Here is an 82,060-nt window from a genome sequence, read left to right on the forward strand (position 1 = left end):
ATGGCGGTGTCGGCTATGCGGGGGTGGTTGTACGGATACCGCTGCAAGGTTCTGAACATGGTGGGGGTCCTGTTCCAGGGCGTGCCGGCGAACGCCAGCATCGTCACGATGGTGCCCGTTTTCGGTGGGGCTGCCCCTGTGGCGTCCGTGGTCTGGGTGGGAGTGTCGGACATGGCTGGTCTCCGTCTGTGCAGGCGGTTGCTGTCGAGTCCGTTGAGGCATGAATTAAATCAACGAATTGATTTAAAATGTAGCGCGGGGCAGGCTCGTGTTCAAGTGGAGATCCGTGAGCCAGGACCGAACGCGGCATGGAGAAGTCGCGGAGAGCGCACATCGTGAGTGTTCCGCTACAGCAGGCGATGCTGTGGTGAGGGTCGACGTGTGCGGGGATGTCTGGCGACGGTCGGCTTCACATTGCGTACGCTTCTGCCGTTTGACCTTCCCGGCGCAGCCGGAAATCAGCGGCGGCGCCACGGGGCCGGTCGCCGCGGATCGGTTTGTGTCCCGATGTGATGGTGATGATGGCAGGCAAGACCAGGCGGGGCGAGCAGGTCAACGCGACGCGCGAGGCGCTGCTGAACGCGGCGGAGCGGCTGTTCGCCGAGCACGGGGTGTACGCGGTCGCCAACCGGCAGATCAGCGAGGCCGCCGGGCAGGGCAACAATGCCGCGGTCACGTACCACTTCGGTGCCAAGTCCGATCTGGTGCGGGCCATCGTGTACAGACATGCCGTGCAGATCGACGCCCTGCGCTCACATATGCTCGCCGAGATGGGTCATTCGGACGACCTGCGGGACTGGGTGGTGTGTGCCGTCCGGTCGGTCACCGGGCACCTGGAATCGCTGGGCAGTCCCAGCTGGTACGCCCGGTTCATCGGCCAGGTCACCGCCGACCCCGCCCTGCAGTCCATCGCCTACGACGCGTTTTACGACGCCTCTCCTTCGCTCCGCGCGGTGCAGGACGGCCTGAACGGCTGTCTGGGCGATCTGCCGCCGGGCGTGCATGCCGAGCGTGCCGCCATGACCCGCCATCTGATAACGCAGATGTGCGTGGAGCGGGAGCGGGCACTCGCTGAGGGGGCCCCGACGCCCCGGGGCTCGTGGCAGGAGGCCGGCGGCGGTCTCCTTGACGCGATCGTCGCGATCTGGCAGGCGCCGGTGACCCCGGAGCCGTGAGGCACGGGCGTCTCGATCGCCGCTTTAGTTTCCTAAATCAATCGATTGACTTACTTTGGTTGAGTGGTGTGGTCTGATTGATCGGCGCCATCGAGTCGAGGGAGGTCCGATGGCCACGGCGGTCGGTGAGCCGCGAAACGAAGAGCCCGGTGGTCCGCGCGAGTTGATTCTGAACGCGGCGGAGCGACTGTTCGCCGAGTACGGGGTGCACGCGGTCGCGAACCGGCAGATCAGCCAGGCGGCCGGGCAGGGGAACAACGCCGCGGTGAGCTACCACTTCGGTACCAAGACCGACCTGATCCGGGCCATAGTCCGCCGTCACACCGCGCAGGTGGAGGAGATCAGGGCACGGCTGGTGGCCGCGACCCTGAACTCCATCGACCTGAGGGACATGGTGGCCTGTCTGGTGCGCCCGGTTCCGGAGTACCTGGCGGTCCAGGGCAACCCCACCTGGTACGCGCGGTTCTGCGTCCAGGTGATGAGCGACCCGGCCCTCCACGACCTGGTGGTCAAGGAGACCTTCGCTTCTCCCGCCATGTGGGAGCTGCTCGGACGTCTGAACCGCTACCTGCCGGAGCTGCCGCCCGCGGTGCTGGCGGAGCGTGTCGCCATGGCACGCCATCTGATCCTGCAGGCGTGCGCGGAACGGGAGCGCGCCCTGGCCGCGGGCGTCCCCACACCGCGGGAGAGCTGGAACAGCACGGCCACCGGACTGATCGACGCGATCGTCGCGGTCTGGCGTGCTCCCGTGAGCCGCTAGTGATCCGCCGGCACAGGGTCAGCTCCTGCCCTGCAGCCGCCAGATCTGGTTCTTCTTGGTGCTCAGCGCACTCGTCGCGTCGCAGGTCCACTGGTGGATCACCGCCCCGGCCGTGGTCGAGACGTTGCTGACGTCGACGCACTTGCCTCTGTGGACGGCGACCAGCTGGTAGTCCTTGCTGTTGCCCAGTGCGGAAACCGGGTTGAGCGTGAACTGCTGGTTGGTGCCGCCGCTGCAGGTGTACTGGATGACGGCGGCGCCGTCCGAGGTGGCGGCCCCGGTGACGTCGAGGCGCTTTCCAGGACCGCGGGGGCCACGGACCGCGGGTGCCGCTCGGCCAGCGGCTGCGCACCGGTTCCGTACACCGCTTTGCGGCCGAGCCAGTCACTGGGGGCGACCCGGTGCTCATGGGCCGCGGTGACCGTCGGTTCGTACCGGATCCGCCAGCCGCCCTTGACCGCCCGCCAGCAGAAGTCGACGTCCTCGCCCACCCGCATCCGTCCGTCGAAACCGTCGCCGACCGCGTCGACGCGGGCGACGACACAGGCGGTGGGCGCCCAGGAGACGAACGATCCGGGCCGTACCGACGCCGGGCGAGTGCCCAGGTCCAGAGAGGAGCGGACCTGTTCGTAACGGCTGATCCAGTTGCCGCCGTCCGGGGTGCGCAGCCCGGTGATGCGGGGTACGGCGACACCGACGCGTGGGTCCGTGAAGTGCCGGAGCAGAGTGGACACGGTGTTCTCGGCGAGCACCACGTCCGAGTCGACGAAGACCACGAACGGGGTGCGCACTAGGCGCTGTTTCTCGGATCTCCTGTCGTGGGTGGGGTGTTGGGGTCAGGCTGGCGGCATGGGCCGTGGGGATCTGACCAATGCGGAGTGGGATCGTCTGGAGTCGTTCTTGCCTCGTGGTGGTGTGCGTGGGGGCCGGTGGAGTGATCACCGTCGGGTGATCAACGGAGTCCTCTACCGGGTGCGGACGGGCGTGCAGTGGCGGGACCTGCCGGAGCGGTTCGGGCCGTGGGAGACCGTCTATAAACGGCATCGCCGCTGGTCAGCAGATGGAACATGGGCAATGTTGCTGTCGAAGGTCCAGGCTGCCGAGGACGCTGCGGGTCAGATCGACTGGGACGTGTCGGTGGACTCAACAGCAGTGCGGGCTCACCAGCATGCCGCCGGCGCGAGGAAAACGCCGCCGGCCGCGGTTGTCCAAAGGGGGGCCGCGCGGGGGACAAACCCGGCCGATCCGGTCCTGCGGAAACTGGCCGCCCGGCTGGAGGAGGTGGTCAGATCGGCGAATGCCTGGGACGCTCCCGCGGAGGCTTCACCACCAAAATCCACCTCGCCGCTGAGGGGCGATGCCGACCCCTCGCCCTCGTCCTGACACCCGGACACTACGGTGACGGCCCCCAGCTGGAGCGTGTACTGGCGCAGGTATCCGTGCCCCGCACCGGAGTCGGACGGCCTCGCACCCGCCCCGACCATGTCCTGGCAGACAAGGCCTACACGTCCCGAAGCAACCGCCGGTACCTGCGACGACGTGGAATCCGGCACACCATCCCCGAACGTCTCGACCAGCAAAAGCACCGCCGCAACCGCGGCTCTCGCGGCGGGCGTCCGACGGGCTTCGACAGCGAGCACTACAAGAAACGCAACACCGTCGAACGTGAGATCAACCGGTTGAAGGGCTTCCGCGCCGTCGCCACCCGCTACGAGAGACGCGCCTACACCTACCTCGGCACCGTCACACTCGCAGCACTCCTGATCTGGCTCCGCACATGATCCGAGAAACAGTGCCTAGCAGACGCCGCACATGCCGTCGATCGAGACCTCCTCGACCAGTTCGTCGGCCTCGATGAGGCCGTCGTCGGGCGAGGTCAGGTCTGCGGCGGTCTGCGGCTCGGTCTCGGTGGACGTCATGTCGTTCATGCGTCTCTCTCCCACGAGGTCGGAATGCCCTGCGGCGCAGGGCCGGTCGCCCCCCCCGTGAGGGGATTGGCATGCAGTGTCAAAATACTAGGTGTCGCATCCCGGCAACTTGCGCGAGCCGAACAGGAGTGGTGGGCTGCGCAGTTGGGGGCGGTACGCGGTCCCTACATGTCGTGGCTCGTCCACGCCGGGGCATGCGAGGGCGTGGACTACGACCTGGACAACCTGATCAAGGTCTGGGACCAGACCAAGCGGCAGGACTGGGCGCTGGGCGAGCGCACGCGACTGGGGGTGCGGTCCAAGGCGTTCACCCAGGACCCCTCTCCTGGGACGAGGTCTCGGTCGTCGACTTCCCTCGGGCCTATCAGCCGTGGCTGGAAGACGCCGGACTCTGAGGCGGGCGGGGGAGCGGCGGAAGCAGTACCCGACGATGACTCAGTCTGGCGCTGTCGCGACCTCAGTCAGTACATTCAACTCCATAAATGTGTCGAACGAATATCGCGAGGCAAGTGGCTGCCGAAGGTGGGAGGATCGGTCCCGCCGTGAGGACCGCGTGCCCGCTCGACCTTGGAGAGAATCCGTGCCCGTACGACCGGATACCGAGAGGGGGGAGAACGCCGCGCGCGCCCGCCGAGTCACCAGCGCGGACGTGGCCCGTCTCGCGGGGGTGTCCCGCACCACGGTGAGCGACGTCCTCAACGACCAGCGGGTGGACCGCTACCGCCCCGACACCGTCGAGCGGGTGCGCAGCGCGGCGGCGGAGTTGGGCTATGTCCGTTCGACGGCCGGCCGGGCCCTGGTCATGGGCCGCAGCGATTTCATCGTCGTGGTGGTGCCCCATGTGACGTACATGCGGTTCCAGGACGTCATCGAGGCCATGACGCGCCACATCGAGGAGTTCGGATTCAACGCGGTCGTACACCTCAAGGGACCCAAGGAGGAAGAGGGCCGGGGGCGGAACCGGCTGCTGAACCTCGTCGAGGGGCTGCGCCCCGCCGGCGTCGTCGACCTGGGTGGCCTGTCCACCGCCGACATCGTGTACATCGAGGGGAACTGCTGTCCCGTCATCCCGCAGGAGCAGCCCGCCGACGTCAACGTCTGGATCGGCGTGTTGCAGGCCGAGCACTTGCACTCCCGGGGCTTCACCGACCTCGCATACGCCTTCCTCTCGGACGCCCGGGACGAACCGTACGGCCAGGCGCGGGCCACCGCGGTGGTGGACTACTGCGCGGCCGAAGGGCTCGCCGCACCGACGTTCCTGCACGTCCCGATCGACGCGGAGGGCGCTCGGCAGGCCCTGGCGGAGCTCGTCGAACATCGAGGACGCCCGGTGGGTATCGCCTGTCACAACGACGAGGTGGCCATCGCCGTCGTGTTCGCCGCCCATCGGCTGGGACTGCGAGTGCCGGCCGACGTCGCGGTGATCGGGGTGGAGGGCGGCGACGTGGGGCAGGCCGTGTCGCCCCGGCTGAGCACGGTCGCGGGGGACGTCTCGGCGGCGGTGCAGCACGTGCGGTACTTCCTCACGCAGACCTTCGGCGGTGAAGGCGCCCCGGAAAGGCTTCCCGCCCTGGAGGACATCTACAGGATCCTGCAGGGCGAGACCACGTAGCCGCCCGACAGCCATTTCACCGGGTGGGCTGCACCGGCGGCTTATCGGCCGGTGAATCTGGGGGGCCTGTGTTCCCGGAAGGCGGCGATGCCTTCGTGGAGGTCAGCTGTGGTCATGGTGACAGGCTGGGCGAGTGCTTCCCACTGGATGGAGGCGTCGAGTCCGGCGGCCGATTGTTCGATGCCGGTCTTGGTCAGCCGCAGGGCGATGGGCGCCGCTTGAGCGATCCGGTCGGCGATCTCGAGGGAGTGGGTGAGTACGTCGTCGGCGATGTCGGTGACCAGGCCCCAGTGCAGAGCCTGGTCGGCTTTCACTTCACGGCCGGTGTAGAGCATGTCGCGGGCGCGGGTGGGGCCGATGGCTTCAGGCAGGAGCCAGGTGGCGCCCATGCCGCCGTGGGTTCCGCGGTGGACGAAGGGGGTGCTGAAGCGCGCCTGTGGGCTGGCGTAGCGGATGTCGCAGGCAAGCGCGAGACAGACGCCGGCGCCGATGGTGGGGCCGTTGACGGCGGCAATGACAGGGAAAGGGAGGGAGCGTGGGCGCAGCCAGCTGCGGTAGAAGGGCAGCATCCGTTCACGCAGGCGGTCGATGGTGATGTCGTCGGCCGAGCCCTGGTCGAGCCAGGACAGATCGGCGCCGGAGCAGAATGAACTGCCGTGGCCGGTGACGATCAGGACGCGGGTCGATCGGTCCGCCGCCACCGTGTCCATGGCCTGGTTCCAGGCCTGGGTCAGTTCCTCGGTCATCGCGTTGCGGACACCGGGCCGGTTCAGCGTCGCCACCCGGATGCCGGGGGTGGGTTCGCTGAGCACCACCGCTTCGCTGGAGTCGGCCGCCATACTCTGTTCCCCTCTACGCCGGAATGATGGAGTGTGCGGCAGGATACCGAGCGAAGCCCCTACCAGGTCATGAGCACGGCGCTGGTCTCGGACTCCCCGGAGGCGGCCTTGAGCGGCGGCTGCTGGACGGCCGGCCCCGGGCGGGTCATGCCGACGGGGAGCGGCTGGGGCGCCAGTTCCCACAGTGTGGCGATCACTTCCTGCAGGACATCGCGCTGCAACACGTAGTAGTACTTGCGGCCGCGCTTGTGCGTCGTGATCAGGCCGGCCTGCGCGAGGAGCTTCGTGTGGTAGGAGATGGTCGCCTTCGACACCGGCACGGCGTCCTCCAGCAGGCTGCAGGGGTACTCGCCCTCCTCCGTCGCCAGCTGCTGGATGATCTTCCAGCGCATCGGGTCGGACAGCGCCTTGAAGACCTCTGTGGGATCGGCGGGCTCGCTCGTCATCATGTTTCTCCATCTATCTCAAGGTGGCTGTCGAAGCGTTCGACGGTTGTGAACTGATCTACCTTGAGTCTAGCGCTGATGACCTGGGACTATCCCAGTTTGAGCGGCGCGCAATGACGCAAACGCTGTCGACACGTATCGATAACCAGCGAGTAATGTTTCGTCACATGCAAACTTACCGTCGCATCGAGCCCAACCACCGCGCCGACTCCTTGGCCTGACGCTCGAAGGTGACGGGGTCGACGGCGATGAGACCGAACGTGGGCGTGTACGACCCCCACTCGTAGTTGTCGAGCGCGCTCCAGTGGAAGTAGCCGTGGACGACGATGCCGTCGGCCATGGCCTCGGCCAGCCCCTCGAGCGCGCCGGTCGTGTAGTCGATACGACGGGTGTCGTCAGTGGTGGAGATGCCGTTCTCCGTCACGGTGATCGGCACTCCCGGCACCACCTGCGCCGTGTGGCGTACGGCTTCGCCGAGTGCCGCAGGGTAGTACTCCCAGCCACTGAGGGTGCGCTCGGCGTCGTCGGGTGCCGGTATGGGGCCGTCCTGACCGATTCTGGTGCGGGTGTAGGACTGCACCCCGATCCAGTCGTCGTCGCGCCCGGCCGCCAGGAAGATGTCCTCCCTGAGCCAGGTGTAGTCGGCGGTGATCTGTTCGGCACCGGGGAGCGCCTGGTACACCTGGTTGGCAACCGTCCAGCCCACCCGGATCTCGGGCGAGAGGGACCGGATCACCTCACGCGCACGACCATGCGCCTCGATCAGTACGTCGCTGGTGTCCTTGTCGGGCAGTGGCAGACCCGCCGGAGAGGGCCACCTTGTTCGCCGGGTCTATGTCGGCGAGCAGTGCGGGTGTCAGCGTTGCAGACACCCCGACGGGCAGCATCCAGCTGAAGTTCGCCAGGAGGATCAGGGGCAGAAGCCGCTCGAGCGACACTGCCTCCTTCGGAGGGGAGCTGACCGGAGTTGCCGCGGGGACGGTGTCACGCAGTGACGACGGGAGGGCTGCCGTCTGCGGCACGGGCTGATCCATAGGTTCTCCTGGGCATCGTTGCACCAGTGGCGACCAGTTCGTCACGAGGTAACCGCGACGTTAACACCAAACTTGTTTGATGTATAAGTTTTGCGCCGAGGTTTGTCCGGCGCGGCCTCACGGGCCGACCTCCTCGCCTCGCCGCGGCTCCCTGAGGAAGAAGGCCTCCAGGTCTTCGCCCATGTCGATCGAGGGGTCGTAGAGCCACTGGATCTGAAGCCCGTCGAACAGCGCGAGGGTGACGCGCGCGAGCCAGGCGGGATCCTCGGTCATGGCGAGCACCCCGGTTTCCTGCCACGCGCGGATCTGCTCGGTCAGCACCTCGCGGAGCAGGGCGTAGCGGCCGGCGAAGAACTCGTGCCCGTCGTGGGCCTCGTCCGTGGCCTCCGCGCTGAGGTTCACGAAGAGTTTGACCAGGCCAGGAGTGCTCTGTACGTAGTCGACCCTGCTCTTGAAATCGAATCCCAGGGTCTCCAGGACCGGCTTGTCGGCCCGGTCGCGCGCTTCCACGATGGCGGCCATGAGCGCCTGCCTGGAGCCGAAGTAGTGGGTGATGGTCCCCGCTCGCACTCCGACGCGCTCGGCGATCTCGTGGAACGTGGACTGGTGGTATCCGCGCTCCGCGATGGTCTCCAAGGCGGCGTCGAGGATCTCCGCCCGCCGCGTGAGCCCCTTGGCGTAGGGGCCCCGCCTGCCGTCCTCGGCGGGCCTCCTCGGCTCTTTTCCGTCGCGCGTTGAAATGGGGGGCTGTGATGTGCGGGGCTGTACCCGGTCATGTGGGGCGGACGCCGCGGGGTCGGCCGCCGCGTCGCGGGCGGCGCGGGCCTCTTGCATCAACCGGGCCAGCAGGAGCGGCAAGTCCCTGCTCAGGCGGGCGAACGCCTCGTCGGCGTCGTGGGCCTCCTGGAGGTCCGACACGAAGCGTGCCGTCTCCTGTGCTATCGACTCCGCCGCCTGCAGCGCCGCCTGTCGGGGGCCTTCCTCGACCTGGCCCGTGTGGACCTGCGAGGCGCTGTGCACGGCCTGCCGGGTGCCGGCCTGGCGGGCCCGGTACGCCTTCGACTGGCAGGAGCGGCCGCAGTAGACCGACGGGCGCCCGCGCTCCGAATGCTCCAGCACCCTGTCGCACACGGCGCAGCGACGGTCCGATTCGCCCCCCTCGTACGCTGACGACGTCTCCATGCCGCCAGACTAGCAATTTCGACGCGCGACGAAAAATGCGGACCCTGGCCAACCGCATGAGGAGCTCGAAGGCCTCGCAGACCGTGCGGGTGCTGCGCTCGACGGTCAACCGACGGCTGCCGTCGCTCACCGCACAGATATGCGCGTCGGTCTGTGCCTCGCTGCCGATCTCGGGGAACACATCGGGCGGACCGCGGCGGTGGAGGCGCCCTCTCGGTGCGCGAGAACCGACCGCCCGCGCCCGGACGGCAGGGGCACGCGTGGCCCGCCCCAGGTACCCCTTGCTGAGCGGGTGGGTCTGTGAACGCCCCTCCGGTCTTCGGACGTGGCTGCTTGAGAGACCGCTCGGTGAACTACGGCACCGTCGCAGGCGGCGACACCGAGGGCGCCCGGCTGCTGATGCGGCACCTTTTCGCACGGGGACACCACAGGATCGCTCACCTGACCGGGCACGACGAGGAGCGCGCGGGAGCGGCGCTCGCGGTCAGGCTGTCGACGTACCTCGACGAGATGTCCGTACCGGCAGGGAGTCCCTCATCCCGGTTCTGCGGACCCGTTCGTCGGAGGACGTACACCGGCTCGCGACCGGCCTGCCGGAGTCGGCCGGCGCGCCGACCGCCATCTTCGCCGCGCATCACGGCCTCGCGTCGGAGGTGCTCCGAGTCGTTAAGGAACGCGGCCTGGACGCGCACCAGTTGTCGGTCGTGGGGTGCGACGACGTGGGCTTCGCGAGTCGTCCCGGCATTTCGGTGCCGACCGTGGACCAGTCCGGCGACGACCTCGGCCGTCGTGCCGTACGGATGCTTCGCGAGCGGATCGAGGGCCGCGTCGCGGCGAAGCACGGGGAGACCGAGCCGCGGTTGGTGGTACGAGGTCGACCGCCCCCGCGCCACGCTGAGCCGCGTGCGCGTCATTGCCCGGCGTGCGGTGGAGTGGAGGAGGTGACCGCGTCGACGCCCGGAATGCCGTTCGTCCACGCGGCCGGTGTTCAGAGCGGCAGCTGGGCGAGGATCTCCGGGTCGTCGGACAGCCCGGGCCCGTTCACCACGCGCCCGGCGGCGACGCGCTCCACGAAGGCGGCGACCCGGTCAAGTGCCTCCAGCGCCTCGGGAAGGATGACCCCGCAGATGGGCCAGGCGTGATGCATCTCCGGCCAGATCTCCAACGTGGTCTCCACTCCGCAGCTGCCCGCGCGGGTGGCCAGACCGAACGAGTCGTCCCGCAGCAGTTCCGAACCGGACACGAGGACGAAGAGCGCGGGCAGGCCCGTGAGGTCGGCGAGTGCAGGTGACGCCTGAGGGTCCTCGAGGTCATGGTCTCCCAGGTAGTCCCGGGCCATCAGCGGTCCGCGGTCCGCCCTGAGTATCGCGTCCGTGCCGTCGTTCTCCGCCCAGCTGCCCGACAGGTAGTTCTCCGGGCGCATGTCGAAGACCCCGGAGTACAGCACCCCGGCGATCACCGAGGTGTCGCCCGCGTCACGCAGACGCAGCAGGAGCCCGGCGGCCAGGCCGGCGCCCGCGGAGTCCCCCGACACGACGACGCGTGCGTCGGGATAGGCGGCGCGGACGGCGGCGTAGGCCTCGGCGCAGTCGTCCAGACCGGCGGGGAAGGGATGCTCCGGAGCGAGCCGGTACTCGGGTGCGACCGCTCGGGCCTTCGTACGCAGGGCCAGCAGTCCGGCTATGGAGCGTGTCCCCGCCGCGGTGCCGCTGCGGAAACCGCCGCCGTGGATGTGGAACAGGACCACGTCCTCGCGGGGTTCGGCCGGTTCGAAGAGGAGGGCGCCCTCCTGTCCGGCGAACGTCGACTCCGTGATGCCCGCCGGCGCCGGTGTGAGGGCCGCGTTGGCCACGGCGGCGGCACGCTCCTCGGCGAGAGTGGGAGGAGTCTCACCCCGCCCGGACATAACGCGGTCGGTCAGCCATTGGTGGGCCTTGCTGGGCATCGGTTCTCCATGTCGTGGTGATGACGGTGCTGCTGTCGGTCGGCTTGCTGGTGGCCACGGGGAGCGGTGAGCGGTACGTGTCGTCACACTAGCGTTGAATTTTTGTGGACGATAGATTTCTGTCGTGCGCAGCGCGGTCCCGCCACTCCGCCCTGCCGCTCGACTTCGCTCTGCCGCTCGACGGGGACGGGGTTGGGCGACGTGCGACCGGGCGCCGAATACCCCGCCGCCGCTCTGCCGTCCACGGCCCGGCAGACGCCCGCGCTCCGACTCCGGCTCGGAATCTACGGCGCCCCGATCGAGAGGTCCTTTCATGAGCGACCGAACCGACACCCACCGCGCCATGGCACGGCGCAGGTACGACGCGCAGGTTCACGGACACGAACTCGGCCACGTCGAATCCTGGTTCACCATCGACGGGGAGATCCACGAGCCGTACGACCTGACGCTCTTCTCCCCGAAGCGAGGGGACTGGACGGTGCGGATGACCGGCCGGGACAGCATGGACCCCGGCCCGGAGTTCCGGATGTACTGGACGGGGATGCCCGACTTCCGCATCCAGCGGTACGAGGTCTTCCCGCACGAGGAGGGCTGGATCGCGCGGCAGGTCTTCGGCGGCACGACCCGTGACGGCGTCGAAGTCACCGCGCACCAGGTGGACTTCGTGACGATGGACGACCGGTTCCGCATCGTCCGACTGGAGTGGTTCACCGACCCCGACGAGTGGCTGCGGGTCTGGTCCCTCGCCAGCGGCAAGCCGGTGGACGAGGTGTCCCGGCTCTTCGACCGTCACGACGGGTTCCAGCAGCTCATCGCCGATACCATAGGCGGCCAGGAGGGCGACCGGGGTGCCGGCGGCTGAATCGGTATGTCCACGCGGCCGACGACGGCTGGGCGGTGGCTTCCTCTCTCGGCTCCGACATGGCGGGATATCGGAGCTCGACCTCTTGTCCTGTGCGGACATCCGCGTAATGATGCGATAGATATCTATGTATCGAAGTTATGCGGCGACGATGTAGGGCGGTTCAGCGCGCGAATGAGACTCGCACTGCACATCAACGACTACTCGGGCCTGGAGCCCGCCCGTATGGCATCGGGCCTGGCCCGGATCGCTGGTACGGCAGAGGAGGCCGGCTTCAGCCGGTTGAGTCTCACCGATCATGTGTGGCAGGTGAGCATGATCGGTGAGGAGCATGAGCCGATGCTGGAGGCGTACACGACGCTCGGCTACCTGGCCGGCCGGACACGGTCGATCGAGTTGCAGACGCTTGTCACGGCCGCGACGTACCGCTCTCCGGGACTTCTGGCGAAGATCGTCACCACACTCGACGTCCTGTCCGGTGGCCGGGCCTGGCTAGGGATCGGCGCCGGCTGGAACGAGCAGGAGGCCACCGGCCTCGGCCTGCCGTACGGGCCCCAGGGCGAGCGTTTCGAGCGCCTGGAGGAGACCCTGAGCATCTGCAGGGCGATGTGGGCCGACGGAGACGAACCCTTCGTGGGCAAGCACTACCAGCTGGGCGGCACCCTCAACTCACCCCAGGCACTGAGCCGTCCGCGTCCCCGCATCCTGGTCGGGGGCAGCGGTGAACGGGTCACGCTGCGCCTGGCGGCGAGGTACGCGGACGCGTTCAACGTGTACGGCGGCCCCGACGCCGGCCACAAGGTGGCGCGGCTCGTCGAACACTGCGAGGCGGTGGGACGGGACGTCGACACCGTCGAGAAGACGGCGCTGCTGCCCGTCACCGTCGACGCGCCCGGTGAAGTGGAGCGCCTGCTGGAGGAGTTGCGGCGGCTGCACGAACTGGGCTTCACCACTGTCTACGGCGCGGTCACGGACGTGGCGGACCTGAAGCCGCTGGAGACGCTCGGGTCGAAGGTGATTCCCGAGACCGCCACCTGGTGACCCGTCAGGGTCCACCCCGCCATCTGTGCCGCCTGGCCCACCCCACGCCGTACGCAACCGTTTTGATGGGAGACGCGATGAACGTCGACGACATGATCCTGGTGAGCATCGACGACCATGTGGTCGAGCCGCCCGACATGTTCGAGCGGCATGTCCCGGCCCGGTACAGGGACCAGGCGCCGAAGTCCATCCTGGACGAGAACGGCTACGAAAAGTGGTGGTTCCAGGGCAAGTCCAGCGGCTCCATCGGCCTGAACGCGGTGGTGGGATGGCCCAAGGAGGAGTGGGGCCTGAACCCGTCGACGTTCTCCGAGATGCGACCGGGCAGCTACGACATCCATGAGCGGGTCCGTGACATGAATCGCAACGGGATCCTCTCCTCGATGTGTTTCCCGTCGTTCGCCGGATTCAGCGCGCGCTACTTCCAGGAGGCCGATGACAAGGACCTCTCCCTCATCATGCTGAAGGCCTACAACGACTGGCACATCGACGAGTGGGCCGCGAGTTACCCCGGTCGTTTCATCCCCATCGCGCTCGCCCCGGTCTGGGACAGGGACGAACTCGCCAAGGAGGTGCGGCGCGTCGCGGCCAAGGGCGTCAAGGCCGTCACGATGCCCGAACTCCCGCACCTGCAGGGGCTGCCCAGCTACCACGACCTCGATTACTGGGACCCGTTCTTCCGGGCGGCCTGCGAGAACGACGTCGTCATGTGTCTGCACATCGGGCAGGGGTTCGCGGCCATCCGCAACGCGCCCGACGCGCCGATCGACAACATGATCATCCTCGCCACGCAGGTGTCGACCTTCGCCGCCCAGGACCTGCTGTGGGGCGGGGCGATGGCCAAGTACCCGGACCTGAAGATCGCCTGGTCGGAAGCGGGCATCGGGTGGATCCCGTTCTATCTGGACCGCTGCGACCGGCACTACACCAACCAGCGCTGGCTGGGTCACGACTTCGGCGGCAAGCTGCCGAGCGAGATCTTCCGCGAGCACTCCCTGGCCTGCTACGTCACCGACCCCACCGCGCTCAAGGTCAGGCATGACATCGGCGTGTCCAACATCGCCTGGGAGTGCGACTTTCCGCACTCGGACACGATCTGGCCGAACGCGCCGGAGTTCGTCCTCGACGAGATGAACGGCGCCGGCGTACCGGACCACGAGATCAACATGATCACGTACGAGAACACCTGCCGGTTCTTCGGCTGGGACGCGTTCCAGCACATCTCCCGCGAGGACGCGACCGTGGGCGCGCTGCGTGCCCTGTCACCCGACGTCGACACCTCGGTGCGTTCCAAGCACGAGTGGCGCGATCTGTACGCGCTCGCCCACCGGGCCTGATCGGGCACCGGGCGCTGTCGGACACCATCTCGCGATGGTGGTGGTCCGACGCCGCCCGGTCCGGCGCGGCGGGGTCGTGTTGGGCGCCGCCGACGGGCCGTGCTCTCAGGCGAGGGGATGCCCTTCGACGTCCTCGGTGCTGAAGAACAGGGGCGCCCCGAAGGTGTCCTCGACATCGGTGACGAGCAACTCGCTGCGGATCCTCGTGGTCCGCACCGACTTCTTGTTGAGCCAGCTCTCCGTCGAGTTGAGGTCGGTCACCTTGAACCTGAGGCTGTAGATCATGTTGCCCCATGTCCCGACGTGTCTGCCGAGGTCGGAGCCGGCGTTCACCGGCTCGGCGAGCTGCAGCAGGCCGTCACCGAGCTGAAGTGTCGTGTACTTCGCCGCCAGGTCAGCGTCCATGCCCGTCCGCACCGGCACCGCCTGCATGACGTCGACGTACGTCTGCACGGCCGCTGCCAGGTCGCGAACTCCCAGCGTGACATGGGAGAAGTGCTCGATGGTGAGCGGATGGGGCCGCCACATGCGCTCCAGCGACGACCAGGTCTCCTGGTCTCGAGGGTCGCCGGGCATGTCCGTCCGGCAGAGCTCCACCATCAGGCCCGCGGTGTCGCGTGGGCTGGGAAAGAAGTAGTGCGTCTCGGGGTCGAGATGTTCCATCCTGCCGCCGCCGGGCCTGGCGATGTGAACACCGCGCGCCAACAGGCGGTCGGCGAGCCCGGCGAGGTCGTCCACCTTGTAGCCGACCGAGTGCAGGTGACGGCCGTACTTCGCGTAGAACCTGCCCACTGGCAGGCGCGTGTCGGCGGGCATTCGCGGCGCCATGGTCTCGATGCACAGGTCTCCGATCATGAGCAGCGTGGCGTAGCGGTCCTCGTAGGACAGGTAGTGCGGCTCGTCCACGCCGAAGTACACATAGGCGCCCAGGACGTCCTCGTAGAACCGGCGCAGCCTCTGCGCGTCGTCGGACATGTGCACCACGTGCACCAGCTGCCCGATGCCGTGGTCGCCGGTCCGCCGGACCTGCTTCTTCATCGCGGGCAGCTCCCTACACCAAGGCCGGATCCGTCGCACCCGAGGGCGGTGGCCCACCGACCTCGGGTGCCACGTGCCAGGCCGCGTCGGCGGCAAGGTCCACGAGCCGGTACCGGGACGCTTGCACGATCGAGAATATCCCGCGGCCCGGAGCCCGCACATGTGCGTAGTCTCATACGCACTTCGGCCGCCAGTGCGGGATCGTGTCCCCTCCGCGCGCACGACCCTCGTTCCGCCGGCTCGGCATGAGCGACAGTCGATCCGGAAGGCCTGCTGCCCGTCCTCTTCGATCAGCCTGCGTCCTCAGGGCACCTCGACGACTACGGCCCCGCCCTGTCCGCCGCCGGCGCACATCGTCGCCACTCCCTTGCCGCCACCCCGGCGGCGCAGCTCGTGGACGAGCGTCGTCAGCATGCGGGCGCCGCTCGCGGCGACGGGGTGGCCCAGGCTGCAACCGCTGCCGTGGACGTTGACCCGGTCCTCGTCCAGGCCGAGTTCCTGGCAGGCCGCGACGGGTACGCAGGCGAACGCCTCGTTGATCTCCCACAGATCGATGTCCGAGGTGGCCAGACCGGCGCGGTTGAGGACCTTGACCGCGGCATCGATGGCGCCGACCCCGGTGAACCGCGGCTCCACCCCGACCGCGGCCCAGGCGCGCACGGTCGCGAGCACCGGTACGCCCTCCTCCCGGGCCAGTTCGTCGGACAGCACGGCGAGGGCGGCCGCCGCGTCGTTGACCCCGGCGGCGTTGCCGGCGGTGATCGAGAAACCGTCGATCTCCGGGTGCAGGGGCTTGAGGACGGCCAGCTTCTCCGCCGAGGTCGTGGGACGGGGGTGCTCGTCGACGGTGAAGGCGACCATCGAACCGTTGCGCCGGGTCACCTTGATCGGCGCGATCTCGTCCGCGAAGAGCTCCGCCTCGATGGCGGCCACCGCCCGCTGGTGCGAGCGCAGGGCCCACGCGTCCATCCGCTCCCGAGTGATCCCGAACTTCCGGGCCACGTTCCAGCCGACGCTCAACGACACGTCGTCGGTCGCGTCCTCGGTGTAGGGGAAGGTCGGGGGATTCCGCTGCTCCATGTCGTCGCTGAGCGGCACGCGCCAGTTCAGGGCCGGGGCGGTGGAGAAGGACTGCACGCCGCCGGCGACCACCGCGCGGTCCATACCGGAACGGATGCTCGCGGCGGCGGCCCCGACCGCGGTCAGGCTGCTGGCGCAGTGCCGGTTGAGCGCCACTCCGGGCACCCGGGTCATCCCCGCGGCGACCGCGGCATGACGGGCCAGGTCACCACCGCCGTAGAGCGACTCTCCGAAAACCACGTCATCGAACTGTTCGGCCGCCACTCCGGAGCGACGCACGGCCTCGCGCAGGACGTGCAGGGCGAGAACCTCGGCCGGAACATCCGCGAGCATGCCTTTGAACGCCGTTCCGATCGGAGTACGGACCGCACTGGTGATCACAGCTTCGGGCACGGGACACCACCTGACTGTGTTGTGTTGTCTGGAAGGCAGCCCGAGACGGATACGGCGGGCGGCAGAGCCGACTGTAGTAGATAGATCGAAAGACGTAAATGTATTCAGGGTTGATCGATGAGGAACAGGGCCCTGGTGAGGGGCCGTCGGGGAACTCTCTGCAATGGCGGGAAGGGGGTGCGTGCACGTCTGTTGACACGTGCCGAAAGCTCTTCCTAGGGTGAATCACGCCGGATCGGAGGGCTTCAGGGACGAACCACTCCACCTGCGCGGAGGCGTCGCCGGCGGAGAGGCTGGCCGATGTCGCTGTACGGACAGTTCGACGTTGTGGTCATCGGGTTCGGCGTGGTCGGAGCGGCCGCGGCGCTCGCGGCCGCGAGCGCCGGAGCCCGAGTGATGGTCCTTGACCGAAGTGGCTTGTGGGAGCGCAGATGGGGCGCTTCTCCTCGAGCCCGGTCTCGGGCGGCGCTGCGGAGCGCCGCACGGTCGGCCGGGGTGGAGGTGCGCCCCGTGTGCCGCGCCCACGAACTGATGATGGAAGCCGATCGAGTGCGCGGCGTCGGCTACGCGGCGTTCAGCGAGCGCGGGTTGGCCGCCATGGCCTGCCGGACGCTGGACCGGGCGGGCGACCGAGGCTCGCGCTCCGCGTCACGGGTACTGACCGCTGCCGGGGATCTGGTGTGGGAGTCGGGGTTCCGGGTCGAGGAGGTCGGCTGTGCGTCGGTCGTTCTTGCCGTGGATCCGCGTCACTGGGACTTCGTCGGGTCGGCGACGGCGGCCGTGGTCCAGTCTGCGCAGATGGTGCCGGCTTTCACGCCGCCGGGGCGGCCGCGGCGCCTGAGCCTCGTCGGTGACGACGCGGTGGTGCCACCGACGCCGGAGCTGAGCGCCCGCCTCTGGTGCGCCGGGTCCGGCCTGGCGCCGGGGCCGCAGGGCGAGTTGCGGGTCGACGGCGCGACCGGTGCCGTATGGGTCGGTCGCGAGCTGGCTGTCCGAGGCCTCTATGCCGCGTTGCCCGCCGGTGCTCCGGATTGCGTCGGGCCCGCGCGGCGCGCCGACGATCCGTCGCCTGCCGAACCGGGCTGTCTCTCCGCTCTGCGCGCGGGACGGCGGGCCGCCGACGCCGCTCTGGCCGCTTCGCGGCGCACGCGGCTCTCTGTGTGAGGCGGCGCCAGGACTGCCGCGCCCTTTGACGGCGAGGCGCCTCGCGGAGTGGCTTCCCCGAATCGAAAGCTGCTCGGCCGCACTGTAACCCCTCATAGTTCGATACATTGACAACTGTTCATCACCAGTGTTCAGTGAGTGCACCCCGGAGCCGAGGTGAGAGGAAGACTCGATGGAGCTCGCGCTGTCACCGGATCAGAAGCTGTTCCGGGCCTCGGCCAAGGGGCACCTCGACAAGGAGTACTCCCTCGACCGCGTCCGCGGGATGAAGGACGGCGAGCCCCGATGGAGCAGGCAGTGGTGGCGCAGCGGCGCCGAGTTGGGCTGGGCCGCGATGCTCGTCCCCGAGGAGCTGGGCGGCGGCAGTGTCTCGGGCGAGGGAGTACGTGATCTGAGCCTGCTGGCCGAGGAGTTGGGCGCCGGTGTGGCCCCGGGGCCACTGCTCACGGTCAACGTCGTCCTCGCCGGGCTGGTGGCGGCGCAGGGGCACGGGCCCGATCACAGCGCGGAGATCGAGGCGCTGGCGGCGGGGGAGACCGTGGCGACCTGGGCCGTGTACGAACCCGGCGGCGAGTGGGCGCCGGGAGAGGCCGCCGTCTCCGCGTCGGGTGACGGGGACGGGTTCCTGCTGGACGGCGTCAAGGACCGCGTCCAGGAGGCCGACCAGGCCGATCTACTTCTGGTCACGGCCAACACCCCGGACGGACTCGCCCAGTTCCTCGTTCCCGCCTCCGCGCCGGGGGTGTCGGTCAGCCCGCAGTGGTCGCTCGACCTGTCCCGGTCCTTCGGCGAGGTCCGCTTCGACCGGGTCCGGGTCGCCGACGAGGCCCTGGTGGGCACACCCGGCGACATGCAGACCGTGGAACGGCAGCTGCAGATCGCCCTGGTGATCCAGTGCTCGGAGGTGTGCGCCGTGCTGGACCGGGCCTTCGCCCTCACCACGCAGTGGGCCTTCGACCGCTACTCCTTCGGCCGGCCGCTCGCCTCCTACCAGGCACTCAAACACCGTTTCGCCGATCTGCGCACCTGGCTGGAGGCCTGCCACGCTACCACCCAGGCGGCGGCAGCGGCCGTACAGGAACAGTCCCCGCAGGCGGCCGAACTGACCAGCGTGGCCAAGTCGTACGTAGGCGACCGCTCGCTCGTGATGCTCCAGGACTGTGTGCAGCTGCACGGCGGCATCGGGGTGACCTGGGAACACGACCTGCATCTGTACCTGCGCCGGGCCACGCTCGACCAGGCCCACTACGGGACACCGCAGGACCACCGGCTGCGACTGGCCGACCTCGCTTCCCTCTGAGTCCCTCCCGACCTGGCGAAGGGTTGAACCGCGATGACCGACAACGCCGTTGAGGGCGTCGAACCGTTCCGGGCGAGGGCCAGGACCTGGCTGTCCGAGAACATGCCCCGCCTCGACGACCGGTCGCAGCCGGAGTCCCTGGACCCCGACGACGACAGCCACGAATGGGCACGCGCCCGAGAACTCCAGCAGTTGCTCTACCAGGGCGGTTTCGCCGGCATCTGCTTCCCGCGCGAGTACGGCGGACTCGGACTGACCGAGGCCCATCAGAGGGCCTTCACCGAGGAGAGCGACGGCTATGAGATGCCGCTGCTGCTCAACGTCCCCTCGTTCGCGATCTGCGGCGCGACCCTGCTGGACGCGGGAAGCGAGGAGCAGAAGCGGGACCGCATCGGGGCCACGATCAGGGGCGAGGAGATCATGTGCCAGCTCCTGTCCGAGCCCAGCGGCGGATCCGACCTGGCCGGCCTGATCACCCGCGCCGAGCACGACGGCGACGAATGGATACTCAACGGGGCCAAGACCTGGAGCACTTCGGCATACGCCGCCGACTGGGGCCTGTGTCTCGCGCGGACCAACTGGGACGTGCCCAAGCACCAGGGGCTGACGATGTTCCTCGTGCCGTTGAAGGCGCCGGGACTGACGCTGAACCGGGTGCGCATGGTCAACGGGTCGCGGGAGTTCTGCGAGGAGTTCTTCGACGACGTACGCCTGCCCGCGTCGTCCGTGGTCGGCACGGTCGACGACGGCTGGACGGTGGCGTCCCGCCAGCTCTTCCACGAACGCAACGCCGTGGGCGGCGGGTCGCCGTACGTGAGCGGCAGCGGCAACCTGCGCGCCACCCCGCACCCGACGCCGTTCGACGTCGCCCGCGCCTCGGGCCGGGCCGCCGACCCGCGGGTGCGCGAACTGGTCGGCGAGTACCTGGCCGCGAAGACGGTCCACGAGCAGACGGTCGGCCGCGTCAGCAGCGCGATGGCCGCGGGGTCGCTGCCACCGGCGGCCTCCTCCGTCCTGCGGCTCCTGCACGCCGAGTACGTGCACCTGATGGACGACTACGCGGTCCGCATCGCCGGCGCCGGGGTCGCGACCGGCGCCGGGACCGGACCCGGTGTCCTCGGCTGGACGGCCACCGGGTTCCTCATGCGGCAGGGCGTGAGCCTCGGCGGCGGCAGCACCGAGATCGCCCGCAACATCGTCAGCGAGCGCCTGCTCGGCATGCCCCGCGAGCCCGCACCCGACCGAGGCGTGCCGTTCAACCAGGTCAAGCGCGTCAGCGGCTGACCGGCCGGTCGGGCACGCCCCTCGCATCGACGCACTTCCCCCCTTCACGACGACACGTGCTGGAGAAGCCATGAATCTCGCGATGGTCCTCGACATGGTGGTCGGCGGCATGCCCGACCGTGTCCTGATCGGCGACCGCGAGACCGGGATGACCGCGCTGGACGTGCGTTCCCGGGCGCTGGCCGGAGCCGAGCGGCTGCGCAAGGCGGGCGCGCGGCGACTGGTGTACCTCGGTCCCAACGGTCCGGCGTTCCCTGTCGCACTGTTCGCGGCCACCTACGCCGACATCCCCTTCCTGCCCCTCAACTACCGCCTCGGCGATGCCCAGTTGATGGAGGTGATGTGTCGTCAAGCAGCGCCTCTGGTGGTGACCGACACCCCGGAGCGGGTGTCGGGAGCTCCCGGTGCGGAGACGGTCGGCGTCGAGGAGTTCCTGACCCTGCCGGCGGCCACGGACGGCTCGACCTCGGCGGAGACGGTGGACCCGGATTCCCCCGCGGTGCTGCTGATGACCAGCGGAACCACGGCCGCGCCCAAGAGCGCCGTCCTGCGGCACCGCAACCTGACCGCGTACCTCTTCGGCTCCGTCGAGTTCGGCTCGGTGCCCGACACGGACGCGACGCTCGTCAGCGTCCCGCCTTACCACATCGCCGCCGTCGCCAACGTGCTGTCGAACCTCTACAGCGGGCGCCGGGTGGTCCATCTGGACGTGTTCTCCCCGGGCGGGTGGCTGGACACGGTGGAACGGCAGCGGGTGACGCACGCGATGGTGGTGCCCACCATGCTGGCCCGGATCGTGGCGGAACTGCGGACGCGGGGAACCGAGGGCCCGACGTCACTGAAGTCGATCTCCTACGGGGGAGCGAAGATCGCACCCGAGGTGATCGAGGAGGCCCTGCGGATGTTCCCGTACACGGGATTCGTCAACGCCTACGGGCTGACCGAAACCGCCTCGTCGATCGCCGTCCTCGGACCCGACGACCACCGCGAGGCCCTCACGAGCACGGACCCGGCCGTACGGGCCCGGCTCGGATCGGTGGGCCGGGCGCTGCCCTCGGTGGAGATCGAGGTGCGCGACGAGGAGGGACAGCCGTGCACGGCCGGGGTGGTGGGGGACATCGTCGTACGCGGGCCGCAGGTCGCCGGGGAGTACCTGGAGGCCGGCAGCGTACTGCGGGACGACGGCTGGTTCCCGACGCGGGACCGCGGCTACCTCGACACGGAGGGCTACCTCTTCGTGCGCGGCCGGGCCGACGACACGATCATCCGGGGCGGCGAGAACATCGCCCCGGCCGAGATCGAGGACGTCCTCGCCGGTCACCCCGCCGTCCAGGAGTGCGTCGTGGCCGGTGTGCCGGACGTCGAGTGGGGTCAGCGCATAGGCGCCTTCGTCGTACTCCACCCCGGGGCCCGGGCCGAGGCCGAGGAACTGCGCACCTGGGTGCGGGAACGGCTGCGCGGCTCCAAGACACCCGACCATGTGCTGTTCGTCGAGGAGTTCCCGACGACGCCGACCGGCAAGGTGCTGCGGCGTGAACTGGTCGGCCGCGTCCGCCAGGACGGACCCGTGGCCGGCTGATCCCGCCGGTCCGGTCATCAACGCAGGGAGGACGAGATGAATCTCGAAGGGGCGTCGGCACTGGTCGTCGGCGGAGCCGGCGGCTTCGGCGAGGCCACCGTGCGACGGCTCGCCGAGGCGGGCGCCGCGGTGCTCATCGCGGACCTGTCCGAGGACAAGGGCAAGGCCCTGGAAGCCGACCTCGGCAGCGCCCGGGTCCGCTATCTGACCACGGACGTCACCAGCCAGGAGTCGGTGGCCGCGGCGGTGGCGGCGGCACAGGAACTGGGCACCCTGCGCGTGTCGGTCGCCGTCCATGGCGGCCCGGCCGCGGCCCGGCGGATCGTCAACCGCAAGGGCGAGTTCTACCCTCTGGAGACGTTCAAGCGGACCACGGACATCTTCCTCGGCGGCACCTACAACGTCCTCGCCCAGTCGGCCGCCGCGATGAGCCGCAATGAGCCGCTGGAGTCCGGGCAGCGCGGCGTCGCCATCATGACCGCCTCGATCGCCGGCTACGAGGCCCAGGTCGGACAGTCGGACTACGCCGCCGCCAAGGGCGGCGTCATCAGCCTCACCCTCGCCGCCGCCCGCGACTTGGCCCCCACCGGCATCCGTGTCATGGGCATCGCCCCCGGCACCTTCTTCACCCCGGCCTTCCGGATGAGCGAGGAGGAGGCCCAGGCGCAGTGGGGGACGGGCGTGCCCAACCCCAAACGCATGGGCCGCGCGGACGAATACGCCCGTCTCGCCCTGCACATCGTCGACAACGACTACCTCAACGGCGAAGTCGTCCGGATCGACGGCGCACTCCGCTTCGGAATCTGAACCAGCCGCACATCACGCCCCTGCAGCAAGGAAGTCGAGGTCTCCACCAGTGATCAAACCGATGGCGGGCATCCGGGTCCTGGAGGTCGCCCAGTTCACCTACGTGCCGTCCGCCGGCGCCGTCCTCGCGGACTGGGGCGCCGACGTGATCAAGGTCGAGCACGCGGAGAAGGGCGACGCCCAGCGCGGCATCGTCAAGGTCTTCAGCCAGCAGGTCGGAGAGGAGGGCTCCACCTTCTCCCCGATGATGGACGGACCCAACCGCGGCAAACGCAGCATCGGACTGGCGCTGGAGAAGCCCGAATCGGCCCGGATCCTGCACGAACTGATCCGCACCAGCGACGTCTTCCTCACCAACTTCCTGCCCAGCGCCCGCAGCAAGCTCGGCATCGACGTCGACGACGTCCGCGCGATCAACCCGGACATCGTGTACGCGCTCGGCACCGGCTTCGGACACAGCGGGCCGGAGGCCGACAAGGGCGGCTACGACAGCACCGCCTTCTGGGCCCGCGGCGGCAGCGCCGACTCCTGCACGCCGCCGGGAGCGCAGTTCCTCACCGCGCAGCCGGTGGGTGCGTACGGCGACAACATCGGCGGGATGACCATAGCCGGCGGCATCGCCGCGGCCCTGTTCGCGCGGGCGCGTACGGGGGTCGTGCCCACCGTGGACGTCTCTCTGGCCGGGGTCGGGGCGTGGGCGACGCAGATGAACGTGAACCTGGCGATGGTCAACGGCGGCCCGCTGCCGAAGTTCGACCCGGTGACCGCCCGCGCCAGCAACCCGCTGACCGCCGTGTACCGCACCGCCGACGACCGGTGGCTGTCCCTCGCGATGCTGCAACCCGGCCGCTACTGGCCCGAGTTCTGCGAGCGGATCGGCCGGCCCGAACTCGCCGCCGACGACCGGTTCGACTCCGCCGAGAAGCTGATGGCCAATGCCGCCGAGGCCAGCGAGATCGTCGCCGCCGCCCTCGCCGCCCGCACCAAGGACGAGTGGGTGGCCGCCTTCGACGGCATGGAGGGCCAGTGGGCCGTCGTGCAGAACACGTACGAGGTCGGACAGGACACCTCGCTCCGGGCCATCGGGCAGATCGCCGACGTCGTCGACGCCGAAGGGATAACCCGCCAACTCGTCGGCAGCCCTGTGCAGTTCAACCGGGAGGCGGCACAGCTTACCCGCGGGCCGCTGTTCGCCGAACACACTGACGAGATCCTGCGGGAGCTGGGCCTGAGCGACGAGGAACTCCTGGGTCTCAAGATCGCGGGAGCCGTGACATGAGCGGGGCAGGCGTTGCGCGCGTCGGATTCATCGGGCTCGGCAACCAGGGCGGCCCCATGGCCCGCCGCATCGTCGAGGCGGGCTTCCCCACCACGCTGTGGGCGCGTCGCCGAGCTGCCACGGCGGCGTTCGCGGACACCCGGGCCGCCGTGGCGGACTCACTGGTCGAACTGGGTGCCGCCTGCGACCTGGTCTGCGTCTGCGTGGTCGACGACGCGGGCGTCGAGGAGGTCGTCGCGGGAGCGGGCGGAGTGCTGGAGGGCATGGCACCCGGCGGGGCCGTGGTGGTCCACAGCACCGTCCATCCCGACACCTGCCGCCGCCTGGCGGAGAAAGCGGCGGAGCGGGACGTCACGCTGCTGGACGCCCCGGTGAGCGGTGGCGGGCCCGCGGCCGAGGAGCGACGCCTCCTCGTGATGGTCGGCGGCGACCCCGAAGCCGTCGACCGGGTCCGGCCGGTCTTCGAGACCTACGGCGACCCGGTGGTGCACCTGGGGCCCGTCGGCGCCGGGCAGCGGGCGAAGCTCCTCAACAACCTGCTGCTCGCGGCGAACCTCGCCGTCGCGGAGAGCGCCTACGAACTGGCCCGCGGCCTCGACATCGAGCCGAAGCAGCTGGCTCAGGTACTGGCGCACGGCTCCGGCGCCAGCTTCGCCGCCGACATCCTGGCCAGGATGGGCTGTTCGGTGGCGCCGCTGGGCGACCACACCGGACGCCTGCTGCAGAAGGACGCCCGGCTGGTCGCCGACCTGGCCCAGGTCGCCGACATCAAGGCGGGCACCGTCCTGGACGCGGCTGACGCCGCGCTCGTCTCCCTGGGGCACCCCCGGTGAACGAGGCGGTGGCGGAGGAGGCCCGCCTGGGGTTCGTCGGCGCCGGGCGGATGGGCCGCCCCATGGTGCGCCGACTGCTCGCGGCGGGTCACCCGGTCACCGTTCTGGCCTGCTCGCCCGCTCTTCGAGGGGATCTCGCCGCCGACGGCGCCGAAGTCACCACCGACGTGGGCGCGTTCGCCGAGGCGGAAGCGGTCGCGGTGTGCGTGCTCACCGACGCCCAGGTGCGTCAGGTCTGTCTCGACGGCGGACTCGTCGACGCCATGCCGTCCGGCTCGGTCCTGATCGTGCACACGACGTGCAGCCCGCGCACCGTCGACCTGCTCGCCGAGCACGCCCGAGCACGCGGCGTCCACGTCGTCGACGCGGCGATCAGCGGCGGCCCCCAGGACATCGCGGGCGGCCGGCTCACCCTCTTCGTCGGAGGAGCGGCCGAGCCGGTGGAGCGGGTCCGGCCCGTCCTCGCCGCCTACGGCGACCCGGTCCTGCACCTCGGGCCGTCCGGCTCCGGCCAGCGCGTCAAGCTCCTCAACAACGCCGTGTTCGCCGCCAATCTCGGCATCCTCGCCCAGGCGGTGGCCGTGGCCGCGGAACTCGGCGTCCCGGAGGAGGACCTGCTGCGCGGCCTCGGGCACGGCAGCGGCGCCAGCCGCGCCCTGGACGGCGTCGCCCACCTCGGCTCGGTCCGCGGATTCGCCGCCGGTGTCGGCGAGTTCCTCGGCAAGGACCTCGCGGTGGTCCGGGAGACCACCGCGGCCCTCGGCGTCGGCCTCGGCGCCCTGGGCGACGCCCACGACGTCCTCGCCCGGCTGCTCGAACCCGCCCCTTTCTCCCCTCCCGTCCCGACGAATTGAGAGCCGCACCATGGACAAGCTCACGCAACGCATGCTGATCGGCGGCGAGTTGGTGCCCGCCACCGGCGGCCGGACCTTCGGCAACGTCAACCCGGCGACCGAGGAGGTCATCGGCTCGGCGCCCGAGGCCGACGCCGCGGACGTGGAGCGGGCCATCGCCGCCGCCCGGCACGCCTTCGACCGCACCGCCTGGTCGACCGACGTGGCGCTGCGCCGCCGCTGCCTCGTCCAGCTCCGTGACGCACTGCGCGCCAACGCCGAGACGCTGCGCTCCCTCCTCGTGGCGGAGAGCGGCATCCCGGTGGGGGTGACCTCCGGCGTCCCGCTGGACGAGCCGATCACCTACCTCGACTACTACATCGGCCTGCTGGACGAGTACGAGTTCGAGCGCACGCTCCCTACCAAGACGATCATGGGGATGCCCACCGACCGGATCATCCGCCGTGAGGCGGCCGGCGTGGTCGCGGCCATCACCCCGTGGAACCACCCCTTCTACCTCAACATCTGCAAGGTGGGCGCGGCACTCGCGGCCGGCTGCACGGTCGTACTCAAGCCCGCCCCCGACACCCCCTGGATGGCGCTGGCCCTGGGCGCCATCGCGGCGGAGCACACCGACATCCCGGCCGGCGTCCTCAACACCGTCACCACCAGCGACAACAGCGTCGCGCAGATCCTGGCCACCCACCCCGACGTGGACGCCGTCACCCTCACCGGATCCACCGCCACCGGCCGCAAGGTGATGGGCGCCGCCGCCGACACCGTCAAGCGCGTCACCCTGGAGCTCGGCGGCAAGTCCGCCGCCGTCCTGCTCGACGACTTCGACCTGACGGCCGCCGTACCGGCCCTCGCCGGAGCAGTCTGCTTCCACGCCGGACAGGGATGCGTCTCGCTCACCCGGCTCCTGGTGCCGAGGACCCGGCTGGACGAGGCGGTCGACCTCGCCGCACTGGGCATCACCCACGTGCCGTGGGGCGACCCGAACGACCCGGCCAACATCATGGGACCGGTCGTCAACGCCGCCCAGCGCGAACGGGTCCTCGGCTACTACGAGATCGCGGCGAAGGACGGCCGGGTCGTCGTCGGCGGCAAGTCGACGGACCGGTTCGAGCGCGGCTACTACGTCGAGCCCACTCTGATCGCCGACGTCGAACCGTCGTCCCGTGTCGTGCAGGAGGAGATCTTCGGGCCCGCTCTGGTGATCCAGGCGTACGACGACGACGAGGACGCCCTCCGTCTCGCCGACGGCACCCCCTACGGTCTGGGAGCCGCCGTCTTCAGCGCCGACCCCGACCGGGCGATGGCCATGGCCCGCCGCTTCCGCACCGGAACCGTGGGCGTCAACGGCGGCCAGTGGTTCGACGTCGAGTCGCCCTTCGGCGGCTACAAGCAGAGCGGCCTCGGCCGCGAATGGGGCACCGAGGGCCTCGAGGACTTCCTCGAGACCAAGACCATCGCTTTCCCCGCCTCCGCGGGCTGACCGAACACTTCGAGAGGGGTTTCACCATGGGACGAGTAGAGGGCAAGGTCGCCTTCATCACCGGAGCCGCCCGCGGCCAGGGCCGCAGCCACGCCGTACGGCTGGCCGAGGAGGGTGCCGACATCATCGCGGTCGACATCTGCTCAGACATCCCGACCAACGGCTACCCGCTGGGCACCTCCGACGACCTGAAGGAGACGGCCCGGCTGGTCGAGAAGGCCGGGCGGCGAGTCGTCGCCGTCGAGGTCGACGTACGCGACCGGGCGCAGATCGCCGCGGCCATGGAGCGCGGCATCGCCGAACTGGGACGACTCGACATCGTCGTCGCGCAGGCCGGGATCATGTCGATGGGCGGCACCCCGCCGCTCGCGGCCTGGACCGCCGCGGTCGACACCAACCTGCTCGGCGTCATCAACACCGTGCACGCCGCGCTGCCGCACCTGAGCGAGGGCGCCTCGATCATCACGACCGGCTCCACGGCCATCTACATGACCGGTGGCCAGGTCGCCGAGCCGGGGGCCGACCCGGGCGGCGCCGCGTACACGTACACCAAGCGCGCGCTGTCGGAGTTTACCCACGAGCTCGCCGGCAACCTGGCCCCCCTGAAGATCCGGGCCAACGTCATCCACCCGACCAACTGCGACACCGGCATGCTCAACAGCGAGCCGATGTACAAGGCCTTCCGCCCGGACCTGGAGAACCCCACCCGCGAGGACGCGCTGCTGGCGTTCCCGGTCCAGCAGGCCATGCCGATCCCCTTCATCGACCCCGCCGACATCAGCCACGCCGTGGTCTTCCTCGCCTCCGACGAGTCCCGCTACGTCACCGGTCTGCAGCTGCGCGTCGACGCGGGCTCCTACCTCAAGTTCCAGCAGTTCCACATCTGAGACGCCCCGGACACCCGAGACGTCGGCCCGCCAAGGAGGTAACCCGTGAAGGTCCGTGTCGATCCGGAACTGTGCCAGGGCCACACCCTGTGCGCCATGACCGCGCCCGAGCTCTTCGGCCTGCGGGACGAGGACGGACACGCGTACGCGCACAGTGCTCAGGTGCCCCCCGAACTGGAGGACAAGGCCCGCGAAGCGGCCCGGTCCTGCCCCGAGCAGGCGATCGTCCTGTCCTGACCCCCGTCTGAAACACCGTCAACCCGCCACCGCTGGAGCAGCTTGCCATGACCCACGATGACACACCGGTCACGGGCGACGCGGAGCGCAAGTGCCCCGTCGTCCACCTCAACCGGCACTCCTCGGAGTACCGGATCGACTTCCAGGAACTCACCGACGAGTTCCACGCACGCTGCCCCATGGCGTGGAACGACACCCACGGCGGTTACTGGTTCGCCAGCGGCAACAAGCAGCTCTTCGACATCGCCCGGCGCGCCGACCTGCTGTCCAACGACAACGACGTGGCCGGCGTCCGGCGCGGCTACGCCGGGATCAACATTCCGCCGATCGCGCCCGAGTACCGCACCCAGGGCGGCTTCCTGGAGATGGACCCGCCCGACCAGCGCTACTACCGCCAGGCCCTGAACCCGTATCTCTCCCCGGCGGCGGTCGCCCGGTGGAAGCCGGTGCTGGAGGAGCTGACCCGGGCCTGCATCGACGAGGTGATCGAGACGGGCCGGACCGACTTCGTCGACGACCTGGCGAACATCGTGCCAGCGGTCTTCACTCTGGCGATGCTCGGCCTGCCGCTGAAGGAATGGGACGTGTACTGCGAGCCCATCCACGCGGCCGTCTACACCCCGATGGACTCGCCGGACTACGGCAGGATCTCGCAGCTCCAGATGCGTATGGCCGAACGGATTTTTGCGGGTATCCACGAGATCCGCGCCAATCCCCGCCCCGGCCTGATCAACGAACTGGTCACCCTCGAGATCGACGGCCGCCGCCCCGAGGACCTGGAGATCCTCGGCGTGATCGGCCTGCTCATGGGCGGCGGGTTCGACACCACCACGGCGCTCACCGCGCACTCCCTGGAGTGGCTGGGCGGCCACCCCGACGAGCGTGAACGCCTGAGCCGGGAGCGCAAGACCCTCCTCGACAGCGCGACCGAGGAGTTCCTGCGCTACGTCACCCCGGCGCAGGGCGACGGCCGCACCGTCACCCAGGACTGCGAGGTCAACGGCACCCGCTTCAGGGAGGGCGACCGGCTCTGGCTGTCCTGGGCGATGGCCAACCGCGACCCGAAGGTCTTCGAGGACCCGCACACCATCCGCCTGGACCGGACCGGCAACCGGCACAGCGCGTTCGGCCTCGGTATCCACCGGTGCATCGGCTCGAACGTCGCCCGCGCCACCTTCAAGACCATGCTCACCGCCGTCCTCGACCGTATGCCCGACTACGTCTGCGACCCGGACGGAGCGGTGCACTACGACACCACCGGCATCATCAACGGCATGAAGCACCTGCCGGCGACCTTCACCCCCGGCCGGCGCCTCGGCGCCGGGCTCGACGAGACGCTCGCCCGCCTGCAGCGGATCTGCGACGAACAGCGCCTCGCCGAACCCGTCACGGTGCACAGCGAGACTGCACGGCTGGACGCCTGAGCACGTCACGCCGCATCCCCTGCTCTTTCCCGGTCCTTCCGTTCCACAGCCGATTGGAGTGCGTGGTGGCCTACGTGGTGGCCGAGCCTTGCGTCGACGTCCTCGACAAGGCCTGTATCGACGAGTGCCCGGTCGACTGCATCTACCCGGGCGAGCGGATGGTGTACATCCAGCCCGACGAATGCGTCGACTGCGGTGCCTGCGAGCCGGTGTGCCCGGCGGAGGCGATCTACTACCTGGACGACCTTCCCGAGCAGTGGAACGCCTTCACGGCGCTCAACGCGGAGTTCTTCGCCGCTGTCGGGTCTCCCGGGGGCGCGTCGGACATGGAACCCGGCAGCCTCCCGGATCCCGCCGCCGTCCGCGAACTGCCCGTCCGGGAGGCGACAGGATGAGCGCGCCGGACCGGCCGCTGCCCCTGGTCACGCCTTGGAACGAGTTCTACTGGACGTCGGGGGCCGACGGACGGCTGCGAGTGCAGGAGTGCGCGTCCTGCGCGGCGCTCGTGCACCCGCCCCAGCCCGTCTGCCCGCACTGCCGGGACGCGGAACCGCAGCCGCGTGAGGTCTCCGGGTGCGGGACGCTCTTCGGGTTCACCGTCAGCCACCGGTTCGGGCTGCCGGGGCTGCCCCTGCCCCTGATCGTCGCCCAGGTCGCACTCGACGAGGACCCCCGGGTCCGGCTGACCACCCGCCTAGTCGACTGCACCGAGGACGAACTGCGCCTGGGCATGCGCATGGAGGTGACGTTCGAGCAGGTCGAGGACGTATGGCTGCCCCTGTTCCGCCCCGCGCCGGAACAGCCCGAGGAGCGGGCTCCGCTCCCGGAGGACGAACTGCCCGCCGAGGAGGCACGCGCCCTGGTGCGCCGCCTGTCTCCCCGACTCCCGCTCAAGGGCGGCAAGTTCGAGGACCGCGCCGTCCTGTCGGGGGTGGGCCAGTCTGCGCTCGGACGCCGGCTGATGAGGGACCCGCTCGCCCTCACCGTCGAGGCATGCCGCGCCGCGGTGGCCGACGCCGGGCTGACCATGGACGACATCGACGGACTGTCGACGTACCCCGGCGGCGGCTTCGAGTACGGCTTTGGGGAGGGCGGCGTCACCGCCCTGGAGGCCGCACTGCGCCTGAAACCGGCCTGGTTCAACGGCGGCGGGGAGACCCCCGGCCCCGGAGGCTCGGTGATCGCCGCGATGCTGGCGGTCTCCGCCGGTCTCGCCCGGCACGTCCTGTGCTTCCGCACCGTGTGGCAGTCCACCCACGGCCGACTGCTCCAGGAGGGCCGCCTGCACCCGGGCGGCGGCGGCCGGATCGGCGGCGACATGGGATGGGGCATGCCGTTCGGGGCGTCGTCCGCCGCACACCTCCTGGCCCAGACCGCACAGCGCTACTTCCACCGCTACGGCGCGACCCGCGAGACGCTCGGCTGGATCGCGCTGAACCAGCGGGCCAACGCGGCACTCAACCCCACCGCGGTCTACCGCGACCCCCTGACCATGGACGACTACCTCAGCGCGCGGACGATCACCACCCCCTTCGGCCTCTACGACTGCGACGTCCCCTGCGACGCGTCGGTCGCCGTCGTCGTGTCCGCCGCCGACACCGCCGACGACCTGCGGGTGCGCCCGGTCCGGGTCGAGGCGGTCGGCACCCGCATCGTCGAACGAATGGAGTGGGACCAGAGCACCTCGACCCACGAACCCCAGGTCATGGGACCGGCCGCACACCTGTGGACCCGTACGGCACTGCGCCCCTCCGATGTCGACGTGGCACAGCTCTACGACGGGTTCACCCTCAACTGCCTCTCCTGGATCGAGGCCCTCGGCTTCTGCGGCCTCGGCGAGGCCAAGGATTTCCTGGACGGCGGCAAGAACATCGCCAGCGACGGCGTCCTTCCCCTCAACACCCATGGCGGACAGCTCTCTCACGGCCGCACCCACGGTATGGGCCTGCTGCACGAGGCCGTCGTGCAACTGCGCGGGGAGGCCGGCGCCCGGCAGGTCGCGGACGCCCGGGTCGCCGTGGTGAGCAGCGGGGGACTCACCCCCAGCGGTGTGATGCTGCTCAGGGCCGACTCGTGACATCAGGCGGCGCACGAGCGCGGGACGGGAACACCCTCTTCATCGACGGCACGTGGCGGGCGGCCGACGACGGACGCGTCTTCGACGTCACCGACCCGGCCACCGGAGACGTCATCGGCCGTGCCGCCGACGCCGGGGCCGCGGAGACCGACCGGGCGATCGCCGCGGCACAGGAGGCGTTCACGCCGTGGAGCCGGGAGAGCGCCTACCGTCGGGCGGAGATCCTGTGGCGGGCTCACGCGGTGATGACCGAGCGCGCGGCGGAACTGGCCGCGCTGATGACGCTGGAACAGGGCAAACCCCTCAAGGCCGCCCGCAACGAGGTGCGTTACGCGGCCGACTTCCTTGCCTGGTTCGCCGAGGAGGCCAAGCGGGTCTACGGCGGTTCCATCCCGTCCTCCCGGGCCGGCCAGCGCTTCTCCGTGCTGCGCCAGCCGGTCGGCGTCGTCGCCGGCATCACCCCGTGGAACTACCCCGTCTCGATGATCGCGCGGAAGGTCGCACCGGCGGTCGCGGCCGGCTGCTCCATCGTGCTCAAGCCGGCCGAGCAGACCCCGCTGTGCGCCGCCGCCGTCTTCGACCTCCTCGCGCAGGCGGGCCTTCCGCCGGGCGTCGCCAACCTCGTGACGACCAGCAGGCCGGAACAGGTCGGGGCCCGGCTGCTGGACTCCCCGCTGGTCCGCAAGCTGACCTTCACCGGCTCCACGGAGGTCGGCAAGGACCTGAGCGGCCGGGCCGCCGCCACCATGAAGCGCGTCTCCATGGAACTGGGCGGACACGCGCCGATGCTCGTCTTCGACGACGCCGACCCCGTCCACGCGGCCAAGGGCGCCGCCCTGGTGAAGTTCCTGAACACCGGCCAGGCCTGCATCAGCCCTAACCGCATCTTCGTCCAGCGCTCCGTCCTCGACGCGTTCACCGACGAACTCCTCGCCCGGGTCGGTAAGTTGGTCGCCGGACCAGGCCACCGCCCAGGCGTCTCCGTCGGCCCGCTCGTCGACGACGCGGCGCTGGCCAAGGTGACCGGCCAGGTCGAGGACGCGGTCGGCAAGGGCGCCCGCCTCCTGGCCGGCGGCGCCCGGCTCACCGGCAGCGGCCTCGACGCGGGCCGGTTCTACGCACCCACCGTCCTCGCCGACGTCGACGAGTCCATGCGGATCTACCGGGAGGAGACCTTCGGTCCGGTCGCCGCGATCGTCCCCTTCGACGACGAGGAGGAAGCCGTACGCCGGGCCAACGACACCGAGTACGGACTCGCGTCGTACCTCTACACCAAGGACCTGGGCCGGGCCGTCCGCGTCAGCGAGGCGCTGCGCTTCGGGATCGTCGGCGTCAACGACATCAACCCCACCGCGGCCGCGGCGCCCTTCGGCGGCGTCGGCATGAGCGGCCTGGGCCGGGAGGGCGGACCCCAGGGCATCGACGAGTACCTCGATGTCAAGCTCGTCGGGCTCGTCCTGTCCTGACCGGGTCCACCACCACAAGAAGCCGAGACGAGAGAAGAAGGAAGACAGCACATGCAGTTGAAGGTGGGACAGACCCTGGAGAGCGTCGTGGACATCACGGCCCTGGTCGTCGTCCGCTGCTGCGACGAGGACCTGAGCGTGACCTGCGGCGGACACGAGATGGTGCCGCGCGGCGAGGCCAAGGAACGCGTTCCGGCCCAGACCACCGGCGAGGGCACCCTCATCGGCAAGCGGTACACCGTGGACGGCGTGGGCGTGGAACTCCTCTGCGCCCAGGCCGGCGACCACCCGGTCGCCGTCAACGGCACCGCCGTGGTCGTCAAGTCCGCCAAGCCCCTGCCGGCCTCGGACTGAGCGTCCAACGCAACACACCTGCGAACGGAGGAAGACCGGTGTCCGGACAAGTACCGCACGCGCATCGCGGCACGGACCTGGCGCGGCTGCTGCTGCGCACCGCCATCGGCGGCACCATGATCACGCACGGGGTGCGGCACGGCCGGACACTCGGTGGCACCGCCGGCTGGTTCCAGTCGATCGGATTCCGCGAACCCCGGCTCCAGGCCCAGCTCAGCGCGGCCGTCGAGGTCGGCGCCGGCGCCGCGCTCGTCGCGGGGGCGGCCACCCCGCTCGCCGCGTCCGCGGTCGTCGGGACGATGGGCGTCGCGGCCCGCACGGTCCATCTGCCCAACGGCTTCTTCGTGAACGCCGAAGGCTACGAGTACGTGCTGAACCTCGCCGTCGCCTCCGTCGCCGTGGCGGCACTCGGCCCCGGCCGGTGGAGCGTCGACGCGGCCCTCGGAATCGACCGCCGCCTCACCGGCCGCAAGGCCGCCGCGATCGCGGCCGGCCTGGGAGTGGCCGGAGCAGCCGCCCAACTGGCCACCTACTGGCGGCGTCCGGCCCCGGCCCCTGCCCCCGCCGACCCCGGCACCGAGACGGCGGCGGGAGGCACGGGATGACCACAGCCCCCGACCACATCGTGGTCGTGGGAGCGGGACTCGGCGGTCTGCGTACGATCGAACGGCTGCGCTCGGGCGGATACCCCGGGCGCATCACGCTGGTCGGCGCAGAGCCCCACCCGCCCTACGACCGCCCACCGCTGTCCAAGCAGGTCCTCGACGGCTCCTGGGAACCCGAACGAACGATCCTGCGCGGTCGGCCGGAACTCGCCGAACTGGGCGTGACGGCACGTCTCGGCAGCACGGCGGTCGGCCTGCGGGGCACGACCGTCGACCTCGACGGCGGGGACAGCGTCACCGGCGACACCGTGGTCCTCGCGACGGGGGCCGCCGCCCGCAGGCTGCCCGGCCAACCGGACGACGTGGTGACCTTGCGCACCCTGGACGACGCCGTGACGCTGCGCCACCGGTTCGGCTCCGCCCGCTCGATGATCATCGTGGGGGCCGGGTTCATCGGGGCGGAAGCGGCCTGGGCGGCGCGACGGCGCGGCCTGCAGGTCACCGTCCTCGAAGCGCTGCCTGTGCCCTGCGCCCGCGTCCTCGGGACAGAAGTCGGCACACTGGCCGTCCGCCTGTTCACCGAGGCGGGCGTCGACCTGCGCTGCGGAGCGCGCATCGGGTGTCTCAAGGACGGCCGCACGGTCGAACTGGCCGACGGGTCCGTCCTGTCGGCGGACATCGTCCTGGTCGGCGTCGGCGCGGTGCCCGACCTGGCCTGGCTGGACGGCGCGGGCACACGGGCGGCCGACGGACTGGCCTGCGACGAACGAGGGCGTGCCGCCGGCATGCCGGGCGTCTGGGCCGTCGGGGACGCCGCCGCCTGGTGGGATCCGGACGCGGGCGCCCACCGGCGCAGCGAACACTGGACCTCGACGATCGACCAGGCGTCCCGCGCCGCCTGCGACATCCTGGGCACCCCACTACCCCAGGCGACCCAGCCGTACGTCTGGTCCGACCAGTTCGGCCTGAAGGTACAGGTGCTGGGACGGACCGAGACGGCGGACGAGGTGCTGCCCCTGCACGGTTCGGGGCTCGGGGGAGGGGAGACGAAGGGCACCGTCGTCGGCTACTTCGCAGACGGCAGGCTGGTGGGCGTGGTCTCCTTCGGCGCCCCGGCGCTCGTCATGCGCTACCGCGCGTTCGTCACCTCTGGCGCCGACCGCGCCACGGTGCTCGCCCAGGCGGAACAGCGGCATCAGGGCTCCGGCGCCGCACAACCCGAAACAGTGGAGGCCCAGCCCAAATGACCAGCCAGGCCGAGCAGTTGAGCACGGACTCCGAGGGGAAGCCGGTACGTCGGCTGGATCGGATGACCATCCGGTTCGCGGGGGATTCCGGTGACGGGATGCAGCTGACGGGTGACCGCTTCACGTCGGAGACGGCGTCCTTCGGCAACGATCTCTCGACCCTTCCCAACTTCCCCGCCGAGATCCGCGCCCCTGCCGGAACCCTCCCGGGTGTCTCGTCGTTCCAGCTGCACTTCGCCGACCATGACATCCTCACGCCGGGGGATGCGCCGAACGTGCTGGTGGCGATGAACCCGGCCGCGTTGAAGGCGAACATCGGGGATCTGCCGCTGGGCGCGGAGATCATCGTGAACACGGACGAGTTCACCAAGCGGGCGCTGCAGAAGGTCGGCTTTGCGGTCTCGCCGCTGGAGGACGGTTCGCTGGACGGCTACAGCCTGCACGAGGTGCCGCTGACGACGCTGACGGTGCAGGCGCTGAAGGATTTCGACCTGTCGCGCAAGGAGGCCGAGCGCAGCAAGAACATGTTCGCGCTGGGGCTGCTGAGCTGGATGTATCACCGGCCGACGGAGGGCACGGAGCGGTTTTTGCGTGCGAAGTTCGCGAAGAGGCCGCAGATCGCGGAGGCGAATCTGGCGGCGTACAGGGCGGGCTGGAATTTCGGGGAGACGACGGAGGATTTCGCGGTCTCCTACGAGATCGCCCCGGCGACGACGTCGTTCCCGCCGGGCGTGTACCGCAACATCTCCGGGAACCTTGCCCTGGCGTATGGTCTGATCGCGGCCTCGCGGCAGGCGGATCTGCCGCTGTTTCTGGGTTCGTATCCGATCACGCCAGCCTCGGACATCCTGCACGAGCTGTCGCGGCACAAGAACTTCGGGGTGCGCACCTTCCAGGCCGAGGACGAGATCGCCGGGATCGGGGCGGCGTTGGGGGCGGCGTTCGGTGGTGCGCTGGGCGTGACGACCACCTCCGGGCCGGGGGTGGCGCTCAAGTCGGAGACGATCGGGCTGGCGGTGTCGATGGAGCTGCCGCTGCTCGTGATCGACATTCAGCGGGGCGGGCCGTCGACGGGGCTGCCGACCAAGACGGAGCAGGCAGATCTGCTGCAGGCGATGTACGGCCGCAACGGTGAGGCGCCGGTGGCGATCGTGGCCCCGCGCACGCCGGGCGACTGCTTCACCGCGGCCCTGGAGGCCGCCCGCATCGCCCTGACCTACCGGACACCGGTGATGCTGCTGTCGGACGGTTATCTGGCCAACGGCTCGGAGCCCTGGCGGATCCCGGAGCTGGCCGAACTCCCGGATCTGACGGTGCAGTTCGCGCAGGGGCCCAATCACACGCTGGCGGATGGCAGTGCGGTGTTCTGGCCCTACAAGCGGGATCCCAAGACCCTGGCCCGGCCGTGGGCGGTGCCGGGCACGCCGGGTCTGGAGCACCGCATCGGCGGGATCGAGAAGCAGGACGGCACGGGCAACATCTCCTACGACCCGGCCAACCACGACTTCATGGTCCGCACCCGGCAGGCCAAGATCGACGGTATCGAGGTGCCGGACCTTCAGGTGGACGATCCGGACGGGGCGGCCACCCTGGTGCTGGGCTGGGGCTCGACGTATGGGCCGATCACGGCGGCGGTGCGGCGGCTGCGCCGGGCCGGGGAGCCCATCGCGCAGGCCCATCTGCGCCACCTCAACCCCTTCCCGAAGAACCTGGGCCAGGTCCTTGAGGGTTACGACAAGGTCGTCATCCCGGAGATGAACCTCGGCCAGCTCGCCCTCCTGGTCCGGGCGAAGTACCTCATCGACGCCCACTCCTACAACCAGGTCAACGGCATGCCGTTCAAGGCCGAACAGCTCGCCGCGGCTCTCAAGGAGGCCATCGATGGCTGACCCCGCCAACACACTGCTGCAGCTGGTCCCCAAGGCCGCCGCCCGCCAGTCCATGAAGGACTTCAAGTCCGACCAGGAGGTGCGCTGGTGCCCCGGCTGCGGCGACTACGCCATCCTCGCCGCCGTGCAGGGCTTCATGCCGGAACTCGGCCTGGCCAAGGAGAACATCGTCTTCGTCTCCGGCATCGGCTGCTCCTCCCGCTTCCCGTACTACATGAACACCTACGGCATGCACTCCATCCACGGCCGCGCCCCCGCCATCGCGACCGGACTCGCCGCCAGCCGCCGTGATCTGAGCGTGTGGGTCGTCACCGGGGACGGCGACGCGCTGTCCATCGGCGGCAACCACCTCATCCACGCCCTGCGCCGCAACGTCAACCTGAGGATCCTGCTGTTCAACAACCGGATCTACGGCCTGACCAAGGGCCAGTACTCCCCGACCTCCGAGGTCGGCAAGATCACCAAATCGACGCCGATGGGCTCCCTGGACGGACCCTTCAACCCCGTCTCCCTCGCCCTGGGCGCGGAGGCCTCCTTCGTCGCCCGCACCATCGACTCCGACCGCAAACATCTCAGCGAGGTCCTGCGCCAGGCCGCCGCCCACCCCGGCACCGCCCTCATCGAGATCTACCAGAACTGCAACATCTTCAACGACGGTGCCTTCGACGCACTCAAGGACAAACAGCAGGCCGAGGAAGCGGTGATCCGCCTCGAACACGGCCGGCCGATCCGCTTCGGCCCCGACGGCTCACGCGGCGTGCTCCGCGACCCGGCCACCGGCGACCTCACCGTCGTCGACGTGACACCCGACAACGAAGGCCACATCCTCACCCACGACGCCTACGCCCCCTCCGCCACCACCGCCTTCGCCCTCTCCCGCCTCGCCGACCCCGACACTCTCCACCACACCCCCATCGGCGTCCTGCGCTCCGTGCAACGACCGGTCTACGACATCCAGATGGCGGACCAACTCGACACGGCCATCGAACACAATGGCAAGGGCGACCTGGCCGTACTCCTCGCCGGCGGCGACACCTGGACAGTCGTCTGACCCAGGACCCTTCGCCCAATGGCCCGTCAGCCCCGAGCCCTCAGGAGAGCCTTGACAATCGAGCGACCAAAACTAAATATTGACGTCGATATCAATAATGAACTTGCGGCGTGGGGGCAGAGTGAACATGAGTACTGACGCACAGGCGACGACCCCGAGGCGCCACCTGCTCAGCGAACTCGGCTTCAGCATCAGGAGCGTGGGGGAGGAGTTGCACGGCACGGCCGTGGTCACCCCCGAGATGCATGTGCCGGGCACCGAGCACCTGCGGACCTCGGTCCTGGCCACCTGGGCGGACACTCTCATCGGTCTGCTGGCCGCTCGGACCATGGCTCCTCGCGTACCGGTGACGCTGGAGCTGGAGGTGCACCTGTATCGACCGGCACCCGCGGCGGGCACCGTGCGCTCGACCGCCAGGGTCATCCGGGCCGGCCGCTCGGTCTTCGTCGCCGGCGCCGAGTTCACCCAGGACGACGGTCAACCACTGGCCGTGGCGAGTGGATCGTTCATGGCGTCGCCGTACCCCGGCTCCCTGCCCGCCCTGCAGAGCATCGACGTCCCGCCTCAGGAGCAGCGGCTGGCCGTGCCGCTCGCCGAGCGGGCCAGGTGCGAGCGCCGGGGTCCGGGAGAGGCGGTCCTGCCGCGTTCCGAGGACGGGTTGAACGCCTCGGACAGCATCAACGGCGGCCTGATCGCCCTGGCCGCCGAGGAGGCACTGCTGTCGCTGGCACCGGGCAGCACCCTGTGCTCGCTGGGGCTGCGTTATGTCCAGGCCGCGCGTGTAGGCCCGCTCGTCGCCGCAGCCCGTATGCACGCCGGTCTCGGACAGTTGGAGCTGCGGGACACCGGCAACGGCCACCGTCTCACCGGCACGGCCACCGGCCGGGCGGTCGGCGACGGCGGATGGCCCAACTGAGAACGGCATGTCGTCGGCCTCCGTCTTGAGTCACCTTGCGAAGGGATACCCAGTGAGTTTGAAGATCGTTGTGTGTGTGAAGTACGTACCGGACGCCACGGGCGACCGGCACTTCGCCGATGACCTGACCGTCGACCGGGACGACGTGGACGGTCTGCTCTCCGAGCTGGACGAGTACGCGGTCGAGCAGGCGCTGCGGATCGCCGACGATGCGGACGATGCCGAGACCACGGTCCTGACCGTGGGTCCGGAGGACGCCAAGGACGCGCTGCGCAAGGCGCTGTCGATGGGGGCGGACAAGGCCATCCACATCGAGGACGACGACCTGCACGGCACGGACGCGATCGGCACCTCGCTGGTTTTGGCGAAGGCGATCGGGAAGGCCGGCTTCGACCTGGTGGTCTCCGGTATGGCCTCCACCGACGGCACCATGGGCGTCGTCCCGGCGCTGGTCGCGGAGCGGCTCGGGGTGCCGCAGGTGACGCTGCTGTCGGAGATCTCGGTCGAGGACGGCGTGGTCAGCGGCCGTCGTGACGGCGACGCCGCCAGCGAGCAGCTGGAGGCCTCCCTCCCGGCCGTCGTCTCGGTGACGGACCGGTCGGGTGAGGCGCGCTACCCGTCGTTCAAGGGGATCATGGCGGCGAAGAAGAAGCCGGTGGAGTCCTGGGACCTGTCCGACCTGGAGATCGAGGCGGACGAGGTCGGCCTCGCGGGGGCGTACACCGTCGTGGACTCCGCTGCGACGCGTCCGGCCCGCACCGCGGGCACGATCGTCAAGGACGAGGGCGAGGGCGGCAAGGAGTTGGCCGCTTTTCTCGCGAGCCAGAAGTTCATCTGATCCAACAGGGCCTGATCTCGCAGGAGTTGCTTTCTCATGGCTGAAGTCCTCGTCTACGTCGATCATGTGGACGGTGCCGTCCGTAAGCCCACCCTGGAGCTTTTGACGCTGGCCCGCCGTATCGGCGAGCCGGTCGCCGTCGCCCTCGGTAACGGCGCCGGCGACACCGCCGCCGTCCTGGCCGGGCACGGCGCGGTGAAGGTGCTGACCCACGAGGCGTCGGAGTACGCCGACTACCTGGTGGTGCCGAAGGTCGACGCGCTGCAGGCCGCGGCCGCCGCCGTCTCCCCGGCCGCGGTGCTGGTGCCGTCCTCCGCGGAGGGCAAGGAGATCGCCGCGCGTCTGGCTTTGCGGATCGGTTCCGGCGTCCTCACCGACGCCGTCGACCTGGAAGCCTCCGACGAGGGTCCGGTGGCGACCCAGTCGGTGTTCGCCGCCTCGTTCACCACCACCACCCGGGTGGTCAGGGGCATCCCGGTCATCACCGTCAAGCCCAACTCCGCCGCGGTGGAGCCGGCTCCGGCCGCCGGCACGGTGGAGGCGCTGGCGGTCTCGTTCTCGGACGCGGCGACCGGCACCAAGGTGACGGGCCGTACCCCCCGTGAGTCGAGCGGGCGTCCGGAGCTGACCGAGGCCGCGATCGTGGTCTCCGGCGGGCGGGGTGTCAACGGTGCCGACAACTTCCCGCTCATCGAGGCCCTCGCCGACTCCCTGGGCGCGGCGGTGGGTGCCTCGCGGGCGGCGGTGGACGCGGGCTGGTACCCGCACACCAACCAGGTCGGCCAGACCGGCAAGAGCGTCTCCCCGCAGCTGTACATCGCCAACGGCATCTCCGGCGCCATCCAGCACCGGGCCGGCATGCAGACCTCCAAGACCATCGTGGCCGTCAACAAGGACGCCGAAGCCCCCATCTTCGACCTCGTCGACTACGGCATCGTCGGCGACCTCTTCGACGTCGTCCCCCAACTCACCGAAGAGATCAACACCCGCAACTCCTAGTTTTCCTCGAACAATAAAGATTTAGAACCGTTGACTAGAACGCCATATCTTGTTTCACTGATATGACGTTCTAGGGACGGAGGTCGTGGCGTATGCCCGACGTCATCGGAGCGCGACGCTCCTTCATCGCCGGCCGCTGGATCGACGGCGACCATCCCTTCTCGGTGACGAATCCCGCTGACGAGTCGCAGGTGTGCGAGCTGTCGGCCACCCCGCCCGCCGAAGTGCGACGGGCCGTCGGCGAGGCCAGGCGCAGCTTTGAAGAAGGGGTCTGGGCGGACCGCCCGGCCGGGCGGCGGGCCCGCCTTCTGCGTACGTTCCTCGACCACCTCGAGTCGATGCGCGAGGAACTCGTCGCGACGATGGTCGCCGAGGCGGGTCAGCCGACGTGGTTCGCCGAGACGACCCAGTTCGACGCCGGACTGGCGATCGCCCGCGCCACCATCGACCTCTACCTGTCGCTGGCGCACGAGGAGGCGAACCCCGTCCCGGTCGACGAACTGGTCCGCGCCCGGGTCGCGTTGAGCGTCCGCCGCTATGAGCCGATGGGCGTGGTCACCGCCATCACGCCGTACAACGCCGCCTTCCTGATGGCGCTTCAGAAGATCGTCCCGGCGCTCATGGCGGGCAACTCGGTGATCGTGCGCCCGAGTCCGCTCGCGCCGATCTCCTCGCTCGCCCTCGGGGTCGCCGCCGAAGCGGCCGGGCTGCCGCCGGGTGTGCTCAGTGTCGTCGTCGAGGACGGCGCGGTCGGTGCCGAACTGCTGACCTCCGACCCGGACGTGGATCTGGTCTCCTTCACCGGGTCCACGGCCGTCGGTCGGCAGATCCTGGTCCAGGCGGCGCCCACGGTGAAACGCGTGGCCTTGGAGCTCGGCGGGAAGTCGGCCCAGATCTACCTGCCGGACGCGCTGCACCGCGTGGGCCCGGGCGCGGCCGGCGTGGTCGCGGCGACCGCCGGGCAGGCCTGTGTCGCGGCCACCCGCATGCTCGTACCGCAGGAGAGCAAGGAGGAGGTGCTGGCGGCCGTCTCGGCGGTGTACTCCGCGCTCACGGTCGGACCGCCGACCGAGCCCGACACCCTTCTCGGCCCGGTCATCAGCGCGCAGCAACGAGCCCGGTGCGTGCGGTTCGTCGCGCTGTCCCAGGAGCACGGCAGCAAGGTGGTCGTGGGCGGCGGGCGCCCGGCCGGACTCGACCGCGGCTACTACTTCGAGCCGACGGTCCTCGACGTCCCGGACAACGCGAACCCCGCCGCCCGGGAGGAGATCTTCGGGCCGGTCCTCACCGTGATCGGCTACCGCGACCCCGACGACGCGGTGCGCATCGCGAACGACAGCCCCTACGGCCTCTCCGCCCAGGTGTACTCCGCGGACGTCGCGGCGGCGACCGCGCTCGCCCGCCGGATCAGGAGCGGAGCCGTCAACGTCAACACCAGCCTGTTCAGCGCGTACGCACCCAGCGGCGGTTACAAGCAGAGCGGACTGGGGCGTGAACGCGGGAGCGAGGGGATCCGCGCGTTCCAGGAGATCAAGCACATGGCCATTGGCGAGCTCGCTCGCTAGTCCCACGAGTCCAAGGGAGGAACCGTGACAGACACCCGCTCGCTCAACTGGCTCATCTCGGTCGACGACCACATCCTGGAGCCCGCCACCCTGTGGGTCGACCGTGTCCCGGCGAAGGACCGGGAGCGTGTACCGCACATGGTCAAGGACGACAAACTCGGTGAGGTCTGGGTCTACGACGGCAAGTCCTACCAGACCACCGGCCTGTCCGCGGTCGCCGGCAAGTCCAAGGAGGAGTTCAGCCCCGAGCCGGTGAGCTACTCCCAGATGCGGCGGGCCTGCTTCGACCCGGTCGCCCGCGTCGAGGATATGAACCGCGCGGGCATCCTCGCCTCGCTGTGCTTCCCCTCGCTGACCCGGTTCTGCGGCCAGCTCTTCTACGAGGCCGGCGACCGCGACTACGCCCTGACCTGCCTGAAGATCTACAACGACTGGCTCATCGAGGACTGGTGCGGGTCGGCCCCGGGCCGCTACATCCCGCTGATGCTCATTCCGTTGTGGGACCCGCAGCTCGCGGTGAAGGAGATGCAGCGCTGCGCCGCACGCGGTGTGACCACGTTCGCCTTCTCCGAGGAGCCGACCAAGCTCGGCCTGCCGTCGATCCACGACCCCTACTGGGCGCCCGTGTTCGCCGCGGCCGACGACCTCGGCATGGTCGTGTCCATGCACGTCGGATCGTCCTCGAACATTCCGAAGATCTCGGAGGCCGCCCCGTTCATGGCCAACCTGGCCTGGGGCGCGATCCGTACGTCCGGCGCGATGCTGGACTGGCTGTTCAGCGGGCTGTTCACCCGCTACCCGAACCTGAAGATCGCGCTGTCCGAGGGCGAGGCCGGCTGGATCCCGTACTTCCTGGAGCGGGCCGAGCAGGTCATCGACAAGCAGCGTCACTGGGTGTCGAAGGGCGTGCAGTTCAGCGACTACGCCAACAACGAGGTCGACCTGTTCTCCCTCGACATCCGTCAGCTCTTCCGCGACCACGTCCACGGCTGCATCATCGAGGACCACCACTCGATCGCCAGCATCGACGTGATCGGCGAGGACAACATCATGGTCGAGACGGACTACCCGCACTCCGACTCGACCTGGCCGGACTCGATCGAGGTCGCGCAGAAGCTCGTCGCCCCGCTGACCCCCGAGCAGCAGTACAAAGTGCTGCGCGGCAACGCCGAGCGGCTGTACCGCTTCACCCCCGCGGAGCCGCCGACCTCCACCGCTCGTGGCTGACCGCCCGCCGCAGGCCGCGGTCGTCGTCGACCGCGAACTCTGCCTCGGTGTCGGGATGTGCATCGTCTACGCGCCCAGGACCTTCGCGCACGATGCCGAGTCGAAGGCGGTCGTCATCGAACCCCCGAACGACCCGCTGTCCGAGATCCGCAACGCCGTCGACGCGTGTCCGATGGGAGCGATCGCTCTGCTCCCCGGGCACGAGGAGGAGTGAGGTGAGGGACGTGTCGGTACAGGACAAGGTGGTCGTCGTCACCGGCGCCGGTTCCGGTGTCGGCCGGGCCTCCGCGCTAAGGTTCGCCGCGGAGGGCGCGTGCGTGGTGTGCGCCGACATCCACGCCGAGTCGTTGAAGGAGACGGCCCGGCAGATCGAGGCGAGCGGCGGCACCGCCGTCGCCGAACAGTGCGACGTCTCGCGTGAACCGGACGTGGCAGCGGTGGTGGCCTCGGCGGTCGAGCGATTCGGCCGGCTCGACATCATGTTCAACAACGTCGGGATCCCGACCCCCCGCTTCGGCATGCAGTTCGAGGACCACACCATCGAGGACTTCGAGCGACTGACGCAGGTCAACTTCCGGGGCGTCTTCCTGGGCAGCAAACACGCGGTGCTGCAGTTCAAGCGGCAGGGGGACGGCGGCGTGATCGTCAACACCGGCTCCGCCGCGGGCCTCGTCGCCTGGGGCGGAGCCGTTTACGGTGCCACGAAGGGCGCGGTCCACCAGCTCACCCGCGCTGTCGCCATCGAAGGGGCGCCGTTCGGCATCCGGGCCAACGCCATCTGCCCCGCCGGTATGCCGTACACGGGCTTCATGGCCGCGGGCGGTGCGAAGACGCTGTCCGCCGACGACGCGGACAAGGTGGCCCAGCAGGTCGGCGCGTCCCACCCGCTCGGACGCCCCATCACCGCCGAGGACTGTGCCGAGGCGGCCCTCTTCCTGGCCTCGGACCGTGCCGCCAACATCACCGGGGTGCTGCTGCCCGTGGACGGCGGGTATGTCGCGCGATGACCGCCACCCAGAGACTTCTCGACATCAACCGGGTCCGGGAGCTGTTCGACCTCCGCGGCAGCCTCCTGGACCGAACCGGCGGCAGCTACGAGGACGACCCCTACCCGGTGTGGGCCAGGCTGCGGGAGCAGGCGTCCGTGCACGAGGGGACGTTGCACCAACTCACCGGGATCGACGCCCCGTTCGCCTTCCAGGGGCTGCCCGAGACCGGCCGGCCGCACTTCTCGGTGTTCACCCACGCCGCCTGCAACGCGGCCTACCGCAACACCACCCTGTTCGCCTCGTCGCCCCAGGCGGTCGACTTCGACGGCGACCCCGCCGTACTCAACAGCATGCTGTCGATGGGCGGCGAGCAGCACCGCCGCTACCGTGCGCTGGTCCAGCCGTCCTTCGTACCGCAGCGGGCCCAGTGGTGGGTCAGGCACTCGATCCAGGAAACGGTCGACACCCTGATCGAACACATCCTGGAGCAGGGCCGGGGCCGCGCGGAACTCAACGTCGACTTCTGCGCGGCGATCCCGGTCCTGACGATCACCGGCGCCTTCGGCATCCCCGTCGAGCGAGCCCTGGACGTACGGGCCGCCCTGTACGACCCGCCCGCGTTGCTGGAGATCATCGCGCCGATCGTCGCCGCCCGGCGGGAGAACCCGACGGACGACCTGATCAGTATCCTCGTACAGGCCGAACTGGTCGAGGAGGACGGCGTCCGCCACCGCCTCTCCGACGCGGAGATCTACTCCTTCGCCCTGCTGCTGCTGGCCGCGGGCTCCGGCACCACGTGGAAGCAGATGGGCATCGCCCTCACCGCGCTGCTGGAGCGCCCCGCCGTCCTCGACGCGGTCCGTGCCGACCGGATGCTGCTCGGCCCCGCGATCGAGGAGTCCCTGCGGTGGATGCCGACCGACCCGATGTTCTCGCGGTGGGTCACCGACGACACCGAGTTCTACGGGACCCGCCTGCCCCGGGGATCCGTGGTGCACCTGTGCGTCGGCCCCGCCAACCGCGACCCCGCCCGCTGGGAACGCCCGGACGAGTTCGACATCCACCGCCCGCCCCGCGCGTCGCTGGCCTTCGGCGGCGGCCCGCACATCTGCCTCGGCATGCATGTGGCCCGCGCGGAGATGATGACCGGGATCGGCTCGCTGCTCGACCGTCTGCCGGGCCTGCGCCTGGACCCCGACGCGGCGTCGCCGCGGTACATCGGGTTCTACGAACGCGGCGCGACGGAGATCCCTGTCGTGTTCGGCTGAGAGGAAGACCGAAGACCATGGAATACCAGCGACCGGATCTGACCCTGCTGGGTGCGGAGCACGTGAGGCGTTACCAGGAGACCGGCGGGGAGGTCGGCTATCTCTGGAACGGCGTCCCCGCCCTGCTGCTCACGACCACGGGCAGGCGCAGCGGCCAACATCGCACGACGCCGCTGATCTTCGGGCGCGACGGCGACGACTACCTTGTCATCGCCTCGAAGGGCGGCGCGTCGAAGCACCCGTTGTGGTTCCTGAACCTCCAGGCCTCCACGGAGGCGGAGATCCAGGTGCGCGACAAACGGATGACGGTGACCGCGCGGGTCGCGGGCGACGACGAACGCCCCCGGCTGTGGAGGGCCATGGCGAAGATCTGGCCGAACTACGACGTCTACGAGACGCGCACGGACCGCCTCATCCCCGTCGTCGTGCTGACCCCCGACGGCCCCGCACGGAACGAAGGAGACTGATGCAGCAGGCGTTCGACGGCGTACGGGTGGTGGAGCTCGCGCAGTGGGTGTTCGTGCCCGCTGCGGGGGCCCTCCTCGCCGACTGGGGTGCCGACGTCATCCATGTCGAGCCACCTCAGGGAGACCCCTACCGCGGGCTGATGAGCCAGGGCATCGGCGCCGACAAGGACGGCGTCAACCTGTCGATGGCCCTGGCGAACCGCGGCAAGCGGTCGATCGCCGTGGATCTGCGGGAGGAGCGCGGACGGGAGATCCTGCACCACCTGCTGGCAGGGGCCGACGTCTTCCTGACGAGCCTGCGCCTGGGCGCGCTGGAACGGCTGGGACTCGACGCCGAGGCGCTGACAGCCCGTCACCCGCGGCTGGTGTACGCACGCGGGCACGGCTACGGCCCGGCCGGCCCGGACGCCGAACGCGCCGGCTACGACTCCTCCGCGTTCTGGGCCCGGGGCGGCCTCGGCCATGTCCTGACCCCACCCGGCCGGGACTACCCGATCGCCCAGCGCGGTGCGATGGGCGACCGCAACGGTGGTATGGCCCTGGCCTTCGGGGTGACGGCGGCCCTGATGCGCCGGGAGCGGACCGGCCAGGGCGGCGTCGTCGACGTCTCGCTGCTCGCCACCGCGATGGCGACCCTCTCCTCGGACGTGCTCGCCGCCCTGAACGGCACCCCGCCGACACCGTCGGGCGGACGCGAGGCACCCCCGAATCCCCTCGTCAACACCTTCCGCACGAAGGACGCCCGGCACATCCAGCTCGTCTTCCTCGACGCGGACCGCTACTGGCCACGGTTCTGCGCGCTCTTCGGACGACCGGACCTCATCGACGACCCCCGGTTCGCCGACCTCGCCGCACGCGGCGCCAACAGCGCGGCCTGCGTGAGCGAGCTCGACGAGGAGTTCGCGCGCAGGACCCTCGACGAGTGGGAGCGGATCCTCGCCGACTTCGACGGACCCTGGGCGCCGGTGCGGTCGGTCCCGGAGCTGATCGACGATCCACAGGTGGTCGCCAACGGCTACATCGGCACGGTCGACGACGACAGCGGCCCCGCCTACCGCCTGCCGAACGTCCCCGTCCAGTTCGACGGGCAACCCGCGCCGCTGCGCCGCGCGCCGGAACTCGGCGAACACACCGAGGCGGTCCTGCTCGAACTCGGCTACGCATGGGAGGACATCGCCTCGCTGCAGGAGACGGGAGCCGTTCCGTGACACGGCCCGTCCCCGTGCCCGACGCGCTGTCGGCGCCCTTCTGGGAGGCGGCGGCCCGGCACGTCCTGTGCCTCGCCCGGTGCGGTGACTGCGGCACCTTCTCCCACCCGCCCGACGTCGTCTGCGGCCACTGCGGGTCGACCTCCCCGGGATTCACCTTCACACCGGTCGACGGACGCGGCGCGGTGCGGTCCTGGACCGTCATGCGCCAGTCGTTCCTGCAGGGCTTCGGGCAGCTCGTCCCCTTCGTGCTCGTGGATGTCGAACTCGCCGAGCAGCCGGACGTACGCCTGATCGGCCGGCTGCTCGACGGCGAGACAGCACGGCTGCGCCTGGGGGCGCCGGTCCGCACGGTCTTCGAAGACATCCGGCCCGACATCGCCGTACCGGCCTTCATGCTCCTGGAGGACGAGTGACGGGACGGATGGAGGCCGGCAACAAAGTCGCCGTCGTCGGCTACGCGCACAGCGCGATCGAGCGCCATGCGGCCCTGTCACTGGGGGCGTTGACGCTCGACACGGCACGGGCGGCCATCGCGGACGCCGGGCTCGCCGCAGGACAGGTCGACGGTTTCGTCACCCCGACCCTGTTCCCCAGCGCGGGCGCGCACGCGGTCGTGGACGGCGTCAGCGTCGTGTCCGCGAACTGGCTGGCCGCCCGTCTCGACCCCAACCCCCGGTACGCGGCCGGGTTCCAGGGCCTGGGGCAGATCCCCGGCGCCGTCGCGATGGCGGTCAACGCACTCGTCGCGGGCGCCGCCGACTACGTCCTGCTGCACCGGTCCCTGCACAACCCGCCCGGGCGCTACCACGGCACCTCGACGACCGAGGCCACCGGCCCGCAGCAGTGGACCGCGCCGCAGGGCTACTTCGGGCCGCTGGCCATGATCGCCCTGGCCCACAACGAGTACGCGCAGCGCTACGGCGCCTCCCGCGAGGCCATGGCCGACGTCCTCGTCGAAGCCCGCAAGAACGGCGCCCGCATCCCGTGGTCGTACTGGCACGACCGGCCGCTGAAGGCCGAGGAGTATCTGGACGCCCCGCTGCTCAACGACCCCATCTGCCGCTACGACTGCGACATCCCCGTCGACGGGGTAGCCGCGTTCGTCCTCACCACCGCCGAGCGGGCACGCGACCTTCCGCACCGGCCGGTCTACGTCACGGGCTACGCCACCGGCGAACCCGCGAAGAGCCGCCTGCCCCTGCACTGGCCCCTGGACGACATCATGTCGGTCGGCGCCGAGACGGCACGTCGGCTGTGGGAACGCTGCGGAGTGAGTCCGGCGGACGTGGACCTGCCGCAGGTGTACGACGGCTTCTCCCCGTTCGTCTACTACTGGCTCGAAGCCCTGGGCTACTGCCCGGTCGGCGAGGCACACCGGTTCGTGCGCGACGGCGGCATCGACAGCGACAGCCCCTCCGGTCTGCCGGTGCTCTCCGGCGGCGGCGCCCTCGGGAACGGCCGGATGCACGGGATCCCGCAGATGCTGGAGTGCTACCTCCAGCTGTCGGGCCGCGCGGGCGCCCGCCAGCGCCCGGGGGCGACGCTCGCGTTAGCCTGTCAGTCGTCACCGCACCTCGGCGGTGCGGTGATGTACAGCGCGGAGGCCTTTTAGTGCAGCGGCAGGCGAGCGACGAGGCGAGACCACCGTACTGGGCGCTGCGGGCCGTCGAACGGGCGCCGTCGACCCAGCGCTCCCGCGCCAGCGGCATGCAGCGGGCGCGGCAGGTGGTCGACGCCGCCCGCCGGCTCGTGGAGACCAAGGGCTTCGGGTTCACCATCCAGGAGCTGGTCAAGGAAGCCGGCATCGCCATCCAGACGTTCTACAACTACTTCGCCGGCAAGGACGAAGTCGCCCTCGCGGTCATCGAGGACATGGTCTCGGCATCCGTCGCGGACCTGGAACACAGCTCCCGGGACCTGCCCGACGCGGTGGCACGACTGCGTCACTACATCCGCGAGGTCATCGTGAACCTGGGCCGGGACCCGGGCGGGCACGGCATGGGGAGCTTCATCGCCGCCGAGCACTGGCGCCTCATGCAGACCTTCCCCACCGAGGTCGCGTGCGCCGCCCGGCCCTACACCGACCTCCTGGCCCGCGACCTCGACGCGGCCGCCGAGGCCGGGCAGCTCGCGCCGGGTGACGACGTCGACTACAGCGCGTGGCTCGCGGCCCAGATGATCCTGGCCGTGTACCACCACTACGCGTTCACGCCGCAGACCGAGCCCTACGAGGCCGTCGCGGACCGCGTGTGGGCGTTCTGCTTCGCCGCCTGGAGCGGCCGTGCCGACACCGGCCCGGGGCCGTCCGGTCGCTACGCGAACTGAGGGGAGACGGCGCCTGCACGCCGCCGCTCAGTCCAACGACAGCGAGGCGTACCCCGCGTGGCGGCCCGCCGCGCCGTGGCCCGCACGCCGGCCCGCGGCGGACGCGCTCCCCCAACGGCCGGTGCCCGGGGCGGTCAGGGACACGGCCGAGTAGAGACCCGGTACGGACCGCTCGCCCATCAACACCGCCCCGGTCTCCTCGTCGACTCGTACGTCCTCCTGGTACACGGACGACGCCTCCTGGCCGTCACACCATCGGCGCACCGGGAGTTCGGCCACCGCGAGAGCCGCCGAGGCCACGGACCGGACCGCACGCAGTCGGCGGGGCCGCGGCACAGGTATCCCCGTTCCCATCCGCGCGGCGGCCCGTGCGGCCGTCCACACCGCGGGCCCGACGAACTCCCAGTGGCGCGGGGCGAGCGCCAGGACGACCGAGGAACAGGCCACCTCGCCGACCAGGAACGCCGACCGCCACACGGCGTCGGCGGCTCGGGTGAGGGGAGGTGCGACCGCGGTGGGTGCCAGGCGCGCGGAGGCCCCCAGCCATCGGTGCGCCAGGGCGGCGGCGCCGGTGGCGGGCAGTGTCGAATAGCCGACTCCGGAGATCTCCCCGGCGGTGACGGCGAGTTCGTGCACCCGGCAGCCGGGGCGCAGCTCCACACCGGCGGCGAGAGCGGCCGCCCGAACGCCGGCCACCGCGCCGTGCCCGAACCGGGTCGCGGCGACGCGTCGCCGGCTCCAGAGCGTCCGGTCCAGGACGAGAACGCGTGCGCCCTTCTCGGTCGCGGCGAGGGCCGCCGCCGCGCCGGCCATGCCGAAGCCCACGACCACGACGTCGACATCCAGATCCGGCGGCATCCCCGGCCTCCTTGCCCTCAACCGTGCGAACGCCCGGCGGCCGCGCGGGCGTCCCGTCCGGCGATCGTCTCGTCGATGAGCCGCTGGAAACCGTCCAGGGTGTCGAAGAGTTCCAGCACCTCGTCGACCGGCTTGCCGCTCGCCGCCGACCAGACGCGCAGCCACTGGTTGGGGTCGGTGTACCACTCCAGGCGGACCACGCGGCCCTGCTCGTCCACCGTCGCGAAGTCCACCTGGTGCGCGGTGATTTCGGTGCCGTCGTGGGTGGTCCCCTGGTAGACCATCCGGCAGATCCAACCGTCTTGATGCGGGAAGATCGCGTACTCCCTGATGCCGAAGTCCGGCATCCCGGTCCAGTACATCTGGAACTCGGGGTTGGGATCGGGCCGGTCCTGCGTCACCGTCACGGTCCAATCGCCCCGCTTCGGCGAGAAGAGCGTCAACTCGTACGGCTCGTGGATCTCACCGTCGGTGGTCCAGCCTCCGTGACGTTCGATGCGGCCGATCCGGTGACCGTGCACCTGCGACTCGTACATGCGTCGCGCCATGGCACGGTGCGTCGCGAACCGGTCCGCCATCGATCTTCCTTCTTCCGGTCGTTCGGTCGTTCGGTCGGACGCCACTCAGGTTAGCGAGGTTGACGTCAATGTCAATATTGGCTCAGGTTTCTCTTATTCGACGTCGATATTGATTAAGGCGAAAAGAGCCAGGGTACGAGGGGCCCAGCGGGCTCGCGTCAGGGGCGCGAGCGCGCGCTGACCATCCATCAGGAGGATTTCGATGACGACGTCCGACCGGAGTACGGTGCGACGGAACTGGGGACGTTGGGGCGCCGACGACCAGCGGGGCGCGTTGAACCTGCTCACACCCGAGTTGGTCCGGTCCGCGGCGTCCTCGGTCACCCGGGGCCGCGTGTACGGCCTCGGCATGCCGGTCCGGGCGCAGGGTATGCCGAACCTGCCGGGCCGGGCGCCGATGCGGCTCACCGTGCGCGACAGTACCGACGCCGACGCGTACGCGCACTGGGGCTGTGCCGTCGGCACCGGCTCGCACGAGGACGCGCTGGTGATGTCGACCCACGCCACCTCGCACATGGACGCGCTCGTGCACGTGTACGCGGAGCACCACCACTACAACAACGTCAGGCACGACACGATGCGCGCCGAGGCGGGCGCCCAGCGGCTCGGCATCGAGAACGTGGGCGGACTCGCGGCCAGGGGAGTGCTGCTGGACATGGTCCGCCACTTCGACGCCGACGAGTACCTGGAGCCCGGCCACGCCATCGGCGCCGCCGACCTGGCCGCCGCGGCCGAGGCCCAGAGCGTGGAGGTGCGCGCCGGGGACGCCGTCCTGATCCGCACCGGCTACCTGCAGTTCCTCATCCGCAACCTGGCCGAAGGCCTCCCGCAGCCGCCCGAGATCCCCGGGATCGACGCGAGCGCGGCCCAGTGGCTCGCCGAGCGGGACGTCGTGGCCGTGGGCTCCGACAACGCCGCGGTGGAGGTACTTCCGTTCGCCGAGGGGGACTTCCTGCGGGTGCACAAGATGCTGCTGGTCGACTCCGGGATCTACCTCCTGGAATTTCTCGACCTGTCGGCCCCGGCCGCCGACGAGGCCTGGGAGGGGATGCTGACCGTCGGCCCGCTGAAGATCACCGGCGGCACCGGAAGCCCGGTCAACCCCGTCTACGTGTCCTGAGGCGCGAGATCCCGTTCCGTCCGGCCGACCAGCACCCGGATGACCCCGCTCGACTTGGAGGCGGCCGCTTCGAAGGCCGCCCCGATGTCCGCGAGGGGGAACCGGTCGGTGAGCAGTTCACCGAACGGCAGCCCGGAATCGCGGAGCAGCTCCACGGCGATGCCGAAGTCGTGCCGGCCGCGCAGCTCCCCGTACACGACCGGGAAGACGACGCGCAGTTGTCGCCTGAAGACCGCGCGGCTCTGTACCTGCTGTGGCACGTCGAACAGGCCCATGACGCTGATCTCGCCACCGGGACCGGCGATGCGCAGGGCCCGTTCGAAGGTGTCGGCCGAGCCGCCCACGCACTCGACGACCAGGTCCGGGGCGAGTTCGGTCAGGGTCGGGTCGAGGTCCGGGTCGCCGTCCCTGAGGACCTGATGGGCACCGAGGCGGGCCGCGAGGCGGGCCTGGTGCTCGTGCCGCGCGACGCAGACGACGAAGTCGCACCCCAGATGCCGGGCCGCCGCCACCGTGAGCAGGCCCATGGCTCCCGCGCCCAGCACCACGACCTTCACTCCGCGGAGGTCGTCGTCGCGGCTCATCGCGGTCGTCGTCACCCGCAGCGCGTGCACGCTCACGGCGACCGGCTCCACGAGTGTCGCGACCAGCAGGTCCAGGTCGGGCGGAAGCCGCCAGGCGCCCCGCGCGCGGACCACCAGACGGTCCGCGAAACCCCAGGCGGGCAGCGGGCGGGGCCGGGTGCAGAACCACGCCTGGCCACTCGCGCAGCCGGCGCACTCGCCGCAGGCGGCGGCGAGTTGGGGCTCCAGCGCGACCGGTTCACCGACCGCGTGCGTGGTGACGTCCGGACCCACAGCGCTCACCCGGCCGGTCATCTCGTGCCCCATCGCGCCGTACGCGTCCCGGCGGTCGGCGCCCACCAGCTCAGGCCGGTTCAGGTGATGGAGGTTGGATCCGCAGACCCCGCAGGCGACCAGTTCGACGGCGACCTCTCCGGGGCCCGGGGGAGGCGCGTCGTCGATCGTCTCGAGGGCGATCACCCCCGGGGCGGTTATACGCGCGGCGCGTCGGGTGCTCATCGGATGCCTCCTGCTCAGCGAGTCGCCCGGGGGGACACCAGGGTCAGGATCGACCGATCGGGGTCGCTCGCGGCGCCGGGCTCCGCGAGCAGCTCGGCAACCCGCTCGCCGATCTCGTCCTCCGTGATCCAGTCGGGGCGTGCCTGCTCCCGGGTGCTGGGCCCGTTGACCATCGCGGCGACCAGCAGTTCGCGGATCCGCACGCGAGGGTCCTGGCGGGCCTCACGGATCAGGCCGCGGTACAGCTGGCGCTGCGCGGCCTGGGCGACGGCGAGCGGCACGTAGCGGGGGATCACGAGGTCGGCCATGCCGCCGCCGATGCCGAGGAAGGCACCACCGTCGCGGACCAGCGGCATCAGGTGCCGGGCGGCGACGAGATGCGCTCCGACGTTCCCGGCGACCAGGGCGTTCAACTCGTCCGCAGGCCATTCGAGGACCGGGCGCAACGGGTAGCCCGCGTGGACCGAGACCACGACGGCGTCGACCGGGCCGAGCTGAGCCGCGAGCCGTGCGCCGCCGGCGTCGTCACCGATGTCGCCGGTGAGCGTGCGTACCGCGGAACCGTGTTCGGCCTGCAACGCTGCCAGCTTGGCCGGCGTGCGGGACACGGCCACGACGTTCCAGCCGCGGCTGACCGTGGCGCGGAGGATGCCCGTTCCGACATCGCCGGTGGCACCGACCAGCGCCAGGGTTTGCTCGCCCATCCGATCCTCCGCATCATCCCACATTATCGATTTCGACGTCGAAATTATATGACACCGTCATGCGGGTCAACGCCTCACGGAACGCTTCACGTGTTGTCGAACCCCACTGTAGATTTCATACTTGCATAAGTATCGTTCTATGAGGGGGCGCCGTGGCATCCAGCCCGAACGCGGACCGCGCGGAGCCGCCCCGCGCCTCGGCCCGCTCCTCCGCGGTCCTCGCCTTCGAGGGCAAGGAGTACACCCGTGCGGATCTGGAGTCCCTCGCCGACGGTCTCGCGACCGTGCTGGCCCGGCGCGGCGTGCGAGCCGGACAGCGGGTCGCGCTCATGTCCTCCAGTCGGCCCGAACTCGTGGTGGCCCTGCTCGCTGTCTGGCGGCTCGGGGCGGCGGTCGTCTTGCTCAATTCCGCGTGGAAGCGGGGTGAGATCGACCATGTGCTGGCGGTCACGCGTCCGGAGCACGCCCTCGGGGACAGCCCGCTCCTGGCCGCGACCATGCCGATGCTCCACCTGGACGAGCGGGTGCCCTCGGGCTCGGGTCCCTTCCCGGGGGCCGCCCCCGGCGCGGACGCTGTGCTGGTCTTCAGCTCCGGCACCACGGGGATGCCCAAAGCGGTCCGCCACACGCACGCCTCGCTCGCAGTGGCCGCCCGGCAGTGGCGGGGCGCGCTCGGCGTGACCGCCGCGGACCGCCTCCAGGTCGTGACGCCTCCCTCGCGCATGCTCGGCCTGCTCAACATCGTCACGGTGCTCGGGACGGGGGCCTGGCTGCGGCTGCACCGGCGCTTCGACCTGGATCTGATGCTGCGGCACATCCAGGCTGACGGGATCACCATCGAGATGGCCGTCGCCCCGATCGCCCTGGCACTGGCCTCGCACCCCGCGCTTGAGTCCTACGACCTCTCCTCGCTGAGGTATGTCATGTGGTGCGCGACGCCGGTCGCCCCGAGCGTCGCCGAAGCCGTGACCCGGCGCACCGGGGTGTTGTGGGTGCCCACCTACGGTGCCAGCGAACTGCCCGTGATCGCCCGCAACCCGCTGGCGGGGGCGCGGCTGGACAGTCCCGGCCGGGCCGTCTCGGGCGTGACGGTGCGCGTGGTCTCGACCGAGACCGGCGAGCCGGTGGCGCCCGGGGAGACGGGCGAGATCCAGGCCCGCTCCGACTCGGCGATGGCGGGCTACCTGCCTGCCGAGGCGACCGCCGAGGCGTTCGACGACGGTTGGTACCGGACCGGGGACATCGGCAGCGTCGACGCCGAGGGCTGGATACGGCTGAAGGACCGCTCCAAGGAAATGATCAAGGTCCGGGGCTTTCAGGTCGCGCCCGCCGAGGTCGAGGCGGTGCTGCACGGTCACCCTGCCGTCGCCGACTGCGCGGTCTTCGGCATCCCCGACCCGGTCAGGGGTGAGGCGGTCGTCGACGCGGTGGCCCTGTGCGCGCCGGTCGAGGCCGAGGAACTCGTCGCCCTGGTCGGCGAGCGGCTGGCGCCCTACAAGCGGCCAAGCCGCGTGGAGTTCGTGCCCGAGATCCCTCGCCTGCCGTCCGGCAAGGTGCTGCGCCGCGTCCTCAGGGAGCGCCATGAACGCTCGAGCCGGCACTGAACGGCGGCCGCCCGCGCGGCCACCGCGCAGGTACTTGACGGTCTGGTGGTGCGTGCCCGAAGTTAGACGGCGTATGAATATCAGAGTCGTCGACCGGCGGCTGTGCGAACGGAAGGATGGCCGATGGCAGAGCGTCGCTTCGTGACGTACGAACAGCTTGACGGGGGTTCGATCGTCCGGATCATGTTGAATCGGCCGGAGGCCCGCAACGCCCAGAACCGGGGCATGCTCGTCGAGCTCAACGAGGCATTCCTCGAGGCGGAGGCCGACGACCAGGTGCGGGTGGTGATCCTCGGTGGCGTCGGTAAGATGTTCTCGGCGGGACACGACGTGGGGTCCCCCCTCGCCCGGTCGGAGTGGATGCCGGGTCCGGACCAGCACCCCACGACGAGGATCAACGGCGGCACCAGGCGCGGCGCCGAGCAGCGCATGCTCCAGGAGTGGCACTACTTCTTCGAGAACACGCGGCGGTGGCGCAACCTGCGCAAGATCACCATCGCGCAGGTGCACGGCAACGTGTACGCGGCGGGCCTGATGCTGATGTGGGCGTGCGACCTGATCGTCGCCGCCGAGGGCACGACGTTCGCCGACGTGGTGGGGCAGCGGCTGGGCATGTGCGGCGTGGAGTACTTCGCCCACCCGTGGGAGCTGGGCCCGCGCCGCACCAAGGAGTTGATGCTGACCGGCGACTCCATCGACGCCGACGAGGCGCAGCGCATCGGCATGGTGACCAAGATCTTCCCCCGGGACGATCTCGCGGACCGCACACTGGCGTTCGCCCGGCGGATCGCCGCCCTGCCCACCGTCACGGCGCTGCTGATCAAGGAGTCCGTGAACCAGACCGTGGACAACATGGGCTTCTTCAACGCGCTCAACGCCTGCTTCACCCTGCACGAACTCAACCACGCACACTGGGCCGAGGTGCACGAGGACGGCTACCCGGCCGGCCGCGCGGACGACGGCCTGGACGACTGGCGCAATGCCCCGCCGGTCCGGCCCGCGGTGCCGCACGAGGTCGGCGGTCAGGCGTGAACGGCATCGATCCGCTCGCCTTGCTGAGCCTCGAACCCGTCGGACCGGGCCGCTATGCCGTGCCGATGCCGCCCGGTTCGCAGGAGGGCGGCGACGTCGTGTTCGGCGGACAGCTCATGGCCCAGATGATCATGACGTCCGCCGCCGCGTCGGACGGCTCCAAGTACGTCAAGTCGGTGCAGGTGATCTTCGGTCGGGCCGGCTCGTACGCAGCGCCGATCCATCTGCAGGTCGAGCCCTTCCACGTCGGCCGGACGTGGGCCAGCGACCTGATCACGGCCTGGCAGGGCGACCGAATGCTGACCCGCGCCCTGGTCCTGTCGACGAGCGACGAACCGGACCTCGTCGCGCACCAACTCGCTCCGCCGCCGGACGTGTCCGGGCCGGAAGACGGCGAGAACGCGCGGGGAATCGTCTTTCCCGGCGCCGAGGTGCGCACCGCGAAGCTGCCGAGCGAGACCGCGGACGGCGTACCGGTGATGAGCTTCTGGACCCGGATGCCCGGTCCGTGCGGCTCCCTTCCCGCCAGCCAGGCGATCCTCGCCTGGGCCACGAACGGCTGGCTGATCGAGCTCGGCATGCGGCCGCACCGTGACCGGGTGCGGATCGAGGACGCCCACCGCTCGCTCTCGACCGGGGTCATCGCCCAGACCCTGAACTTCCACCGGGAGTTCGACGCCGGGTCGTGGATCCTCGTGTCGCAGGAGGCGACCTTCGCCGGCAAGGGGCGCGTGCACGGACGCGGCGTCGCCCACACGGAGGACGGCACACTCGTCGCGACGTTCTCCCAGGACAGCATGGTCAAGCCGGGCGGCCACGGTGCTGGCTCACCCCTGTAGTGAAAAGGTGGACGTAGTCGCATTTTCCTGCCATCGAATCCATTCAGAGACGCATCTGGGTGGGAAATCAGTGTCGCAATATATAGACGGCGTCTAAATTTGCCGTTACGCTTGAACCATAGATTGCGGTTCCGTCATCAAGCCGTTGGGAGGCTGCCGTGTCCCGCAAGTTGGACTTTCCGGTGTTCGACGCCGACAACCACATGTACGAGACCACGGACGCGTTCACCAAGTACCTGCCGGAGAGCCACGCCGGTCTGGTCAAGTACGTCCAGTACAACGGTCGTACGAAGATCGCGCTCAAGAACCACATCAGCGAGTACATCCCGAACCCGACGTTCAGCAAGGTCGCCCCTCCCGGCGCCCAGGAGGTCGAGTTCAAGCTGAAGAACCCCTCCTCGCGGTTCAAGCCCAAGGAGGGCGACAAGGTTCTCACCGACCCGCCGAAGTACATCGAGTCGATCCCCGCGTTCTTCAACCCGCAGGATCGGCTCCAGCTCATGAACGAACTGAGCCTGGACCGGGCCATGATGTGGCCGACGCTGGCGAGCCTGCTCGAGGAGCGCCTGGCCGACGACCCCGAGGCCACGCACGTCGTGGTGCACGCACTGAACGAGTGGATGTACGAGCACTGGTCGTACAACGTGGAGAATCGGATCTTCCCGACGCCGGTCATCACGCTGCCCATCGTCGACGAGGCGATCCGCGAGCTGGACCGGGTCGTCGAGCGCGGCGCACGGGCCATCCTGATCCGGCCCGCGTCGGTTCCCGGGTACAACGGCCGGCGCCGGTCCTTCGCGCTGAAGGAGTTCGACCCCTTCTGGAAGCGGGTCGAGGAGGCCGGAGTACTGGTTGGCATGCACTCCTCCGACGACGGCTTCCAGCGCTACCTCAACGAATGGGAGGGCGGTCGCGGCGAGTTCCTCCCCTTCAAGGAGAAGCAGTCGGCGTTCAACGCGCTCGTCTACTCGGAGTACCGCGGGACCAAGGACGCCATGGCCTCCATCGTCGGACACGGTCTGGCCACCCGGTTCCCCAAGCTGCGGTTCATGCCGGTCGAGACCAGCAGCGCCTGGGTCCGGCCCCTGGTGGAGTCGTTCAAGAAGGTCTACGAGCGCTCGCCGGACCTCTTCGACGAGGACCCCATGGTGGCGATGAAGCGGGCGATCTACGTCCACCCGTACCACGAGGAGGACGTCCTCAGCCTGGTGGACATCCTCGGTGCCGAAAACGTCGTGTTCGGGTCCGACTACCCCCACCCCGAGGGCATGTTCGACCCGGTCACCTACGTCGACGAGCTCGCGCCGCTCCCGGAGCGCGACCAGGCGGCGATCATGGGCGGCAACCTCGCCAGGCTCATGGGCGTCGACCCCGTCAAGGTGATCTGACGCGGACGCCCCGGCGTGGAACCCGTCGCATGAATGCGTCCGAGGGTCGGGATAGCATCTCGTGTACCGTCCCGTGATGCACCTGAGGATTTGGACTGTGACAAGCAAAGACCTTCTTGCGGCGGGTGCCACGTGAGCGAGGCGAGAACCGGGCCCAAGCGCTCTCAGCTCGCCCAGGACCGCTCCCGCGACACGCGGCAGGCGATCATCAAGGCCGCCCTGGAGCTGTGGAGTGAACGCGGCTACGACCGGGGCGTCGACGAGACGAAGGTCGAGGAGATCGTCGCCCGGGCCGGCGTCTCCAAGGCCACCTTCTACTTCCACTTCGCCCGCAAGGAAGACATCCTGCTGGCGACGAGCTGGCTGACCGCGAAGGTGTTCTACGAGGACGCCCTCAAGGGACTGGTGGGCGGCGGGTCCACCGACGACATCATCGACGACATCACCGTCAAGCTCTGCCGCCGTATGGAGCGGGTGCCCACCCTCGGGCTGCGGCGCCTGCTCCAGGCCCAGGCCGCCACGAAGTCGGGGGGCTCGCTCCCGCAGGACGACGACTCGAACCACGTCAGCTTCCGCAACGCCTTCGCCGTCATCTTCCTGCAGGCCCAGCAGAACGGCGACGTGCCGCAGACACTGAGCCCGGCCAAACTCGGCGTGATGTTCGAGGCGATGCTGATGTCGGCGATCCATGAATCGGTCTACGACGAGGGCACCGACCTGCTGGTCATCCTGCGCGAGGGGTTCGCCGTCCTGCTGGCCGGCGCACGCCATGTGTCGCAGAGCGCCCTCTCGCCGGGCACGGGGCGCACGACGAAGACGCGGCGGCGAGCCGGCTGAACCGGACGACCTCCAGAACGAACGGCCCGTACCTCCCGCCGAGAACGGAAGGCACGGGCCGTCCTCACATCCGCGGACCCGTCAGCCGCCGCGGGCGGCGACGAGCGCGCCGCGGTTGACCTTCGTGGCCTCGCTGCGCGGGATGGCCGCCACGATCTCGATGGTCTTGGGCACCTTGTACGCCGCGAGTCGGCTCTTGGCGTAGCCGATGATCTCCTGCGCGTCGGGAGGCGCCGCCGGATCGGTGGGTTCGATGATGGCGTGCACCCGGCGCCCCCAGGCGGGGTCGCGCAGCCCGACCACGACCACATCGGCGATGGCCGGGTGGTCGATGAGCGCCGCCTCCACCTCGGCCGGGAACACGTTGGCGCCACCGGTGACGACCATGTCGACCCGGCGGTCGACCAGGTAGAGGTAGCCGCTCTCGTCGAGATAGCCCATGTCGCCGGCGGTCTGGAAACCGTCCTCGGTCGTGCGCAGCTGGGGAACCGTGCCCAGGTAGCGGTATCCGGCGGGGGAGGGGGAACGGAGATAGATCTCGCCCAGTTCACCGGTGGACTGTTCGCTGCCGTCGGCGTCGAGGATGCGGATCTCGGTGCCCTGGATGCAACGCCCGACACTTCCCTGGTGGGCCATCCACTCGTCGCCGCGCAGCGCGGTCAGCCCCAGCGCCTCGGTCATGCCGTAGGCCATCACGATGCGTTCGGGGCCGATCAGCTTGCCCCACCGGTGCACCAGCGATGGCGGCATGGGTGCCGCCCCCTGGAGGATCCACTCGATGCCGGACAGGTCACGGTCGTCGATGCCTGGCAGGTCGGCGATGCGCTGGAGCATCGTCGGCGTCGCGGTGAAGGTGGAGACGCGGTGGCGCTCGATCACGTCGACGACACGTGCGGCGTCGAACTTCTCCATGAGGACCAGGCGGTCTCCGGAGAGCAGGCCGAGCAGCGTGTTGAAGCCGTTGGTGTGGTACATGGGCGCCGGGACGAGGATCGTCTGCGGGTGCGGGACGGGCACGCTGTTCCACAGATCGATGAACGGCGCGACCGGTTGCGGACCGTACACCGAGGGCCGTTCGGTGAGGATAACCTTCGGGGTGCCGGTGGAGCCGCTGGAGCAGATGCCGTTCAACTGCGGGGCGACGGCGTCGGCGAGGTCGGGCACGTCGAGTTCGGCGGTCGAGTCGATCCACGGGATGTCGTCGGAACCGAGGAAGACGCGCGCATCGATGGTCTCCCGCAGCCGGCGCAGCTCCCACTCGGGCACGTCCCAGCGCACCGGCACCGGTACGGCGCCGAGCTTCCACGCGGCGAACACACCGAGCACGAACTGAGGCGAGTTCCGCAACCCCAGCGCGACACGGTCACCCCGCGCCAGGCCCCGGGCCGCGAGCGCCCCGGCCAGTTGGGCCGAGCGCTGGTCCAGCCACGGCCAGCCGAAACCCGGCTCGGTTCCGTCCAGGCCGATGTACCGGAGCACCACGTCGTCCGGGGACTGCGCGGCGAGCCGGGCGATCCGGCGGGCGATGCTGATCTGGCCTTCCACAGAGCTTCCTCTCGTCACACCGCGGCCTCTCCGGAGCGGCGCTCAGCACCCTGACCGCTCGCCCGGGGTGAACGTCGCCGGCATCTGCTTGTAGCCGTACATCAGCCCGAGGTCGGGGTAGAGCTGCGTGGCGTCCCGGTCGATGGAGTAGTCCGGCATCCGCCGGAGCACCTCGGCGAGGACGATCTTGATCTCCTGGCGGGCCAGATGGGACCCGAGGCAGCGGTGGATGCCGTAGCCGAACGACATGTGCCGGTTCGGCCTGCGGTCCAGCACGAACCGGTCGGGGTCCGGGAACTGGGACGCGTCGCGGTTGGCAGAGGACCAGGCCAGCAGGACCCGCTCGCCCCGCTCGAAGCTCTCCCCGCCGACCTCCGCGTGCTGCGCGACGGTACGGGCGCCCGCCTGCTCCGGCGTGTAGTAGCGCAGGAACTCCTCGCAGGCGGCGTCGATCAGCGACGGGTCGTCGAGCATGCGCTGGCGGTCCTCGGGGTACCGGTCGAGGTGCCAGAGCGCGGAGGACAGCAGGGAGGTCGTGGTCTCCACCCCGGCGGCGACGATGGTGTACGCCGTCTCGAAGACCAGGGCGTCGTCGAGGGGACCCTCGGGATCGTCCGCGCTCATGATCGCCGCGAGCAGGTCGCCCTCCTTGGGCTCCACCCGCCGACGGGCGATCTCCTCACGTATCTGCTGGAAGATCCACTGGAATCCGTCCTTCAGTTCCTGCCAGGCGGGCATGCGCGGATCGCGCGGGATGTAGACCGAGGTGTGCAGCGGCACCGCGAAGCGTTCCCACTCCGAGGTGTCCAGCCCCAGTACCTCCAGCGTGACGATCGCCGGGATCGGGCTCACCAGGTCGAGGACGAGGTCGCAGGACCCCTTGGCGATGAACCGGTCGATGGCCTCGTCGGTGATCGCCTGGATCCGCGGCGCGAAGCCCGCCACGGCGGCCGGCGTGAAGATCGGGTTCAGCATGCGCCGGTAGCGGCGCCACTCGGGCGGGTCCATCTCGGCGAGCGAGGTCCGGCCGGAGTCCGGGTTGCGCGGGAGGGTGATCCCGCCGCCGTGCCCCTCGTCCCCGGGCAGCTCGAACGCGCTGGAGAAGTCCGCGTGCGCGGAGGCCGCGGCGGCGATGTCGTCGTACCGGGCGAGTACCGTGAACCCGCCGTGCGCGTCGGTGCGCACGCATCCGGGACCCTGACGAATCGCCCGGTAGGTACAGACCGGGTCGGCCGCGTGCTCCGCGGAGTGGTGGTCGAATGTCTGCTCTTCGGTCAACGATGCCTCCAGGGCCGGATATCGGGGTGGACGTCGATGTGGTGCACGGCCCGGCGGCAGTCCTTCTCGTCGAAGGGCCCCCTGCCGGCAGCGCTCATGGCCCGACCGCCGCGTAGGCGTCGTGGTCGGCGGCCGCGGTGCCGAGCCGGTGCAGGAGCGCGTTGGTCACCGCCGGGTCGACCAGCATGGTGATGCTCCACAGGTACAGGCCGTGGAGGATGCCCCGGGGCAGATCACGCCAGGCCTCGTCCCAGGTCGGGGCGTCGATGCCGGCGGCACGCAGTTCGTCGAGATAGTGCCGCACCAGGTCCTTCTCGTTCCGTCGCCGGTCCTCGACAGTCAGCACGGAGGCGATGTGGTAGCCGACGTCGAGATACCAGGGCCCGCGCTGCACCAGCTGCCAGTCCAGCAGGGCCGGCCGTCCGTCGCGGTCCAGGTAGGTGTTGCCGACATGCGGATCGCCGTGGATCACCGACCACGGCGAGACGTCCTGCACCTGTTCGACCAGGGCTCCGTATGCGGCGAACAGCCGCTCCGCGTCGCGGACTTCGTCAGGTATCCCCGCGCCGATGCCGCCGTCGTAGTTGCCGCGGATCTCGGGCAGCCCCCGGTGCACGAGATTGGCCTGGAGCCGCGGCGCCAGCCAGGGCGCCTCCGCGAGCGCCGGCTCGTTCCAGGTCGCGGCGTGCAGCTTCGCCAGCTGGCCGAGGCTCTGCGCCGCCAGGTCCGGCGAGTACTCGCTGGTGGGGTCGAGGAACCTGCCGCCCTGGGCGACGATGTCCTCGGTGATGACCACGCCGTGCAGGGTCTGCGGGTCGACGTCCGCATACACGCTGCGCAGCGTGCGGACACCGGTCGCCGCCGCCAGCTCACGGTAGAAGGTCACCTCGGGCACGCCCGCCTGCTGGGTCGGCCGGCCCACCTGGGTGAAATAGCCCTTGCCGCACAGGTGCGGTGACAGTCCACCCGGTACGCCGTCGGCGCATTCGATGCTGAAGCGGGCGTTGGTCGAGACACGGCTGATGACCGGCCCGGGCGTGACCGTGCTGATCCGCACGCCGGGAAACCGGTCGGCCAGGGCCGAACTGAGCCAGGTCGGTGACATCAGCTCCGACAGGGTGCTCGGTACCGGCACCCGCAGACGGGGCGCGAGCAACGTGCGGTTCGGCCCCGTGTCGGAGGCGATGAGACGGCGCTGGATCTTGCCGGTCGCCGTCCGCGGCAACGGCCGGTCCCAGACGACGACCTGCTCCGGAAGCTTCCACTTGGCGAGGCCGGCGTCGAGCAGCCGGCCTACGACCGACTCGAAGGAGACCGACTCGCGGTCCCGGGTGTACACCGCGAGCGCGAGACGCTCCCCGGTCACCGGGTCGGGCACGCCGAACGCGGCCACTTCCTCGGCGTGCGGCAGGTCGCGGGCGATCTCGTCGATCTCGGTCAGGGAGATCTTGAGCCCCTTGCGGGAGACGATCTCCTTCAGTCTCCCCGTGATCGTGAGCCGGCCGCCATCGAACCGTCCGAGGTCGCCGGTGCGGTACCAGCCGCCCTCGGTGAAGGAGTCCTGGTTGTCCTCCGCGTCGCCATAGCCGAGCAAGCGCATCGGACCGCGTACGAGTATCTCCCCCGTGTCTCCTCCGAGGATGCGGACCTCTGTCCCGGGCGCGCAGGCACCGTCGTCGAGGACCCGGGCCTCGCCCTCGTCGTCCGGGAGCGTGGTGGTGGCGACCGGGACCTCGGAGGAGCCGTACACGCGCACGGGGGTGATCCCGTACCGAGTCATACCGAGTTCCAGCACGGAGCGGGGGATGGGCGCGCCGCCGAGCGAGATCGCCCGCAGCGGCAGCTCGGCCAGATCCTGGCTCAGGGCCTGCTTGAACAGTTCCTCCATGATCACCGGGGCGCCGCCGATGACCGTCACCGAGTGCTCGCGCAGCCGGTCGAGCGCGTCGGCGGCGTCGAACCGGTCGGCGAGCACCAGCCCGGCACCTCTGTCGAGGGTGAGGTGGATCTGCACGAGACCGGTGATGGTGGCGAGGGGCGTGGAGAGGAAGGCGACGTCGTCCGCGGTCAGCCGCAGGGCGTCCGCCATGTTGCGGGCGCCCGCGCGAAGCGTGTTGAGGCTGTGGACGACCGCCTTGGGGCGGCTGGTGGTTCCCGAGGTGAACACGACCGCCGCGGGCGCGGCCGGGTCGGGTTCGGCCCAATCGGCGGAGACCTCCGGCCAGTTCACGAGGGTGTCGAAATCGACGACGTCGACGTTCAGCCCGGCGAGGTCGAGTCGTTCCGTGAGTTCGGGAGTGGTGACGACCAGGCCGATCGGCGCGGCGGCCAGCGCGTGCTCGACGTCAGCCCGCCCGCAGCGCCGGTCCAGCATCACGGCGAGGACGCCGGTTCGGACGATCGCGTGGTAGGCGACAATGGCGGGCGCGACGAGCGGTGCGATGACGAGCACCGCGGCGTCCGGGCCGACGCGTCCCCGCAGACAGGCGACCGCGCGGCCGACGGCATCGCTCATGCGACCGTACGTCCACCGCGAGGTGGCGTCACTGACCGCGATGCGGTCGGGACTGTGCTCGGCCCGCGCCTCCAGTCCGGCCCGTAGCGGAGAGCCGCTCCACCATCCCTCGGACAGATATCGAGCCTGGACTTCGCTCGGGACGGGCTCGACTCCGACGAGCTTCACGAAGCAACCTCCGAGGGAGAAATTACAATTTCGACGTCAGTGTTGATACTCGTTTCCGGGATGGGCCGCTCCGGTCGTGCGCGGTGGGACCTGCGCGGTGGACGTGCGCGGTGGTCAGATCGGCGGGCGCAGGGAGCCGTCGGAGCGGACGAAGGTGACGCGGCGGGACGCGATGCGCCAGCGGCCGTTCTTCTTCGACAGGTCGTCGTCGTACCAGCCGATGCGCATCGTCTTGCGGTCGGCCAGGATGGCGAAGAAGGACTGGCTGGACGTCGCGGAGTCGCCGTCGAGGCGGATGACCGGGCTCGCACCCAGGTGGACGCCGTTGGGGGTGGCGAGCGTGATCATCTCCTTGACCCCTTCCTTGCCCTCGTACGTTCGCCCGTGCACGACGTAGGCGCAGTCGTCGGTGAACAGTTCGAGCCAGTTGGTGACGTCGCCGATGTCCACCAGGCGTGTGTAGCGGGCCAACAGGTCCTGGATCTCCACCATGTCGGCGAGTTCCTGGGCGTCGAGGTCACGGAAGTCTTGCATGTGCGGGCTCCTCCCCGAAGGGGTTGAGCGGAGCCGACGGCAGCCCGTGTCGGGATTGTCGTGCACATGGCGCAAAGCCGCCAGGCTCCGCAGTGCGCTTAAATATTTAGTAACATCGAAGTTATAGCACGGCGCGGTGGGCGCCGGTAGGTGTCGCGGGGCTCGTGGCGGTCTTGGTCGCCGGCGCGTCGACGTCTTCATTCGAAACTGACGTCAGTGTAGAATTTATCGCGACTTCGTGATCGACTCGGTGGTCGCAGGCACCCGCGACCTCGCCAGGGAGCCTGGCGGACCGGTGGAACCCAGGCCGGCAGGCGTTGCCGGGAGTGCGAGAGTGGAGGCGTCTGAAGTGAGCAGTAGACCAATCGCCGACGGCTTGTTCACGGGGTCCGGCGACGAGCCGAGGCTGATCGGGAACCGCTGCCGTGACTGCGCCGCGATCACCTTCCCCGTGCGCGTGGGATGCGCGCGATGCGGATCGAGCGAGCTGGATCGGTACCTGCTGGCGGACCGCGGAACGCTGTGGACCTGGACGACCCAGGGCTTCCTGCCCAAGGAGCCGTTCACGGGGACACGCGCCGTCGGCCCCGACGCCGTGCCCTGGTTTGTCGGACTGGTGGAACTGCCCGGTGAGTTGAGGGTGGAGGCCCTCCTCGTCGGCGTCACCGAGGAGACGCTGGAGATCGGGATGCCGCTGCGGCTGGTGATCGTGCCCTTCCGGAACGACGGGGACGGCACCGAGGTGGTCACCTTCGCCTTCGCCCCTGACGACGCCCATGAGCAGCAGAGCGAGAGAGAAGCGGAGAAGATCCATGCCTGACGTGGCAATCGTGGGTGTGGGACTCCACCCCTTCGGGCGGTTCCCGGGCAAGTCGGCGTTGACCATGGGCGCGGAGGCGGCCCGGATGGCGCTCGCCGACGCCGGTGTGGCGTGGACGGACGTGCAGTTCGCCGTGGGCGGCAGCGCGGAGGTCGACCAGCCCGATGCCGTCGTCGCCGAACTCGGGCTCACAGGGCTGCCGTTCACGAACGTATACAACGGGTGCGCGACGGCCGGTAGCGCTCTGGGACTGGCCAGCCGGATGATCAGACTCGGGGAGCACCGCCTCGGACTGGTGCTGGGCATGGACAAGCACAGCGGCGGGGCCTTCACGGCCGATCCGACGTGGTACGCCTGCCCGCCCTGGTACGGCGAGATGGGCCTGTTCCTGACGACGAAGTTCTTCGGCATGAAGATCAATCGTTACATGCACGACTTCGGCATCACGCACCAGACGCTCGCGCGGGTGGCGGTCAAGGCCTACGCGAACGGCGAGGCCAACCCCAACGCCTACCGGCGCACCCCGCTCACCGAGGAGGAGATCCTCTCCTCGCGCATGCTCAGCCATCCCCTGACGAAGTACATGTTCTGCAGCCCGGACGAAGGGGCGGCGGCCGTGGTGGTGTGCGACGCGGACATCGCGAAGCAGTACACCGACACCCCCATCTACCTGCGCAGCACCGTGACCCGGACCAGGAGGTACGGGGCCTACGAGGTGCACACCCCGGCGGCCGGGCTGGAGCACGCGTCGGCGCCGACGGTCGACGCCGCGCTGGTGGCGTACGAACAGGCCGGCATCGGCCCGGACGACATCGAGATCGCCCAGCTGCAGGACACCGACTCGGGCGCGGAGATCATTCACATGGCCGAGGTCGGCCTGTGCAAGGACGGCGAACAGAACGAGCTCATCGCCTCCGGCGCGACCGCGCGCGGCGGCACCCTTCCCGTGAACACCGACGGCGGGCTGATCGCCAACGGCGAGCCGATCGGCGCGTCGGGGCTGCGGCAGATGTACGAGCTGGTGACCCAGATGCGCGGCCGCGCCGGAAAGCGCCAGGTCGCGGGCACACCCCGAGTGGGCATCGCCCAGCTCTACGGGGCGCCGGGGGTGGCGGCGGTCTCGATCCTGTCCAGGTGACCCTCCGGCCGGGCGGCACGCGTCCCGGCCGGAGCACCAAATTCTCCATGACCGGGTGGCGAGGTTGCTCTCACCCGATCATTTTCATGACCATAGAAGTATGGAAGAGTGGCAGGCGGGGGGTGTGGAAGTGCGTCCGCCGGGCTTCATCGCTTGACCGTCGCACTCCGCCGTAATTATAATTTCGACATCGAAGTCAATAATCTGGAAGCGGTGAGGTTCGTCCAGATGTCATCGAATCGGCAGGCCTTGGCTTCCGGCAGTGACGAGCTCGAGGCCGAACTGGAAGACGGGGTCCTGCTGCTGCGGTTCAACCGGCCGCGAGCGCGCAACGCACTCACCCTCGAGATGCTGGACGCCCTCGGCTCGCAGTTGGCCTGGGCGCAGATGGAACCCGCCGTGCGGGTCGTCGTGCTCACCGGAGCCGGTGCCGGTTTCTGCGCGGGCGGGGACGTCAAGGTCATGGCCGCCGGTCGGAGCATCTACGGGACCCCCGAGGATCCGGAGCTGCGGACGCAGCGTCAGATCGACGTCCAGCGCGCCACCTCGGTGGCCCTGTGGAACTTCGGCAAACCGACGATCTCGTTGATCAACGGGCCGGCTGTCGGAGCGGGCCTCGCCCTCGCCCTGGCCTGCGACATCCGTTACGCCGCCGAGTCGGCGACGCTCGGCAGCGGCTTCGCCGCCGTCGGACTCGCCGGTGACTTCGGCTGCACATGGCTGCTGAACCGGCTGCTGGGCCCGCCCCGGGCGAAGGAACTCCTTCTCTTCGCTCAGTCGCTCGACGCCCGCCGGAGCCTCGACTGGGGCCTGGTCAACGACGTGTTCGACGACGATCGGCTGCTGACCGAGGGGCTCGCCCGGGCCCGCCGGCTCGCCGAGGGACCCCGGACGGCACTCTCCGCGATCAAGGAGCACATCGCCAGGGCCGATCGCGAGGACCTGGCGACGTGCGCCGACGCCGAAGTGCGGCGGCATGTGCAGCTCATGGCAGGCGAGGAGCACCGGGCGCTCGTCCGCCGACTGCTGGACGGGATCTCTTCCGTCGCCTCCGCCGAGTCCGTCGACGCCGCTGAGCATGCCGGATACGTCGACGCCGCTGAGCCCCCCGGGTCCGTCGGCTCCGCCACGTCCGCCGAGTCCCTCGACTCCGCCGAGTCCGAAGTCCGAACAGGAAGGTGAGTACCGTGAAGGAACTCGAAGGGCGCGTCGCGCTGGTCACCGGCGCGGCGCGCGGTATCGGCGCCGGCATCGCCCAGCGGTTCGCCGAGGCCGGCGCACGTGTGGCGGTGCTCGACCTCGACGCGGCCTCCTGCGCCGACACGGTCGCCGCGGTCGAGGCCGCAGGCACGAAGGCGCTGTCGCTGGCGGTCGACGTCAGCGACACCTCGGCCGTGGAAAGCGCCGTGGACGAGGTCGTGCGGCAGTTCGGGCAGCTCGACATCGCCGTCAACAACGCGGGCGTCACCCGCGACAACCTGCTCTTCAAGATGACCGAGGACGACTGGGACACCGTGCTGCGCGTCCACCTCAAGGGTGCCTTCAACATCTCGAAGGCGGCGCAGCGGCACATGGTGGCGGCGAGGTACGGACGGATCGTCAACCTGTCGTCCGTCTCCGCTCTCGGCAACCGCGGCCAGGCCAACTACGCGGCGGCGAAGATGGGGATGCAGGGGTTCACCCGCACGCTCGCCATCGAACTGGGGCCGTTCGGCATCACGGCCAACGCGATCGCCCCCGGGTACATCGACACGGAGATGACCCGGGCCACCGCCGAGCGGATGGGCGTACCGCTCAAGGAGAGGCTGGAGTCCATGGCGAAGACCACGCCGGTGCGCCGGATCGGCTACCCGGCCGACATCGCCAACGCCGCCCTGTTCTTCGCCTCGGAGGCCTCCGGGTTCGTCACCGGCCAGACCATCTACGTCGACGGCGGCCGCAGGCTCTGACCGCCGCCCGTCCGGTCCGCCACCCCATCGACTGTAAGGATCACACCCGTATGGTCGCCACGACCCAGACGATCGCCCAGTCCATCGCCCGGTCCGTCGCCGGACCGATCCTGCCGGCGCGGCTGTCGGCCGTCCTGGGCGGGGAATGGCACCGGACCGACGGTGCCGTCCACGACGTCCTCGACCCGGCGAACGAGTCGGTGATCAGCCGGTTCGTCGAGGCTCCCGGCGCACTGGTCGACGAGGCGGTCGCCGACGCCCACGCGGCCTGGACGGCCGGCTGGCGGGATCTCGAACCGGCGCGCCGCGGGCGGATCCTGCTCGCGGTGGCGGCGGCGCTGCGTGAGCACGCGGACGTGCTGGCCCGGCTGGAGTCGCTCGACTGCGGCAAACCGCTCTCCCAGGCCCGCACCGACGTGGAGGTCTCCGCCCGGTACTTCGAGTACTACGCGGGCGCCGTCGACAAGGTCGGCGGCGAGACGATTCCGCAGCCCGGGGGCACCTTCGCCTACACCGTTCACGAGCCCTACGGCGTCATTGCGCACGTGACCCCCTGGAACGCGCCGATCAGCCAGATGATGCGGGGCGTCGCCCCCTCCCTGGCCGCCGGGAACACTGTGGTCGTCAAGCCGTCCGAACTGACGCCGATCACCTCGCTCCTCGCGGCGGTCATCATGGTGGAGGCCGGTCTGCCCGCCGGTGTGTGCAACGTGGTGCCCGGCACCGGCCCGCTCACCGGTGAGGCGCTGGTCAGCCACGACCTGGTGCAGCATGTGACGTTCACGGGTTCGGTGCGCACCGGTCGGCACGTGGGCCGGATCGCCGCCGACCGGCTCGTCGGCTGCAACCTCGAACTCGGCGGAAAGTCGCCCAGCATCATCCTGGCCGACGCCGACCTGGACCGGGCTGCGCGGGCCGGAGCCCTCGCGGTGATCCGAAACTCCGGGCAGTCCTGCTTCGCCACCACCCGGCTCGTTGTGGACCGCCGCGTCGAGCAGCAACTGCTCGACAAGATGGCCGAGCACTTCGCCGGACTGACCGTCGGCCCTGGCCTGGACGACCGCGACGTGGGACCGCTCATCAGCGAGGACCAGCGCCGCAAGGTGCTCGGGTACGTGGACTCGGCGCGGGCCGAGGGCGCCCGGGTGGTCGTCGGCGGCGCCGCCCCCGCGGGCCTGTCCAAGGGGCACTTCGTCGAGCCGACGCTGCTCGCGGGCGTCACCAGCGAGATGACGGTCGCGCGCGAGGAGATCTTCGGTCCGGTGCAGTCGGTGATCGCCTTCGACGACCTGGAGGAGGCGATCACCATCGCCAACGACACGCCCTACGGCCTGTCGGCGGGCGTCTTCACCTCCGACGTCGGCGCCGCCCACCGCGTCGCCGCCCGGCTCGACGCGGGCCAGGTACAGGTCAACCGGTACACCGGCGCCGGCGTCGAGGTGCCCTTCGGGGGCTACAAGAGCAGCGGTCTCGGCCGGGAGAAGGGCCTTGAGGCGCTGCGCCACTACACCCAGGTCAAGAGCGTCATCGTCGCCGTCGACTAGTCGCCGCTCCCCTCGCGCAGTCGGCGCTCCACGCATCTCGAAGGAGGCAGAATGTCCGGCCCGACTCTCGGTTTCGTCGGTCTCGGTGTCATGGGTGGTGGCATGTGCGCCAACCTGACCCGCAAGTGCGGGCTTCCGGTACTGGCCTACGACACATCGCCCGAGGCACTGGACCGGGCGGCCGGGCACGGGGCACGTCCTGCGCCGGGGCTGCGTGAGATCGCCGCCGCGGACATCGTGTTCCTCTCCCTGCCGAGCATCGCGGAGGTGGAGCACGTGGTCGGCGAGATCCTGGGCGGCGAAGCACGGCCCCGGGTCATCGTGGACATGTCCACCAGCGATGTCTCCCGGACGCGTGCCCTGGCCGACCGGCTCCGGGAGGAGGGCGTGACCTACGTCGACGCCCCGGTCGCCCGCACACGGCAGGCCGCCAACGACGGCACGCTGCTCATCACCGTCGGGGCCGAGCCGGAGGAGTACGAGAAGCTGCTCCCGCTGCTGTCGTGCATGGGCTCCGACGTGGTGCACGCCGGGGCGTCCGGCAGCGGCCAGCTCTTCAAGATCCTCAACAACATGGTCGTCTTCATGAACGTCAACGCCCTCGCCGAGGCGCTCGCCATCGGCCGGCGCGCGGGCGTCGACGGGAAGAGCCTGTTCGAGGCGCTGTCCATGGGTTCGGCCGACAGCTTCATCCTGCGGCGCACCGCGGCGGCGACCATGATCCCCGACGAGTTCCCGGAACAGGCATTCCCCACCAACTACGCGATCAAGGACCTCGCCCTCGCGCTGAAGCTGGCGGACGACGTCGGCATCACCGCCGCCGGCGCCCACCAGACCATGGACCTGCTGTGCCGCAGCCGGGACGCAGGCTACGGCTGGAAGTACTTCCCGGCGGTGATCCGGGTCATCGAGGGACGGATCGGCGCGGAAGGCGAGGCGTGAGAAGGCGATGAGCGACAACCCAGCGGCGATCGACCGTGACGAACTCAGGCTGCTGCGGGCCACGGTGAGGGAGGTGTTCACCAGCACCCCCACCCTCGCCACCCTCGGCGAGGTGGGCCTGCTCTCGCTCCTGACACCGGAGGAGAGCGGCGGGGCGGGATGGCGGGTACTGGAGGCGTGCACCGTTGTCCGCGAGGCCGGACGCGCACTCGACGGGCTGCCGGTCGCCGGGACCCTGCTCGCGGCGGCCGCGGTCGCCGGGCACGAGCAGCACCAGACCGTGCTGGACGGACTCCTCGGCGGCAAGACCGCGGGCGCCTTCCACGAGCACGCAGGGCTCGTGCGCAGCGGTGACGGCTGGACGGCGAGGGGCGCCGTCGTCTTCAGCGGGGCGATGCCGCTGGGCGGTTTCGTACTGGCCGGTGAGGACGACGGTCAGCTCCTGCTCGTCACGCCGGAGGCAGCGGACGTGACCGCCCTGGCCGGGGACGACCGGTTCGACACGACGCGCGACGAACTGCTCGTGGACCTGTCCCGGGCACCAGTCACCCCCCTCCGCGCGTCGGCCGGGGGAGCCGGGAGTCTGAAGGACGTGGCGGCGCTGCTGGCCTGCGCCGACACCCTGGGGGCGCTGGAGGCCACCTCGGAGCGCGTCCGGGAGTACCTGATCGGCCGGTCCGCGTTCGGTCGTCCGCTCGCCTCCTTCCAGGTCCTGCAGCACCGACTGACCGATCTGGACATCCTCGTCGCCGCCGCGGACGCCCTCGTACACCGCGCGGCCGTCGCGCTCGCCACCCGGTCGCCCGAGGCACACCGAGTGACGCAGCTGATGACGGCCTTCCTCGCCGCCCGCGCCGTGGCGGCGCTGGACGACTGCATCCAGCTCTGCGGCGGTATCGGCTTCACCTGGGAATGGCCCGTGCACCACGCCATGCGCCGGGCCGTACGCAACGCCGCCGTCGCCCGCCCGCGGCGCCTCGGACCCGAGGCCCTCAGGGCATCCCTCGAAGGATCCCGCGCGACCGCGGGCACGCACGACGCCTTCCGGGCCCGTGTCCGCGAGGTCATCGCCGAGCACGCCCCGTTCGAGGCCCGCGAGGGACACCGCGCGCCCAAGTCGGCGGAGCAGGAAGCCGCCATGCGGTCCTGGTACAAGACCCTGTACGACAACGGACTCCTCGGCCGGTCGTGGCCGGTCGAGTGGGGCGGAAGCGCGGAACACCATCCGCTCGACGAACTGGTCCTGACCGAGGAACTCATCCGCGCACGCGCTCCACGCCCGATCGACCAGGTCCTCCTGGCCGGCCACACCCTGCTGCGCTACGGCACCGCCGAGCAGCGCCGGCGCCACCTGCCGCGGATCCGTACCGGCGAGCACATCTGGTGCCAGCTGTTCAGCGAGCCGGGCGCCGGCAGCGACCTCGCCGGGGTCACCTCACGCGCCACCGCCCGCGGGGACGGCACCTGGGTGCTCAGCGGGCAGAAGACGTGGACGACGGACGGTCACTGGGCCCAGTTCGGCATGGCCCTGCTGCGGACCGACCCCACCTCCGAGCGGCACGCGGGACTGACCGTGTTCGTCGTGCCCATGGACAGCCCGGGCCTGGAGATCCGCCCGATGACCACGATGGGCGGCGCGCACGAGTTCAACGACGTGTTCCTCGACGGGGTCGTCCTCGGCCCGGAGCACGTGGTCGGGGAGATCGGCCAGGGCTGGTCGGTGTCCATGTCGGGGCTGGAGTCCGAACGCTTCACGGTGGGCGGCAACGTCCTGCTCCTGGAACTCCTCCTCGCGGACCTGCTCACGGTCGCCGAAGCCGTGCAGGACGCGGGCGAACCCCTCCTGCACCAGCCGGAGACACTGGAGCGGATCACCCGGCTGCGCGCCGAGGCCGAAGCCGCCAGCGCCTACGTGACGGGCCACATCGAGCGGGCGCTCGCCGGTGCGGAGGGCGAGGCGGAGGCGCCGATCGCCAAGCTGCTCTACACCGAGGCGTACAACCGCACGGCCCGGCTCGGGGTTCAGATGATCACCCGTCACCAGCCGGTGCCGGAAACCGCCCGGGCCGCGGCCCGCCGCCTCACTGACGCCTACCTCTGGTCGCGCTCGCTGACGATTTCCGGCGGCAGCTCCGAGGTCATGCGCAACATCATCAGCAAGCGCAGGCTGCGCCTGCCCTCCGGACGATAACCGAGGGGGAGACCGAGAAGTGTTCGTCATCGAGTCCGCAGAGGACGCCCGTGCCGCGGTCGGCACGGAGATCGGTATCAGCGACTGGATCACCGTCGACCAGCACCGCATCGACCTGTTCGCCGAGGCGACCGAGGACCGGCAGTGGATCCACGTCGACGTCGAGCGGTCCGCGGCCGGCCCGTACGGGACGACCATCGCGCACGGCTACCTCACCCTCTCGCTGGTGCCGGACCTCATGCGCGAGGTCTTCGCCGTCAAAGGTGCCGCCATGGGGGTCAACTACGGCGTCGACACCGTCCGCTTCCTGACCCCCGTTCCCTCGGGCTCACGCGTCCGGGTCCGGGTGTCCGTGCGGTCGGCGGAAGTGCGTGAGGACAACGGTCTGCGGCTCGGGCTCGAGGCGGTCGTCGAGCTGGAGGGCGCGCCGCGCCCGGCGTGCGTCGCGACCACGATCGCCCTGTACCGCTTCGCCATGAACGATTCGTCATCGAACACCGAGGACAAGGCATGAGTCAGAAGAGGGTTGCGCTGGTTACCGGTGGTGCGCGGGGACAGGGCCTGGCGATCGTCCGCCGGCTTCGCCAGGACGGCCTGTCCGTCGTCGCGGCGGACGTGCTCGTCGACGAACTGCATGGCGCGGTCGCCGAACTCGACGACCCCGAGGTGCTGCCGGTGCGCCTCGACGTCACCGACGAACAGAGCTGGACGGACGCGCTGAATAAGGTGGAGGAGCGGTTCGGCGGCCTCAACGTGCTCGTCAACAACGCGGGCATCCTCGGCCGGGGGATGCTCGTCGACGAGACGGCCGAGCAGTTCGAGCGGCTGTGGCGGGTGAACTGCCTTGGCATGTTCCTCGGCATCAAGGCTGCGACCCCGCTGCTGCACAAGGCCGACCAGCCCGCCGTGGTCAACACGCTGAGCATCTCCGCACTGCACCCCTTCGACCGGCACAGCGCCTACAACTCCTCCAAGTGGGCGGCCCGCGGACTGAGCCTGACCGCCGCACGCGAGCTGGGCGACCTGGGGATACGGGTGAACGCGGTCCTCCCGGGCTCGGTCGCCACGCCGATGCACGACGCCGCGACCATCGAGCGCCTGTCGAGCGGTTCGCTGCTGGGCCGTATCGGAGAGGCCGAGGACATCGCCGCCATGGTGGCGATGCTCGCCTCACCGCAGTCGTCGTTCGTGACGGGCGCCGAGGTGGTCGTCGACGGCGGCGCCGGACTGCGTACCGCGCACTGACCTTGGAAGGCTTCGGCGAGCGGCCGACGGGCCGGGCGGACCGGCCCGGATCCGTGACCGCGGACGACTGGACGGCGGCTTGGCAGCCGTTGCGGGACATGGTCGGCCACGACATCGACCCGCCGGGCGTCGCCTTCGGCCCGGACCGGGTCGAGGCGGGCGCGATCCGTCGGCTGACCGAGGTCCTCGAACTGGACTGCCCGCTGCACCACGACGAGGCGACCGCCCGCGCCCACGGCTGGCCGGGCGTCATCGCGCCCTACACCTCGGTCTGGTACCACGTGTTCGCGCCCGTGTGGCAGCCCGGTGATCCGGCGGCGTTCCCGGACAGCGGGCGCGACGCGCTGCCCCGCACGAGCCCGATGCAGACGGAGACCTTTCCCTCGGCCCCGCCGACGACGCACATCTTCGCCACCAACACCTCCTACGAGTTCGTACGGCCCCTGCACGTGGGGGCGAGGGTGGGGATCACCGGCCGCAGCCTGTTCGCCTGCACGCCGAAGGCGACGACCGTCGGCCGCGGGGCCTTCGTCCGGGTCGGCCGGCGGTTCCTGACCGAGGACGACGAGGAGGTCTGTCGCGTGGAGCTGGAGATGTACCTCTACAACCCGCATCCCACCGGCCCGGAGGCGGCCGATGAACGACAAGGGTGACGGGCACGGCGAGCGGCGAGCGGAGGGGGCCGCCGCAGCCCCCGTGTGTCCGTCACCCCTGTCGGCGGAGGTGGGCGACCCGATACCGGGCGTCGACTTCCCGCTGCCGGTCTACCGGCTCGTGATGGCGGCGGGCGCCACCCGCGACCTCGCCCCGCTGCACCACAACGACGACTTCGCGCGCGCCTCCGGTGCCCCGTCGATGTACGCGAACGCCCTCTTCCTGCTCGGCATGTGGGAGCGGGCGCTGCGCGACTTCATCGGCCCCGCGGGCACCATCCTGGCGATCCGGGACCTGAGAATGGCGCGGTTCGCGCCGGCCGGAAGCGTCGTCCGGGTGCGCGGGACCGTCGTCCGCAGACAACTGTCCGCGGACCGGCTGGTGTTGGAGATCGAGCTTCGCTCGACGGTCGACGACGTCCTCACCGTCGGCCCCGGGCTGGGCGTGGTCGCCCTGCCCCGACAGATCCGCAACGTACACGCCGTACAACGAGATGGAGATGCCCGAACATGACGAACGTCCAGGTGGAAGAAGCCTCCGAGGTCCTGCCCGCGCTCTGGAACCTGCTCGGTGACTACGCCCGCGCGGTCGACGCCCGTGACACGGCGGCGGTGGGGCGCCTGTTCGGCGGGAGCGGGACGCTGGCCCTCCCCGACCGGGACATCAGCGGCGAGCACGAGCTGGCCGAGTTCACGGCGCAGGCTCCTCGCGGTGTACATGTGCAGGGCGTGCCGACGGTGGAGCGGGGAGCGGACGGCGTGCTGCACGTCACCTCCAACTTCGTCTTCGTCAACGCCGTGACCTACGCGCTCTCCTCCGGTGAGTACCGTGACGAGATCCGCTCCGGCGAGGACGGCCTGTACTTCGCCCGCCGCGCCATCACCATCAAGGTCCGGACGTCGGACGAGCCGCCGAGTGAGTAGGGGACGGACCGGCGTCGGCTCGTGCGGTAGCGGACCGGCATTGCCATGCGACATCGATGGGGAAAGGCACGCCGACGCCCTGCGGCATCCGGACTGTGAGCCGGACCCGGGAAGATGGAAGGACCGGAAGATGCGGCCCCTACCGCGTCACTTCCAGCGGTACGCCATACGCCCGTCGACCACCGTCAGAAGCACCGGCGCCTCGGCCACCTCGTCCGGGGGCGCGGTGACCGGGTCCAGTCCGAGCACGGTGAGGTCCGCGCGCAGGCCGACCGAGATCCGGCCGCCTGGCTCCCCCGCGGCGAGGGCCGCGTGTGACGTGACTCCTTCGAGCGCCTCGATGCCGGTCAGTCCCTGCCGCGGCCCGGCCGCACCTGCCGGCACCCGCGCCATGGACAGTACTTCCCGTACGTCGTAGTGGGCGATGGGCCAGTCGGAGCCGAGGGCGAGCACGGCGCCGGCGTCACGCAGGTCGCGGGTGCGCCAGGCGCGGGCGGCCCGCTCGTCACCGAGCCGCTTCGACCACTCGTCGCTGTGGTCGCCCTTCGTGTACGCGGTGTGCGGCGGCTGCATTGACGCGGCGACGCCGAGCGCGGCGAACCGGGGGAGCGCGTCGTTCGGGACGGTCTCGATGTGCTCGATGCGGTGTGCTCCACGGCCGCTCGCGCCGAGCGCCTCGATGGTGTCAAGGGCGTGCCGTACGGCGGCGTCACCGATGGCGTGCGTCGCCGTACGTACGCCGGCGCCATGCAGATAACGGACGGCGGCGCTGTACGCGGCCGGATCCGGCCAGAACGCGTCGGTGCCCTGGCCGTGGCAGTCGGCGTGCTCCAGCCAGGCGGTGCCGCCCTCGACGGTGCCGTCCATGAAGAACTTGACTCCGCCGACGCGCCACCGGTGCCCACGGCGCTGCTGCAGGCCGATGAGTTCGTCGAGGCCGGCGCGGTCCACGCCCGGCATGCACCAGGGCGAGATGGTGAGCCGAAGCGGCAGGTCGCCGTCCTCCTCGAAGGCGGAGAGGAGCTCCAGGTCGGCCCCGTCCATGACGTGGGCGCCGGTCAGTCCGGTGGCGGCCATGTCGCTCAGGAGCTCGGCAAGGCCGGCGCGGCGGGCCTCGTACGACAGCCGGGGCACGACCTGGTCCACGAGGTCCATGGCGGCCTGCTCGACGAGGTGACCGGTGGGCCGCCCGTCGGCGTCGCACACGACCTCGGCGCGCTGGGCGAACGAGCGAGGACCGGTGACCTTCGCGGCGTCCAGGGCGGCGCCGCCGGCTAGGGCGGAGTGGCCGTCGTACAGGCGCAGGAAGGCCGGGGCGCCGTCGAGTGCATCCTCGACGAGGTCGAGGTGGACGGGCCGCCCGGCGAACACGTTGTGGTCGAGTCCCCAGCCGACGACCCACCCGTCGATCCGTTCGGCGCCGCGCAGGGCGGCCCGCAGCGCGTCGAGGTCCTGTACGCCGCTGAGGTCGGTGCCGGTGGCCATGTGCAGGCCCGATACGGGGTGGCTGTGGGAGTCGACGAGGCCGGGCGTCACGGTCGCTCCGCTGAGGTCGAGCCGTTCGGTGTGCGGGCCTGTCCAGTCCCGTACGAGGTCGTCCGTCTCGCCGACCGCGACGATGCGGCCCTTGGCCACGGCGACGGCGGTCGCATGAGGGTGGGCGAGGTCGAGGGTAAGGATGTTCGTGTTGGTGAGGATCAGGTCGGCGGTGGTCGGCGGCATGTGCGGGCGGCTCCTGTTTCTGCGTTTCCGTGATGAGTGGACGGGGCTGAGGGGTGGGCAAAGCGAGCCCTTGCGGTGATCGAGCGGTGGTTCGGGGGCGGGCCCAGGTCTCGGCGCCGTTGGCGGTGGCGATTTCGTCGGTGGCCGCGGGCACAGTGGCGGCTGGTCGCGCTCGGCGGCGGAGCCGCGTATCGGTCCAGCCCAGGCACCCTTCAAGGAGGTCCGGGGCGGAGTTCCGTGGCCCGCGCGGCTTACTGACCGAACCTCTCGTACACCCCGGGACGGGACCGCCGTAGACGCCACGCCAGGGCCAGGCCCAGGACGAAGACCGCGGGGGTCGCTGCCATCAGGATGCCGTTGGCCAAGGGGGGTGGCCCCGTGAAGAGGTCGAGATGGGTGGCGACCAGGACGATCGCCGTGGCCAGGAGCAGCGTCGCGACGACGGGCGCGACCACCGTGCGTACGATGCCCTCCTCGTGCGTGATGCGGCGGAAGAAGAACGGCACCGACAGCGCCGCGAGGAGCTGGAGCGCCATCAGAGCGAGCATGCCCGGGGTGTTGACCCAGAGCAGAAGACCGCTGTAGGGGTCCGCACCCGCTGCCCAGAACGCGAGCACGACAACCGCCCCCAGCACGGTCTGCACCATCCCGGCAAGGTACGGGGAACGGTGCTTGGGGTGGACGCGGGTCCAGGCTCGGGGCAGGACGCCAGCGTCGGCGAGCGCCAGACCGTAGCGGTTGACGGCGTTGTGGAACGCGAGCAGCGATGCGATGACGCTGGTGACGATGAGGACGTGCGTCAGGTCGGCCGCCCAGCCGCCCACGAAGGTGGTGATGGCCGTGAAGAACAGCCCCGCCGGGTCGGACCCGGCTGCCTTCACGACCTCCGCGTCGCCGAAGGACTGGATGGCGATCCAGACGGTGAAGGCGTAGAAAAGGCCGAGGAAGCCGACGGCGATATACGTGGCGCGAGGCACCGTACGCTCCGGGTTCCGCGCCTCGCGCCGGTAGATGACGGTCGACTCGAACCCGGTGAACGCGGCGAACGCGAAGGCCAGGACCGCCGCCGTGCCCGGGACGAGGACGTTGTCCGGGGCGAGGGACGCCATCGACAGACCGTGGGCGCCGCCCTTCAGGAGCACGCCTCCGGCGAGCAGGACGAGGATGCCGGTTTCGGCGACGAGCAGCACGCCGAGGAGCTTCGCTCCGAAGTCGATCGAGCGGAAGCCGCCGTACCAGATCAGCAGCAGGCCGGCGAGGGAGACAGGCAGCCAGGGGATGTCGGCGCCGAAGAGGGCGTGGACGGTGTCCTGGGTGGCGGAGCCGAGGAGACCGTAGACACCGATCTCCATGCCGTTGTAGCCGACCATCGCCAGTAGTGCGGCGCCGATCCCGGCAGGGCGGCCGAGGCCCTGGGAGATGTACGCGTAGAACGCGCCGTCGCCGGCGACGTGGCGGCTCATGGTGGTGAAGCCGACGGCGAAGATGGCGAGAGTGAGGCCCGCGAGGAGATAGCCGACGGATGCGCCTATGCCCCCAAGGCGATGGCTATGGGCGCGACGCCCGCCATGACGGTGAGCGGGGCGGCGGCGGAGACGACGAAGAAGGCGATGTCGGCGGTGCCGAGCGAGCCGGTACGCAGACCGGGCGAGGCGCTCGGCTCTACGGTTTTCGGGGAGGCAACGGACATGCGAAGGTAAGCCCTTCTGGCGGTGGCAGGAGCGGCAGAGGACGTGCGGGCGACGTAAATCTAAAGCGTTTCGGTTTCCGCAATGAAACCTCACGTTTGACGTACGGGAAGACCCGTATCGCGGACGTGACGGGGGAGCGCAGCGGTGGGACGGCCGAACAAACCACTCCTGGACCGGGAGCGCATCACCTCGGTGGCGCTCGAACTCATCGACGAGACGGGCGAGTTCAGCGTGCCGCAGATCGCGCGGCGGCTCGGAGTGCAGACCGGTTCGGTGTATCACCATGTGGACGGCCGTGACGGAATCGTGGAACTGGTGCGTGAGCGTGTGGCCTCCGCGGTCGACCCGGCGCCGCTGACCTCGGGCCTGCCGTGGGACGAGGCACTGACGGCGTGGGCCCGTTCCTACCGCGCTGCGTTCGCCGCGCATCCGAAGACGATCCCGCTCCTGACGACGAACCCGGTGCGGGCGCCGCGGGTCCTTGAGCAGTACGAGCTGGCTGTGGTGCTGCTCTTGGACGCGGGCTTCGCGCTCGCGGACGTGATGCCGGTGATCACCGCCCTGGAGAACACCGTGCTCGGCTCGGCCCTCGACGTGGCGGCACCCGAGACGATGTGGGAATTGACGGACAGGGTGTCGACACCGCTCCTGGCACGAGCACTGGCGGAGGTCCCGGAAGGCAGGGCGGATGCCGCGTTCGAACTGGCGCTGACGGCGTTCATCGACCACTGCCGAGCCCGGTGGCCGGGCCGAGGGGGGGGACGGGCCCGTCGCGGGGGATTGTGCGGGTGGGGTGGCTGGTCTTGGCTGCGGTGTCATCCGTGCCATGGCGCTGCCTGGGCTAGCGTCTTCCGTGCCTTGCTTGACC

General features: G+C 70.2%; 75 protein-coding genes and 7 pseudogenes (1 of these 82 running past the window's edge). 61 read left to right on the top strand and 21 right to left on the bottom strand.

Going from position 1 to position 82,060, the window contains the following annotated elements; all coding sequences use genetic code 11:
• Window positions 1-173, bottom strand: the 5' portion of a protein-coding gene (locus ACZ69M_RS34195) for a hypothetical protein (protein ID WP_470056012.1). It extends 118 nt beyond the left edge of the window; only the first 173 of its 291 coding nucleotides appear in the window; it begins with the start codon at window positions 171-173; its stop codon lies off the left edge, out of view.
• Between the two features lie 348 nt (window positions 174-521).
• Between ACZ69M_RS34195 and ACZ69M_RS34200 the strand changes: the two genes are divergently transcribed.
• Window positions 522-1,175 (top strand): TetR/AcrR family transcriptional regulator, encoded by a 654-nt coding sequence (locus tag ACZ69M_RS34200; protein WP_470056013.1) that lies wholly within the window; start codon window positions 522-524, stop codon window positions 1,173-1,175.
• A 109-nt stretch (window positions 1,176-1,284) separates the two neighbouring features.
• A complete protein-coding gene (locus ACZ69M_RS34205) occupies window positions 1,285-1,935 on the top strand; it encodes a TetR/AcrR family transcriptional regulator (protein ID WP_470056015.1) in 651 nt (216 codons plus the stop codon).
• An 18-nt stretch (window positions 1,936-1,953) separates the two neighbouring features.
• Here the strand turns inward: ACZ69M_RS34205 and ACZ69M_RS34210 are convergent, their stop codons facing one another.
• On the bottom strand, window positions 1,954-2,319 hold the full coding sequence (locus ACZ69M_RS34210) for an RICIN domain-containing protein (RefSeq protein ID WP_470056210.1): 366 nt from the start codon (window positions 2,317-2,319) through the stop codon (window positions 1,954-1,956).
• Window positions 2,295-2,726: pseudogene (locus tag ACZ69M_RS34215) on the bottom strand (glycosyltransferase family 2 protein); the annotation flags it as partial. The pseudogene ACZ69M_RS34215 and the gene ACZ69M_RS34210, both read right to left, overlap by 25 nt.
• A gap of 58 nt (window positions 2,727-2,784) precedes the next feature.
• Between ACZ69M_RS34215 and ACZ69M_RS34220 the strand changes: the two are divergent.
• A pseudogene (locus tag ACZ69M_RS34220) lies at window positions 2,785-3,716 on the top strand (IS5 family transposase).
• A gap of 15 nt (window positions 3,717-3,731) precedes the next feature.
• Here ACZ69M_RS34220 and mftA read toward each other — a convergent pair.
• The gene (gene mftA, locus ACZ69M_RS34225; RefSeq protein ID WP_470056017.1) at window positions 3,732-3,863 is read right to left on the bottom strand and encodes a mycofactocin precursor MftA; all 132 of its coding nucleotides are present in this window, start codon (window positions 3,861-3,863) and stop codon (window positions 3,732-3,734) included.
• A 580-nt stretch (window positions 3,864-4,443) separates the two neighbouring features.
• On the opposite strand from mftA, the gene ACZ69M_RS34230 reads away from it, so the two are divergent.
• Window positions 4,444-5,475 carry a LacI family DNA-binding transcriptional regulator gene (locus ACZ69M_RS34230; RefSeq protein WP_470056019.1) on the top strand — a complete coding sequence of 344 codons (1,032 nt, stop codon included), beginning with the start codon at window positions 4,444-4,446 and terminating at the stop codon, window positions 5,473-5,475.
• Between the two features lie 41 nt (window positions 5,476-5,516).
• Here the strand turns inward: ACZ69M_RS34230 and ACZ69M_RS34235 are convergent, their stop codons facing one another.
• From ACZ69M_RS34235 to ACZ69M_RS34250, 4 genes and pseudogenes are all read right to left on the bottom strand, one after another.
• Window positions 5,517-6,314, bottom strand: coding sequence for an enoyl-CoA hydratase/isomerase family protein (locus tag ACZ69M_RS34235; protein WP_470056021.1), 798 nt, complete (start codon window positions 6,312-6,314; stop codon window positions 5,517-5,519).
• A gap of 59 nt (window positions 6,315-6,373) precedes the next feature.
• Window positions 6,374-6,763 (bottom strand): ArsR/SmtB family transcription factor, encoded by a 390-nt coding sequence (locus ACZ69M_RS34240; protein ID WP_470056023.1) that lies wholly within the window; start codon window positions 6,761-6,763, stop codon window positions 6,374-6,376.
• Between the two features lie 172 nt (window positions 6,764-6,935).
• Window positions 6,936-7,568 (bottom strand): annotated as a pseudogene (locus ACZ69M_RS34245) (family 1 glycosylhydrolase); the annotation flags it as partial.
• A 343-nt stretch (window positions 7,569-7,911) separates the two neighbouring features.
• Entirely contained in the window at window positions 7,912-8,976 is a 1,065-nt protein-coding gene (locus ACZ69M_RS34250) for a TetR/AcrR family transcriptional regulator (protein ID WP_470056025.1), read from the bottom strand.
• A gap of 56 nt (window positions 8,977-9,032) precedes the next feature.
• Here ACZ69M_RS34250 and ACZ69M_RS34255 point away from each other — a divergent pair.
• Window positions 9,033-9,839, top strand: a pseudogene (locus tag ACZ69M_RS34255) (substrate-binding domain-containing protein); the annotation flags it as partial.
• Window positions 9,840-9,964: 125 nt separating this feature from the next.
• Here the strand turns inward: ACZ69M_RS34255 and ACZ69M_RS34260 are convergent.
• Window positions 9,965-10,921, bottom strand: a complete 957-nt coding sequence (locus ACZ69M_RS34260) for an alpha/beta hydrolase fold domain-containing protein (RefSeq protein WP_470056027.1) — start codon at window positions 10,919-10,921, stop codon at window positions 9,965-9,967.
• A gap of 313 nt (window positions 10,922-11,234) precedes the next feature.
• Between ACZ69M_RS34260 and ACZ69M_RS34265 the strand changes: the two genes are divergently transcribed.
• The 3 genes from ACZ69M_RS34265 to ACZ69M_RS34275 all read left to right on the top strand — a co-directional run bounded on the left by ACZ69M_RS34265 (window position 11,235) and on the right by ACZ69M_RS34275 (window position 14,161).
• A complete protein-coding gene (locus ACZ69M_RS34265; RefSeq protein ID WP_470056028.1) occupies window positions 11,235-11,783 on the top strand; it encodes a nuclear transport factor 2-like protein in 549 nt (182 codons plus the stop codon).
• 174 nt (window positions 11,784-11,957) lie between these two features.
• On the top strand, window positions 11,958-12,824 hold the full coding sequence (locus ACZ69M_RS34270; protein ID WP_470056029.1) for an LLM class F420-dependent oxidoreductase: 867 nt from the start codon (window positions 11,958-11,960) through the stop codon (window positions 12,822-12,824).
• A gap of 77 nt (window positions 12,825-12,901) precedes the next feature.
• Window positions 12,902-14,161, top strand: a complete 1,260-nt coding sequence (locus ACZ69M_RS34275) for an amidohydrolase family protein (RefSeq protein ID WP_470056031.1) — start codon at window positions 12,902-12,904, stop codon at window positions 14,159-14,161.
• 105 nt (window positions 14,162-14,266) lie between these two features.
• Here the strand turns inward: ACZ69M_RS34275 and ACZ69M_RS34280 are convergent, their stop codons facing one another.
• Both ACZ69M_RS34280 and ACZ69M_RS34285 read right to left on the bottom strand, forming a co-directional pair.
• Window positions 14,267-15,199, bottom strand: coding sequence for a VOC family protein (locus tag ACZ69M_RS34280; RefSeq protein ID WP_470056033.1), 933 nt, complete (start codon window positions 15,197-15,199; stop codon window positions 14,267-14,269).
• A 303-nt stretch (window positions 15,200-15,502) separates the two neighbouring features.
• Complete coding sequence (locus ACZ69M_RS34285) at window positions 15,503-16,672, bottom strand: thiolase family protein (RefSeq protein ID WP_470056035.1); 1,170 nt, start codon at window positions 16,670-16,672, stop codon at window positions 15,503-15,505.
• Window positions 16,673-17,167: 495 nt separating this feature from the next.
• Between ACZ69M_RS34285 and ACZ69M_RS34290 the strand changes: the two genes are divergently transcribed.
• The 33 genes from ACZ69M_RS34290 (at window position 17,168) to ACZ69M_RS34450 (ending at window position 50,291) form a co-directional block, all read left to right on the top strand.
• Window positions 17,168-17,836 carry a hypothetical protein gene (locus ACZ69M_RS34290; RefSeq protein ID WP_470056037.1) on the top strand — a complete coding sequence of 223 codons (669 nt, stop codon included), beginning with the start codon at window positions 17,168-17,170 and terminating at the stop codon, window positions 17,834-17,836.
• A gap of 172 nt (window positions 17,837-18,008) precedes the next feature.
• On the top strand, window positions 18,009-19,136 hold the full coding sequence (locus ACZ69M_RS34295) for an acyl-CoA dehydrogenase family protein (protein ID WP_470056039.1): 1,128 nt from the start codon (window positions 18,009-18,011) through the stop codon (window positions 19,134-19,136).
• A gap of 33 nt (window positions 19,137-19,169) precedes the next feature.
• The gene (locus ACZ69M_RS34300; protein ID WP_470056041.1) at window positions 19,170-20,420 is read left to right on the top strand and encodes an acyl-CoA dehydrogenase family protein; all 1,251 of its coding nucleotides are present in this window, start codon (window positions 19,170-19,172) and stop codon (window positions 20,418-20,420) included.
• A 70-nt stretch (window positions 20,421-20,490) separates the two neighbouring features.
• The gene (locus ACZ69M_RS34305; RefSeq protein WP_470056043.1) at window positions 20,491-21,999 is read left to right on the top strand and encodes a class I adenylate-forming enzyme family protein; all 1,509 of its coding nucleotides are present in this window, start codon (window positions 20,491-20,493) and stop codon (window positions 21,997-21,999) included.
• A gap of 36 nt (window positions 22,000-22,035) precedes the next feature.
• Entirely contained in the window at window positions 22,036-22,806 is a 771-nt protein-coding gene (locus ACZ69M_RS34310; protein ID WP_470056045.1) for an SDR family NAD(P)-dependent oxidoreductase, read from the top strand.
• Between the two features lie 49 nt (window positions 22,807-22,855).
• On the top strand, window positions 22,856-24,085 hold the full coding sequence (locus ACZ69M_RS34315) for a CaiB/BaiF CoA transferase family protein (RefSeq protein ID WP_470056047.1): 1,230 nt from the start codon (window positions 22,856-22,858) through the stop codon (window positions 24,083-24,085).
• Window positions 24,082-24,918, top strand: coding sequence for an NAD(P)-dependent oxidoreductase (locus tag ACZ69M_RS34320; RefSeq protein ID WP_470056048.1), 837 nt, complete (start codon window positions 24,082-24,084; stop codon window positions 24,916-24,918). The genes ACZ69M_RS34315 and ACZ69M_RS34320 overlap by 4 nt, the downstream gene beginning before the upstream one ends.
• Window positions 24,915-25,772, top strand: coding sequence for an NAD(P)-dependent oxidoreductase (locus ACZ69M_RS34325; RefSeq protein WP_470056050.1), 858 nt, complete (start codon window positions 24,915-24,917; stop codon window positions 25,770-25,772). Before ACZ69M_RS34320 ends, ACZ69M_RS34325 begins: the two co-directional genes overlap by 4 nt.
• 10 nt (window positions 25,773-25,782) lie before the next feature.
• Window positions 25,783-27,249: an aldehyde dehydrogenase family protein gene (locus ACZ69M_RS34330; RefSeq protein WP_470056052.1), complete on the top strand. Its 1,467-nt coding sequence runs from the start codon at window positions 25,783-25,785 to the stop codon at window positions 27,247-27,249.
• Window positions 27,250-27,275: 26 nt separating this feature from the next.
• Window positions 27,276-28,136, top strand: a complete 861-nt coding sequence (locus ACZ69M_RS34335; RefSeq protein ID WP_470056054.1) for a mycofactocin-coupled SDR family oxidoreductase — start codon at window positions 27,276-27,278, stop codon at window positions 28,134-28,136.
• Between the two features lie 45 nt (window positions 28,137-28,181).
• Window positions 28,182-28,373, top strand: a complete 192-nt coding sequence (locus ACZ69M_RS34340; RefSeq protein WP_470056056.1) for a ferredoxin — start codon at window positions 28,182-28,184, stop codon at window positions 28,371-28,373.
• 47 nt (window positions 28,374-28,420) lie between these two features.
• Entirely contained in the window at window positions 28,421-29,797 is a 1,377-nt protein-coding gene (locus ACZ69M_RS34345; RefSeq protein ID WP_470056057.1) for a cytochrome P450, read from the top strand.
• A gap of 65 nt (window positions 29,798-29,862) precedes the next feature.
• A complete protein-coding gene (gene fdxA, locus ACZ69M_RS34350; RefSeq protein WP_470056059.1) occupies window positions 29,863-30,192 on the top strand; it encodes a ferredoxin in 330 nt (109 codons plus the stop codon).
• Window positions 30,189-31,874 (top strand): thiolase C-terminal domain-containing protein, encoded by a 1,686-nt coding sequence (locus ACZ69M_RS34355; RefSeq protein WP_470056061.1) that lies wholly within the window; start codon window positions 30,189-30,191, stop codon window positions 31,872-31,874. The genes fdxA and ACZ69M_RS34355 overlap by 4 nt, the downstream gene beginning before the upstream one ends.
• Window positions 31,871-33,340: an NAD-dependent succinate-semialdehyde dehydrogenase gene (locus tag ACZ69M_RS34360; protein WP_470056062.1), complete on the top strand. Its 1,470-nt coding sequence runs from the start codon at window positions 31,871-31,873 to the stop codon at window positions 33,338-33,340. The genes ACZ69M_RS34355 and ACZ69M_RS34360 overlap by 4 nt, the downstream gene beginning before the upstream one ends.
• Before the next feature lie 51 nt (window positions 33,341-33,391).
• Window positions 33,392-33,694, top strand: a complete 303-nt coding sequence (locus tag ACZ69M_RS34365) for a hypothetical protein (protein ID WP_470056064.1) — start codon at window positions 33,392-33,394, stop codon at window positions 33,692-33,694.
• Between the two features lie 38 nt (window positions 33,695-33,732).
• Window positions 33,733-34,299 carry a DoxX family protein gene (locus ACZ69M_RS34370; protein WP_470056065.1) on the top strand — a complete coding sequence of 189 codons (567 nt, stop codon included), beginning with the start codon at window positions 33,733-33,735 and terminating at the stop codon, window positions 34,297-34,299.
• Complete coding sequence (locus ACZ69M_RS34375) at window positions 34,296-35,546, top strand: NAD(P)/FAD-dependent oxidoreductase (RefSeq protein WP_470056067.1); 1,251 nt, start codon at window positions 34,296-34,298, stop codon at window positions 35,544-35,546. Before ACZ69M_RS34370 ends, ACZ69M_RS34375 begins: the two co-directional genes overlap by 4 nt.
• On the top strand, window positions 35,543-37,435 hold the full coding sequence (locus ACZ69M_RS34380) for a 2-oxoacid:acceptor oxidoreductase subunit alpha (RefSeq protein ID WP_470056069.1): 1,893 nt from the start codon (window positions 35,543-35,545) through the stop codon (window positions 37,433-37,435). Before ACZ69M_RS34375 ends, ACZ69M_RS34380 begins: the two co-directional genes overlap by 4 nt.
• Window positions 37,428-38,486, top strand: a complete 1,059-nt coding sequence (locus tag ACZ69M_RS34385) for a 2-oxoacid:ferredoxin oxidoreductase subunit beta (protein WP_470056070.1) — start codon at window positions 37,428-37,430, stop codon at window positions 38,484-38,486. The genes ACZ69M_RS34380 and ACZ69M_RS34385 overlap by 8 nt, the downstream gene beginning before the upstream one ends.
• Before the next feature lie 127 nt (window positions 38,487-38,613).
• A complete protein-coding gene (locus ACZ69M_RS34390) occupies window positions 38,614-39,402 on the top strand; it encodes a PaaI family thioesterase (protein WP_470056072.1) in 789 nt (262 codons plus the stop codon).
• A 52-nt stretch (window positions 39,403-39,454) separates the two neighbouring features.
• The gene (locus ACZ69M_RS34395; protein WP_470056074.1) at window positions 39,455-40,240 is read left to right on the top strand and encodes an electron transfer flavoprotein subunit beta/FixA family protein; all 786 of its coding nucleotides are present in this window, start codon (window positions 39,455-39,457) and stop codon (window positions 40,238-40,240) included.
• Window positions 40,241-40,276: 36 nt separating this feature from the next.
• On the top strand, window positions 40,277-41,239 hold the full coding sequence (locus ACZ69M_RS34400; protein WP_470056076.1) for an electron transfer flavoprotein subunit alpha/FixB family protein: 963 nt from the start codon (window positions 40,277-40,279) through the stop codon (window positions 41,237-41,239).
• A gap of 92 nt (window positions 41,240-41,331) precedes the next feature.
• Window positions 41,332-42,804, top strand: coding sequence for an aldehyde dehydrogenase family protein (locus ACZ69M_RS34405; protein ID WP_470056078.1), 1,473 nt, complete (start codon window positions 41,332-41,334; stop codon window positions 42,802-42,804).
• Between the two features lie 24 nt (window positions 42,805-42,828).
• On the top strand, window positions 42,829-44,031 hold the full coding sequence (locus ACZ69M_RS34410; RefSeq protein WP_470056080.1) for an amidohydrolase family protein: 1,203 nt from the start codon (window positions 42,829-42,831) through the stop codon (window positions 44,029-44,031).
• Window positions 44,024-44,245, top strand: a complete 222-nt coding sequence (locus tag ACZ69M_RS34415) for a ferredoxin (protein WP_470056082.1) — start codon at window positions 44,024-44,026, stop codon at window positions 44,243-44,245. Before ACZ69M_RS34410 ends, ACZ69M_RS34415 begins: the two co-directional genes overlap by 8 nt.
• A 10-nt stretch (window positions 44,246-44,255) precedes the next feature.
• Entirely contained in the window at window positions 44,256-45,038 is a 783-nt protein-coding gene (locus ACZ69M_RS34420; RefSeq protein ID WP_470056084.1) for an SDR family NAD(P)-dependent oxidoreductase, read from the top strand.
• On the top strand, window positions 45,035-46,288 hold the full coding sequence (locus ACZ69M_RS34425) for a cytochrome P450 (protein ID WP_470056086.1): 1,254 nt from the start codon (window positions 45,035-45,037) through the stop codon (window positions 46,286-46,288). The genes ACZ69M_RS34420 and ACZ69M_RS34425 overlap by 4 nt, the downstream gene beginning before the upstream one ends.
• Window positions 46,289-46,305: 17 nt before the next feature.
• Window positions 46,306-46,755, top strand: a complete 450-nt coding sequence (locus tag ACZ69M_RS34430; RefSeq protein WP_470056088.1) for a nitroreductase family deazaflavin-dependent oxidoreductase — start codon at window positions 46,306-46,308, stop codon at window positions 46,753-46,755.
• A complete protein-coding gene (locus ACZ69M_RS34435) occupies window positions 46,755-47,963 on the top strand; it encodes a CaiB/BaiF CoA transferase family protein (protein ID WP_470056090.1) in 1,209 nt (402 codons plus the stop codon). Before ACZ69M_RS34430 ends, ACZ69M_RS34435 begins: the two co-directional genes overlap by 1 nt.
• Complete coding sequence (locus tag ACZ69M_RS34440; RefSeq protein ID WP_470056092.1) at window positions 47,960-48,379, top strand: Zn-ribbon domain-containing OB-fold protein; 420 nt, start codon at window positions 47,960-47,962, stop codon at window positions 48,377-48,379. Before ACZ69M_RS34435 ends, ACZ69M_RS34440 begins: the two co-directional genes overlap by 4 nt.
• The gene (locus ACZ69M_RS34445; protein WP_470056094.1) at window positions 48,376-49,578 is read left to right on the top strand and encodes a thiolase family protein; all 1,203 of its coding nucleotides are present in this window, start codon (window positions 48,376-48,378) and stop codon (window positions 49,576-49,578) included. The genes ACZ69M_RS34440 and ACZ69M_RS34445 overlap by 4 nt, the downstream gene beginning before the upstream one ends.
• On the top strand, window positions 49,578-50,291 hold the full coding sequence (locus tag ACZ69M_RS34450) for a TetR/AcrR family transcriptional regulator (RefSeq protein WP_470056096.1): 714 nt from the start codon (window positions 49,578-49,580) through the stop codon (window positions 50,289-50,291). Before ACZ69M_RS34445 ends, ACZ69M_RS34450 begins: the two co-directional genes overlap by 1 nt.
• Window positions 50,292-50,318: 27 nt before the next feature.
• On the opposite strand, the gene ACZ69M_RS34455 is transcribed toward ACZ69M_RS34450, so the two are convergent.
• Window positions 50,319-51,149 (bottom strand): FAD-binding protein, encoded by an 831-nt coding sequence (locus ACZ69M_RS34455; RefSeq protein WP_470056098.1) that lies wholly within the window; start codon window positions 51,147-51,149, stop codon window positions 50,319-50,321.
• A 17-nt stretch (window positions 51,150-51,166) separates the two neighbouring features.
• Window positions 51,167-51,727: a nuclear transport factor 2-like protein gene (locus ACZ69M_RS34460; RefSeq protein WP_470056099.1), complete on the bottom strand. Its 561-nt coding sequence runs from the start codon at window positions 51,725-51,727 to the stop codon at window positions 51,167-51,169.
• Window positions 51,728-51,929: 202 nt separating this feature from the next.
• On the opposite strand from ACZ69M_RS34460, the gene ACZ69M_RS34465 reads away from it, so the two are divergent.
• Complete coding sequence (locus ACZ69M_RS34465; RefSeq protein ID WP_470056101.1) at window positions 51,930-52,847, top strand: cyclase family protein; 918 nt, start codon at window positions 51,930-51,932, stop codon at window positions 52,845-52,847.
• On the opposite strand, the gene ACZ69M_RS34470 is transcribed toward ACZ69M_RS34465, so the two are convergent.
• Complete coding sequence (locus ACZ69M_RS34470; protein WP_470056103.1) at window positions 52,835-53,929, bottom strand: zinc-dependent alcohol dehydrogenase; 1,095 nt, start codon at window positions 53,927-53,929, stop codon at window positions 52,835-52,837. The two genes, ACZ69M_RS34465 and ACZ69M_RS34470, sit on opposite strands and share 13 nt — an antisense overlap.
• Before the next feature lie 14 nt (window positions 53,930-53,943).
• Window positions 53,944-54,633 (bottom strand): SDR family oxidoreductase, encoded by a 690-nt coding sequence (locus ACZ69M_RS34475; protein WP_470056105.1) that lies wholly within the window; start codon window positions 54,631-54,633, stop codon window positions 53,944-53,946.
• A gap of 152 nt (window positions 54,634-54,785) precedes the next feature.
• On the opposite strand from ACZ69M_RS34475, the gene ACZ69M_RS34480 reads away from it, so the two are divergent.
• From ACZ69M_RS34480 to ACZ69M_RS34500, 5 genes are all read left to right on the top strand, one after another.
• On the top strand, window positions 54,786-56,237 hold the full coding sequence (locus ACZ69M_RS34480) for a class I adenylate-forming enzyme family protein (protein WP_470056107.1): 1,452 nt from the start codon (window positions 54,786-54,788) through the stop codon (window positions 56,235-56,237).
• A gap of 123 nt (window positions 56,238-56,360) precedes the next feature.
• Window positions 56,361-57,269, top strand: coding sequence for an enoyl-CoA hydratase (locus ACZ69M_RS34485; RefSeq protein ID WP_470056109.1), 909 nt, complete (start codon window positions 56,361-56,363; stop codon window positions 57,267-57,269).
• Window positions 57,266-58,108, top strand: a complete 843-nt coding sequence (locus tag ACZ69M_RS34490; RefSeq protein WP_470056110.1) for an acyl-CoA thioesterase — start codon at window positions 57,266-57,268, stop codon at window positions 58,106-58,108. Before ACZ69M_RS34485 ends, ACZ69M_RS34490 begins: the two co-directional genes overlap by 4 nt.
• A 158-nt stretch (window positions 58,109-58,266) precedes the next feature.
• Window positions 58,267-59,496 carry an amidohydrolase family protein gene (locus tag ACZ69M_RS34495; RefSeq protein WP_470056112.1) on the top strand — a complete coding sequence of 410 codons (1,230 nt, stop codon included), beginning with the start codon at window positions 58,267-58,269 and terminating at the stop codon, window positions 59,494-59,496.
• 132 nt (window positions 59,497-59,628) lie between these two features.
• Complete coding sequence (locus ACZ69M_RS34500; protein WP_470056114.1) at window positions 59,629-60,333, top strand: TetR/AcrR family transcriptional regulator; 705 nt, start codon at window positions 59,629-59,631, stop codon at window positions 60,331-60,333.
• A gap of 81 nt (window positions 60,334-60,414) precedes the next feature.
• On the opposite strand, the gene ACZ69M_RS34505 is transcribed toward ACZ69M_RS34500, so the two are convergent.
• From ACZ69M_RS34505 to ACZ69M_RS34520, 4 genes are all read right to left on the bottom strand, one after another.
• Window positions 60,415-61,878 (bottom strand): class I adenylate-forming enzyme family protein, encoded by a 1,464-nt coding sequence (locus tag ACZ69M_RS34505; RefSeq protein WP_470056116.1) that lies wholly within the window; start codon window positions 61,876-61,878, stop codon window positions 60,415-60,417.
• A gap of 42 nt (window positions 61,879-61,920) precedes the next feature.
• Window positions 61,921-63,156 (bottom strand): cytochrome P450, encoded by a 1,236-nt coding sequence (locus tag ACZ69M_RS34510; RefSeq protein ID WP_470056118.1) that lies wholly within the window; start codon window positions 63,154-63,156, stop codon window positions 61,921-61,923.
• Window positions 63,157-63,250: 94 nt separating this feature from the next.
• On the bottom strand, window positions 63,251-65,839 hold the full coding sequence (locus ACZ69M_RS34515) for an AMP-binding protein (RefSeq protein ID WP_470056119.1): 2,589 nt from the start codon (window positions 65,837-65,839) through the stop codon (window positions 63,251-63,253).
• A gap of 114 nt (window positions 65,840-65,953) precedes the next feature.
• The gene (locus ACZ69M_RS34520; RefSeq protein WP_470056121.1) at window positions 65,954-66,373 is read right to left on the bottom strand and encodes a nuclear transport factor 2 family protein; all 420 of its coding nucleotides are present in this window, start codon (window positions 66,371-66,373) and stop codon (window positions 65,954-65,956) included.
• A 349-nt stretch (window positions 66,374-66,722) separates the two neighbouring features.
• Between ACZ69M_RS34520 and ACZ69M_RS34525 the strand changes: the two genes are divergently transcribed.
• The 13 genes and pseudogenes from ACZ69M_RS34525 to ACZ69M_RS34585 all read left to right on the top strand — a co-directional run bounded on the left by ACZ69M_RS34525 (window position 66,723) and on the right by ACZ69M_RS34585 (window position 77,779).
• Entirely contained in the window at window positions 66,723-67,193 is a 471-nt protein-coding gene (locus tag ACZ69M_RS34525) for a Zn-ribbon domain-containing OB-fold protein (RefSeq protein WP_470056123.1), read from the top strand.
• A complete protein-coding gene (locus ACZ69M_RS34530) occupies window positions 67,186-68,331 on the top strand; it encodes a thiolase family protein (RefSeq protein WP_470056124.1) in 1,146 nt (381 codons plus the stop codon). Before ACZ69M_RS34525 ends, ACZ69M_RS34530 begins: the two co-directional genes overlap by 8 nt.
• 153 nt (window positions 68,332-68,484) lie before the next feature.
• Window positions 68,485-69,513: an enoyl-CoA hydratase-related protein gene (locus ACZ69M_RS34535; protein ID WP_470056126.1), complete on the top strand. Its 1,029-nt coding sequence runs from the start codon at window positions 68,485-68,487 to the stop codon at window positions 69,511-69,513.
• Window positions 69,514-69,518: 5 nt separating this feature from the next.
• Window positions 69,519-70,280: a 3-oxoacyl-ACP reductase FabG gene (gene fabG, locus ACZ69M_RS34540; RefSeq protein WP_470056128.1), complete on the top strand. Its 762-nt coding sequence runs from the start codon at window positions 69,519-69,521 to the stop codon at window positions 70,278-70,280.
• Between the two features lie 50 nt (window positions 70,281-70,330).
• The gene (locus ACZ69M_RS34545) at window positions 70,331-71,824 is read left to right on the top strand and encodes an aldehyde dehydrogenase family protein (protein WP_470056129.1); all 1,494 of its coding nucleotides are present in this window, start codon (window positions 70,331-70,333) and stop codon (window positions 71,822-71,824) included.
• Between the two features lie 39 nt (window positions 71,825-71,863).
• A pseudogene (locus ACZ69M_RS34550) lies at window positions 71,864-72,346 on the top strand (NAD(P)-dependent oxidoreductase); the annotation flags it as partial.
• Window positions 72,332-72,766, top strand: a complete 435-nt coding sequence (locus ACZ69M_RS34555) for an NAD-binding protein (protein ID WP_470056212.1) — start codon at window positions 72,332-72,334, stop codon at window positions 72,764-72,766. The pseudogene ACZ69M_RS34550 and the gene ACZ69M_RS34555, both read left to right, overlap by 15 nt.
• A gap of 7 nt (window positions 72,767-72,773) precedes the next feature.
• Window positions 72,774-74,957 (top strand): acyl-CoA dehydrogenase family protein, encoded by a 2,184-nt coding sequence (locus ACZ69M_RS34560; RefSeq protein WP_470056131.1) that lies wholly within the window; start codon window positions 72,774-72,776, stop codon window positions 74,955-74,957.
• Between the two features lie 19 nt (window positions 74,958-74,976).
• Window positions 74,977-75,471 carry a MaoC family dehydratase gene (locus ACZ69M_RS34565; RefSeq protein ID WP_470056133.1) on the top strand — a complete coding sequence of 165 codons (495 nt, stop codon included), beginning with the start codon at window positions 74,977-74,979 and terminating at the stop codon, window positions 75,469-75,471.
• The gene (locus ACZ69M_RS34570; protein WP_470056135.1) at window positions 75,468-76,202 is read left to right on the top strand and encodes an SDR family NAD(P)-dependent oxidoreductase; all 735 of its coding nucleotides are present in this window, start codon (window positions 75,468-75,470) and stop codon (window positions 76,200-76,202) included. The genes ACZ69M_RS34565 and ACZ69M_RS34570 overlap by 4 nt, the downstream gene beginning before the upstream one ends.
• A gap of 53 nt (window positions 76,203-76,255) precedes the next feature.
• On the top strand, window positions 76,256-76,855 hold the full coding sequence (locus ACZ69M_RS34575; RefSeq protein WP_470056137.1) for an FAS1-like dehydratase domain-containing protein: 600 nt from the start codon (window positions 76,256-76,258) through the stop codon (window positions 76,853-76,855).
• Window positions 76,839-77,369, top strand: a complete 531-nt coding sequence (locus tag ACZ69M_RS34580; protein ID WP_470056139.1) for a hotdog family protein — start codon at window positions 76,839-76,841, stop codon at window positions 77,367-77,369. The genes ACZ69M_RS34575 and ACZ69M_RS34580 overlap by 17 nt, the downstream gene beginning before the upstream one ends.
• Entirely contained in the window at window positions 77,366-77,779 is a 414-nt protein-coding gene (locus ACZ69M_RS34585; protein ID WP_470056141.1) for a nuclear transport factor 2 family protein, read from the top strand. Before ACZ69M_RS34580 ends, ACZ69M_RS34585 begins: the two co-directional genes overlap by 4 nt.
• A 147-nt stretch (window positions 77,780-77,926) precedes the next feature.
• Here ACZ69M_RS34585 and ACZ69M_RS34590 read toward each other — a convergent pair whose 3' ends face one another.
• Window positions 77,927-79,501: an amidohydrolase gene (locus ACZ69M_RS34590; RefSeq protein WP_470056143.1), complete on the bottom strand. Its 1,575-nt coding sequence runs from the start codon at window positions 79,499-79,501 to the stop codon at window positions 77,927-77,929.
• A 251-nt stretch (window positions 79,502-79,752) separates the two neighbouring features.
• Window positions 79,753-81,191, bottom strand: a pseudogene (locus ACZ69M_RS34595) (APC family permease).
• 145 nt (window positions 81,192-81,336) lie between these two features.
• Here ACZ69M_RS34595 and ACZ69M_RS34600 point away from each other — a divergent pair.
• A pseudogene (locus tag ACZ69M_RS34600) lies at window positions 81,337-81,945 on the top strand (TetR/AcrR family transcriptional regulator C-terminal domain-containing protein); the annotation flags it as partial.
• Window positions 81,946-82,060 lie beyond the last annotated feature (115 nt).

The organism is Streptomyces sp. NPDC107454, assembly GCF_055582885.1.

Excerpts from the sequence above, each read along its gene's own strand:
- ACZ69M_RS34200 (WP_470056013.1), top strand. The coding sequence starts at position 522 with ATGGCAGGCAAGACCAGGCGGGGCGAGCAGGTCAACGCGACGCGCGAG.
- ACZ69M_RS34205 (WP_470056015.1), top strand. The coding sequence starts at position 1,285 with ATGGCCACGGCGGTCGGTGAGCCGCGAAACGAAGAGCCCGGTGGTCCG.
- mftA (WP_470056017.1), bottom strand. The coding sequence starts at position 3,863 with ATGAACGACATGACGTCCACCGAGACCGAGCCGCAGACCGCCGCAGAC.
- ACZ69M_RS34235 (WP_470056021.1), bottom strand. The coding sequence starts at position 6,314 with ATGGCGGCCGACTCCAGCGAAGCGGTGGTGCTCAGCGAACCCACCCCC.
- ACZ69M_RS34240 (WP_470056023.1), bottom strand. The coding sequence starts at position 6,763 with ATGATGACGAGCGAGCCCGCCGATCCCACAGAGGTCTTCAAGGCGCTG.
- ACZ69M_RS34250 (WP_470056025.1), bottom strand. The coding sequence starts at position 8,976 with ATGGAGACGTCGTCAGCGTACGAGGGGGGCGAATCGGACCGTCGCTGC.
- ACZ69M_RS34260 (WP_470056027.1), bottom strand. The coding sequence starts at position 10,921 with ATGCCCAGCAAGGCCCACCAATGGCTGACCGACCGCGTTATGTCCGGG.
- ACZ69M_RS34265 (WP_470056028.1), top strand. The coding sequence starts at position 11,235 with ATGAGCGACCGAACCGACACCCACCGCGCCATGGCACGGCGCAGGTAC.
- ACZ69M_RS34270 (WP_470056029.1), top strand. The coding sequence starts at position 11,958 with ATGAGACTCGCACTGCACATCAACGACTACTCGGGCCTGGAGCCCGCC.
- ACZ69M_RS34275 (WP_470056031.1), top strand. The coding sequence starts at position 12,902 with ATGAACGTCGACGACATGATCCTGGTGAGCATCGACGACCATGTGGTC.
- ACZ69M_RS34280 (WP_470056033.1), bottom strand. The coding sequence starts at position 15,199 with ATGAAGAAGCAGGTCCGGCGGACCGGCGACCACGGCATCGGGCAGCTG.
- ACZ69M_RS34295 (WP_470056039.1), top strand. The coding sequence starts at position 18,009 with ATGGAGCTCGCGCTGTCACCGGATCAGAAGCTGTTCCGGGCCTCGGCC.
- ACZ69M_RS34300 (WP_470056041.1), top strand. The coding sequence starts at position 19,170 with ATGACCGACAACGCCGTTGAGGGCGTCGAACCGTTCCGGGCGAGGGCC.
- ACZ69M_RS34305 (WP_470056043.1), top strand. The coding sequence starts at position 20,491 with ATGAATCTCGCGATGGTCCTCGACATGGTGGTCGGCGGCATGCCCGAC.
- ACZ69M_RS34310 (WP_470056045.1), top strand. The coding sequence starts at position 22,036 with ATGAATCTCGAAGGGGCGTCGGCACTGGTCGTCGGCGGAGCCGGCGGC.
- ACZ69M_RS34320 (WP_470056048.1), top strand. The coding sequence starts at position 24,082 with ATGAGCGGGGCAGGCGTTGCGCGCGTCGGATTCATCGGGCTCGGCAAC.
- ACZ69M_RS34330 (WP_470056052.1), top strand. The coding sequence starts at position 25,783 with ATGGACAAGCTCACGCAACGCATGCTGATCGGCGGCGAGTTGGTGCCC.
- ACZ69M_RS34335 (WP_470056054.1), top strand. The coding sequence starts at position 27,276 with ATGGGACGAGTAGAGGGCAAGGTCGCCTTCATCACCGGAGCCGCCCGC.
- ACZ69M_RS34345 (WP_470056057.1), top strand. The coding sequence starts at position 28,421 with ATGACCCACGATGACACACCGGTCACGGGCGACGCGGAGCGCAAGTGC.
- ACZ69M_RS34355 (WP_470056061.1), top strand. The coding sequence starts at position 30,189 with ATGAGCGCGCCGGACCGGCCGCTGCCCCTGGTCACGCCTTGGAACGAG.
- ACZ69M_RS34365 (WP_470056064.1), top strand. The coding sequence starts at position 33,392 with ATGCAGTTGAAGGTGGGACAGACCCTGGAGAGCGTCGTGGACATCACG.
- ACZ69M_RS34375 (WP_470056067.1), top strand. The coding sequence starts at position 34,296 with ATGACCACAGCCCCCGACCACATCGTGGTCGTGGGAGCGGGACTCGGC.
- ACZ69M_RS34380 (WP_470056069.1), top strand. The coding sequence starts at position 35,543 with ATGACCAGCCAGGCCGAGCAGTTGAGCACGGACTCCGAGGGGAAGCCG.
- ACZ69M_RS34385 (WP_470056070.1), top strand. The coding sequence starts at position 37,428 with ATGGCTGACCCCGCCAACACACTGCTGCAGCTGGTCCCCAAGGCCGCC.
- ACZ69M_RS34390 (WP_470056072.1), top strand. The coding sequence starts at position 38,614 with ATGAGTACTGACGCACAGGCGACGACCCCGAGGCGCCACCTGCTCAGC.
- ACZ69M_RS34400 (WP_470056076.1), top strand. The coding sequence starts at position 40,277 with ATGGCTGAAGTCCTCGTCTACGTCGATCATGTGGACGGTGCCGTCCGT.
- ACZ69M_RS34405 (WP_470056078.1), top strand. The coding sequence starts at position 41,332 with ATGCCCGACGTCATCGGAGCGCGACGCTCCTTCATCGCCGGCCGCTGG.
- ACZ69M_RS34425 (WP_470056086.1), top strand. The coding sequence starts at position 45,035 with ATGACCGCCACCCAGAGACTTCTCGACATCAACCGGGTCCGGGAGCTG.
- ACZ69M_RS34430 (WP_470056088.1), top strand. The coding sequence starts at position 46,306 with ATGGAATACCAGCGACCGGATCTGACCCTGCTGGGTGCGGAGCACGTG.
- ACZ69M_RS34435 (WP_470056090.1), top strand. The coding sequence starts at position 46,755 with ATGCAGCAGGCGTTCGACGGCGTACGGGTGGTGGAGCTCGCGCAGTGG.
- ACZ69M_RS34455 (WP_470056098.1), bottom strand. The coding sequence starts at position 51,149 with ATGCCGCCGGATCTGGATGTCGACGTCGTGGTCGTGGGCTTCGGCATG.
- ACZ69M_RS34460 (WP_470056099.1), bottom strand. The coding sequence starts at position 51,727 with ATGGCGGACCGGTTCGCGACGCACCGTGCCATGGCGCGACGCATGTAC.
- ACZ69M_RS34465 (WP_470056101.1), top strand. The coding sequence starts at position 51,930 with ATGACGACGTCCGACCGGAGTACGGTGCGACGGAACTGGGGACGTTGG.
- ACZ69M_RS34470 (WP_470056103.1), bottom strand. The coding sequence starts at position 53,929 with ATGAGCACCCGACGCGCCGCGCGTATAACCGCCCCGGGGGTGATCGCC.
- ACZ69M_RS34475 (WP_470056105.1), bottom strand. The coding sequence starts at position 54,633 with ATGGGCGAGCAAACCCTGGCGCTGGTCGGTGCCACCGGCGATGTCGGA.
- ACZ69M_RS34485 (WP_470056109.1), top strand. The coding sequence starts at position 56,361 with ATGGCAGAGCGTCGCTTCGTGACGTACGAACAGCTTGACGGGGGTTCG.
- ACZ69M_RS34520 (WP_470056121.1), bottom strand. The coding sequence starts at position 66,373 with ATGCAAGACTTCCGTGACCTCGACGCCCAGGAACTCGCCGACATGGTG.
- ACZ69M_RS34530 (WP_470056124.1), top strand. The coding sequence starts at position 67,186 with ATGCCTGACGTGGCAATCGTGGGTGTGGGACTCCACCCCTTCGGGCGG.
- ACZ69M_RS34545 (WP_470056129.1), top strand. The coding sequence starts at position 70,331 with ATGGTCGCCACGACCCAGACGATCGCCCAGTCCATCGCCCGGTCCGTC.
- ACZ69M_RS34555 (WP_470056212.1), top strand. The coding sequence starts at position 72,332 with ATGGGCTCCGACGTGGTGCACGCCGGGGCGTCCGGCAGCGGCCAGCTC.
- ACZ69M_RS34560 (WP_470056131.1), top strand. The coding sequence starts at position 72,774 with ATGAGCGACAACCCAGCGGCGATCGACCGTGACGAACTCAGGCTGCTG.
- ACZ69M_RS34570 (WP_470056135.1), top strand. The coding sequence starts at position 75,468 with ATGAGTCAGAAGAGGGTTGCGCTGGTTACCGGTGGTGCGCGGGGACAG.
- ACZ69M_RS34580 (WP_470056139.1), top strand. The coding sequence starts at position 76,839 with ATGAACGACAAGGGTGACGGGCACGGCGAGCGGCGAGCGGAGGGGGCC.
- ACZ69M_RS34585 (WP_470056141.1), top strand. The coding sequence starts at position 77,366 with ATGACGAACGTCCAGGTGGAAGAAGCCTCCGAGGTCCTGCCCGCGCTC.
- ACZ69M_RS34590 (WP_470056143.1), bottom strand. The coding sequence starts at position 79,501 with ATGCCGCCGACCACCGCCGACCTGATCCTCACCAACACGAACATCCTT.